Annotated in this window: 84 protein-coding genes, 2 tRNA genes and 1 other RNA gene (1 of these 87 running past the window's edge); 50 read left to right on the top strand and 37 right to left on the bottom strand. The window is 58.2% G+C overall.

The window, feature by feature from the left end; all coding sequences use genetic code 11:
* Both MF6394_RS07750 and MF6394_RS07745 read right to left on the bottom strand, forming a co-directional pair.
* Positions 1-804, bottom strand: the start of a protein-coding gene (locus tag MF6394_RS07750; RefSeq protein ID WP_078466422.1) for an AAA family ATPase. 1,308 nt of this gene lie to the left of the window's left edge; 804 of the gene's 2,112 nt are visible here — the first part of the coding sequence; the start codon lies at positions 802-804; its stop codon lies beyond the left edge, outside the window.
* Between the two features lie 275 nt (positions 805-1,079).
* A complete protein-coding gene (locus MF6394_RS07745) occupies positions 1,080-1,955 on the bottom strand; it encodes a WYL domain-containing protein (RefSeq protein ID WP_078466421.1) in 876 nt (291 codons plus the stop codon).
* A gap of 120 nt (positions 1,956-2,075) precedes the next feature.
* Between MF6394_RS07745 and MF6394_RS07740 the strand changes: the two genes are divergently transcribed.
* Both MF6394_RS07740 and MF6394_RS07735 read left to right on the top strand, forming a co-directional pair.
* Complete coding sequence (locus MF6394_RS07740) at positions 2,076-2,333, top strand: hypothetical protein (RefSeq protein WP_015093398.1); 258 nt, start codon at positions 2,076-2,078, stop codon at positions 2,331-2,333.
* A gap of 10 nt (positions 2,334-2,343) precedes the next feature.
* Positions 2,344-3,396 carry an ADP-ribosylglycohydrolase family protein gene (locus MF6394_RS07735; RefSeq protein WP_078466484.1) on the top strand — a complete coding sequence of 351 codons (1,053 nt, stop codon included), beginning with the start codon at positions 2,344-2,346 and terminating at the stop codon, positions 3,394-3,396.
* Positions 3,397-3,766: 370 nt separating this feature from the next.
* Here MF6394_RS07735 and MF6394_RS07725 read toward each other — a convergent pair whose 3' ends face one another.
* The 3 genes from MF6394_RS07725 to MF6394_RS07715 are packed head-to-tail and all read right to left on the bottom strand — an operon-like array spanning position 3,767 to position 10,072.
* The gene (locus MF6394_RS07725) at positions 3,767-6,112 is read right to left on the bottom strand and encodes a dynamin family protein (RefSeq protein WP_078466420.1); all 2,346 of its coding nucleotides are present in this window, start codon (positions 6,110-6,112) and stop codon (positions 3,767-3,769) included.
* Complete coding sequence (locus tag MF6394_RS07720) at positions 6,109-8,352, bottom strand: dynamin family protein (RefSeq protein ID WP_057711077.1); 2,244 nt, start codon at positions 8,350-8,352, stop codon at positions 6,109-6,111. Before MF6394_RS07720 ends, MF6394_RS07725 begins: the two co-directional genes overlap by 4 nt.
* A 13-nt stretch (positions 8,353-8,365) precedes the next feature.
* The gene (locus MF6394_RS07715; RefSeq protein WP_078466419.1) at positions 8,366-10,072 is read right to left on the bottom strand and encodes a dynamin family protein; all 1,707 of its coding nucleotides are present in this window, start codon (positions 10,070-10,072) and stop codon (positions 8,366-8,368) included.
* Positions 10,073-10,728: 656 nt separating this feature from the next.
* On the opposite strand from MF6394_RS07715, the gene MF6394_RS34515 reads away from it, so the two are divergent.
* Positions 10,729-11,067, top strand: a complete 339-nt coding sequence (locus MF6394_RS34515) for a hypothetical protein (RefSeq protein ID WP_186353075.1) — start codon at positions 10,729-10,731, stop codon at positions 11,065-11,067.
* 83 nt (positions 11,068-11,150) lie between these two features.
* On the opposite strand, the gene MF6394_RS07705 is transcribed toward MF6394_RS34515, so the two are convergent.
* Positions 11,151-12,617, bottom strand: a complete 1,467-nt coding sequence (locus MF6394_RS07705; protein WP_078466418.1) for a DUF726 domain-containing protein — start codon at positions 12,615-12,617, stop codon at positions 11,151-11,153.
* A 177-nt stretch (positions 12,618-12,794) separates the two neighbouring features.
* Positions 12,795-13,451 (bottom strand): hypothetical protein, encoded by a 657-nt coding sequence (locus tag MF6394_RS07700; RefSeq protein WP_057711080.1) that lies wholly within the window; start codon positions 13,449-13,451, stop codon positions 12,795-12,797.
* 572 nt (positions 13,452-14,023) lie between these two features.
* On the opposite strand from MF6394_RS07700, the gene MF6394_RS07695 reads away from it, so the two are divergent.
* The 5 genes from MF6394_RS07695 to MF6394_RS07675 all read left to right on the top strand — a co-directional run bounded on the left by MF6394_RS07695 (position 14,024) and on the right by MF6394_RS07675 (position 32,084).
* Entirely contained in the window at positions 14,024-16,849 is a 2,826-nt protein-coding gene (locus MF6394_RS07695; RefSeq protein WP_238597279.1) for a DEAD/DEAH box helicase, read from the top strand.
* 14 nt (positions 16,850-16,863) lie between these two features.
* Positions 16,864-21,786 (top strand): Eco57I restriction-modification methylase domain-containing protein, encoded by a 4,923-nt coding sequence (locus MF6394_RS07690; protein ID WP_078466416.1) that lies wholly within the window; start codon positions 16,864-16,866, stop codon positions 21,784-21,786.
* A 79-nt stretch (positions 21,787-21,865) separates the two neighbouring features.
* Complete coding sequence (locus MF6394_RS07685) at positions 21,866-23,650, top strand: DUF262 domain-containing protein (RefSeq protein WP_078466415.1); 1,785 nt, start codon at positions 21,866-21,868, stop codon at positions 23,648-23,650.
* Positions 23,651-23,655: 5 nt separating this feature from the next.
* On the top strand, positions 23,656-29,988 hold the full coding sequence (locus MF6394_RS07680) for a DEAD/DEAH box helicase (protein ID WP_078466414.1): 6,333 nt from the start codon (positions 23,656-23,658) through the stop codon (positions 29,986-29,988).
* Positions 29,985-32,084 carry a UvrD-helicase domain-containing protein gene (locus tag MF6394_RS07675; RefSeq protein ID WP_015093410.1) on the top strand — a complete coding sequence of 700 codons (2,100 nt, stop codon included), beginning with the start codon at positions 29,985-29,987 and terminating at the stop codon, positions 32,082-32,084. The genes MF6394_RS07680 and MF6394_RS07675 overlap by 4 nt, the downstream gene beginning before the upstream one ends.
* 128 nt (positions 32,085-32,212) lie before the next feature.
* Here the strand turns inward: MF6394_RS07675 and MF6394_RS07670 are convergent, their stop codons facing one another.
* The 9 genes from MF6394_RS07670 to MF6394_RS07620 form a co-directional block, all read right to left on the bottom strand.
* Positions 32,213-32,521: a hypothetical protein gene (locus tag MF6394_RS07670; RefSeq protein ID WP_015093411.1), complete on the bottom strand. Its 309-nt coding sequence runs from the start codon at positions 32,519-32,521 to the stop codon at positions 32,213-32,215.
* A complete protein-coding gene (locus tag MF6394_RS07665; RefSeq protein ID WP_078466482.1) occupies positions 32,518-33,498 on the bottom strand; it encodes an integrase domain-containing protein in 981 nt (326 codons plus the stop codon). The genes MF6394_RS07670 and MF6394_RS07665 overlap by 4 nt, the downstream gene beginning before the upstream one ends.
* The gene (locus MF6394_RS07660; RefSeq protein WP_078466413.1) at positions 33,476-33,835 is read right to left on the bottom strand and encodes a hypothetical protein; all 360 of its coding nucleotides are present in this window, start codon (positions 33,833-33,835) and stop codon (positions 33,476-33,478) included. The genes MF6394_RS07665 and MF6394_RS07660 overlap by 23 nt, the downstream gene beginning before the upstream one ends.
* Positions 33,819-35,219 (bottom strand): YfjI family protein, encoded by a 1,401-nt coding sequence (locus MF6394_RS07655; protein WP_078466412.1) that lies wholly within the window; start codon positions 35,217-35,219, stop codon positions 33,819-33,821. Before MF6394_RS07655 ends, MF6394_RS07660 begins: the two co-directional genes overlap by 17 nt.
* A gap of 1,029 nt (positions 35,220-36,248) precedes the next feature.
* Positions 36,249-37,505, bottom strand: coding sequence for an integrase domain-containing protein (locus tag MF6394_RS07640; RefSeq protein WP_078466410.1), 1,257 nt, complete (start codon positions 37,503-37,505; stop codon positions 36,249-36,251).
* Between the two features lie 186 nt (positions 37,506-37,691).
* Positions 37,692-38,088: a transfer-messenger RNA gene (gene ssrA / locus MF6394_RS07635) on the bottom strand.
* Positions 38,089-38,182: 94 nt separating this feature from the next.
* Positions 38,183-38,461, bottom strand: a complete 279-nt coding sequence (locus MF6394_RS07630) for a hypothetical protein (RefSeq protein WP_020301768.1) — start codon at positions 38,459-38,461, stop codon at positions 38,183-38,185.
* Between the two features lie 136 nt (positions 38,462-38,597).
* Complete coding sequence (locus tag MF6394_RS07625; RefSeq protein WP_078466409.1) at positions 38,598-41,408, bottom strand: FAD-binding and (Fe-S)-binding domain-containing protein; 2,811 nt, start codon at positions 41,406-41,408, stop codon at positions 38,598-38,600.
* A gap of 70 nt (positions 41,409-41,478) precedes the next feature.
* Complete coding sequence (locus MF6394_RS07620; protein WP_003194231.1) at positions 41,479-43,173, bottom strand: lactate permease LctP family transporter; 1,695 nt, start codon at positions 43,171-43,173, stop codon at positions 41,479-41,481.
* A 252-nt stretch (positions 43,174-43,425) separates the two neighbouring features.
* On the opposite strand from MF6394_RS07620, the gene MF6394_RS07615 reads away from it, so the two are divergent.
* The gene (locus MF6394_RS07615; RefSeq protein WP_014719963.1) at positions 43,426-44,193 is read left to right on the top strand and encodes an FCD domain-containing protein; all 768 of its coding nucleotides are present in this window, start codon (positions 43,426-43,428) and stop codon (positions 44,191-44,193) included.
* A gap of 27 nt (positions 44,194-44,220) precedes the next feature.
* Here MF6394_RS07615 and smpB read toward each other — a convergent pair whose 3' ends face one another.
* Positions 44,221-44,703 (bottom strand): SsrA-binding protein SmpB, encoded by a 483-nt coding sequence (gene smpB, locus MF6394_RS07610; RefSeq protein ID WP_003176160.1) that lies wholly within the window; start codon positions 44,701-44,703, stop codon positions 44,221-44,223.
* Positions 44,704-44,870: 167 nt separating this feature from the next.
* Here smpB and MF6394_RS07605 point away from each other — a divergent pair, with 167 nt between their 5' ends.
* Both MF6394_RS07605 and MF6394_RS07600 read left to right on the top strand, forming a co-directional pair.
* Entirely contained in the window at positions 44,871-45,305 is a 435-nt protein-coding gene (locus MF6394_RS07605) for a type II toxin-antitoxin system RatA family toxin (RefSeq protein ID WP_003194226.1), read from the top strand.
* Positions 45,298-45,600, top strand: a complete 303-nt coding sequence (locus MF6394_RS07600; protein ID WP_034133693.1) for an RnfH family protein — start codon at positions 45,298-45,300, stop codon at positions 45,598-45,600. Before MF6394_RS07605 ends, MF6394_RS07600 begins: the two co-directional genes overlap by 8 nt.
* A 1,584-nt stretch (positions 45,601-47,184) precedes the next feature.
* On the opposite strand, the gene MF6394_RS07595 is transcribed toward MF6394_RS07600, so the two are convergent.
* Positions 47,185-47,712, bottom strand: a complete 528-nt coding sequence (locus tag MF6394_RS07595; protein WP_032895265.1) for an outer membrane protein assembly factor BamE — start codon at positions 47,710-47,712, stop codon at positions 47,185-47,187.
* Positions 47,713-47,810: 98 nt separating this feature from the next.
* On the opposite strand from MF6394_RS07595, the gene fur reads away from it, so the two are divergent.
* Positions 47,811-48,215: a ferric iron uptake transcriptional regulator gene (fur, locus tag MF6394_RS07590; RefSeq protein ID WP_003194220.1), complete on the top strand. Its 405-nt coding sequence runs from the start codon at positions 47,811-47,813 to the stop codon at positions 48,213-48,215.
* An 85-nt stretch (positions 48,216-48,300) separates the two neighbouring features.
* On the opposite strand, the gene recN is transcribed toward fur, so the two are convergent.
* Positions 48,301-49,974, bottom strand: coding sequence for a DNA repair protein RecN (gene recN / locus MF6394_RS07585; RefSeq protein WP_078466408.1), 1,674 nt, complete (start codon positions 49,972-49,974; stop codon positions 48,301-48,303).
* 254 nt (positions 49,975-50,228) lie between these two features.
* On the opposite strand from recN, the gene grpE reads away from it, so the two are divergent.
* The 8 genes from grpE to MF6394_RS07545 all read left to right on the top strand — a co-directional run bounded on the left by grpE (position 50,229) and on the right by MF6394_RS07545 (position 60,702).
* Positions 50,229-50,789 carry a nucleotide exchange factor GrpE gene (gene grpE / locus MF6394_RS07580; protein ID WP_003194215.1) on the top strand — a complete coding sequence of 187 codons (561 nt, stop codon included), beginning with the start codon at positions 50,229-50,231 and terminating at the stop codon, positions 50,787-50,789.
* Between the two features lie 102 nt (positions 50,790-50,891).
* Positions 50,892-52,814 (top strand): molecular chaperone DnaK, encoded by a 1,923-nt coding sequence (gene dnaK, locus MF6394_RS07575; RefSeq protein ID WP_003194213.1) that lies wholly within the window; start codon positions 50,892-50,894, stop codon positions 52,812-52,814.
* A gap of 317 nt (positions 52,815-53,131) precedes the next feature.
* Positions 53,132-54,256 (top strand): molecular chaperone DnaJ, encoded by a 1,125-nt coding sequence (dnaJ, locus tag MF6394_RS07570; RefSeq protein ID WP_014719958.1) that lies wholly within the window; start codon positions 53,132-53,134, stop codon positions 54,254-54,256.
* 10 nt (positions 54,257-54,266) lie between these two features.
* Positions 54,267-55,073 carry a 4-hydroxy-tetrahydrodipicolinate reductase gene (gene dapB, locus MF6394_RS07565; RefSeq protein ID WP_003194209.1) on the top strand — a complete coding sequence of 269 codons (807 nt, stop codon included), beginning with the start codon at positions 54,267-54,269 and terminating at the stop codon, positions 55,071-55,073.
* 259 nt (positions 55,074-55,332) lie between these two features.
* Positions 55,333-56,469 (top strand): glutamine-hydrolyzing carbamoyl-phosphate synthase small subunit, encoded by a 1,137-nt coding sequence (gene carA, locus MF6394_RS07560; protein ID WP_047711798.1) that lies wholly within the window; start codon positions 55,333-55,335, stop codon positions 56,467-56,469.
* A 105-nt stretch (positions 56,470-56,574) separates the two neighbouring features.
* Complete coding sequence (gene carB, locus MF6394_RS07555; protein WP_003194205.1) at positions 56,575-59,796, top strand: carbamoyl-phosphate synthase large subunit; 3,222 nt, start codon at positions 56,575-56,577, stop codon at positions 59,794-59,796.
* Positions 59,793-60,269 (top strand): transcription elongation factor GreA, encoded by a 477-nt coding sequence (gene greA, locus MF6394_RS07550; RefSeq protein ID WP_003194203.1) that lies wholly within the window; start codon positions 59,793-59,795, stop codon positions 60,267-60,269. The genes carB and greA overlap by 4 nt, the downstream gene beginning before the upstream one ends.
* A gap of 28 nt (positions 60,270-60,297) precedes the next feature.
* Positions 60,298-60,702, top strand: coding sequence for a hypothetical protein (locus tag MF6394_RS07545; protein WP_044268600.1), 405 nt, complete (start codon positions 60,298-60,300; stop codon positions 60,700-60,702).
* Between the two features lie 9 nt (positions 60,703-60,711).
* Here MF6394_RS07545 and MF6394_RS07540 read toward each other — a convergent pair whose 3' ends face one another.
* Complete coding sequence (locus MF6394_RS07540) at positions 60,712-61,020, bottom strand: YhbY family RNA-binding protein (protein ID WP_003176146.1); 309 nt, start codon at positions 61,018-61,020, stop codon at positions 60,712-60,714.
* Positions 61,021-61,127: 107 nt separating this feature from the next.
* Between MF6394_RS07540 and rlmE the strand changes: the two genes are divergently transcribed.
* The 16 genes from rlmE (at position 61,128) to MF6394_RS07460 (ending at position 77,344) form a co-directional block, all read left to right on the top strand.
* Positions 61,128-61,778, top strand: a complete 651-nt coding sequence (gene rlmE, locus MF6394_RS07535) for a 23S rRNA (uridine(2552)-2'-O)-methyltransferase RlmE (protein WP_003194199.1) — start codon at positions 61,128-61,130, stop codon at positions 61,776-61,778.
* Between the two features lie 200 nt (positions 61,779-61,978).
* Complete coding sequence (gene ftsH / locus MF6394_RS07530) at positions 61,979-63,889, top strand: ATP-dependent zinc metalloprotease FtsH (protein ID WP_032895273.1); 1,911 nt, start codon at positions 61,979-61,981, stop codon at positions 63,887-63,889.
* 8 nt (positions 63,890-63,897) lie between these two features.
* The gene (gene folP / locus MF6394_RS07525) at positions 63,898-64,749 is read left to right on the top strand and encodes a dihydropteroate synthase (RefSeq protein WP_047711796.1); all 852 of its coding nucleotides are present in this window, start codon (positions 63,898-63,900) and stop codon (positions 64,747-64,749) included.
* Between the two features lie 16 nt (positions 64,750-64,765).
* Positions 64,766-66,103: a phosphoglucosamine mutase gene (gene glmM / locus MF6394_RS07520; protein WP_078466407.1), complete on the top strand. Its 1,338-nt coding sequence runs from the start codon at positions 64,766-64,768 to the stop codon at positions 66,101-66,103.
* A gap of 66 nt (positions 66,104-66,169) precedes the next feature.
* Positions 66,170-66,925: a triose-phosphate isomerase gene (gene tpiA / locus MF6394_RS07515; RefSeq protein ID WP_003194193.1), complete on the top strand. Its 756-nt coding sequence runs from the start codon at positions 66,170-66,172 to the stop codon at positions 66,923-66,925.
* Positions 66,926-66,929: 4 nt separating this feature from the next.
* Positions 66,930-67,313 (top strand): preprotein translocase subunit SecG, encoded by a 384-nt coding sequence (gene secG / locus MF6394_RS07510; protein ID WP_003194191.1) that lies wholly within the window; start codon positions 66,930-66,932, stop codon positions 67,311-67,313.
* 22 nt (positions 67,314-67,335) lie between these two features.
* Positions 67,336-67,421 (top strand) — tRNA-Leu (locus MF6394_RS07505).
* Between the two features lie 96 nt (positions 67,422-67,517).
* Positions 67,518-67,594 (top strand) — tRNA-Met (locus tag MF6394_RS07500).
* 140 nt (positions 67,595-67,734) lie between these two features.
* Positions 67,735-68,193 (top strand): ribosome maturation factor RimP, encoded by a 459-nt coding sequence (gene rimP, locus MF6394_RS07495; RefSeq protein ID WP_032873230.1) that lies wholly within the window; start codon positions 67,735-67,737, stop codon positions 68,191-68,193.
* Positions 68,194-68,240: 47 nt separating this feature from the next.
* Positions 68,241-69,722, top strand: a complete 1,482-nt coding sequence (gene nusA, locus MF6394_RS07490; protein WP_003194187.1) for a transcription termination factor NusA — start codon at positions 68,241-68,243, stop codon at positions 69,720-69,722.
* 27 nt (positions 69,723-69,749) lie between these two features.
* The gene (gene infB / locus MF6394_RS07485) at positions 69,750-72,266 is read left to right on the top strand and encodes a translation initiation factor IF-2 (protein ID WP_078466405.1); all 2,517 of its coding nucleotides are present in this window, start codon (positions 69,750-69,752) and stop codon (positions 72,264-72,266) included.
* A 159-nt stretch (positions 72,267-72,425) separates the two neighbouring features.
* A complete protein-coding gene (rbfA, locus tag MF6394_RS07480; protein ID WP_016973761.1) occupies positions 72,426-72,821 on the top strand; it encodes a 30S ribosome-binding factor RbfA in 396 nt (131 codons plus the stop codon).
* Positions 72,822-72,824: 3 nt separating this feature from the next.
* Positions 72,825-73,742: a tRNA pseudouridine(55) synthase TruB gene (gene truB, locus MF6394_RS07475; RefSeq protein WP_014719950.1), complete on the top strand. Its 918-nt coding sequence runs from the start codon at positions 72,825-72,827 to the stop codon at positions 73,740-73,742.
* A 116-nt stretch (positions 73,743-73,858) separates the two neighbouring features.
* A complete protein-coding gene (gene rpsO, locus MF6394_RS07470) occupies positions 73,859-74,128 on the top strand; it encodes a 30S ribosomal protein S15 (RefSeq protein WP_003177875.1) in 270 nt (89 codons plus the stop codon).
* Between the two features lie 195 nt (positions 74,129-74,323).
* Positions 74,324-76,429, top strand: a complete 2,106-nt coding sequence (pnp, locus tag MF6394_RS07465) for a polyribonucleotide nucleotidyltransferase (protein ID WP_003194180.1) — start codon at positions 74,324-74,326, stop codon at positions 76,427-76,429.
* A gap of 294 nt (positions 76,430-76,723) precedes the next feature.
* Positions 76,724-77,344, top strand: a complete 621-nt coding sequence (locus MF6394_RS07460; protein WP_069558304.1) for a BON domain-containing protein — start codon at positions 76,724-76,726, stop codon at positions 77,342-77,344.
* A 901-nt stretch (positions 77,345-78,245) separates the two neighbouring features.
* On the opposite strand, the gene MF6394_RS07450 is transcribed toward MF6394_RS07460, so the two are convergent.
* From MF6394_RS07450 to dksA, 13 genes are all read right to left on the bottom strand, one after another.
* Positions 78,246-81,167 (bottom strand): DUF748 domain-containing protein, encoded by a 2,922-nt coding sequence (locus tag MF6394_RS07450; RefSeq protein WP_078466404.1) that lies wholly within the window; start codon positions 81,165-81,167, stop codon positions 78,246-78,248.
* A gap of 88 nt (positions 81,168-81,255) precedes the next feature.
* Positions 81,256-82,272, bottom strand: coding sequence for a class I SAM-dependent rRNA methyltransferase (locus tag MF6394_RS07445; protein ID WP_078466403.1), 1,017 nt, complete (start codon positions 82,270-82,272; stop codon positions 81,256-81,258).
* Positions 82,273-82,364: 92 nt separating this feature from the next.
* The gene (gene acs / locus MF6394_RS07440) at positions 82,365-84,302 is read right to left on the bottom strand and encodes an acetate--CoA ligase (protein ID WP_078466402.1); all 1,938 of its coding nucleotides are present in this window, start codon (positions 84,300-84,302) and stop codon (positions 82,365-82,367) included.
* 105 nt (positions 84,303-84,407) lie between these two features.
* Positions 84,408-86,072, bottom strand: a complete 1,665-nt coding sequence (gene pgi / locus MF6394_RS07435; protein ID WP_003194166.1) for a glucose-6-phosphate isomerase — start codon at positions 86,070-86,072, stop codon at positions 84,408-84,410.
* Between the two features lie 224 nt (positions 86,073-86,296).
* Positions 86,297-87,148 (bottom strand): pantoate--beta-alanine ligase, encoded by an 852-nt coding sequence (gene panC, locus MF6394_RS07430; protein WP_032895282.1) that lies wholly within the window; start codon positions 87,146-87,148, stop codon positions 86,297-86,299.
* Entirely contained in the window at positions 87,145-87,945 is an 801-nt protein-coding gene (gene panB, locus MF6394_RS07425) for a 3-methyl-2-oxobutanoate hydroxymethyltransferase (protein ID WP_057711123.1), read from the bottom strand. The genes panC and panB overlap by 4 nt, the downstream gene beginning before the upstream one ends.
* A gap of 361 nt (positions 87,946-88,306) precedes the next feature.
* On the bottom strand, positions 88,307-88,792 hold the full coding sequence (gene folK / locus MF6394_RS07420) for a 2-amino-4-hydroxy-6-hydroxymethyldihydropteridine diphosphokinase (protein WP_078466401.1): 486 nt from the start codon (positions 88,790-88,792) through the stop codon (positions 88,307-88,309).
* Positions 88,793-88,794: 2 nt separating this feature from the next.
* The gene (locus MF6394_RS07415; RefSeq protein ID WP_003194157.1) at positions 88,795-90,198 is read right to left on the bottom strand and encodes a polynucleotide adenylyltransferase PcnB; all 1,404 of its coding nucleotides are present in this window, start codon (positions 90,196-90,198) and stop codon (positions 88,795-88,797) included.
* 697 nt (positions 90,199-90,895) lie between these two features.
* Positions 90,896-92,332 (bottom strand): sigma-54-dependent transcriptional regulator, encoded by a 1,437-nt coding sequence (locus MF6394_RS07410; RefSeq protein ID WP_044268571.1) that lies wholly within the window; start codon positions 92,330-92,332, stop codon positions 90,896-90,898.
* A gap of 22 nt (positions 92,333-92,354) precedes the next feature.
* Positions 92,355-95,309 (bottom strand): sensor histidine kinase, encoded by a 2,955-nt coding sequence (locus tag MF6394_RS07405; protein ID WP_003194154.1) that lies wholly within the window; start codon positions 95,307-95,309, stop codon positions 92,355-92,357.
* Positions 95,293-95,469, bottom strand: coding sequence for a hypothetical protein (locus tag MF6394_RS32940; protein ID WP_003176118.1), 177 nt, complete (start codon positions 95,467-95,469; stop codon positions 95,293-95,295). Before MF6394_RS32940 ends, MF6394_RS07405 begins: the two co-directional genes overlap by 17 nt.
* 62 nt (positions 95,470-95,531) lie before the next feature.
* Positions 95,532-96,419, bottom strand: a complete 888-nt coding sequence (gene gluQRS, locus MF6394_RS07400; protein ID WP_069558117.1) for a tRNA glutamyl-Q(34) synthetase GluQRS — start codon at positions 96,417-96,419, stop codon at positions 95,532-95,534.
* A gap of 83 nt (positions 96,420-96,502) precedes the next feature.
* Entirely contained in the window at positions 96,503-96,946 is a 444-nt protein-coding gene (gene dksA, locus MF6394_RS07395) for an RNA polymerase-binding protein DksA (protein ID WP_032895288.1), read from the bottom strand.
* A 320-nt stretch (positions 96,947-97,266) separates the two neighbouring features.
* Here dksA and MF6394_RS07390 point away from each other — a divergent pair, with 320 nt between their 5' ends.
* Positions 97,267-98,439 (top strand): pyridoxal phosphate-dependent aminotransferase, encoded by a 1,173-nt coding sequence (locus MF6394_RS07390; RefSeq protein ID WP_014719940.1) that lies wholly within the window; start codon positions 97,267-97,269, stop codon positions 98,437-98,439.
* Positions 98,439-99,152 (top strand): DNA/RNA nuclease SfsA, encoded by a 714-nt coding sequence (sfsA, locus tag MF6394_RS07385; RefSeq protein ID WP_014719939.1) that lies wholly within the window; start codon positions 98,439-98,441, stop codon positions 99,150-99,152. Before MF6394_RS07390 ends, sfsA begins: the two co-directional genes overlap by 1 nt.
* Here the strand turns inward: sfsA and MF6394_RS07380 are convergent.
* Entirely contained in the window at positions 99,149-99,466 is a 318-nt protein-coding gene (locus MF6394_RS07380) for a Rieske (2Fe-2S) protein (RefSeq protein WP_044268562.1), read from the bottom strand. The genes sfsA and MF6394_RS07380 overlap by 4 nt on opposite strands.
* A 156-nt stretch (positions 99,467-99,622) precedes the next feature.
* On the opposite strand from MF6394_RS07380, the gene MF6394_RS07375 reads away from it, so the two are divergent.
* The 3 genes from MF6394_RS07375 to MF6394_RS07365 are packed head-to-tail and all read left to right on the top strand — an operon-like array spanning position 99,623 to position 102,302.
* Positions 99,623-100,501, top strand: coding sequence for a heme/hemin ABC transporter substrate-binding protein (locus MF6394_RS07375; RefSeq protein WP_047711789.1), 879 nt, complete (start codon positions 99,623-99,625; stop codon positions 100,499-100,501).
* Entirely contained in the window at positions 100,498-101,535 is a 1,038-nt protein-coding gene (locus MF6394_RS07370) for a FecCD family ABC transporter permease (RefSeq protein ID WP_047711788.1), read from the top strand. Before MF6394_RS07375 ends, MF6394_RS07370 begins: the two co-directional genes overlap by 4 nt.
* Positions 101,535-102,302, top strand: a complete 768-nt coding sequence (locus MF6394_RS07365) for a heme ABC transporter ATP-binding protein (RefSeq protein ID WP_057711130.1) — start codon at positions 101,535-101,537, stop codon at positions 102,300-102,302. The genes MF6394_RS07370 and MF6394_RS07365 overlap by 1 nt, the downstream gene beginning before the upstream one ends.
* 244 nt (positions 102,303-102,546) lie before the next feature.
* On the opposite strand, the gene MF6394_RS07360 is transcribed toward MF6394_RS07365, so the two are convergent.
* The 3 genes from MF6394_RS07360 to MF6394_RS07350 form a co-directional block, all read right to left on the bottom strand.
* Positions 102,547-102,819, bottom strand: a complete 273-nt coding sequence (locus tag MF6394_RS07360) for a TfoX/Sxy family protein (RefSeq protein ID WP_044268551.1) — start codon at positions 102,817-102,819, stop codon at positions 102,547-102,549.
* Positions 102,820-103,023: 204 nt separating this feature from the next.
* Complete coding sequence (locus MF6394_RS07355) at positions 103,024-103,368, bottom strand: pentapeptide repeat-containing protein (RefSeq protein WP_044268549.1); 345 nt, start codon at positions 103,366-103,368, stop codon at positions 103,024-103,026.
* Between the two features lie 92 nt (positions 103,369-103,460).
* Entirely contained in the window at positions 103,461-105,017 is a 1,557-nt protein-coding gene (locus MF6394_RS07350; RefSeq protein ID WP_047711786.1) for a bifunctional aminoglycoside phosphotransferase/ATP-binding protein, read from the bottom strand.
* A gap of 118 nt (positions 105,018-105,135) precedes the next feature.
* Between MF6394_RS07350 and mrcB the strand changes: the two genes are divergently transcribed.
* From mrcB to msrQ, 9 genes are all read left to right on the top strand, one after another.
* The gene (gene mrcB, locus MF6394_RS07345; RefSeq protein WP_003194136.1) at positions 105,136-107,460 is read left to right on the top strand and encodes a penicillin-binding protein 1B; all 2,325 of its coding nucleotides are present in this window, start codon (positions 105,136-105,138) and stop codon (positions 107,458-107,460) included.
* Positions 107,461-107,476: 16 nt separating this feature from the next.
* Positions 107,477-108,211, top strand: coding sequence for a tetratricopeptide repeat protein (locus MF6394_RS07340; protein ID WP_078466400.1), 735 nt, complete (start codon positions 107,477-107,479; stop codon positions 108,209-108,211).
* Positions 108,211-108,540, top strand: a complete 330-nt coding sequence (locus MF6394_RS07335; RefSeq protein ID WP_014719929.1) for a YqcC family protein — start codon at positions 108,211-108,213, stop codon at positions 108,538-108,540. The genes MF6394_RS07340 and MF6394_RS07335 overlap by 1 nt, the downstream gene beginning before the upstream one ends.
* Positions 108,541-108,972: 432 nt before the next feature.
* Positions 108,973-110,697 (top strand): acetolactate synthase 3 large subunit, encoded by a 1,725-nt coding sequence (locus tag MF6394_RS07330; protein WP_003194133.1) that lies wholly within the window; start codon positions 108,973-108,975, stop codon positions 110,695-110,697.
* Between the two features lie 2 nt (positions 110,698-110,699).
* Entirely contained in the window at positions 110,700-111,191 is a 492-nt protein-coding gene (ilvN, locus tag MF6394_RS07325; RefSeq protein WP_003176102.1) for an acetolactate synthase small subunit, read from the top strand.
* A 46-nt stretch (positions 111,192-111,237) separates the two neighbouring features.
* Positions 111,238-112,254: a ketol-acid reductoisomerase gene (gene ilvC, locus MF6394_RS07320; protein ID WP_003194132.1), complete on the top strand. Its 1,017-nt coding sequence runs from the start codon at positions 111,238-111,240 to the stop codon at positions 112,252-112,254.
* A gap of 145 nt (positions 112,255-112,399) precedes the next feature.
* On the top strand, positions 112,400-113,257 hold the full coding sequence (pssA, locus tag MF6394_RS07315) for a CDP-diacylglycerol--serine O-phosphatidyltransferase (RefSeq protein WP_032895300.1): 858 nt from the start codon (positions 112,400-112,402) through the stop codon (positions 113,255-113,257).
* A 63-nt stretch (positions 113,258-113,320) separates the two neighbouring features.
* Positions 113,321-114,334, top strand: a complete 1,014-nt coding sequence (gene msrP / locus MF6394_RS07310) for a protein-methionine-sulfoxide reductase catalytic subunit MsrP (protein ID WP_044268541.1) — start codon at positions 113,321-113,323, stop codon at positions 114,332-114,334.
* Complete coding sequence (gene msrQ, locus MF6394_RS07305) at positions 114,334-114,954, top strand: protein-methionine-sulfoxide reductase heme-binding subunit MsrQ (protein ID WP_003194129.1); 621 nt, start codon at positions 114,334-114,336, stop codon at positions 114,952-114,954. The genes msrP and msrQ overlap by 1 nt, the downstream gene beginning before the upstream one ends.
* The last annotated feature ends 389 nt before the right edge of the window (positions 114,955-115,343 follow it).

The following is a 115,343-nucleotide window of genomic DNA, read 5'->3' as shown; positions in this document are numbered from 1 at the left end:
ACCCGTACCTGGCGGGCCATAAAGCAGAATGTTCACCCCGCTTCGGCCTTCGACCAATGCCTTGGCCAGGTAGGCTTGGGCGATATCTACGTGCTGACGCAGGTGTTCGTATTTATCGAGCCCGAGCTCACCCGGCGGGCTAAGCCTGAACGCATACTTGAACAACTCGATGGGCTCGTCCTGATTGAAACGCATCAATCCCGGCAAATCAGAATTACCCACGCTCAAGCGGCTGCTCAGGGTGGTGACCGAGCAGGACAGGGTATTGACTTCAAGCAGACCCGCCCGGACCAGTTGACCGTCGTTGCTCAGATACCGTGTCAGTTGCAGCTGTGGAATATCCAACAGGGTGCTGAGCACAGCGAGCATGCGGTTGAAACCGAGCATTCCCAGCTCGTCGGCAGCATTGGTGAGCGTCGGATCGGTATGCATCAGGACACAAAAACCGAGAATGCGCAGTTCCGCCGCATCAAGTTCGAGCAACTCTCCCAGCGCCTCGAGATTTTCTTCCAGCATGTCGGGGTAATCGTAGGTGGTGAACGTCTCATCAAACAGCTTGCGTTCGCCCTTCAAGCGCAAGAGCGCCTGGCGTGGATGGAAATCCTCTTCATCGATCAGCACTTGCAGGCCCAGTTCGATGGCCAGTTCGTCATCGTTAAAGCCATGCCGCTGGATAAGATTCCGATGCCCGCCAAGATCGAGCATCATCATGAACGACCACTTCAGGGTCAGGGCGCAGGTGTCCGCGTTATGGGGGCCGGAACTACGTACATTACTGCGATTCAGCGAACGCGGGATGGGCACGGCGACTACTCCTGATACTGGCGAGACATGATCATGAGGTCAGGGTGCGTCGTAATGTGTCGCGCTCGGGTCAGGGGTGGAATGGCGATGATGCCGTGTCGAAAGAGGCTGGCATACTGATGCGCAGTTCTTGCTGGTGATGAATCAGAAGCAACGGGATGGACTCTCCTCACCTCGGGATCTTGAGTGTCAGACTGCAAGTGCGAACCTCAGTCAATAGTGAGAAGGGGTCCGGATTCCCGGCGTGGAAGTCCACGCCATCCACCACTTGAGCGTCAATCATTCATAAGCCAAGGCTTCAGTTCCTTGAGATTGGTCACCACGATTTGTTGCGCTTCAGGATTAGTGGTCAGGTTTCTGGGGTCGATCTGATAGCGTTGCAATACATACTTCACCAGCGCCCTGCGACTGGGCACCACTAGCTGGCCATCAACCATGCCGAAGTCGGTTTCGATGATTGACTTCTGCGCTGCGTTCAATCGCCCATCGGCTGCAAAGATGACGGGGATCTCGGTATTCCAGTCTTCATCCAGCTTACGAGTGTTCGGCGATTCGTCGAGCAAATCCGGCTGGCCCCGTAGACGGCTGAGTACAAAGTCGCGGTACTGGCCGTTTTTTTCACAGTAAGCCCGCACATGCCAGCGCATACCGGTATAGACCAGCGTGTGAGGGGTTATGAGGCGAATCTCCACGTTCGGGGTATTGAGCGACACGTACTCGGTTTCGAGGCGCAGGCCATCGCGACAAGCCTTGAGCAATGGGCGCAGGACTTCCGGCCGAATCGGACGATCCGGGACTTCGAGCACCTTGGTGTGGGCGTAGGCCAGGGCGAGCCCATCGATGTGCGGGGCGCGTTCGTTGTTCTGGTAAAGCAGGTGCAAATAGGCGCTGGCGCTGTCGTCGATGAACAGCGGCGTGAACGTCTTGCTGGGCACGTAGCCTTTTATTTTTTTGTCATATGTAAGATTTTTAGGCGCATGTTCTGTGATGTAGGTGTTGATGTCCTTGGACGCCTGCTGACGGCTGATGCCGAAGCTCTGCATCAAGTGTCCCGTGGTCAACCGGCCCTCCCACCAGGCAACGGTCTCAATCAAACGATAGCGAAGTGCCAGATCCCAGCGGACCTGTTCGATGGATTGCTTGCGTTTCATACCCTCTCCATGTGCGCGAATACTTTACCTGTATAAGTCTACATTCTAGACCTGTCACTTAACACTACATATCTTGTGTCTGGCATTCGAAATGAATTGAAGTCACGGAAGGAAGTGGGCATGAGTATGTCGGAATTGGTTTCGACAGGGGCGTTGGTGATGATGGTGGCAATACTGCTGGTGTTACTGCATCAGTGGTTGAGGTTGCGTGACCTCTGGCAGATGGCTATGGATTGCCAAAAGAGTGCGCGCTGGGCACGGATTTGGGAGGCAGAGAACCGCGAGTTGCGTTCGGCACTGCGCGCTGAAAAAGCACACATCGAGCAGTTGCAAAGAAAGCTGGTGATTTTGCAGGAATTGATCCCGGCTGAGGGATAAGGGAATGGACATGAACAGACTTGAGCTGATCAAAGGTTGCCTGCTGGGTGGCGCTGTCGGTGATGCGCTTGGCGCCCCCGTGGAGTTTCTCGAGTGGCCGCTCATCGAGGCCAGGTTCGGTCCGCAGGGCATGATTGATTTTGCCCCGGCGTATGGCATCACCGGCTCCATCGGCGACAGCACGCAGATGATGCTGTTCACCGCAGAAGGCTTGCTGCGGGCATATGTGCTTGGGAGTTCACGGCAGCCTTGCCATGTCCCCAGCATTATTCATCACGCATTGCTACGTTGGCTGACGACCCAGGATTACCCCTCGCTGATACCGGTCGCCACAGATGGCTGGCTGATCAAGGATGTGGAGCTCTGGTCGAGGCGTGCCCCCGACTCAACTTGCCTGAGTGCACTCAAGGCCAGTGGGTGGCTTGGGGCGGTTGCCGAAAACCACAGCAAAGGCAACGGTGCCTTGGTCCGTGCTGCACCCTGTGCATTCTTTGCCAATGCATTCCACCACGCGGCCCAGTCCGGACGGCTGACGCACGGGCATCCGACAGGCTATCTGGCGGCTGGGCTGTTTGCCGACATTCTTCAGCGTGTTGTCGATCGACGCGACAGCCTGGAACACGCAGTGACTCAAAGTCTGGCCAGGTATGGGCAAGTGCCTGGCATGGAAGAAACTCGCAACCTCATCGAGCGCGTGCTGTTGTACTTTTACGAGGGTTACTTGCCCACCCCGCAACGCATCGACGATTTTGGCGGTGGCTGGGTCGCAGAACAGGCGCTGGCCATCGGCCTGTGGTGCGCGCTGACCGCACGATCACTTGAAGAAGGGCTGGTCACGGCGGTCAATCACAGTGGTGACAGCAGCAGTACAGGGCTTGTCGTCGGGCACTTGTTGGGCGCGCAGTATGGCACCGCCACCGTTCCTGCTCGCTGGCTCGAGCGCCTGGAACTGCGTCAGGTGATTACGCAGGTAGCTGAAGATCTTGAACACGTTGCGCATGCGTACTGTGGGCTTGACGGCGAGTTTGATGAGCAGATTGAACTGGCGTATCCGGGGAGTTGAGCGCGGTGAAGGCAGTGAACTTGCGCAGCGAAAAAGGAGCTTAAAATGCCGATCAAACCCAGACCCTTCACTTTTGAATGTGAAGGTTGTGGTTGGACGAAAACAGTGGCTCCGCAGAGTGATGCGTTGGCGCCCGGTGAGTGGATCGATCAGTGCCCGAAGTGTGGGAGCAAGGCGCTGAAGATGCGCCCTGCGGGGTGGTTTGCGGGGGCGGTGGCGGAGCTGTTGGCGCGGCGGCGATTTTGAGCGGGTGGCGGATGACCGTAGCACCTGCCTGATCGACTAACGTACAGGCCGGGGATGTGCATCCTGGCCTGTAAGGGACTGCTATAGGGCAGACCCGGGTTCCCAAAAGTGCGCGTTCAGGCATTTAGCGGCGTATTCGAGTGCGCAGAAAGTCATCAGGCTCGGCAGAGGTTCTCGTGCGAACGAGTTCGCAAGCCTCCAAGGCTTTTCGAGCGGCCAGCTTGAGCTTTCGACGAAGGCCCTCGCATTCATCCACCAGTTTTTCCAGCCCGGAAGAATCGAACATTTGCTCAGATATGGGAAATGCTCGATCTATTCTGTCGAACAACACCGTTCCCCCTATTTCCAGCGCATCGAGCTTGAACCCGTTGAACTCGCCTTTGCGGCTCTCCAGCTGCGCTATATCGGTTTTGAGGGCCTGCTTGTAGGCATCGAACACTGCGTCGAGCTTGCTGGTAACTTTCCCGACCACATCCACTTTACGGTTGATAGAGCGCAGGAACTGGTCAAACGTCCGGCCGCTGGAGGGGTAGTCTTTCTTGCGTGTGGATGAATAGGCGCACATGCCCGCGTATTCGATACCAGCAAAGCTCAGGTCGTCGGCTACCTGATCCATGATCTGGCGAATGTCGTCTTGAGACTTCACATCTGCCTTGTTCAGCACGATGTACAGCGACTCTCCGCGAAACGGCGTGGATTCGATGAACTCGATATCGGACTGGTCGATGGTTCCGGCCGGGTCGAGTCCGATGACCCAGACCAGTGCCGATGCCTGATTGACCAGGGAAGCTGCAGTGCTGCGGTCGGAAGCCGCAGCCCCACCCGTAGTACCAGGGTTGTAGCCGGGCGTATCGATGATGCACAGGTTGCCGAACAAGTCCGGATCCATGGGAACCTTGACGCTGATGAAGGGCAGGATGCGCCGTAGGTCGAAGCCGAAGGCCTGGACATATTCGTGGCACATGGATGCGTACAGGCTGGGCTCCAGGTCGATGGCCCCTCCGTTATACGAATAGCCCTTGATCCGGGTTTCTTCGGAACATACAACGTAGCTGGGTACCACGGTCACCGGGTTAATGCCAGTCGCTAGTTGCACGCTTGGGTTATGGATGAAGCTGTTGACGAACGCCGACTTGCCGCTACTGAAGCCGCCAGCAATGCTCAGGATGGTTTTGCCGGCAATGCTCGGGAAGTTGTTCAGCATCTGCATCTCGGCGAGAATCGCCTGCATATCGAGCATTGCCTGGGCTTCGCCGGCCAACGACGATTCGCGACTGGCGAACTCCATGTAGTCGTGGTTGATCAGGTCGGCGAATCTATCCAGCTGTTCATTGGTGGGTGGTTGCTGGGCCAGGACTTTGCTCACCAGGGAAAATTTTTCAGTGAGCGACAGGTGTTGCTTGTTGATGTCTGCGTAGTTGTTCTCCAGGTGCTGCTGAGAGGCCTTGAGTTGCTCGGTCAGGCTTTCCAGCAAGTCGACGTTCTGCTCCGTGGACAGTAACTGGTTTTTATGTTCCTCCAGATACGTCTCCAGTTCGGCTATTTGTGCCAGTGCCTGAGCCTTGCGTTCTTCCAGCTCCGCAGCATTGGCCCGTTCTGCCTCCAGCTGGGCAGTGAGCGCTTCATTGTTCGACTCCAGCGAGCCGATTTGCGCAGCCTGCCCGGCGCACTGTTCGGTCAACCGGTGTTGGGCGTCGTTCAATGCTTCGATCTGCTGGCGCGCGTCGGACAGCGTGTGTAGAAGTTCAGCGATACGCTGTTCTTTTTCGATCAGTTCTTGCTTGCGATCTGCCAGGTGCTCTTCAAGGGAGGCGATCTCGGCAAGCGCCTGAACCTTACGCTCTTCCTGCTCTGCCGCATTGACCCGTTCTGCCTGCAACTGGGTGGTGAGCACCTCATTACGCGATTCCAGCGTGCGGATCTGCTCTGCCTGCTCGGCGCACTGGTCGGTCAACATCTGTTTGACGTTATTCAGTTCTTCGAGCTGCTGTCTAGTATTGGTCAGCGTGCGCTGAAGCTCTGTGATGCACTGTTCCTTGTCGACAAGCTGCTGCTTGTGATCGGCAAGGTGCTCTTCGAGCCCTGCGATCTGGGCCAAGGCCTGAGCCTGTCGCTCTTCCAGGTCCTTCGTGTAAACCTTGGCCTGGGTCAGCGCGAGCATGGCCTTCTGGAGCTTGCTCTTCTCCTGCGCAAGGGCTTCGGCGGTCGACGCCATGTTGGCTGTTTCAACCTGCAAAGCCTCGGTAAGCGAGTCGTTGCGCGACTTCAGAAAGCCGATTTCGTCGTTCTGGCCAGCGCACTGAGTGGTCAATTGCTGATTAGTGCTAAACAACGTGTCGAGTTGCCACTGGGCATCGTCCAGATGCCCCTTAAGTTCAGTTGCCAACTTCTTACGCTTGAACTGCCAGAACCGGGAGAGCGACTCCAGCGTCGATCGTGCCTGTTCATTGATACTTGGCGGGTTGCTCACAGGGTGACCTCTTCGGCCTTGCGCGCCAGACGTTCAAGCCGATCAATGGTTTGAGCCGCGTTGTCGACCTGATCCTTGAGCACATTGATCCTGCGTTGAATCTCGTCGACGAACGAATCGGAGATGGTGGAAGGCGCTTTGCGCTCAACATCGTTGATAAACGAACTGATCTTGCTTTTGACCTTGCTGCCCAACGAACCGATGAAGTCATCGGCTGCGTCCTTGAAGCGTTCAGCTTCGTAGCCCTTGAGCGTGCCGTTGCTTTTCAGGCTCTCGGGCAAAGGAATGCTCAGGTCAAAGTCATCATCTGGAATAGAATCAATGATTGAGTTAATCGCGAGCTTGATCATTTGCCCATTGGCATCTTGTTCAAGTACCTCACGGATCTTCGGGGTGAGGTTCCGGGCCAGTTCTTCGTTCAATCCACGGTGAGAGCTCTCCACCTTGGCACCCAGCTCATCTTGGATGTCGTTCATGAACTCGTTGATGGTGGAGATGACTTGGCTACTGATGATCTTGGCGCGGACGACCGTTTTTTCTGTAGTACCGCCACCCCATAGTTTGCGGGCAATCCAACTTCCAACCCCGTCGTTGTCGACTGTAATGGTTTCACTGAAAGAGCCTTCCGCGTCTTTAACAGTGGACTGTGTCTCACGGAGCAATTGCGCAGCTATCTTGCGCATGTCGTCACGCAACTTCTGGCGGTAGTCAGCCATGGTGTATTTGAAGCTGACATCCAGTTCCAGCGAGAGATCCAGTCGCTTCGACTCCAACGAAGCCAGCTGCTCGTCCAGCTGATCCACATTGGCGTTCTTGATCTGGATGACTTGGTTACGCGCCAGGTTGATGAGCAGCGCCTTGAATGCCTCAAGGTTCTTTTGTTTGCGAACCATTAGGTTGGCGATTTTTTCGCGTGTGATCTCAGCTTTCTTCTCACGCACCTGTGCAAGCATGGCGTTGATCGCGTCAATATTCGCCAGGCTGTCCAGGCTGCTCAACGACAGTTCCTGATTATCGCGGGTGAAGTAATCCGGGTAATCGGTGGACAGGTTGTCCCACGTCACCTGCTCGTTCGAGTCCCAGGTTTCTTGCGAGTTGAAGCGGCGGTTGAGGCTGTGGCACAAGCCTGAGCTATGCAGCAGGTTACGGTGCACCGAGCCGATCAGGTTGTCGAACACCGAGCCCACCTCCGGGCTGCTCAGCTTGAGGTCTGTCAGGGTGCTCTGCGCCCGCGCCGACAGTTGGGTGCGGATGGCTTCCACTGCATCGCTCAAGCGCGCGCGCTTTTCGCTGCCGTACAGCTGTGTGTCGATCTGGCTGGCAACCAGTACCAGTTCCTGAATGCCTTCCTTTTGGGTAATACGCCCCATCACCTCAAGGTCTTGCTCATTGAGGAACTGGCCGGCCGGGCTGACGATGAACACCACGTCGCAGGTTTTCAGCAGTTCGACCGTGCGCTCTTCGCGCGACTGGACCGGATCGTTCATGCCGGGGGTATCGATTATGCAGATATCGCGCAGCGCCTCGAGCGGCATGGCGACATGAACCGTCTTGGTGAACGGCATGTACGTGCCGTCGGCACCTACATAGTTGTGCAAACGAGCCGCCAGCTCTTTCGGGTTACCTGCCTGAATCTCGCTGTGCAAGTGCAGAGTGGCCGCATCGAGACCAGACCTCTTCATACGCTGGTACTGGTCGTATGCCGCGAACAAGCCTTCTTCGCGTTGCAGTTCACTCATGGCTTTTTTATCGGCCATGAGCGTCAGCTGCGCCATATCGAGGGGCGCGTCATTGGCCTGGGCGTTACGGCGCTTCACCAGCTCTTCCAGGCATTCGCGCTTGCGCGCGGCCAGCCGTTGCTCGAACTGGTCCGACTTGAAGCGGATCGCGGCGATATCCGTTTCGCTGTAGAACTCGACCTTGGCCTGGAACACTTCGCCCCAGGTGATGGTGGTCAACGCAGCAGTCATGGGCGTTGCGGCTTTGGGTAGGATCGGCTCGCCATCAAAGATCAACGCATTGAGCAGTGACGACTTTCCAGCTTTCACGCGACCGACAATACCGATGTTCATCAGCCGGTTCTGGTCTTGCAGAGTCTGGCATGCTTGCGCGAGCTGCTGCGGTTGGTCGATGCCGTTTAGCCGCTTGAATTGCTCGATTTCGCGCTCAAACAGGTCCTGGTTACTTGCGGCCAGTGTGTGCAAGTTTTCGCTAAAAGCGACGAGTGATTGGTAATCCATTAGGTCGTCCGCCTTACTTGTAGAGGTGTTCGTTTGCAGCGGCTTTTACTGCGTTGGCAAGGTTTTCCAGAACAGCGGTCTTTTCGCTGATCTGAGCTTCAAGCTGCAGGCTTTCTTGTGCGATTGAGTCGATTACGTGTTTTTGCTTGTTGATCTGCTCTTCGAAGCCGTCGCTGATCTTCTTCAGCATGGCGTTGAGCTGTTCGTCGATAATTGCCGGAATCTTTCCGCGCAGTTCCGCCTTGATGTTGGGGAATACTTCGCCGGTCAGTTTCTGGCGAAACGTCTCGCGCTCGTTACCGCCGCCTTTAAACATCTTGAGGATTTCGGGCAGGAAAATGATCACCAGCTCTACCAGTGGATTGACCACGGTGGTGGTGACGGCGAGCACGGTTGAAAGGCTGCGATAGAGCATGACGCCGCTGTTTTTGTCGTCCTCGGCCCGGTTGCTCAGGCGTGTAGACCAGTCGCTGAGCATTTCCGTGGTGCGTTCCAGCGAGAACTTGACCTTGTTGGAAAGCTCTTCGCTCCAGTTACCACTGATGTCCAGCACAGACATCTGGCTGCTGGTGGCACTCAGGTTACTGGCAATCCGGTCGACCATGCTGGTGGAGATGTCCTGCACTTCAGATTTGATCGTGCTGGCCAGGCTGCTGCGGATGATGTCGGAGAGGGCATTCGACAGGGCGCTCGAGTTCTTGCTGCTGCCCAGCGTGACCAGTTCGTCCAGGGAATCATTCAGCGCGTTGTCCAGGCCGCGCAGGCTACGGTCGAGCATTTTCCCCGAGTAGCGATCCTTCAGGTCCGACTCCACATCCTTGCGTTGCTCCAGCAGCTTGACCAAGGCCTGTTCGAGTGCGCGCGCGGTTTGCTCGCTCTCGGTCTTGTCCTTTTTCAGCATGCTCAGCGCTAGGTTGATCTGCGCCAGCAATTCAAAGTTCTGATCCTTGAGGATGTCGATGAACAGACGCGAGAACAGCGCGTCGGGCTGCAAGGCGGTCAACGCACGCGTTAGTTCTTCGCCGCCCCGGTTGCCGAGCGTAATGCTGCGGCAATGCTCGCCGAAATACACCCCGAGCTGGTCGTCAATGTAAGCCTGCACGTCTTCCACTTGGTCGGCGGCGCGCAGATTACATTTACTTAGTAAGAACGTGAAGTCCGTGTTATAGGTTTTCAGCTCGTCGAGTTTGCGCAGCATCGATTGCGTAATGTTGCCGTCCTCGATGCTGGTCAGCACCACAAAATGCACACCGCGCGGCAGGTAGTAAGCAATCGCCTTGTTGTGGTTTTCCAGCGATGAGCCAAACCCGGGCATGTCGACCAGTACCAGAGGCGCAATGGCTTTCAACGCCTCGCTGTCGAGGTACAGGCGCAAATGTGAAAACTCGCTGGAGCGACGATTGATTGAGCTCAACGCTTCGACAGGCAAGCGTTCCTGCACACCATCGGGCTTGATCGCTAGCAGATAGGGCTCGGAGGAATAACGCAGTTCGGTCGCCAGTTCAGTTTCCGGCGCAATCCCAACCGGCAATATGTCCTTGCCCATCAGCGCGTTCAAAAGTGAGCTCTTACCGGCGCTGAAGGCCCCGATTACGGGAACTACAAGCTCGGTCTCCATTACTTTGGGGAGCAGTGACTGATCGAATGAAAACGCTTGGCCGTTGAGCAGCGCCTGCATTTTCTTCAAGTAGGTGGCGAACGCTTTCTGGCTGTCGAGCATGGTGATAATCCTTTAAGTGTTGAGGGGCTGCGCGAAGCCTCGGCATAGAGGGCACTGAGGCTTAAGCGTTGGGATATTCAGGGTACTGTTGGTTTTTAACTCGTCGTGCGAGAAGGGCTCCGGCCCGCCGTTCACCAGGTCAGCGCGTCACTGCTTAGCGTCGGTCCAAAAGCATTGAGTGCAATTGAAGGCGTGGGGCAAAGGCATGAACACGTCCTTGTTTATAGGGTATTGATCGCGCATGTCCTGTAACTGACGTCATATCGCTTCCCGGATGAGATGGCGTTGGGTGAATCCTATAGATCGGCGCGATGTGATTTGCCTGCATGATGGCACTTTGATTCGGTATCGTAAACTGTCAACAAAACGCCCATATTCCGGCGATTTCTTCAGCGGAAAGACGCATTCTCAAGCCCTTGTGCGGAGGTGCATGCCTGAAAGTTTTACCTGTGTACTTAACCAGTATTTAGGCGTTATTCGTTTTACAGCTAGCGGGGTGGGGGAGAACGAAAGCAGGCCAAGTTTTTTGCTCGACAGTGAGCGTGTGGCGCTGCAATTATTTTTTTGGTGATGTCTTATTGATATTATGCCGGTCGCGTTTTGGGTGGTGGGCCTCGCTTGGTTATCCCGCGAGCTGACAGGAGCAGCAATTAATTGTGGTTGTTATTGGTCTCGTCATCGCATTGATCGGCTTTGCGATAATGTCCCGTCCTTTCAAGATTGGTTTCGGCCTCTATTTGGCCTTCCTGGCTTACTACATCTACCTGTATGGCGGTAAAGGGGGGGGTGGAAGAGGCGTCCACTGCATTTTCACTCGTGTCTGGGGCGGTAGCCCTGCTAGTGCGCCAGTTGCAGGTGAGGAAGAGCTCGAGTACAGCGAGGCGTTTGCTGCGATGATTCTAGAGCAAGAGGAAAGTGGCTTTCAGAAAATGGATGCTGACGACTTGCTCGCGTTACTCGAGCGCAAGCTCAGCGAGACTAGGAGCGGGAAATAGGCTGCGCTCGCGGCAAGGGCGAGATCAGGTTCGATCTCCCGTGCCTGGCCAGCGGCATGGCTGGTCAGGCATTTTGCAGAGTGCTAACGCAGCCCTTCGTTGTTCAGTTGCAAGCGCGCATAGAACAGAATTGCGACCGCTGGAATCAACGCAGAGTAGCCGGGTTTGACCGCGCTTTTCAGGTTGGTGACTGCGGCCTTGATGCGTTCGGTCGAGATCAGCCCGGTCAGCGACGGAAGCATTGATATTGAGGCCAGTGCCAATCCATTGCTCTCGCTCGACAATGCCGAGCTGCTGTTTCGATACACAGGCGCCGGTGGCTCCGGAGTCGAGAAATAGGAGGTAATGGTCAGGCTGGCGGCCAGGCTATCGACCTGTTCGAAGTAGCCTTTCTCTGTCATGGCCGCCATATGCTCAGTAATCTCCTGTCGCGAAGCAAGCACATGAGCCTCACCGAACGATGAGCGGAAACACGTGCTGATCAGTAGCGCTTCCATCTCCACCACCTGCGCACAGTCGTGTAACTCGCTCAGCAGATCGTAATGCTCCGCCAGCATCAACAGAATCTGCACATACTTCAGGCCCCGCCCGCGTGCCATGTTGACCAGGCAGTGCCCGCCCAGAAGTTGGAATTCCTTGCTCAGCAGGTAGAGCGAATGATCGGTTTCCAGCGTCGTCCAGCTGCTGCTACGCAAGTGCTTGGCGAATTGGCCGCGGATGCGGTCGCTGGTCAGTTCGAGCAGGTCGTACAGAAAGTGGTCGGTTACCACAGGATCGGGGTTTTTGATGATGGGGTGGGGCTGAAGAGAGACGGGTAGGCCACTCTGGTAACTGTGGAAACCTGATTCTCTCAGTACCTGCTCCAGTCGCGGCCAATAGTCCGTGTGGCCGAAAGATTCCATGCGCACATTTTTGCAGTTGGCAACTGGTTGGCGGCCGGCGCTGTTTTCCCCGATATTCAACCGCAGAATGTCATCATCTTTTGAGTAAGCGTTGTACAGCTTGCAGTTGGTGCGCTTGCGGATGGCACGCGCCTCATTGCCCGACAGTTCGGTAGCTGCGGCCATCAACAGCACGTCGCCGATTTCGAGGTCGTGATTGGCGGGCTTGTGCAGCATGTCGAGCAGCGCACTGACGACGACCCGTCCGCCAAGTGAATGCCCGACCAGGTTGATCTTCGACACGTAAGGATGAAATTCGAGGAGGTAGCGCTCGAGTTGTGACAGCAGTGTCTTGCCCATGGCGGTTGCGCGTTTGCGACTGCTGTTGAAGTGCACGGCGCGGTCGACCACTGCAGCCGCAGCGCCCGCTAAGACATTGACCCGGGTGATCGCCGACACTCCGCCGCTGGACAACGCATCGAACTGACTCCAGTGACCCGACGGCCAGAAAGCAAAGATGTTGACGCAGTTGTGCAGGGACGAAGGGATGCACTTTCGCAGCGCGCACCGGTCTTCCATGTCGTGGCCGGCGGAGTAGCCATGGATGAAGACGTTTGCGACCTCTCCTGAACGGTGAGGGAGGCTCAGGAATTTGAATGTATGGCTCACGTGACGGGGTATCCGAGACTGTAAGGTGCGACGTTGATCAAAAATAGCTCGCAATGCCGCTACGAGCATCCTCATCCTCGACGGTCGCCAGTTGGTAGGGGCTTTCTGGTATGAGCTCGGGGGTACTCTTTTAGCGCAAGCGCTATCGTTTACACTGGATAACAAGCATCGCCGCGCTTATCGCTTGCCGATACCCAGGCCATTGGTAATCCGGCATTTCGTAGGCTCGAGACCACCCCAATGGTTGGACGGATAACGGCCGGCGTTCACTACCGTACCTTCCGTCGTTTGGACTTCTAGCACGGCATTCCAAAGCGACACTCTGGGCGCTTCCAAGAAGGGGTCTAGACACAAAAAGTGAGTCACTATGGTTTTGGCCCGACCTTCCGGACCGTCAATCACCTGACTCTGATAGCCGACCACCAATAGCCAATGACCCTCGCCGCCTGGCCAGTCCACGCCGACAATCGTTGAGTACCCAGCGGTTACCGCTGCGACCAAATCAGTGACAAGTGAACGGGTAGTGCCGTTGAATTTCTTCAGGCTGAGCTGGTTACGAAAGCAATCCAGTAACCAATCCAGGTCGTACTCGTCGGTGCCGTTATTGATTAGCCCACCGAACTCAATCAACCGGTTATAAAATTTTCCCAATCGGGTTCGACCATCGTGCAACCCCATGTAACTCGCTTCAAAGCGGGTAACAATGCCATTGGCTACCAGTGCCATCATCAAGCTATAGGGGCCACAGGCCCCGTCGAGATCCCCCTGGCGGAAGTGCACCGCCTCGCCGGCTTCGTTCACCGGTCCAGATCGCGAAAGGGAAAGCTGGGGCATTACATTCATTACGTTCAAGGGGGAGCGTCCGATGCAAAGGCGAGCGGTAGAAGCGGTACCGCGACTCGCAAAAGGGAAAACGATAGCAGTTGATGATGGCTAATCGCCTTGCGTCTGTCGAGTATCAGTTATGATCAATTGCATTCCAAAAGGCTATCACCCTTGCTGCATTTTTACCCCAATCTAGGATGGTGCGCGAACCAATATGCCAACCATGTGGATGATTCGAGGTGACGGAGGCCGTCTTTACGACCATCCCTTTCAAGGTCCTTTCGTTTTGGCAGCCTTGATGACCCTATCTGTTGAAACCCCGCCCGTTCCAATAAGCGCAAAGCTGGTAAAGTGCCACCCGCCAGATAGACGTGGTGGCGTCCTCGACGGACGTTATCACTGCTGAAAATGCATCGGCTCATGCCGCGACTGAGCGGTAATGAATTGATCAGCGGAGTGCCGATCTGTCTGGGTTTATTAGGCGATCGATTTATCTTAATGCAGTTTTCTGTGTACCTAGTGCCCTGACAAGGATTGCACCAATGCAACTGACCCAAGCCCCAGCCCCCGGTGCACGTGCAGTGATCCGCGATGAAGAGTGGATTATCCAGAATGCCGACCAATGCAATCTTGGTGGCTGGCAGCTCTCCTGCATAGGCGTGTCGGAAACCGTGCGCAATCGTCATGCGCTTTTCCTCACTGAACTCGAAGGCGTCACGCTGATTGACCCAGCAAAGACTGAGCTGGTGTACGACGAATCGCCCACATTTATTGCTTCGCGGCTGTTTATCGAGGCGCGTCTGCGTCAGTCGGCGCTGCAAAGCGAGTCGGTAGTGATTGGTCAGCATGGGGTCATGGATGCGCTGCCGTTTCAGTTGCAGCCCGCTCATCAGGTCTTGCAGCAGCTGCGCCCGCGCTTGCTCATTGCGGATACAGTAGGCCTAGGTAAAACCCTTGAGGCCGGCATCCTTACTGCTGAGTTGATGCGCAGAGGTAAAGCGCGCCGCATTTTGGTGGTCACTACCAAAAGTATGATGCGCCAGTTTCAGCAGGAGTTCTGGAACCGCTTTACCATCCCGCTCACCCGCCTGGACTCAGCCGGTATTCAGCGCATTCGTCGCGATATCCCTGCCAATCACAATCCCTTTAACTATTACGACCGCACCATCATCTCAGTCGATACCTTAAAGCGCGACAGCGAGTACCGTCACTACCTGGAAAGCGCCTGGTGGGATCTGATCATCATCGACGAAGCCCACAACGTTTCCTACAAGGGCAATCGCACCCAGAGCAATCGCTTGGCGGAGTTACTCTCGCAACGCTCCGATGCACTGATCTTGCTCACCGCCACACCGCACAACGGCAAAAAGGACAGCTTCGCCAGCCTCGTGCGCATGCTCGACCCCACGGTGCTGCCAGCAGGGGCCGACTACACCCGCGAGGATGTCGATCACCTTTTTGTTCGCCGTTTCAAGAAAGACGTGCGCGAGCAGATGAAGCAGGAGTTCCCAGAGCGAGAAGTGTTTCGTTTGGCCTGCGCCGCAAGCCCGGCGGAAAACCTCGCCTTCGATGCCCTAGCCGAACTCAAACTTAATAGCGACGGGACCGGTGCGCGCGACGGTGCCATGTTGTTCCGCACCGTGCTGGAAAAGGCGCTGTTCTCTTCCCCGGCAGCCTGCCTACAAACGCTGAAAGAGCGCATCCGAAAGCTCGAGGTAAAAGACGCACGCCATCCTGATCTTGAGGGGCTGCGTGATCTTCAAGTTCTGGTGCAGGCCATCAGTGCCGACAAATTCAGTAAATTCCAGCACCTCATCAGCCAGCTCAAACAAGGTCAGCACTGGCGTTGGGATGGCAAAGATCCAAGTGACCGCCTGGTGATCTTCACCGAGCGAGTAGAAACACTGAAATTCCTCCAGCTAGAGCTGCCCAAGGCCCTGAGGTTAAAAGATAACGCCGTAGCCATCCTGCACGGCCAATTGCCTGACCAGGACATCCAGCAGACGGTCGAAGATTTCGGCAAAACCCATTCGCCCCTGCGCCTGCTGATTGCCTCGGACGTGGCCTCCGAAGGTCTTAACCTGCACTACCAAGCTCATCGGCTGATCCACTTCGATATTTCCTGGTCGCTGATGGTGTTCCAGCAGCGCAATGGTCGTGTGGATCGATATGGTCAACTGCATGCCCCGAAAATCGGCTACCTGCTGACAGAACCTCGCCACGAGAGAATTCGCGGTGACTTGCGCTACCTGGAAATCCTGATAGATAAGGACGTGCAGGCGGCGAAGAATATCGGCGATCCATCAGCCTTTATGGGGCTGTATGACGAGGAGCTGGAAGCCGTCGAAGTGGCCAAGGCCATTGAAGGCAACCGCACTGTCGAGGAGTTCGCCGCGCTACTGGCTGGGGATGATATCGACCCTTTCGAAGCCCTGTGGGGCGCGAACGTACCCAGCAGTGATAGCGTTGCGCCCGCCAGCACAGCAGCGCTCATGGCGCCCACTGCTGAACTCACCAGTCTGTTTAACGACAGTTACATTTACCTTCGCGATGCCTTGCGCTGGCTGGCGCAACAATCGCCGCGCGAACATGCTGCAATCAAAACGGATGATGCCAGCCGCACGCTGAGCTTCCAGCCCAGTCGCGACCTTGCCCAGGTGCTCAAGCGTGATCTGGCCAGCGAAATGTGGCCGAACGATAACACCTTTGCCTTGAGCGCCGATAAGGCTGTGGTTGAAGAGGCCATCAAACAGGCGCGCGACACCAATGCCTGGCCGCAGCTGCACTACCTCTGGGCGCTCAACCCCATTGCCCAGTGGCTCGACTACAAACTTATGGCTCTGTTTCGTCGCCAGCGTGCTCCGCTGCTGCGCGTTGCACAGGGGCTGACCGCAGGCGAAGCCATCGTGCTGGTGCTCGTCCAGGTGCCCAACCGCCGCGGTCAAGCCGTGCTAGCCGAGTGGCTCGGTGTACAGCTCGATGCTGCTGGGCAGGTACTGGGCGTGCTCAGCCTGGCGGAAACACTGCAGCGCACTGGGCTCACCAGCACCGCAAAAGCCCAGGCCAACGATGGTCAGGCGCCCGACAGCCGTGCCCTGCAAAGTGCACTACCCGCGGTTATTCAGGCTGCTGAAAAACACATCAAACCGATCAAGCAGGCCTTCGATGCCAACTGCCGCCAACGTCTGGAGTGCGAGTTGGCCAAACTGCAAACCCTGCAGCTCAAACACAACGAACAGTTGGAAATCGATTTCGCCAAAGGTATCGAACAGGTCATCGCAGCCAAACGTAAGCAGAAAGAAAGCGCCACCGCAGACCTGTTCAGTAACTACCAACAATGGATACGCGACACCCTGCAACTGGATGACCGCGCTCAGTTCACCGTTGTCGCCGCACTGATGGCTTAAGGAAGGAATACAGCATGAGTTTTGCCATCACCGGCCTCACCAATGCCAACGAGTTCTACAGCCAGCACTACCTGGACGAGATCCTCGAAAAAGACCTCAAGCCGCTGTTTGAGCAGTGGAAAGAGCAGGGCGCGCAAAGCCCCGTCGCTCGTCTGCGTACTGCTGCGGGGGCTAATGGTTACTTCCGTGCCCGCGAGCGCTTTCTGAATGAGCGCAAAACCAGCGAGCGCGCCAGCCTGTTTATTGATCTAGTGCAGCCTCTGCTCGCCGCCCTGGGTTACGAACTTGCGCCGCAGAACCTGACGTTGGCTGAAGGAGAGTTGCCGGTGCTCGCGGTGTATCGCGATGCCAAACACCAGCCGCTGTTGGTCATTGCGGCAGCTATTGCCAATGCGGAGGACGACGACAGCAGCCCGCTGCAATTGCTTGCGCCAGCGGCCAGTGAGCAAGGCAAAGGTAAATATGCCCACAGCGACTGGGAGGAAACCCTCAGCAAGCGCCTGTTTGCCGACGACCACCCGCCACGCTGGGTGTTGCTGCTGCACCATGAAGAGTGGCTGCTGATCGAGCGCAGCAAATGGGGGCGCAAGGCACTGCTGCGCTTCAACCTGCCGGAACTGTTCGGCCCGCGTGATGACAAGCAGTTCCGCGCTATGGCCGCGCTGCTGGGCAGCCAGTCGGTGCTGCCGGTGGAAGGCGGCGTGGCGCTGCTCGACAGCCTGGACGACAGCTCGCACAAGCATGCCTTTGAGGTATCCACTGATCTCAAATACGCCCTGCGTGAATGCATTGAGCTGATTGCCAATGAGGCCATCTGGTACAAACGCACGGTGGCCAAAGAGAAAGTGTTCGAGCGTAACGATACCGACCTAGCCGACCAGCTCAGCCGTGAAAGCCTGCGCTACATGTACCGCCTGCTGTTTATGTTTTATATCGAGGCGCGACCCGAGCTGGGCTATGCGCCCATCGATGCCGAGGCTTACCTCAAGGGCTATAGCATCGAGCACCTGCGCGAGCTGGAACAAACCCCGCTGACCACCAGCGATGCCCAGGAAGGTTTCTATTTTCACGACAGCCTCAAGCAACTCTTTGGCCTGATCTGGCAAGGCTACCCACGACGGGATGCCACGGCGAGTCAGCTCGATTTGGGTGGCAGCCATGATGGCTTGCTCGACAACGGCTTCACCATCGCGCCGCTGCAAGGCCATCTGTTTGACCCCGCGCGCACGCCGCTGCTGGGTAGCGTCAAGCTGCGAAACTCGGTGCTGCAGAAAGTCATTGAGCTTATGTCACTGTCCCGTGGTGGTGGCAAGAACCGTCGTGGGCGCATCAGTTATGGCACCCTCGGTATCAACCAGTTGGGTGCGGTGTACGAATCGCTGTTGTCCTTCCGTGGTTTCTTCGCCGAAGTAGATCTCTACGAAGTCCGCCCAGATCCCAAAGGTAATAAGGCAAGTACGGGCGACGAAAGCGAAGAAGACGACTCGAGCGAGAGTGATGCGGACAGAGAGGAAGGCCTCGATACCCCCAGCGCGGCCGAGAAGAAAAAAGACGCCGAGGTCAACCCTCTGGATGCAGCCTACTTTGTACCTGCCAGTAGCATCAGCCAGTACACCGACGCCGAACGTCTGTTTGGCGGCAATACCAAGATTAATCCCAAGGGCAGCTTCATCTATCGCCTCGCCGGACGTGCCCGCGAGAAGTCGGCCAGCTACTACACCCCTGAAGTGCTGACCAAATGCCTGGTTGAGCATGCGCTAAAGGAAATCCTGCCCGGTAAAACGGCGGATGAAATTCTGAAACTCACCGTGTGCGAACCGGCCATGGGCAGCGCGGCGTTTTTGAACGAGGCTGTCAGTCAATTGGCAGAAGGCTACCTGCAGGCTAAACAGAAAGAGTTAGGCCGCACCATCCCGCACGAGCAGTACACCGAAGAAAAACAGCGGGTGAAGATGTTCATTGCCGACAGTAATGTCTTTGGTGTGGACCTCAACCCCATTGCGGTGGAGCTAGCCGAAGTCTCCTTGTGGCTCAACGCCATTTTCAAAGGCAGCCATGTGCCGTGGTTTGGCTTGCAGCTGTACAACGGTAACTCCCTAGTGGGGGCGCGACGCGAACTGTTTAGCACCGCCCAGCTCAGCCCAGGCAGGGGTGAAAACGGTCTGCCCGAACGCGATTGGCGCGCTGCCGCGCCGCGTGCTTTGCCACTCACACAAGTGCCCGCCGCTACCGATGTATACCACTTTTTGCTACCTGCTGAAGGCATGGGTATGGTCACCGATAAGGTGATAAAGGCACTGAAGCCCGCGGCCTTCAACCAATTCAAACAATGGCGCAACGCCTTTACTGCGCCGCTGAGTAGCGATGAAATCAAACGGGTGCAGGCGCTAAGTGTTGCCACCGAGCAGCTCTGGCAGCAACACGCCCAGGAGCTGGCCCGTGTGCGCGCCGCTACTTGCGATGAGCTGCATGTATGGCCCGACCCGGCCGCGAACCGCGCTCCGACTAGCACCGCGCAGAAAGATGCCGCCTACCAGCGGGAAATGCTTAGCGAAGCGCAGAAAAATGCCAGCCCATACCGTCGCCTCAAACTGGTGATGGATGCCTGGTGCGCCCTCTGGTTCTGGCCACTGGATAAAGCCAGCGAGTTGCCTAGTCGCGAACACTGGTGGTTTGTGCTGGAAACTGTACTGCTCGGCAATGCCAGCCTGAACAGTGTGTCGGCGGATGATCTATTCCCAGAAACCCACCCGCAGCAGGGGCTGGACTTTGCTCCCGAGCGTGACCGTTCCGGCTATGTCGATATCGCCGCGCTGATCAACGCCTTGCCTCAACTGCAGGTGGCGCAGGAAGTGGCCGGCCAGCAGCACTTTATGCATTGGGCGCTGGAGTTTGCTGATGTCTTCAAGGCGCGTGGCGGCTTTGATGTAGTGCTGGGTAACCCGCCTTGGATAAAGGTGGAGTGGAACGAGCAGGCGCTGCTCTCGGACTTTGATCCGCGTTTTGCCATTCGTAAGCTTAGCGCCAAGCAGACGGCGGATCAGCGTGAAGCGGTGTTTGCCGCCTTGCCGCAGGCAAAGGCTGATTTTCTGGCTGAGTGCGTGGCTACAGAAGGTATGGGGCAGTTTCTCAACGCCGTACAGAACTATCCGCTACTCAAGGGGCAGCAGAACAATCTGTACAAATGCTTTCTGCCGCTGGTGTGGCAGATCGGTAGTGGCGTACAGGCGCTACTGCACCCCGAAGGGGTGTATGACGACCCCAAGGCGGGTGAGCTGCGCGCATCCCTATATCCTCGCTTGAAGGCGCATTACCAGTTCACCAATGTGAATCTGTTGTTTCAGGAAGTGATGATCTGGGTCCGATATTCCATCAACGTTTATGGGCGTGTTCAGAACGAGATTCGCTTCCGGACAATGGCCAACCTGTTCGCGACAGCGACGGTAGCGGCCAGCCTGGAACATACTGGCGGTGGCTCCGTTCCGGGTATTAAAAGGAATGAAGGTGGATGGAATACGGCCGGTCATGCCAGTCGAGTGATAGAAGTGGATGAAGCCTTGCTGGCTACCTTTGCTCAGCTCTATGACATTCCTGGGACTCCTGCATTGCAGGCCCGCTTGCCCGCGGTACATAGCCGTGAGCTGGTTGCAGTGCTGGAAAAATTTGCCTGCGTACCAAACAGACTCGGAGATCTGCAGGGTAATTATGGCACCCTTGAAATGTGGCACGAAACCGGCGCGCAAAAGGACGGCACCATCTGCCGCCGTAACACCAGCGCACACGGTTTTGTCTCTGATCCTGCCGAGTTTGTGCTGTCCGGCCCGCATTTCTTTGTCGGTAATCCGTTCTACAAGACACCTCGTATGGTTTGCACAACTCCACGTGCTTATGATCCGCTCGACCTTGAATTACTACCTGACGACTACCTGGCGCGTACTAACTACCTACCAGCCTGCGACGCACAGGAGTACGCCCGTCGTGTGCCAAGGGTGAGCTGGGTGGAAGAGGGCGAGCGCGAAGCGAGAGCGGCGACAAGGTATTACCGCATGGCTTTTCGCGGCATGCTGTCGCAGTCAGGTGAGCGTACTTTGATTGGCTCAATTGCAGCACCGGGACAGGCGCATATTAACGGCGTGCAAAGCACCGTATTCAAAAGCGTTGAGCATCTGCTGTATCAAGCGATCTTTTCGTCGTCTTTGACCGCAGATTTCTTTATCAAAACCACCGGCCGAAGCAATCTGCACTTTATCTGGGAGCAGTTTCCTATGGTGGAAATGCAGGCTGCTGCTGCGTTGAGAACCTTGACACTTAACTGCCTCACCACTCACTACGCTGACCTCTGGCGCGACTGCTGGCAGCCCGCTTTTCAGCAGGATTGTTGGGCCAGTAACGACCCGCGTCTGACGCAGGACTTCTTCACTCAGCTCACCCCCGACTGGCAGCGCAACTGTGCCCTGCGCAGCGACTATGCTCGCCGTCAGGCGCTGGTGGAAATCGATGTGCTCGCTGCCCAGGCACTCGGACTCACGCTTGACGAACTGCTCACCATCTACCGCGTGCAGTTCCCGGTGATGCAGCAGAACGAGCGTGACACATGGTACGACGCTCAGGGTCGCATCATCTTCACCGTGAACATTGGGCTTGCGGGCGTGGGCCTGCAGCGCAAGGCCGGCAAGCGCGATGCCAACTGCACCGTGCGCCTGCCCGATGGCAGCACCAAAACCGGTCGTCTCGGTTGGGAAGATGTAAAACCCAAAAACGGCCAAACCCAAGTCCCCGACGGCACCGTCATCGAGTGCCCTATCCTCGACGACACCCAACCCGGCGGCCCAATACACCGCACCATCCAATACACCGCCCCTTTCACGCTGGCTGACCGCGAAGCTGACTATCACGTAGCCTGGGCGCATTTTGCCAAGGAGGCGAACCATGGCTAACCCTGTTGAGAAACTCAGCAAGGCAGATAAAGTCTGGATACCAGCACACCGCTGAGCCACCACCATAAGGAAACGGATTTTGGCTACCCAAACCATCGAGCAGTTCTTCACGGGCAAGTCCCTGGAAATTCCCGCGTACCAGCGAGACTACGCTTGGACGACCAGCAATATCGATGACCTGTTTGAGGATATCGAGGAAGCAATGGAGTTGGGCGGTGGCCACTATCTGGGAACCTTTATTTTGTCGCAAGCCGGGAAAATGGCACCGGTACGAGTGGTGGATGGCCAGCAGCGGCTTACAACACTGACCATGTTGCTCGATGCTTTAGTTGATGCAGTCGATGAGTTGCCAATCAAGGAGCATTACCGCAGTACCTACATCACGCATCCCGTATACGGCCCCAAGTTCACTGTTCTTGGCAGTAACAAGACGTTTTTTTCTGCACTACTGAATGATGAGCTGCCAGAGCCTGATTCTGATGGCCAGCAGCGCTTACTGGTTGCCTACCAGTGGATTCGCCAGCGCATCAGTGCCATCAAGGAGCACCAAGGGCAGGAGGCCATCAAGAACTGGTTGCTGAGCATCAGCCATCTTGAGGTGCTTGAGTTCACGGAGGCCAATGAGGGTAATGCCATTCGCATGTTCCAGTCGGTCAACGACCGAGGTGTGCCTTTGGCCAAGATGGATATCGCCAAGAGTCTGTTGATCTATTACTCCAATCGCTTTCTGGATGGCGAGCTGGATTCGATGATCGCTGATAAGTTCGGCGAGGCCTTCCGCAGCTTTAGCAAACTCAAGAAGCTCGCGGCGGAGCCGGGTTATCAGATTCGCCTGATCAACCGTGATCCGTTCCGGGAAGATAACGTGCTGCGGTATCACTATTTCGCGTTTAACGGCGAGCAACACGATGTGGAGTCCGGCGCGGATTACAACGCAACCTCTGAAACAGTTCTGGAGTCTTTCCTCAAGCCGGCACTCAAAGCCATGCGCGGCGACAAGGAGCGCTTAGCCAGGTTTATCAGTGATTATGTCAGTGATTTGGAGGTGTTCTTTAAAGGTCTGCTCGGTTTGACTGAGGGGGTTCGAACCAACCGAGGCCTTTATCTGCTGCTGGTTGTTCAGGATATCTCGGCCACGCTTTACCCGCTGATCATCCGCCTGTTCACTTCGAAGATGCTGGAGGTGCAAGTACCTAGCTATCTGAATTATTCGATGCTGGAGTTGATTGAGCTCGCAGACCTTCGTGTGTTCAAACTGCAGGGTACGAATCCGCAAGCCGACATGGCTGCTCTCATGCGAGCGTTTAGTCATTTAACCACTGAGGAGATTGCTGAGCGGTTGATCAATTTTTGTCAGCGGTTTATGCCAAGCGCTAAGTTCGAGTCGCGTTTGGCTGGGGAGGAGATGTTCCGAAACCCTGGGCTTGCGCGAGTTTTGTTGGAAGCTGAGAGCGCAGCCAGAGTCGCCGTGGGTTTGCCACAGCTCGAAATAGGAGACCTGGTCGAGATCAATACTGCAGGTCTGACCATCGAGCATATTCTTCCGCAGGAGCCTTCCTTTGGCGTCCGTCTGTATGGTTTCCGCACTGAAGAAGCCTATCTCGAGCATATCCATCTGCTCGGTAATCTCGCACCGCTTGAGAAGCGCATCAACAGTGCCTGCAATAACTGCTCAGCGGAGAACAAGATGCGTGATCAGAAGTTGTACCGGTCTTCGCAGTTCAGGTTAATCCAGGGGCTGGCGGCCAAGAACGCTAGTGCCAATCCAGCCTTTTCCAAGGATGCGATCCTTGCCCGCAGCATCGAGATTGCCAAGTTCTCAGTGAAAAAATGGCCCCTCACTGAAGCTGATCTTGCCGAGTAAAAAATATGCAGCCACTTATCGTTTCTCAGCAGGTCACTCAGGGCGTCGCAGACTTTCTGCGCACCGCATTCCCGTCCACCACTACTGGTTTTGAGGGCTTGCTGGAGCGCTTTTTGGCTGAGCGCAGCAATATCTTCAAAGGGCCATATCTGACATTGCCACTGCCATTTCGCAAGCAGCTTAATAGCGGTTTACCAGCTTTTCCTTGGTTACCCGCCAGCTTTGTGCCCCATGCACATCAGGCCAAGGCTTTTACGCGGCTGGCGGGCTCAGAGGCTCAATCCACGTTGGTGGCAACGGGTACGGGGTCGGGTAAGACCGAGTGCTTTCTATATCCAATCCTTGAGCATTGTCGTGTGGCGCGTTCCGAGGGGCGGCGTGGCATCAAGGCGATCATCCTCTATCCCATGAATGCCTTGGCCAGTGACCAATCTGGGCGCGTGGCCAAGGAAATCGTTAAGGCCGCTGGCCTTAGTGGGATTCGTGCAGGCTTGTATGTTGGCGATGCACCGGCTGTCGAGTCGCAAACGGTCGCCCAATTGAGTGACGGCAGTTATTCGGTGATTACCGACCGCAATGCCCTGCGTGAAAATCCGCCGGATATTCTACTGACCAACTACAAGATGTTGGACTTTCTGCTGCTGCGTGCGGCAGATGCCCCTTTGTGGGCGCATCAACAGCCGGACACGCTGCGTTATTTGGTGGTGGATGAGCTGCATACCTTTGATGGTGCGCAGGGTACTGATCTGGCTTGTCTGATTCGCCGCCTCAAGGGGCGGCTGAAGGCGCCACCGGGCCAGTTGGTGTGCGTCGGTACTTCGGCAACGCTGGGCGATGATGGCGTTAGCGATTTGCTGGCCTTTGCTGGTGATGTGTTTGGTGCAGTGTTGGATGAAGGTGCTGTTATTGCCGAGGACCGCGAGTCGGTTGGCGATTATCTAGCAGAGGCTTTGGTCGAATTCACTCAAAGCCCGCAGCCCAGTGACCTGGATGTCTTAGCACCCGAGAATTATAACGATCTGCATGCCTATCTGGCGGCCCAAGCACCCTTGTGGTTTGGTGAGCCTTGCTCGGTCACGCAGGCAGAGGATTTTGCTTGGCGCTGTGGATTGGGTAAGCACCTGAAGAGCCACTTTGCCTTCCAGAATCTTTTGCGTGATTTGGAGCGTCTTGGACCAAAGTCCGTGTTGCTGGATGACCTGTTGGTACTGCTCAAGCGCCGTTTGCCGAGCTGCGATGATGAGCGCTTTGCGCTGCTTTGGTTGTCTAGTCTGCTGTCGTTGGTGGCGTATGCACGCCAGGATGCACATCAGAACTTTTTCTTGCAGGTGAAGGTGGAAATCTGGCTACGTGAGCTGCGCCGCATGGTGGCTGTTCTGGATGCTGAGCCGCAGCTTCGGCATCACGATGACTTACGTAAAACCGATATGGAGCGGCTGCATCTGCCAGTGATCCATTGTCGCGAGTGCCACGCCACCGGCTGGGGTTCTACGCAGCAAAAGATCAGCCCCAATCAACTCACCCATGATTTGCAGGCGTTTTACAGCGCGTTCTTCGCCGAGGATGTGAGTACCCGTTTTATCTTTCCTTCCAGTGCGGGGGCGAACCCAGCGGTGTTCGAGCGCAAGCAGGTATGCCCTGCCTGCGGCTCCTTGCATCAGGCATCGCAAACCGAATGCTCACACTGTGAGGATCAGCCTTTGCTGGCTGTAGATATTGCCAGCAACTTGCGTGAAGGTACGCGCAATGGCGCGAAGTACACCAAGTCGCACCATGATTGTCCTTTCTGTGCCGGTTATAAAACGCTGACGATTGTTGGTTCGCAAGCGGCCAGTCTGGCTGCGGTGATGGTGGGACAGTTGTTTGCAACGCGCTTCAATCCAGACAAGAAGCTGATTGCTTTCTCTGACTCGGTACAGGATGCGGCGCATCGTGCAGGGTTCCTTGCGGCACGAACCTGGCGAATGAACTTACGCCCGGCGTTGGCGCAGGTAATTGCTGATGCCTATGCAGCTGGGCGACCTGTGACATTGGAAAATTTGCCAACAGCATTCGCGCAACGTTGGCGCACGGCGCTAGGTGATGGTCATTACATTGCTAACTTCCTGCCGCCGCAAATGCAGTGGCTACGTGATTACGAGACTCTGATGGAAGAGGGGGCGCTGCCTGAAAGCAGCAACCTACCTGGCGAGTTGGCGAGGGTGTTGCCTTGGGTGCTCAATGCAGAATTTGGCCAGGATGCTCATATTGGTCGTACTCTGGTGGCAACGAGAACTGCATGCGTAGTGCCACTTGCAGGCAAGTTAGACGAAGCCGCTCAATGGCTGTTGCCACGTCTACGTGACACGCTTGAACCGTTAGCCGCCGCGCAGCTGGACGAAGTTGTTGTTTTACTGCGCGGGCTACTGGAAAACATGCAGCGCATCGGGGCTTGGCGTGATCAGGAGCTAGGGTTTTATGCGCGAATGGGTAGCAGCCCTTGGGGGTATAAGAAGAATTCAAGCCAGTTTAAGCTTCTAACCAGCCCTCGGCCTCCGAGATTTTTGACACTGGCAGAGTTTGGTCGCTGCGTCAGTGTAACTAAGAGCCATGCCCGTTTATTTAGCGACTGGGCGTTCAAGGCATTGCCTGCTTTGCATGATCTGGCGCTGGGCACGGATGCCTTGATTGCACCCCTTTATCGGCTTGCTCTTGAGGCATTGGAAAGCGTTGGCTTAGCAGGTTTTGAGGAGGCCACCGAGAAGCCGGATATACGTGTATGGGGGCTGGAGCCCTCTGCTTTCCACGTTATCTTGGGGGGCAAGGTGTGGCGGTGTGCCTGCTGCCACAGCACAACACTCTCTGGCCCAGAGGATGATTTTTCTGAGCAAGCGTGTCGCCGCGTCGATTGCCGGGGCGAGTTGCACGCACTAGATGTACCCGGTGATTTTTATCGCAAGCTCTATCTGAATGCGGACATTCGGCGGGTGGTAGCGCATGAGCATACCGGCTTGCTGCCGCGCGAAACGCGCGAGGCGGTAGAGCGCAACTTTAAATCCAACAGTGATCGCCCCGGGGGCATTAATGTGCTCTCCGCGACACCCACTCTTGAGATGGGTATCGATATTGGCGACTTGTCCAGCGTGCTGCAATGTTCGGTTCCTCCACAGCAGGCTAACTACATTCAGCGAGCCGGTCGGGCAGGGCGTAGCACGGGTAATGCGTTGCTGATGAGCATGGCGACCAGCAAGCCGCATGACCTGTATTTTTGGAATGACCCTAAAACCATGATTGCAGGTTCCGTGCAGGCACCTGGGGTTTTCCTTAACGCCTCGGCGGTACTTGAGCGTCAACTTACAGCGTTCACTCTAGATTGCTGGGTGCATGAGAACGGGCGGGCGGCGCAGATCCCTCCGGAAATTCGTGGGGTGTTCACTGCGATCAATAATCAGACCACGAGCAAATTTCCTTACCCTTGGTTGAGCTATGTGGAACAGCACCAGGCATCGCTACTTGAGCGGTTCCTGCGCTTGTTCAATCAAGGGGAGTTGTGCCCTTTGAGCGACGGTACGTGCCAATGGCTCGCAAATTTCATTCAGGGCAGCAGCGGTGATAGCAGTCCGTTGGCGTACAAGATCGTCAACCGTTTGCAGGGCATTGCTAGTGATGTTGAAAGCATCAAGCGCAAACGTGAAGCCGCAGTGAAGGAGATCGATAAGCTGCAGGCATTGACGGTGCGTGGTGAGGATCAGGATCTGGAGTTGGCGCGACTGCTTCAAGATCGAACTGCGCTTTCGCGTTTGATTGGCAGCATTGAGGGTAAGGCTACGCTCAATGTGCTGACTGATGAGGGCTTGCTACCCAACTATGCGTTCCCGGAGCAAGGTGTGCTGTTGCGCTCGATCATTGTGCGCGATTCAAAGCCTGGAACATCCGCTCCTGATCCTCTGACCTTCGAATATGAGCGTCCTGGATCAACGGCCATCACTGAGTTGGCACCGAACAACACCTTTTATGCCGAAGGTCGGCGGGTGGTGATCAACCAGATCGACGTATCGAAGATCAAGCCTGAGCATTGGCGTTTCTGTAGGCAGTGCTCCTATACCGAGCCGCTGTCGTCAGGTGATCAACACCCTAACTGCCCACGATGTGGCGATACGCTGTGGCGCGACAGTGGGCGCGTACACGAGATGCTGCGCTTGACCACGGTATTTGCCCGCACGCTGGATCGCGATAGCCGTATTGCTGACGATTCAGACGAGCGTCAGCGCGGCTTTTATGTGCGCCAGGCTTTGGTGGATAGCCCGCCTGATGCGGTGCGTCAGGCCTTTGTGATTGACGAGCAGACATTTCCTTTCGGCTTCGAGTTTCTCGATCGGGTGACTTTTCGCGAGGTGAACTTTGGCGAGCAGTCAGCGGAAGGCATGCCGATGGAGATCGGCGGGAAGGAACTCAGCCGCCCTGGTTTCAGCATCTGCCCCGAGTGCGGCACCTTGCAGCGCAAGCGCAAGGCCGAGGAGCTGTATCGCAACCATTCGTCCTGGTGCGCGAAGCGCAAGAACCCCGAGGCGAGCACGCAGCAATGTGTGTTCCTCTACCGCGAGTTCACTAGTGAGGGCATTCGTCTGTTTTTGCCCGAGGTGGGTTTTGCCGATACCAACGAGGCCTTGCTGAGCTTTGTGTCGGCTTTGGAGTTGGGGTTGGCGCGGCGTTTTAGGGGCGCAGTGGACCATCTACGTATTGCCCTAGATATGCGTATGGCTGCGGGCTCTGAGACGCCGCGATGCTATCTGGTGATCTACGATAGTGTTCCAGGAGGTACTGGCTATCTCAAAGAGCTGATGCGTGCTCCCGAGCCGTTGCTGGAGGTGTTCGAGAAAGCTCTAGAGGCCCTTAACAGCTGCACTTGCAACCAGAATGCGGACACCGATGGCTGTTATCGCTGCGTGTACCGCTATCACAACAGCCATGATCGTAAGTCTATCTCGCGACGTACAGCACAGAAGTTGTTGGGTGAGGTGATGCAGTACAAGGGTGCACTGAAGCCAGTTACCCATCTGGCCGACGCCCAGCCAGCTAACCAGTTACTGGACAGCATGCTGGAGAAGCGGTTTGTCGAAGCGCTGCGCCGTGAGCATGAAGGTGAGAAGTTCAAGCTGAGTGAGCTGTTGTTCAAGGGCAAGGCGGGCTATCAGATACAGGCTGGCTCGCGTCGCTGGCGGATGGAGTTGCAGGTCAATCTGGGAGCCAGCGAAGGTGTGTTGATTCCTTGCAAGCCTGACTTCGTGTTCTGGCCAGACGATGCCGCCGACGACCTGCCCGTGGCGGTCTTTGTTGATGGTTGGCAGTACCACAAAGACATCATTACTACCGATATGGCCAAACGTATGGCGGTGGCCAAGAGCGGAAAGTTCTCAGTCTGGACGCTGACCTGGGATGATGTCGAATGCGCTTTGCAAAACCAGGTATTACCTACGCCATCGCCTTGGGCAACTTTGCTTAATGATGATCCGCAGCAGGTAGTGCAGAAGCTGTGCGCGGCACAGGGCATCGCAACACTCTCCAATTTCAAATCGTTGCCGTCCTTTAGCCAGCTGCATCAGCGTTTAGCCCATGGGCAACACCAAGCGCTCGGCAAATTGGCCGTCTCCCTGGCTACGGGAATGTTGATGCCGCCGGGGGACACTACTGCGCTTCAAGTCCTGCGCGGAGGGGCTTTCTGGCAGCGTTTGGATGAGCTGGGTCTGCTACCTGACCTGCAAATGCATAGGTTGAGCCAGCGTCAGCTCGGTACAGCCTGGATGCTGGCCATTGCCATGCACCCGGAGCATCTGAAGCAAGTGATGAGGGGCAATGGCTCTGCAGACTCTGAACCTGTTCTGGTTGGCGAGTGGAAAGAAGATGGTCTGCCCGAAAGCGAGCTTCAGTTACGCTGGCAGCAACTTTGGCAGGCACTTAACTTATTGTTGCCGCTGAGTCAGATTTGGGTTGGCAACGCTGAAATGCCAGGGTTACCTGCGCTGCAGGATTGTTCTGCGCTCAAAGCAAAATCCGGCGGGCTGTCTGAGGCCTGGCAGGAAGCGCTGAGTCTAGCTGCACATGAAGTACAGTCTTGGGGCTTGGCTCTGGCTGGTCTCGACGTGACCGCTCCAGAGGTGGGCTATGAGTTGATGGATGAAAAAGGCCGCGTAATAGCAGAAGCTGAGTTGGCTTGGCCAGATGTTCGTACCGCGGTACTACTGCCAGATTCTGAAGCAGAGGCTGCGCTTTTTGCTGGCCAAGGTTGGCATTCTTTCACCGCTGACGGCAGTGAGTTGCCTGATGAGCTGAGAACCCTTTTGATGGAGACACTGGCATGACGCTGGCACTCAAGATTGCAATGTCCGATGACTTCTTGAAGTCGTTTTCAGCAGTTCCCCGCTCCCACCAGCAGGCAGTGCTGACCTTCGTTGCAAAGTTTCGTCAGAACCCAATGGCGACCGGTATCAATTATGAGCGCATTCATGATGCCGCCGATCCGAACATGCGTTCGGTTCGGATCAACGACAATATGCGGGGCATTGTACTCAAGCCGGATGTGGGCAACGTGTATTGCTTGCTGTGGGTCGATCAGCATGATGATGCCTATCACTGGGCGCGTCGCCACCGAGTCGCGATCCACCCGGATGTTGGCAGTATTCAGGTTTATGCAGTGCAGGAAGCTGCTGACACGACGTCATCTGACACACCGGCTGATGTACGAGTAGCAGGCCTGTTTGATGCACTCAAAGATCGTGAGATTCGTCGTCTGGGCGTACCTGACGACCGGCTGAAAGCGGTACGCGCCGTAACTAATGAAGGCGAGCTTGAGGCGTTGGAAGCACAATTGCCCGATGAGGCATACGAAGCGTTGTATCTGTTTGCTGCCGGCGAGCCTTTCGACAAAATCATCAATGATCAATCCGCGCCGGAGTCGGTCGACCCTGCAGACTTCGGGGCTGCGCTTGAGCGCGACAGCTCACGGCGTCATTTCGTGGTGCTGACAGATGACAGCGATCTGGAAGCTTTACTAGCCGCACCTCTAGAGCACTGGAGGGTATTCCTGCACCCAAGCCAGCGTAAGTTGGTGGAGCGCGATTGGAATGGTCCTGTGAAGGTGACCGGTGGCGCAGGTACTGGTAAAACCGTTGTGGCTATGCATCGTGCTGCAAGACTTGCCAGACAATACTCGGACTTACCTGGTCGTCCGGTGTTGTTTACCACGTTCACCAAAACACTTGCTGAAGACATCCGCCAACATTTGGCGTTGCTGTGCACACCGCAGGAGTTGGAGAAAATTCAGGTGGTAAACCTAGATCAGTGGGCTTCCAGTCTTCTGCGTCGTTTTGGTTACGCAAATAACCTGTTGTACAACGAAGGTGACCGTCGCCGTTTCTGGCAAGCAGCCATGTCGGCGATGCCAGCGTCGGTTGATCTCAGCTTACCGTTCATGCGTGCTGAATATGAGCGGGTTGTGCTTCCTCAAGCCTGCGAAACTGCTGAGGACTATATGCGTGCCAGTCGAGTAGGCCGAGGCGGTCAGCTTGGTCGTGCGATGCGTAAGTCTATCTGGCCAGTGTTTGCCGAATACCGGGCCCAACTGCAAGCTGCCAACTTGCGCGAGCCTGAAGAAGCCTTCCGTGAGGCCTCTCAGTTGTTAGTGAATGAGCAGCCCGCACTGGGTATTCGTTCTATGGTGGTGGACGAAGCTCAGGACATTAGCAACGCAGGTTTTGAGCTTATTCGTACTGCAGTAAAGGAAGCCGAAAACGACCTGTTTATTGTTGGTGACGCTCACCAGCGTATCTACCGACACAAAGTCGTGCTTAGCCGGGTGGGTATCGAAGTTCGCGGCCGCAGCCGTAACCTGAAGGTGAATTACCGAACCACCGACGAAATCCGTCAATGGGCCTGCGCTCAGCTCGAAGGATGTGCTGTCGATGACCTGGACGGGAATGCGGACTCTCTGCGCGGTTACCGTTCGCTTACCCATGGTGATGTGCCGGATATCATCGAGTCGTCTTCCGTTAATGAGGATATGCCGCATATACAAGCGATCCTTAAACAACTGCAGGACGATGGAATGGAGCCTCGACAGATTTGCATCACCGCACGTACTAACGAGGATCTGGACAGCATTGCTCGAGCTCTGCAGCAAGCCAATATTGTTCACTTGAAACTGGATAACGCAACCTCGGACGATTCGGCACTATTGGGCGTCCGTCTAGCCACTATGCACCGCATCAAGGGGCTTGAATTTAGCGTAGTGATTGTTGCCGCCTACAGGGGAGCCACTACTTATGCAGGGCAATTTAGCCGTGATGAAGATGCCGGGGTAACCGAAGACACTGAAACCTCTGAAAGATGTCTGCTGCACGTTGCTGCTACTCGAGCAAAGAGAAATTTGTTTCTCCTGGTACGGCCTTCTGTTGGCTAAAACCTCAGACGTATACAGCTAAAAATTAGCTGTATACGTCGGTCAGTGGCGGACTCTTGGCAGCGCAAAGGCACGCGCTGTTTCTGCATGGGTGACGGACAAGCCAGTAAGGTAGGACACAAGTGAGCCTAGAACGCTGTCTGCTTATGACTACTCGAGCGACCGACGAGCAGTTCTCGTTCGTTTCCTAATCGCGCCCAGATCAATAGGGCGGTGAGCAGATAGTAATACCGCGTAGCGTTGGCATGGTCTTTCAGATACTGGGTGAGAAACCAGCGCACATGCTTGAGTTGCCAAGTCCAAGGATTATCACGTTGCCAGCGCTGTTGAATGGCCGCTTGCATGACTCGAGCTTGCCGTAGGTGACGCTGCTGTGTGACCTTCGAGCCAGTCAGTACGCCGCTCAGGAACAGCGCCATATTGAAGGGTTTGGTCACGCTCGACCTCCAATGTAGGCCGAAATGACATCGATCCGGTTATGCCCGAGCTCAAGGCTGATTTGTTGGCGCGCCTGTCGATCCAGGTCGAGGTCAATGCGATAGCAGTGGTCACCATTGACCGGTGCAGCGTTGCCGGTGAGTTGTTCGTAACGCTCGCAGGCGTAGGCTGCTCGCAGTTCATGAAAACCCTTCAGCTCTTGTTTATGCAGCGTTTCGCGGGTGGGGAGCACTGTCTGTTGCAGGAACGCGGCGTAGCTTTCGTTTCGGGCCAACAAGTTGCGGCTGCCGGTCGGTGCAGCATGACGAGCAAACTGCAGCGCCGCCTTCACCGCTTCATTGGCTATGACCCATCGCGGTGCTGATGCCCCCGAGCGGCCACCTTTGGTGCCGTCCTGGATGTTGATACGGCCCAAGTGTTCGGCTTCGCGGTGCAGTCGCGGCAGGTCAGCCAGGATCGCTTCGCGCAGGCGCATACCGGTTGTTCGAGCCAACAGGACAATCGCGGCCACCCGTTCGTATTGCTGTTCGCCGAGCGCCTCGAGTACTCGCTGCATTTGTTGGTGGTCTAGGCCATCCGGCGCACAGGTGCGTACGCTCGAGCGCTGTTGACCCAACGCCTGACTCGGGCTGGCGATCCTCACGTCCTGATCACCGCGCAGCGCCGCGAGGGTGCGGTTGACGCTGCTCAGGCGGTTCTGCGCGGTGGCGATGCAGAGTTCACCTTGCTGGATCTGCTGGCGCATGTAAGCGGCGTAGTCTTGCAGCGTCTGTCGATCAATCTGGCGCGCATCGTTGTAACCGGGGCCATCCTCTGACCGACACCAACGCACGAACGCTTGCCAACGATCGCTATGCGCTTTGACCGTGGCGAAGTGGCCACCGGCAAACAGATCCTTGAGCGCTTGTGGGCCGGCATAGCTCAGCTGGCGGCCATAGCCAAAGTTGCGACCATCACGCCGACCGACCAATGCCATCATCATCACCGTTTTCGTTTGTTTGCAGAAAGAGCAGCAGGGCTTTCCAGTGGGGGCTGAGCCTGTCCACCTGCTGCCAGTGTGTCGGGCGGATGAGTAGGGCGTTCTCCTGGTGTTCCAGCAGTGCTCCTTCCTCACGTAGTTGCTCGATCAACAGGGCGATGTCGGCGGGGGCAAGAGGTGGTGTGGCGACAGCGGCGACAGTGGCGACAACCCGCGTCATTCCTGGCCTGGCGCGTGGCGACAAGGTGGCGACAGAAGCGGCGACACGCCGAGTTTCTGATTGCGATTGATGTTGCGCCTGGTAGCAGCGCACCGCGTCATTGAGGCGAAACATGGCGGACCTCGAAAGTTTTGGCATCGCGACTGTTCAGCCAGTTATGCGTGATCAGCTCGACGAGCAGTGTGGCGGTGTGATGGCTGCTCTTGCGGGCGAAGCGAGGGCCGTTGCGATTGAGATCGCGGATGGTGAATTGGGTCCAGCCTTTTTGCGTCAGCCAGCGCAGCAGTCGATCCGCTTCCTCACGTAAAGTGTTGATTGGCTCTTGTTCGGTCAGGCGTTGGATCTCCGCCAGGTAGTAATCCATCAGTGTTGAGGCGCGTTGAATATGGGCCTCACTCACTACATTCGCATCTTCAATTACTGCGAGCACACCGGCGATGCGCAGCACATTGGTCGCCGCTTTTCCTGCGACGGATTGGACGCCCGCCAGCTCACCGAACTCGCCAGACTGGCATTCGATGGTGTCGTGAATATCAATCCAGGCAGTGCGAGCGCTGGGCGTTAGTTCCAGCCTGGCGGGGTTAAGTGAACCGTCTTTGTGCAGCGACAATGGCTTATCCAGCAGGGCGGTGATGCGCGTTTGGTAGCGCTGGACCTTGGTATCTCGCGTCAGGTCGACTGCCTTGTACAAGCGCCGGCCGACCAGACGTTCTGGCCAACTGATCAGGCAGCGGCCCAAGATGCCTTGGCCATTGATCACCGGGTCTTTGAGTAGCTGGTTGGCCAAGTAAGGCTGTAGCATCAAATGCAGGCTGAGGCGGCGATCATAGGCACGCAGGCTTTCTCCGGCCATGGAGCGCGCCCGGTCGATGGGGCTGCCATCCCACAGTGTCGACAAGGTGGTGATCGCCTTGAGCAAGTTCTCTTTGCTCATGGTGCTGCTGCCCAAGAATTGGCCACCTTCATCATTGAACAAGCCCATGCTGGGCAAGCCATGGCACAGGCTTTTGATCAGGGCCTCAATGGTGGGTTCGGCAATGATCAGCCTCGGCGGGACTGGCTCAGATGGTTCGCTGCCTTCCGCCTCCGCGTGTTTCTTTGAGGTTTTGGGTTTGGCCATGATGCTGGTAGCGGCGCGATAAGCTTTGAGCTTTTCCGCATACAGGGTCCACTGCTGTCGCTCCCAGTCGCGCGCCGTCTTCAGTGCCAGATGATCCACCGCGCTTTTGCGATCACCCGAGGACGCCACCGTCAGCAGGTAAAGGGACAGCGGATAAGATCGGCCGTCGAGTTGGACATTGGCATGACCCTGGCTCACCAGAGCTGCGCTGGCCAGCACCGATTGTGCAGCCATGGCGCGGGGTACGCCGATCACCTCGGCCAGTCGTTCGACCGCAGGGCCCAACAGTTCCCCGAGTGCTTCGACCGGATAGGGCAGTGGCGCCTGCTGGTATTCCAGCAATGGTTGTGGGGGCTCGAACGCTTCGCACAGTTGCATCGCTATTCTCCTGAAACTATCGACTTCGTCCTCACTCATCCCGCCACGGTTGTTGAGTGTTATCAGGGGTCAAGGCCCCTGCGACCTGTGAGGGTTGTCCTCTCACGCGGGACTGGCGGCTCCTTACGACCGGGAGCTTGGGCATCTCATGATCTGGCCTCCTGAGCACTTCCGAAGAAGTGGGCGGGTGGAGGCTGCACTGGCTGACGAGACCGGCCGCGAGATCCTGAGTCAGGTGAAGGCAGTGAGGCGATGACTGGGGCATGCCTGACTGTCAGTCAGGTGCAGTCCATTCCTTGAGCTGCGGCACCATCATCGGCATCGCTGTGGCGAGTGAGCATTCGGTGTTTGTCACGCCGATTGTCACGAGGGGGAAAGCCGCAAAGGCCCGTGTGAGCAGGGCTGCAGCAGTGGTAGGAGCGCCCGTCTCTTTAGGGGGCAAAGAGACGGGCAAAAGGTTGGCGCAAGAAATAGCCAAGCGGATAAGTTGCTGCAGAGCAGCCAGGAAGGGGCATGAGTTGCCGCAGTGGGCATTCTGGAAGAAGTGGCATCCATCACATCGCTGTGACCGTGCGAGCCGCCGGACGCTAATCGCACTTCGGGGAGAACCACCACGATGCGGCGTAGCCTTAAAGGTTCTGGCTACCTGGGTGCTGTCGAGGACAGCGCTTGTACGGTTCTGGTTTAGCGCTGGTTCTGCTCACGGTCAACAGTATTTTGGGGGCGACTGTTGCGCCAATCGGTAGCGCTGGAAGACCTTGGAGGTCGATGGTTTTCCATGGCCGGGTGGTCGTTCGTCGGTTTTTAATGTGAGCCCATGCGGGTGGGAATGCGGAGCCTTCCCGCTCGCGTGGGCTTGGCCGAGAAAGCCCCAAGAGAGAGGCTTGCAATGGCGACAGTCGCCATCTCTGTCGCCATGCTGCAGGCCAGGTATTACGCGGGTTGTCGCCGGTGTCGCCGCTGTCGCCAAATCAACCATCACTCTATCTGGGGAGTCATTTTCGGTTACCGGCGGCGTCCGGTGAGCGCTTAGCGTATCGGCACGACGTTGCGGTTCCTGGTTAGATTGATGGCAGATGCCGACAGGCTGCCGGTGGCCGATTTCTGGATGTGTTCACTCCACCAGGCCATCATCGGACGCCGCCGTTCGATGTAATCAGCCCGGTTGTAGGCGCTACGAACTTCGTCTTTATCTACATGCGCCAGTGCGACTTCGATTAGCTCCGGATCCCACCCATGCTCGTTCAAAATTGTGCTGGCCATGGAGCGCATGCCGTGGCTGACCAAGCGGTCCTGAAAGCCCATGCGTTTCAACGCCATGTTGGCTGTCTGGCTATTAGCGTGGGTACGCGGGTTTCTATCTGCCGGGAACACGTACTCTCTGTGGCCGCTATGGGTCTTGAGTGTCTCCAGTAACGCGAGTGCCTGTTCAGTCAGCGGGATGGTATGCGGGCGACGCTTTTTCATGCGCTCCGGTGGGATGGTCCAAATGCGTTTGTCGAAATCGATGTCTGCCCACCGAGTGGTGGCTGCCTCGACAGGGCGGGTCATCGTGTGCAACTGCCATTCGATCAGACAGCGCGTGACTCGCTTGATGCTGGCATTCGCGATTTCCATCATGAGCTCCGGAAGCTCGTCAGGTCGTAGCGCGGCCATGTTCTCTTTCCTGGGTTTCTTGAACACCGCCCGAATGCCACTGAGGGGGTTCGAAAAGATAAGTCCTGAATTGACCCCGTAGGTCATGATCTCGTTGAGTCGTTGGCTCAGCCGCTTCACTGTTTCGAGGCTGCCTTTGGCCTCAATCGGGCGAAGGAGCTTGATCACCATAGGAGCACTGACTTCAGAAAGCGGCGTCGATTTCATGCTTGGAAAAACATGCAGCGTGAGTGAACGCCAAATGTCCTCGGCATACGCTGGCGTCACTGAGTCTTTCTTCAGTTCGAACCAGGCGGTGGCTATCTTCTCGAAGGTGTGTTCGGTCTCAGCCAATCTGGCTTGCCTTTGCTCATCGCGCTGGGCTTTGGGATCAATGCCTTGAGCAAGTAGCTCTCGCGCCTCGACTGCTTTCTTCCGAGCATTCGCTAATGAGAGGTCGGGGTATGGACCGAGCGCCATATTAAGACGGCTTCTGGTCAACGGTTCGCGATAATTGAAATTCCACATCATCGAGCCGCTGGCGCGTACTCGAAGCTGCAGGCCGTCGCCGTCGCTGAGGACGAAGTCTTTACCAGTTGCCTTGACTGCCTTGAGCTGGCGATCGGAGAGGCGGGTTGCGTTAGTAGGCATGGGGGCTACCTCCAGCACCGTTTTGGTATCCTGAAAGTAGCACTTGGCAGCCCGGGATACCACCTGGGATACCAAAGCGCCTGGAACTCAGAAATCCTCAAAAGTCCCCGAAAGCCCTGGAAGTCGCGTATTTACTGGACTCCAGGCACAAAAAAAGACGTCCTTGGACGTCTTTAGATGATGAAGTGGTGGAGCCGGGGGGATTTGAACCCCCGTCCGCCAGTACTCCGCTGTCGGTACTACATGCGTAGCCGTTTCTATTAAGTTAACCCTCAGCGACCCGAAGGGCAGGGTGCTTTGGGCGAGTTGTGTAAGTTTTAGCCGCTTCGTCCACAACGTACTGCACGGCGATTCTGTTCTATATGACAATCACTTTGGGTTTACAGACATCCCCTGGTGATTGCTGGACCCGAAGGTACCAGAAGCTCAGGGCTAAGGCTGCTTACGCAGCGAGAGCGAATTCCTGGCCGTAGTTTTCGTCATTGGCAACTATAAGAAGTTGCAACAGTGGATTTACGAGTTCTGTTACCAACTCGGCATGCACCTAAAGTTTCGCGACCGGCGTCGAATCCTAAACGGCCCCGTGCTTGTAACTCGTTGTTTCTTAGTGAGTGACAAGCCTGTGCAGTGTACGCCAAAACGTCAGCGAAGGCCAACCCGAAGGTTGGCCCTCTCGCTTACTGGCCGCCTTTCTCGCTGTTCTGCAGGTCTTGCAGGGCCTTGGAGGTGATTTCGATGCACTTCTTCTCATCACCGGCGGCGTGGGCGGCCTTGGCCTGGGAGACGGCGGTGTCTATTTCGCCACTTTTACCGCTGGTGTCGGTGGCGAGCAGGGCTTTGCCGTTGTTGATTTTGTCCAGGTTGATCTGGCACAGGTCTTTGTCACCGGCGGCGAAAGCGGGGGAGGCGAGCATCGCAGCGGTCATGAACAAGCCAGCAAGAGCGGAACGCTTCATAGGGTGTCTCCTTGCGCAAAAGGGCTCGACGCTGCTGGCGTGCAACCGCTGCCAGCGACATCACGGATGGGCCTCGTTGGTCGAGGCCTATGCAGATGACTGCGCCGGTGCGCCAGGGTTCGGTTTTTTTGCCGGATCAGTGGGCGCGGGCGCGGGTGACGCGGTCTACCAGGTAGACCAGGTTGTGGTAGTCGATGCCGCCATGCTGGCTCAGGCCGATCTCGCAGGTGCGGCTGGTGGAGATGCCTTCGCTGCAATATTGCACGGCGTCTTTGAGTGAGCGCAGGGAGTGGGCGTTGAGCTCCGGGGTGGTGAAGCCTTTGTCGCCGGCAAAGCCGCAGCAATGAATGCCTTCGGGGATCACCACGGTTTTTGCGCAGCGTCGCGCCAGTTCGATCAGTGCCTGGCTCTCGCCCAGGTGTTGGGTGCTGCAGGTGACGTGCACGGCGATGGGCGCTTCTTGGGGTGTGAAGTCGAGGCGGTTCATCAGGTGGGTGCGGATAAAGCGCACGGGGTCGTAGAGGTCTAGGCGCGTTTCTCCCAACTCTTGCACCAGGCGCAGGGTGCAGGGGCTGGTGTCGCAGTAGATCGGGTCGAGGCCACCGCGGCTGGCGTGGAGCAGGGCGCCGATCAGTTCCTGGCGCTTGTGTTCGGCCTGCTCGGCGTAGCCTTTGGAGGCGAAGGGTTGGCCGCAGCAGAGGCTGTCCTGGTTGTCGGGGAAGACTACCTGGTAGCCGGCTTTTTCCAGCAACTGCCGGGTTTTGTCGTACAGCGAGATTTGCTCTTTATCGCCGGCTGCCGGGCCCATGGCGCGGGAGACGCAGGCGGCCAGGTACACCACGCGAGGGCGCGCGTCTGTCACAGCGGGGCTGAAGCGGATGGCCTTTTCGGGCTGTGGCATGGCGTTGGTCCACTGCGGAATTTGCCCTTTGGACAGCTTGGTCAGCGTGCTCGAGAGCCTGGCCAGCCGTGGGGCACCCAGCAGCATGCGTGCGCCGTTGGCGACGTGCAGGGTAAAGCGCGCACCTTGCAGCGCGGTGGCGAAATGGCTGGCGAGCCAGTCGGCGGTTTTCGTACGGGCGGCTTCGCGGCTGCGCAGTTTTTTCACTAGGTCGCCGGTATTGATGCCTACAGGGCAGCGTTGCGCGCATAAGCCGGTGGCGGCGCAGGTGTCGATGCCCTGGTAATGGTAGGCCGCTTCCAGTTCGGTGGTGTCCACGCCTGCGCGTTTTTTCGCCTGGATGTCGCGCCAGATCACGATGCGCTGGCGCGGGCTCAGGGTCAGGCCTTTTGACGGGCACACCGGTTCGCAGAACCCGCACTCGATGCACTTATCCACAAGCTCATCGGCGGCGGGCAACGGCTTGAGGTGTTTGAGGTGGATCTGCGGGTCTTCGCTGAGCACCACATCCGGGTTGAGGATGCCGTTGGGGTCGAGCAGGCGCTTGAGCTGCCACATCAGTTGGTAAGCATCGCTGCCCCATTCCAGTTCGACGAAAGGGGCCATATTGCGGCCGGTGCCGTGTTCAGCCTTCAGCGAGCCACCGAACTCCACAGCCACCAGTTGCGCGACGTCGTCCATGAACGCTTGATAGCGTGCGACTTCTTCGCTGCTGTTGAAGCCCTGGGTGAACACGAAGTGCAGATTGCCTTCCAGGGCGTGTCCGAAAAGGATGGCTTCGTCGTAGTGATGTTTGTCGAACAGGGCGATCAAGCGGTTCACGCCAATCGCCAGTTGTTCAACCGGGAAGGTCACGTCTTCGATGATCACGGTTGTGCCGGTTTTGCGCACGGCACCTACGGCCGGGAAGGTGTCTTTGCGGATGGCCCACAGGCGGGCGTTTTCCAGTGGGTCTTCGGTGAAGTCGACTTGTTGCTCCACGGGGAATGCCGCCAGGGAGGCCATGATTCGCGTCAGTTGTTCGTGCAGCAGCGTTGGCGAAGCGGCGCGGGATTCGATCAGCAGTGCGCAGGCGTTTTCCGATAGGTGCTGTACGAAAGCAGGCATGCCCGGTTTGTCCTGCACCGACCGCATGCTGCGTCGGTCCAGCAGTTCAACGGCGGAGACGGGTTGGGTTTTCAGCACGGTGACGGCGTTGCAGCAGGTTTCGACATCCGGGAAGACGATCAGCGCCGAGGCTTTGTTGGGGTGATCGATCACCGTGTTGTAGGTGACGGCGCTGATAAACCCCAGAGTGCCCTCGGAGCCGACCAGCAGGTGGCTGAGGATGTCCAGAGGATCATCGAAATCCACCAAGGCATTGAGTGACAGGCCGGTGGTGTTTTTCAGGCGGTATTTGTGGCGGATCTTTGCCGCCAGCTCAGTATTTGCCCTTGTCTGGCGACCTAGTAGGGCCAGGCTTTCAAGCAGTGCGCCATGTGACTGGCGGAAGGCTTGCACGCTGGCGGCATCTTCGGTGTCCAGGCGGCTGCCATCGGCCAGTACCAGGCGGATGCCCGCCAGGGTGTGGTAGGTGTTTTGCGCGGTGCCGCAGCACATGCCACTGGCATTATTGGCGACGATACCGCCGATCTTACAGGCGTTAATTGACGCTGGGTCTGGGCCGATCTTGCGCCCGAACGGTGCGAGCCAGGCGTTGGCCTGGGCGCCGATCACGCCCGGTTGCAGGCGGATTTGCGTGCCTTGCCCGCGAATTTCGCGGTGGTTCCAGTTATCACCCAGCACGATCAGCACCGAGTCGCTGATGGCCTGGCCCGAGAGGCTGGTGCCTGCGGCACGGAAGGTCACCGGCACGCGGTCGCGCTGGGCCAGTTGCAGCAGGGTTACCACTTCGTCTTCTGACTCCACGCGGATCACCAACTGTGGGATCAGTCGGTAGAAGCTGGCGTCGGTGCCGAAGGCGAGGGTGGAAAGTGGATCGTCGAAGCGGCGATCTTGCGGGATCAGTTGTGCGACGTCGCTCAGGAAAGCAGCAGGCAGGCTCATCGGTCCTCCAGAAATAGCAGACGCCGGAAGGATGTCCCGGCGTCGATTCTTACCCTATTACGTGCAGGTCTCAGTGCACCAGCATACCGGTGAACCAGTACGCCTGCGCCAAGGTGATCAGCCCGACGATGGTGGCAAAAAACAGGCTGTGCTTGAGGGTAAAGCGGAACAGGTCGGATTCCTTGCCCACCAGGCCGGTGGCGGCGCAGGCCACGGCGATTGATTGCGGCGAGATCATTTTGCCGGTCACGCCACCGCTGGTGTTCGCGGCTACCAGTAGGGTGTCGTTGACGCCGATCTGGTGAGCGGTAGTGGCTTGCAATGAGCTGAACAGGGCATTGGATGAGGTATCGGAGCCTGTCAGGAAAACCCCCAGCCAGCCAAGGAATGGCGAGAAGAACGGGAAGGCAGCACCGGTGCCGGCCAGAACCAGGGCCATGGTCGAGGACATGCCGGAGTAGTTGGTGACGAAGGCGAATGCCAGCACCATGCCGATGGAGAGGATCGGCCAGCGCAGCTCGTAGAAGGTCTCTTTTAAAGTGGTAAGACCAGTTTTGATATCGATTTTCAATACCAGCATGGAGATCAGTGCCGAGAAGAAGATCGCAGTGCCGGTGGCCGAAATCGGGTCCAGCTTGAAGACGGCCGGGATGGCGGTTGGGTTGGTCACGATGGGCGCGACTTTAACCACCAGTTGATCTAGGTGCGGGATCGCGAAATTGAACACCCAGCCGTACATCGAACCGCCCGCGGCGAACAGGGCCTTGAAGGGTTTGAGGGTCCAGATGGTCACCAGTACGGTGAGGATCAGGAACGGCGACCACGCCTTGAAAATTTGCCCCAGGCTGTAGGGCGAAACCACGGTGTTGCGTGGCAGGCCGAAGCCGCCGGCGCTGGAGGTGACCGCTACGCTGGAGGTGGCGCCGGCAATTTGTGCGCCTGCGGTGCGCTTGGGTTGCCAGACTTTCAGGAACAGCGTCAGGGCAATCAGGCTGGCGAGTGCCGAGGTGATGTCCGGCAGCTCTGGGCCAATGAAGTTGGAGGTGAAATATTGGGTGACGGCAAAGCTCAAGCCGGCCACCAAGGCTGCCGGCCAGGTTTCGCGAACGCCGCGCAGGCCGTCCATCATGAACACCAGCCAGAACGGTACGAACAGCGACAGCAGCGGCAGTTGGCGGCCGGTCATGGCGCCAATCTTGAACGCATCAATGCCGGTGACCTGGCCGGCGACGATGATCGGAATGCCCAATGCACCGAAGGCCACAGGCGCGGTATTGGCAATCAGGCACAGGCCGGCGGCGTACAGAGGGTTGAAGCCCAGGCCTACCAGCAGCGCGGCGGTGATCGCCACGGGCGCGCCGAAACCGGCCGCGCCTTCCAGGAAGGCGCCAAAGCAGAAGCCGATCAGCAGCACCTGCAAGCGCTGGTCATCGGTGATCGACAGCACGGAGCTACGGATGATTTCGAACTGGCCGCTCTTGACCGTTAATTTGTACAGGAATACTGCCGCGACGATGATCCAGGCGATGGGCCACAGGCCGTAGGCAAAACCATAACCGGCCGCAGCCAGTGCCATGTCTACCGGCATCTGGAAGGCGAAGATGGCGACCAGGATCGACAGGGCTAGGGTGATGCTGCCGGCCACATGGCCTTTGAGGCGGAACACGGCCAGCGCCAGGAAGAAAAATACGATGGGAATGACGGCCGCCAGTGCGGACAGGCCGAGGCTGCCGAGTGGGCTGTAAAGCTGTTGCCAGGTTTGCATATGGGGTGGCCCCTGATTGTTGTTGTTTGATGAGCTTGGGTAATTGGTAATACCAATTTACAATCGCTGTGGGCTAGATTAAGAGGCTGGGCAGGGGTGTGTCAATTTGCCGCCTGCGAAACTTTGGTCGTAGGTCGGGAGGCGGGGTGTTCTGATCGGCGAAATTGAAGGCGTTCTGATAGGTGCTGCCGGCACGTCGATAGGCCAGAATAGGGGCCCCGGCGAGTGGTCGGGATGGTGGAGAGTTGAGTTATGGGGTTTGATCAGGTGCGTCAGCGCCGTTTGTCTGACGATATTGTCGAGCAGCTTGAGGGCATGATTCTCGAGGGCACGCTGAAGTCGGGCGAGCGTTTGCCGGCCGAGCGCGCGTTGGCTGAGCGCTTTGGTGTGTCGCGCCCATCGTTGCGTGAGGCGATTCAGAAGTTGGCGGCCAAGGGCTTGCTTGTCAGTCGCCAGGGCGGTGGCAACTATGTGGTGGACTCCCTGGGTTCGACCTTCAGCGATCCGCTGCTGCACTTGTTGGAAAGCAATCCCGAAGCACAGCGCGATCTGCTGGAGTTTCGTCAGACGCTTGAGGCTTCGTGTGCTTATTACGCGGCGTTACGCGCCACGGAGGTTGACCGTGAACGGCTGACCGCCGCATTTGAGGCGTTGCAGGATTGTTATGCGCGCGCCGACGAAGTGAGCCGAGTGGAGGAGGGCGCTGCGGATGCAAGGTTTCACTTGGCGATTGCCGAAGCCAGTCATAACGCCGTATTGCTGCACACCATTCGTGGGCTGTTCGACCTGCTCAAGCGTAACGTGGTGACGAATATTGGTGGCATGTACCAGCAGCGTACCGAGACCCGCGACATGCTGATCAATCAGCATCGGGACTTGTACCTGGCCATCATCGAGGGTCGGGCCGAGCAGGCGCGTGAAGTCTCGACACGGCATCTGCTGTATGTGCAGGAGGTGTTGGAGGAGGTGCGTCAGGAGGTTCAGCGCGTGGCTCGGGCGGAGCGGCGCAAAGGGATGTAGCCCGCGTGGGCTACACCGTCACAAGGATTACTCTTCCTTGCCTTTGTTGCGCACGGCGCGATGCAGCTCGCGATTGGAATCGCGCTCGCGTTCGGTGTCGCGCTTGTCGTATTCCTTCTTGCCCTTGCCCAATGCGATCTCGCATTTGACCAGGTGCTTGCTCCAGTACCAGGACAAGCAGATGCACGCGTAGCCTTTTTGCTGCACGGCTGCGGCGAGCTTTTCGAGTTCGCGAGCATTGAGCAACAACTTGCGCGTACGCACCGGGTCGGCAATCACGTGGGTGCTCGCGGTGGTCAGCGGGGTGATATGACTGCCAAGCAGCCACGCCTCGCCATCCTTGAGCAGCACATAACTGTCGACCAGCTGCAGTTTGCTGGCACGCAGACTTTTTACTTCCCAGCCGGCCAGGACCAGACCAGCCTCGAACCGATGTTCGATGAAGTAATCGTGTCGCGCTTTTTTATTTTGCGCGATGGTCCCTGTGGGGTGTTTCTTTTGTTTAGCCATAGGGGCGGCATTATAGGGAGTTGCGAGCGTGTCGGCTACGGTCAACCTGTGTGCTTGAGCGAGTTGGACGAATCCCGGACAATGCGGGCAGTTCTTTGGTTTTTTTCTCTCGCGGATTGGGCTGTTCTTTCGCGATGTTTGCCTTAAGCAGTGGAAGTAACGCTCACATGACGACGCATATTCAACGTTCGGCCCTGTTGCCCTACCCGGCGCAGGCGCTCTATGACCTGGTCAACGACGTGGCGCGTTACCCAGAGTTTCTGCCTTGGTGCTCGACGGCCGAGGTTCTGGAGAGCAGTGACGAGCACATGGTTGCCAGTGTGGGGGTGGCCAAGGGCGGCCTCAGCCAGCACTTTGTGACGCGCAATGTGCTGGTGCCGGGTCAATCCATTGAAATGAACCTGCAGGAAGGGCCGTTCACCCAACTGCACGGTGTGTGGGTGTTCAAGGCGCTGACGGACAAGGCCTGCAAGATCAGCCTGGATCTTTCGTTTGATTATGCCGGGCCGATTGTTCGTGCGACCTTGGGGCCTTTGTTCAATCAGGCAGCCAATACCCTGGTGGATGCGTTCTGTCAGCGCGCCAAGCAACTGCATGGTTGAGATTGAGGTGGTGTTTGCCGCTGAGGACCGGCAGGTGTTGCTGGCGGTAAAGGTGGCTGAAGGCACTAGTTTGCGCGAGGCGGTGCAGGCGTCGGGAATGGCAGCGCATTTTCCTGATGTTGATCTGGCTGATTGCCCGGTGGGTATATTTGGCAAGGTCGTGGTGGATGCACAGGTGCGCTGCGTACAAGCCGGTGACCGTATTGAGATCTATCGGCCTTTGCTGGCCGACCCTAAAGAGGTGCGCAGGCTGCGCGCGGCCAAGGCGGCATTGGCCAGGCAAGCGAATTCTTGAGCTTGCCAAATGGCAGCGTAGCTATCTGCAGACCTGCGATACGAAGCTGAACCCTTGACGGCCTGTCAACCGACACATATCTCCTTGGAACCCCGCGATAGCGGTGGTTCAGTTGAAGAATTATTGACTGACACACCGCCTTCGCGGGCAAGCCCGCTCCCACAGGGGATCTGAGGCAGGCGCTGATTTTGTGGGCAATAAATGGCTAATGTGTGTGGCTTGCCTGCGAAAGCGGTGGTTCAGTTGAAGAATTATTGACTGACACACCGCCTTCGCGAGCAAGCCCGCTCCCACAGGGATCTGAGCCAGGCGCTGATGCTGTGGGCAATACAAAACTAGTGTGGGAGCTGGCTTGCCTGCGAAAGCGGTGGTTCAGTTGAAGAATTATTGATTGACACACCGCCTTCGCGGGCAAGCCCGCTCCCACAGGGATCTGAGCCAGGCGCTGATTTTGTGGGCAATACATGGCCAATGTGGGTGGCTTGCCTGCGAAAGCGGTGGTTCAGTTGAAGAATTATTGACTGACACAGCGCTTTCGCGAGCAAGCCCGCTCCCACAGGGGCTGAGCCAGGCGCTGATTTTGTGGGCAATACATGGCTAGTGTGGGAGCTGGCTTGCCTGCGAAAGCGGTGGTTCAGTTGAAGAATTATTGACTGACACACCGCCTTCGCGGGCAAGCCCGCTCCCACAGGGATCTGAGCCAGGCGCTGATTTTGTGGGCAATACATGGCCAATGTGGGTGGCTTGCCTGCGAAAGCGGTGGTTCAGTTGAAGAGTCATTGACTGACACAGCGCTTTCGCGAGCAAGCCCGCTCCCATAGGGATCTGAGCCAGGCGCTGATTTTGTGGGCAATACATGGTCAATGTGGGAACTGGCTTGCCTGCGAAAGCGGTGGTTCAGTTGAAGAATTATTGACTGACACACCGCCTTCGCGGGCAAGCCCGCTCCCACAGGGATCTGAGCCAGGCGCTGATTTTGTGGGCAATACATGGCTAATGTGGGAGCTGGCTTGCCTGCGAAAGCGGTGGTTCAGTTGAAGAATTATTAACTGATGCACCGCCTTCGCGAGCAAGCCCGCTCCCACAGGGGATCTGTGCCAGGCGCTGATTCTGTGGGCAATACAAAACCAGTGTGGGAGCTGGCTTGCCTGCGAAAGCGGTGGTTCAGTTGAAGAATTATTGACTGACACACCACCTTCGCGAGCAAGCCCGCTCCCACAGGGGATCTGTGCCAGGCGCTGATTTTGTGGGCAATACATGGCCAATGTGGGAGCTGGCTTGCCTGCGAAAGCGGTGGTTCAGTTGAAGAATTATTGACTGACACACCGCCTTCGCGGGCAAGCCCGCTCCCACAGGGGGCTGAGCCAGGCGCTGATTTTGTGGGCAATACATGGCTAATGTGGGAGCTGGCTTGCCTGCGAAAGCGGTGGTTCAGTTGAAGAATTATTGACTGACACACCGCCTTCGCGGGCAAGCCCGCTCCCACAGGGGGCTGAGCCAGGCGCTGATGCTGTGGGCAATATCGCTATGCAAATGGCAGGCAACAAAAAGCCCGGCATGCCGGGCTTTTTATCGAGCGCAAAGTTATTGCGGGCTGGTGTCCAGAGGCTCAGGCGTCGGCACGGGCACGGTTTCCACGTTGTCGATGTCTTTCTGGATGCTGTCCAGCAGGGAACCTGGCTTGGCCGGTACCTCGGATTTTGGTTTTTCAGCTTGCTGCGCAGGGGCGGTCACGTTGGTGCCGCTGTCCTTGCCCAGCAAGGCTTCATCGCGGCTTACGCCGGGCATGAAGTCACCTGACAGGCTCACGAGCTGGTCATTGCCATTGAAGATGACACTGACGCGCTCCTGCTGGCGTTCACCGCCACCCGGCTGCAGGCTGTAGAGATAATCCCAGCGATCGGCATGGAAAGTGTCGGTCAGCAGGGGATTACCCATGATAAACCGTACTTGCCGTCGGGTCATTCCCGGGCGTAACTGGTCTATCATGTCCTGCGTGACGACATTGCCCTGCTGGATGTCGATTTTGTAAACCCCGGGGAATGAACAACCGGCGAGTGCGAGCAGTCCCACAAAGGTGAAACTGGTTAGCAAGAGCTTGGTGTTTTGCATCGGTGGGCGACTTCCACTATCTTGGCTGGGACAACGTAAACGCCGATCATACCCGTATTAAGAGAAGCTGCGAAGCAGCATCCGCGAGAAAGCTAACCATGGTTGAAAATAGCGAACTACGCAAAGCCGGTCTCAAAGTGACTCTGCCACGAGTCAAGATTCTACAAATGCTCGATTCTGCTGAGCAGCGCCACATGAGTGCCGAAGACGTTTACAAGGCGCTGATGGAGTCTAACGAGGACGTCGGCCTGGCCACGGTCTACCGTGTACTGACCCAGTTTGAAGCCGCAGGGCTGGTGGTTCGTCATAATTTCGACGGCGGTCATGCGGTGTTTGAATTGGCTGACGGTGGTCACCATGACCACATGGTTGACCTGGATACCAATGAGGTTATCGAGTTCACCAGCCCTGAAATCGAAGCGCTGCAGCACAAGATTGCTGAGGAGCATGGGTTCGATTTGGTCGACCACAATCTCGTGTTGTACATCCGTAAGAAAAAGTAAAAATCGACGCAGTTTTGCTTTGCGAAACGATTGAAGGCGACCCTCGGGTCGCCTTCGTGCTTTCTATAGAGGGGAAAATGTCGCTTCAGGCCTTCGCGGCCACCACCATTTTTTTCGCGTGAGCCAAGGACTCTTTAGTCAAGTCGATACCACCAAGCATCCGCGCCACTTCTTCCACCCGTTCCGATTTGTTCAGCTTGGAGACGGCTGTGTGTGTCGCGTCGGCACCGCGCACCTTATGCACAAACAGGTGCTGATGCCCTTGAGCTGCCACTTGCGGCAAGTGGGTCACCGTAAGCACCTGGCCACGATCCCCGAGGCGGCGCAGCAATTGGCCAACAATTTCTGCGGTCGGCCCGCCAATGCCCACATCCACTTCATCGAATACCAGGGTGGGTACCCGTGAGGTCTGTGCGGTAATCACCTGGATCGCCAGGCTGATCCGCGAGAGTTCGCCGCCGGAGGCCACTTTGGCCAGGGCCTTGAGCGGTTGGCCGGGGTTGGCACTCACCAGCAGTTCGACGTGCTCCAGCCCATGGGGCTGCAATTCTTGACTGGCGTTGGGATGCAACTCGATGGTGAAGCGCCCGCCTGGCATACCCAGGCGTTGGATTTCCAGCTCAACGGCGCTTGCCAGGCTAGTAGCTGCCTGCTGGCGCAGAGCGCTCAGTTCCCTGGCTTTTTCCTGATAATGACGGGCAAACGAAGCGAGCTCCTCGCCCAATCGCTCAATGGATTCGTCGTTCGCGTTGAGTGTTTCGATTTCATCCAGCAGTTTCTGCTGCATGGTTGCGACTTCCGTCGGCTGGATTCGATGCTTGCGAGCCAGGGTATAAATAGTGTCCAGGCGTTCTTCTATTTCCTGCAGGCGTGCTGGGTCGGCGTCGAAGTGGTCTAGGAAACGATTGAGTTCGCCCACGGCCTCTTCAACCTGGATTTGCGCGCTGGTCAACAGGGTGGTCGCTTCGCTCAGTGAGCCAGAAGCATTGTTCACGCTGGACAGGCGATTGAGGCTGGCGGTCAGTGCGTTGAGCACATTGCCGGAGTCGCTCTCGCTACATTGTTCGACCACCTGGCGGCAGATGCCCAGCAGGGTTTCGGCGTTGGTCAGGTTCTTGTGTTCCTGCTCAAGCTGTTCCAGCTCGGTTTCACCCAGGCCCAGGCTTTCGAGCTCTTCCAATTGATAGCTGAGCAACTGGTGGCGGGCGCGTTGTTCGTCGCCGGAGTTGGAGAGGCGTTCCAGCTCCTGGCGTGTCTGGCGCCAGCGTTGGGCGGCCAGTTGAACTTGCCGGGAAAGATCGGTGGCGCCGGCGTACTCATCGAGCAGGCGGCGGTGGGTATCGGTTTTCAACAGGGATTGATGTTCGTGCTGACTGTGGATATCGATCAGCAATTCGCCCAAGGCTTTCAAGTCGCCCAGTGGGCAAGGTGTGCCGTTGATATAACCGCGGGAGCGCCCCTCGGCGGTGATCACCCGGCGCAGAATGCAGGGGCCTTCATTATTAAGGTCGCGCTCGGCCAGCCATGCTTCGGCTTCGGGGATGTCCGCCAGGTCGAAGGTGGCCAGGATATCGGCCTTGTCTGAGCCAGGGCGTACCACGCCACTGTCGGCCCGATCGCCAAGCGTCAGGCCGAGAGCGTCGAGCATGATCGACTTGCCGGCGCCGGTTTCGCCTGTGATTACGCTCATCCCGCGATCCAGTTCAAGATCCAGGTGTTCAACGATGGCGTAGTTATGTACAGACAGGTGCACGAGCATGACGGCCGCTCCCAGGCTTTAGGTCTGGTTATTTATACAGTGTTTTGTTCGGGGCTGACAATCCTGGCGCTTAGCTCGATTTGCTTGAGTCGCGATTTTTTTTAGCGCGATGTGGAATGAGCGTGAAGGAAATGATCCAGGTCAATCGAAAGACTTTTGGTAACGCCGGCGCCCTTGAACCTGAAAATTGTGGCCCCATATACCGGAGCAGAAGCGCGAGTTGAGTTCGCGCATGATTTTGAAAGGAGAAATCTATGGCTGACGAACAGACGCAGGATACGCAAACTCCAGACGCCAATTCGGCTGCCGGTGATGAACTGGCGACTCGTGTGCAAGTGCTCGAAGAGCAATTGGCCGCTGCGCAGGATCAATCGTTGCGTGTTGCCGCCGATCTGCAGAACGTCCGCCGCCGTGCCGAGCAGGATGTAGAGAAGGCTCACAAGTTCGCGCTGGAAAAATTTGCCGGTGACCTGCTGCCGATCATCGACAGTCTGGAGCGTGGTCTTGAGTTGTCCAACCCGGACGACGAAAACATCCGCCCAATGCGCGAAGGCATCGAGCTGACCCTGAAAATGTTCCAGGACACCCTGAAGCGCTATCAGTTGGAAGCGATCGATCCGCAGGCCGGCGAGCCGTTCAATGCTGAGCATCACCAAGCCATGGCCATGCAGGAAAGCCATGACCTGGAACCCAATAGCGTGATCAAGGTGTTCCAGAAGGGTTACCAGCTCAACGGTCGCCTGATGCGCCCGGCAATGGTGGTGGTGAGCAAGGCTCCTGCACCCGTTGCACCTTCTATTGACGAGCAGGCTTGAAATCCGCCGCAAGGCCCCCATTTATAAGTCAAGCGTTTAAGTGCTACCGCAGTTAGCCACAACTGCTGCGGCAACCAAATTCAAGTTTCGGGAGAGTAAATCATGGGCAAAATTATCGGTATCGACCTGGGGACCACCAACTCCTGCGTCTCCGTGCTGGAAAACGGCGTTGCAAAAGTTATTGAAAACGCCGAAGGCGCACGTACCACTCCGTCGATCATCGCTTACGCCAACGACGGTGAAATCCTCGTCGGCCAATCGGCCAAGCGTCAGGCAGTGACCAACCCGCACAACACCCTGTACGCGGTAAAGCGTCTGATTGGTCGTAAGTTCGACGAAGAAGTCGTACAGAAAGACATCAAGATGGTGCCTTACAAAATCGCCAAGGCCGACAACGGTGACGCCTGGGTTGAAGTGAACGGCCAGAAAATGTCGCCGCCACAAATCTCGGCTGAAATCTTGAAAAAGATGAAGAAGACCGCCGAAGACTACCTCGGTGAAGCAGTGACTGAAGCGGTGATCACCGTTCCGGCCTACTTCAACGACAGCCAGCGTCAGGCCACCAAAGACGCCGGCCGCATCGCGGGCCTGGATGTAAAACGTATCATCAACGAACCCACCGCAGCTGCTCTGGCTTACGGTATGGACAAGGCCAAGGGCGATCACACCGTGATCGTTTACGACCTGGGTGGCGGTACGTTCGACGTCTCCGTGATCGAGATCGCAGAAGTTGACGGCGAGCACCAGTTTGAAGTGTTGGCCACCAACGGTGACACCTTCCTGGGTGGTGAAGACTTTGACATTCGTCTGATCGACTACCTCGTTGACGAATTCAAGAAAGAAAGCGGCATGAACCTCAAAGGTGACCCGCTGGCCATGCAGCGCCTGAAAGAAGCCGCTGAAAAAGCTAAGATCGAGCTGTCTTCCGCTCAGTCGACCGACGTGAACCTGCCGTACATCACTGCAGACGCTACCGGTCCTAAGCACTTGAACGTGAAAATCTCGCGTTCCAAGCTCGAAGCGCTGGTTGAGGACCTGGTTCAACGCACCATCGAACCTTGCCGCATCGCGCTGAAAGACTCCGGTATCGACGTTGGCTCTATCAACGACGTGATCCTGGTAGGCGGTCAGACCCGTATGCCACTGGTTCAGAAGCTGGTCACCGAGTTCTTCGGCAAAGAAGCTCGTAAAGACGTGAACCCGGACGAAGCCGTTGCCATGGGTGCTGCCATCCAGGGTGCCGTACTGGCCGGTGACGTGAAAGACGTGTTGCTGCTGGACGTAAGCCCGCTGACCCTGGGTATCGAAACCATGGGTGGCGTGATGACTGCGCTGATCGAGAAAAACACCACGATTCCTACCAAGAAATCCCAGGTGTTCTCGACTGCCGATGACAACCAGGGCGCCGTGACTATCCACGTGCTGCAGGGCGAGCGTAAGCAAGCTGCGCAGAACAAGTCCCTGGGCAAGTTCGACCTGGCTGAGATTCCACCAGCACCACGTGGCGTGCCACAAATCGAAGTGACCTTCGACATCGACGCCAACGGCATCCTGCACGTCGGCGCGAAAGACAAGGCCACCGGCAAAGAGCAGAAGATCACCATCAAGGCCAACTCCGGCCTGTCTGATGAAGAAATTCAACAGATGATCCGTGATGCTGAAACCAATGCTGAAGCGGACAAGAAGTTCGAAGAGTTGGCAGGCGCCCGTAACCAGGGTGACGCGCTGGTTCACTCGACGCGCAAAATGATCGCTGATGCTGGCGACAAAGTGACCGACGAAGAGAAAACCGCAATCGAAGCGGCAGTGGTTGCCCTGGAAGCCGCCATTAAAGGCGACGACAAGGCTGCCATCGAAGCCAAGGTTGAGGAGCTGTCGAAAGTCTCCGCGCCAGTTGCTCAGAAAATGTACGCCGAACAAGGCCAGCCGGCTGACGGCGCTGCGCAACAAGCAGAGCCTGAAGCCAAGCACGACGATGTTGTCGATGCCGAGTTCGAAGAAGTTAAAGACGACCAGAAGAAGTAACTTGGTCGCCCGGTTGACCGCTCACAAGCGGTGACTGGTAGGATGTCGCCGCGCGGGAGCTTGCTCCCGCGTTGGCGTGTCTGGGGTATGCGAATTTTTACAGCATGCGACAACGCTCGGATGCTGGCGGTGTGAACGGGAATGCTCCTGCTTTCCGAATGACAGTCACCGCGTTTTTGGCCGGGTCCCTGGCTGAAAGCAGTAATGACCAGGATCGTTGAATTGACGTGAGTTGGGTCCGGGCCTGTATTGGGGCTCAACGAGTTTGGCAGGGTTCAGGAGGGCCAGGTCGAACGTCCTTAAGAGTGCAAAGACTTATGGCAAAGCGTGACTATTACGAAGTATTGGGTGTGGAGCGTGGCGCCAGCGAGGCGGAGCTGAAAAAGGCCTACCGTCGCCTGGCGATGAAGCACCACCCGGACCGTAATCCGGATAACAAAGAATCCGAAGAGATGTTCAAAGAGGCCAACGAGGCCTACGAATGCCTGTGTGATCCCAATAAGCGTGCAGCCTACGACCAGTATGGCCATGCCGGTGTCGACCCGAGCATGGGCGGCGGCGGTGCCGGTTTTGGTGGCCAGAACTTCTCCGATATTTTCGGCGACGTATTCAGCGACTTCTTCGGCGGTGGCCGTGGTGGTCAGCGTGGCGGCCCTCAGCGCGGCAGCGACCTGCGTTACACCCTGGAGCTGAACCTGGAAGAGGCCGTGCGCGGCACCAGTGTCAATATCCGTGTGCCGACGCTGGTTAACTGCAAGCCGTGCGATGGCTCCGGTGCGAAGAAAGGCTCCTCGCCGATCACGTGCCCGACCTGTGGCGGTATCGGGCAGGTGCGCATGCAGCAGGGCTTTTTCTCGGTGCAGCAAACCTGCCCGCGTTGCCATGGCCAGGGCAAGATCATTTCTGATCCGTGCGACTCCTGCCACGGCGAAGGCCGCGTCGAAGAGTACAAGACGCTGTCGGTGAAAGTGCCGGCGGGTGTGGATACCGGTGATCGTATTCGCCTGTCGGGCGAAGGCGAGGCGGGTGCCCAGGGCGGCCCTACGGGCGACCTGTACGTGGTGATCAATGTGCGTGAGCACTCGATCTTCCAGCGTGACGGCAAGCATTTGTTCTGCGAAGTGCCGATCAGTTTTGTTGATGCAGCACTGGGTGGCGAGCTGGAGATTCCGACGCTGGATGGTCGGGTCAAGCTCAAGATTCCCGAGGGGACTCAAACCGGCAAGCAGTTCCGCATTCGTGGCAAAGGCGTTGCGCCCGTGCGTGGTGGCGGTGCTGGCGACCTGATGTGTCGTGTGGCGGTTGAAACCCCCGTGAACCTGAATCGTCGTCAGCGTGAACTGCTGGAAGAGTTCCGCAGCTCGCTGGAAGGCGATGACTCGCACTCACCGAAGACCACAGGCTTCTTCGACGGTGTAAAACGCTTCTTCGGCGACCTGTAAGGATCTGAATATGCGACGTATAGCCGTAATGGGCGCTGCCGGGCGCATGGGTAAGACGCTGGTCGAGGCGGTGCAGCAACGCTCGCCGGCCTCCGGGCTGACGGCGGCGATTGTTCGCCCAGGCAGTACGTTGATCGGCGCGGACGCAGGTGAGTTGGCCTCATTGGGTCGCATCGGTGTTTCGCTGTCTGGCAACCTTGAGCAGGTGGCTGACGAATTCGACGTGCTGATCGACTTCACCCTGCCGGAAGTGATGCTGAAAAATCTGGCCTTCTGCCGCAAGGCAGGCAAGGCCATGGTGATCGGCACGACTGGTTTGAGTGCCGAGCAGAAGCAGTTGCTGGTGGAGGCGGGCAAGGATATTCCGATCGTCTTCGCGGCCAACTTCAGCGTGGGCGTAAACCTGTCGCTGAAATTGCTGGACCTGGCGGCGCGCGTGCTGGGTGATGAAGCAGATATCGAGATCATCGAGACCCACCATCGCCACAAGATCGACGCGCCTTCGGGCACGGCATTGCGCATGGGTGAAGCCATTGCGGATGCGCTGGGTCGCGATCTGTCGAAAGTGGCGGTTTACGGGCGTGAGGGCCATACCGGTGCTCGTGCGCGTGACACCATTGGTTTTGCCACTGTGCGCGGTGGTGATGTGGTCGGTGATCACACAGTGCTGTTTGCCACCGAAGGTGAGCGTCTGGAAATCACCCACAAGGCCTCCAGCCGCATGACCTTCGCCAAGGGCGCGGTGCGTGCTGCGCTCTGGTTGGAAGGGCGTGAGCCAGGCCTGTACGACATGCGTGACGTGCTGGATCTGCACTAAGCAGTAGCTAAAACGGGGGCTCAGGATTATCCTGTGGCCCCGTTTTTACCCGCTACGCGACGTCCTGTCGCATTCCCCTGCCTTTAAGGCTCATTAGCGGTGGACCAAAAAAGCCTTTTTCTGTAAGCTACAGCTTTAGTGTGTCCACTAAAAGCGCGCAGAATAATTCAGTGAAGAAGCGGGGTGACGTGTCCATACGTCACTCCGCTTTTTTACAACCTGCGATCGCCCTTTCAGGCTTTATTTACGGGAGGTCTTCTTGACTAAGCCAGCCATACTCGCCCTTGCTGATGGCAGCATTTTTCGCGGCGAAGCCATTGGAGCCGACGGTCAAACCGTTGGAGAGGTGGTGTTCAACACCGCCATGACCGGCTATCAGGAAATCCTTACCGATCCTTCCTACGCCCAACAGATCGTTACCCTGACCTATCCGCACATCGGCAACACCGGCACCACGCCGGAAGATGTCGAGTCTGATCGTGTCTGGTCGGCGGGCCTGGTGATTCGTGACCTGCCCCTGGTTGCGAGCAACTGGCGTAACACGATGTCGCTGTCCGATTACCTGAAAGCCAACAACGTTGTGGCGATCGCCGGTATCGATACGCGCCGCCTCACGCGCATCCTGCGTGAAAAAGGCTCGCAGAACGGCTGCATCATGGTCGGTGACAATATTTCCGAAGAGGCGGCGATTGCCGCAGCGCAAGGCTTCCCTGGCCTGAAGGGCATGGACCTGGCGAAAGTCGTCAGCGTCAAAGAGAAGTACGAGTGGCGTTCCACTGTGTGGGATCTGAAGACCGACAGCCACGCGACTATCGAGGCTGCCGATCTGCCTTACCACGTAGTCGCCTATGACTACGGCGTCAAGTACAACATCCTGCGCATGCTCGTCGAGCGCGGTTGCCGCGTGACCGTGGTGCCTGCGCAAACCCCTGCCAGCGATGTGCTCGCGATGCAGCCGGACGGTGTATTCCTGTCCAACGGCCCGGGTGACCCTGAGCCATGCGACTACGCTATCCAGGCCATCAAGGACGTGCTGGAGACCGACATTCCGGTGTTCGGTATCTGCCTTGGCCACCAACTGCTGGCTTTGGCCTCCGGCGCCAAGACCCTGAAAATGGGCCACGGCCACCACGGTGCCAACCACCCGGTACAAGATCTGGACACCGGTGTTGTGATGATCACCAGCCAGAACCACGGTTTTGCGGTGGATGAAGCCTCCTTGCCGAGCAATGTGCGCGCCATTCACAAGTCGCTGTTCGACGGTTCCCTGCAAGGCATCGAGCGCACCGACAAGAGCGCGTTCAGCTTCCAGGGCCACCCTGAAGCCAGCCCGGGCCCGAACGACGTAGCGCCGCTGTTCGACCGTTTCATCAATGAGATGGCCAAGCGACGCTGACTGAGTGGCCTGCGGGCGGCCCCGTATCGCGGTGGCCCCCGCAGGCTCTTCAAAGATTGTTCAAGACGGCTTGCCGACTGACCTGCGGATTTGAGTGACAAACCCATGCCAAAACGTACAGACATAAAAAGCATCCTGATTCTCGGCGCTGGCCCGATCGTGATCGGCCAGGCCTGCGAATTCGACTACTCCGGCGCCCAGGCCTGTAAAGCCCTGCGCGAGGAGGGCTACCGCGTCATCCTGGTGAACTCCAACCCGGCCACCATCATGACCGACCCGGCCATGGCCGACGCCACCTACATCGAGCCGATCAAGTGGCAGACCGTTGCCAAGATCATCGAGAAAGAGCGACCGGACGCGCTGCTGCCAACCATGGGCGGCCAGACCGCTCTGAACTGCGCCCTGGACCTGGAGCGCGAAGGCGTCCTGGAAAAGTTCGGCGTAGAGATGATCGGTGCCAATGCCGACACCATCGACAAGGCTGAAGACCGTTCGCGTTTCGACAAGGCCATGAAGTCGATCGGCCTGGCGTGCCCGCGTTCCGGTATCGCCCACAGCATGGAAGAAGCCAACGCGGTCCTCGAGACCCTGGGCTTCCCGTGCATTATCCGTCCGTCCTTCACCATGGGCGGCACCGGCGGCGGTATCGCTTACAACCGTGAAGAGTTTGAAGAAATCTGCGCTCGCGGCCTGGACCTGTCGCCGACCAAAGAGCTGCTGATCGACGAATCCCTGATCGGCTGGAAAGAATATGAGATGGAGGTTGTCCGCGATAAGAAGGACAACTGCATCATCGTCTGCTCCATCGAAAACTTCGACCCGATGGGCGTGCACACCGGTGACTCGATCACCGTGGCGCCAGCACAGACCCTGACCGACAAGGAATACCAGATCCTGCGTAACGCCTCCCTGGCGGTATTGCGCGAGATCGGCGTTGAAACCGGCGGTTCCAACGTTCAGTTCGGCATCTGCCCGGACACCGGCCGCATGGTCGTGATCGAGATGAACCCACGTGTATCGCGTTCTTCGGCACTGGCCTCGAAAGCGACTGGCTTCCCGATTGCGCGTATCGCTGCCAAGCTGGCTATCGGCTACACCTTGGACGAGCTGCAAAACGAAATCACCGGCGGCGCGATGCCGGCGTCTTTCGAGCCGTCTATCGACTACGTCGTGACCAAGCTGCCGCGCTTTGCCTTCGAGAAATTCGCCAAGGCGGATGCGCGCCTGACCACCCAGATGAAGTCGGTCGGTGAAGTCATGGCAATCGGCCGCACTTTCCAGGAATCCCTGCAGAAAGCCCTGCGCGGCCTGGAAGTGGGTGTTTGCGGCCTGGACGAGAAGCTCGACCTGAGCAACCCGGAAAGCATGAGCATCCTCAAGCGCGAGCTGACCGTGCCGGGCGCTGAGCGTATCTGGTACGTGGCGGACGCCTTCCGTGCCGGCCTGAGCGTCGAAGATATCTTCGGCATGAACATGATCGACCCGTGGTTCCTGGTGCAGATCGAAGATCTGATCAAGGAAGAAGAGAAGGTCAAGACGCTGGGTCTGTCGTCTATCGACCGCGACCTGATGTTCCGCCTCAAGCGCAAAGGTTTCTCCGACCAGCGTCTGGCCAAGCTGCTGGGTGTGACCGAGAAGAACCTGCGCACTCATCGCCACAAGCTGGATATCTTCCCGGTCTACAAGCGCGTTGACACCTGCGCCGCGGAATTCGCCACCGACACGGCCTACATGTACTCCACCTATGAGGAAGAGTGCGAAGCCGCGCCGACGGGCCGCGACAAGATCATCATCCTGGGTGGCGGTCCGAACCGTATCGGCCAGGGCATCGAGTTCGACTACTGCTGCGTACACGCCGCCCTCGCCCTGCGCGAAGACGGGTACGAGACCATCATGGTCAACTGCAACCCGGAAACGGTTTCCACTGACTACGACACTTCCGACCGCCTGTACTTCGAGCCGGTAACGCTGGAAGACGTCTTGGAAATCTGCCGCGTCGAGAAGCCTAAAGGCGTGATCGTCCAGTACGGCGGCCAGACCCCGCTGAAACTGGCGCGCGCCCTCGAAGCCGCCGGCGTGCCGATCATCGGTACCAGCCCGGATGCGATTGACCGTGCCGAAGACCGTGAGCGTTTCCAGCAAATGGTTGAGCGCCTGAACCTGCGTCAGCCGCCGAACGCCACCGTGCGCAGCGAAGACGAAGCCATCCGCGCGGCCAGCAAGATCGGCTACCCGTTGGTGGTGCGTCCGTCCTACGTACTGGGCGGCCGGGCGATGGAAATCGTCTACGAAGAAGAAGAACTCAAGCGCTACCTGCGTGATGCGGTGAAAGTCTCCAACGACAGCCCGGTGCTGCTGGACCACTTCCTCAACTGCGCCATCGAAATGGACGTGGATGCGGTCTGCGACGGCACGGATGTAGTCATCGGCGCCATCATGCAGCACATCGAACAAGCCGGCGTTCACTCCGGTGACTCGGCCTGCTCGCTGCCGCCGTACTCGCTGCCGGCGCACATTCAGGATGAGATGCGCGAACAGGTCAAGAAGATGGCCTTGGAATTGGGCGTTGTCGGCCTGATGAACGTACAGTTGGCGCTGCAAGGCGAAGATATCTACGTCATTGAAGTCAACCCGCGTGCTTCGCGTACCGTACCGTTTGTGTCCAAATGCATCGGTGTGTCCCTGGCCATGATCGCTGCGCGTGTGATGGCCGGTAAGACCCTGAAGGAAATCGGCTTTACCAAGGAAATCATTCCGAACTTCTACAGTGTGAAAGAGGCGGTGTTCCCATTCGCCAAGTTCCCTGGCGTGGACCCGATCCTGGGCCCAGAGATGAAGTCCACCGGTGAAGTGATGGGCGTGGGCGATACCTTCGGTGAGGCGTTCGCCAAGGCCCAGATGGGTGCCAGCGAAGTGCTGCCGACCGGCGGTACCGCGTTTATCAGCGTGCGTGATGACGACAAGCCACTGGTTGCAGGGGTCGCCCGCGATCTGATCAACTTGGGCTTTGAAGTCGTGGCTACCGCCGGGACCGCCAAGCTGATCGAAGCTGCCGGCCTGAAAGTACGCCGCGTGAACAAGGTGACGGAAGGCCGTCCGCACGTGGTCGACATGATCAAGAATGACGAAGTCACCCTGATCATCAATACCACCGAAGGTCGTCAGTCGATCGCGGACTCCTATTCCATTCGTCGTAATGCCTTGCAGCACAAGATTTACTGCACCACTACCATTGCTGCTGGCGAAGCTATCTGTGAAGCGCTCAAGTTCGGTCCGGAAAAGACCGTGCGTCGCTTGCAGGATCTACACGCAGGATTGAAGGCATGATCAAATACCCAATGACCGTCCAGGGCGCCAAGGCCTTGGAAGAGGAACACGCCCATCTGACCAAGGTCGTACGTCCAAAGCTGAGCCAGGACATCGGTACGGCCCGCGAGCTGGGTGACTTGAAGGAAAACGCTGAATACCACGCTGCTCGTGAGCAGCAGGGTATGGTCGAGGCGCGGATTCGTGACATCGAGGGCCGGATTCAGAATCAGGTCATCATTGATGTCACCTCCATCCCTCATACCGGTAAAGTGATTTTCGGCACCACTGTTGAGATCGCCAACGTCGAGACTGATGAGCGCGTTGTCTATCACATCGTGGGTGAAGATGAAGCTGACTTCAAACTCGGCAAGATCTCTGTTGGTTCGCCGCTGGCCCGCGCCTTGATTGCCAAGGAAGAGGGTGATGTGGTGGCCGTCAAGACGCCGGGTGGCGTGATCGAGTACGAGATTGTCGAAGTTCGTCACATCTGAAAGACGGCGCCCGCTGCGTGCGGGCGCCATGCTTTGGCAGCTCTCTCAGATGCTTTGGGTGGGCGGCCTATGGCTGTTGCATATTGGTGTATTGCCGGCGTTGGGCCTGATTGGCCTGGCGCCGCTGCTGATCGATGAGATCGACGGATTGCTGAGTGCGCTGCTGGTGAGTTTTGCGGCGGCGTGCGTGCTGCTTCAGGTGTTGGTGCTGGTCAAGGCTGAAGGCCTGAAGAGTTTGTGGCGGGATATTCGCGGGCAACTGCTGCTGATGGCGCTGTATGCATGCGCAATGTTTTGCGTGGTGCATGTGTGGCTGCCGCAAGCGTTGCGCTGGCAGTTATTCAGCTATCTTGTGCTAGGGTTCTCTGGCCTGGTGCTGGTTATGCAACCTGCGCCGGGATGGAGTGGCGGGGCGCGCGAAGCACGCCCTTGACCCTTTTCATCATTTGAAGCGATGAACGTTCGACAGTTGCTTGTTGACGCTGAAGTTCTTGCGATACAGCAGCGCCATCTTGCCGATGACCTGAACCAGGTCCGCTTTGCCGACCTTGCACAATTCTGCAACGGCGGCCAGGCGCGCTTCGCGATCAAGGATGTTGACCTTGATCTTGATCAGTTCGTGATCGTTCAGTGCGCGCTCGAATTCGGCTAGCACACCCTCAGTCAAACCGTTGTCTGCCACAATCAGAACTGGTTTCAGATGGTGGCCAATGGATTTGTACTGTTTCTTCTGCTCTTGAGTGAGCGGCATAATCTGACCCCTGCGTCTGATCTTGTAAAAAGCGGCGGCCAGTTTACCCGAGCGAGTCCGGGACCGCCCAGTTAATCACGACCCGTTTTATTTTTTCGAGGTGGCCCGTGGCCCGTTCCAAAACCAGCCTTAAGTGGCTACAAGAACATTTCAATGATCCTTACGTCAAAAAGGCGCAAAAGGACGGCTATCGTTCCCGTGCCAGCTACAAGCTGCTGGAGATCCAGGACAAGGACAAACTGATCCGTCCAGGCATGAGCGTTATCGATCTCGGCGCGGCCCCCGGTGGCTGGTCCCAGGTGACCAGTCGTCTGATTGGTGGGCAAGGTCGACTGATCGCTTCGGACATCCTCGAGATGGACAGCATCCCGGACGTGACCTTTGTTCACGGCGATTTTACCGAGGACAAAGTATTGGCCGAGATCCTGGAGGCCGTGGGAAATTCGCAGGTAGACCTTGTGATTTCCGACATGGCCCCCAATATGAGTGGATTACCGGCTGTTGATATGCCACGTGCCATGTTCCTGTGTGAACTGGCGCTGGATTTGGCGGGTCGGGTATTGCGTCCGGGTGGCGATTTCCTGGTGAAGGTCTTCCAGGGCGAAGGTTTCGACGAGTACCACAAGAACATTCGCAAGTTGTTCGACAAGGTGCAGACCCGCAAACCGGACTCTTCCCGTGACAGGTCCAGGGAGCAGTATCTGCTGTGCCGTGGCTACCGTGGCGTCGAAGGCGCGGCGAGTGAAGAGCGTTTTTGAGAAATTCGAGGGGGGCGATAGGTTTTTTTATATCGCTTTCGTCATGAAGCTTTACGAATATTGCGTAGTCAAAGTTTCACAAAGGGTTACAGACGGCGCCTGCCAGAGTTGTAGGTAATGTAGTAAGTTAGGCCGGTGAATATCATGCGAAGCGCGCGCCAGTAGCGGAGCTTGCTTCAGAGGGTAGTTAATTGAACGATATGGCAAAGAATCTGATCCTGTGGTTGATCATCGCGGCTGTCCTGGTGACGGTGATGAACAACTTCTCCAGCCCTAACGAGCCGCAGACCCTCAACTATTCCGACTTCATCCAGCAAGTTAAGGATGGCAAGGTCGAGCGCGTAGCGGTTGATGGCTACGTGATTACCGGTAAGCGCAACGATGGCGACAGCTTCAAGACCATTCGTCCTGCCATTCAGGACAACGGTCTCATCGGTGACCTGGTGGATAACAAGGTCGTTGTGGAAGGCAAGCAGCCTGAACAGCAAAGCATCTGGACCCAGCTCCTGGTGGCCAGCTTCCCGATCCTGGTGATTATCGCCGTGTTCATGTTCTTCATGCGCCAGATGCAAGGTGGTGCGGGAGGCAAGGGCGGGCCGATGAGCTTCGGCAAGAGCAAGGCACGCCTGCTCTCCGAAGACCAGGTAAAAACCACTTTGGCTGACGTTGCAGGTTGCGACGAAGCCAAGGAAGAAGTCGGCGAGTTGGTCGAGTTCCTGCGTGATCCGGGCAAATTCCAGCGTCTGGGTGGCCGTATCCCTCGCGGTGTGCTGATGGTGGGCCCACCGGGTACCGGTAAAACCTTGCTGGCCAAGGCGATTGCCGGCGAAGCCAAGGTGCCTTTCTTTACAATTTCCGGTTCTGACTTCGTCGAAATGTTTGTCGGCGTCGGCGCCAGCCGTGTTCGCGATATGTTCGAGCAGGCCAAGAAGCACGCGCCTTGCATCATCTTCATCGACGAAATCGATGCCGTTGGTCGCCATCGTGGCGCTGGCATGGGTGGCGGTCACGATGAGCGTGAGCAGACCCTCAACCAGTTGCTGGTAGAGATGGATGGTTTCGAGATGAATGACGGCATTATCGTCATCGCCGCAACCAACCGTCCCGACGTGCTGGACCCTGCGTTGCTGCGTCCGGGCCGTTTTGACCGCCAGGTTGTGGTCGGCCTGCCGGACATCCGTGGCCGTGAGCAGATCCTGAAAGTACACATGCGCAAGGTGCCGATGGGTGACGACGTGGCTCCGGCTGTGATCGCCCGTGGTACTCCCGGCTTCTCCGGTGCTGACCTGGCAAACCTGGTGAACGAGGCGTCGCTGTTCGCTGCCCGTACTGGCAAGCGCATCGTTGAGATGAAAGAGTTCGAGTTGGCGAAAGACAAGATCATGATGGGCGCCGAGCGCAAATCCATGGTCATGTCCGAGAAAGAGAAGCAGAACACCGCCTATCACGAGGCCGGTCACGCCATTGTAGGTCGTGTTGTGCCTGAGCATGACCCGGTCTACAAAGTGTCGATCATTCCCCGTGGCCGGGCACTCGGTGTGACCATGTTCCTGCCGGAAGAGGATCGTTACAGCCTCTCCAAGCGTGCGCTGATCAGCCAGATCTGCTCGCTGTATGGTGGCCGTATTGCTGAGGAAATGACCCTTGGCTTTGATGGTGTGACCACTGGCGCCTCCAATGACATCATGCGTGCCAGCCAGATTGCGCGAAACATGGTGACCAAGTGGGGCTTGTCGGAAAAACTCGGCCCATTGATGTACGCCGAAGAAGAAGGCGAAGTGTTTCTGGGTCGTGGTGGCGGTGGGCAAAGCGCCAGCTTCTCGGGTGAGACAGCCAAGCTGATCGACTCCGAAGTTCGCAGCATCATTGACCAGTGCTACGGCACGGCCAAGCAGATCCTGACTGACAACCGTGACAAGCTGGACGCCATGGCTGATGCGTTGATGAAGTACGAAACCATCGATGCCGACCAGATCGACGACATCATGGCGGGCCGTGCGCCGCGTGAGCCGCGCGACTGGGAAGGTGGTTCGGGTACTTCGGGCACTCCGCCTGTGGTGCAGAATGAGCGCCCTGAAACGCCTATCGGCGGCCCGGCAGCTGATCACTAAGGTTTGAAATGACTTCTGCTTTGTCCTCTACCCGGTTGCCTTGCGGCAACCGGGTTCTTGATTTGGCCCGGACGCATGTCATGGGCATCCTCAATGTAACCCCTGACTCCTTTTCCGATGGTGGCCGCTTCAGCCAGCTGGACGCCGCGTTGCACCACGCCGAGGCGATGGTGGCTGCCGGTGCGACGTTGATTGATGTGGGAGGGGAATCGACCCGCCCTGGCGCCCGCGTTGTTTCTCCATTGGAGGAGCTGGAGCGGGTGGCGCCGGTGGTTGAGCGCATTGCCCGTGAGCTGGATGTCATCATCTCGGTAGACACCTCCACCCCGGCAGTGATGCGCGAAACCGCGCGTCTCGGGGCTGGTTTGATCAATGATGTGCGTTCGCTTCAGCGCGACGGCGCCCTTGATGCGGCCGCTGCAACTGGCTTGCCCGTCTGCCTCATGCATATGCTGGGTGAGCCCGGCAACATGCAGGACAATCCGCATTACGACGACCTGGTTGGCGAGGTGAGTGGGTTTCTTGCTGAGAGGATTGCCCAGTGTGTGGCTGTGGGTATTGCGCCCGAACAGATCATCCTCGATCCGGGGTTTGGCTTTGCCAAGACCCTGCAACACAATCTAAGCCTGTTCAAACACATGGACGCCTTGCACGCCCTTGGTCGCCCGCTGTTGGTCGGCGTTTCGCGCAAGAGCATGATAGGGCTCGCCTTGAATCGCCCGGTCGGCGAACGCCTGTATGGCGGCCTGGCGCTTGCGGCGCTTGCTGTAACCAAGGGCGCACGTATTTTGCGTGTGCATGATGTCGCCGAAACGGTCGATGTGGTGCGCATGCTCGCTGCTGTAGAATCAGCCGAATAAGAATGATGGAGCACTTATGACTAAGAAATATTTTGGCACCGACGGCATTCGTGGTCGGGTCGGCGAATTCCCGATCACCCCTGATTTCATGCTCAAACTGGGTTGGGCGGCAGGCATGGCGTTCCGCAGCAAGGGCGCGTGTCGCATCCTGGTGGGCAAGGACACCCGTATTTCGGGCTACATGTTTGAATCCGCGCTGGAGGCCGGATTGTCCGCCGCCGGGGCCGACGTGATGCTGCTGGGCCCTATGCCTACGCCGGCAATCGCTTACCTGACGCGTACCTTCCACGCTGAAGCCGGTATTGTGATCAGCGCCTCCCACAATCCTCATGATGACAATGGCATCAAGTTTTTCTCGGGGCAGGGCACCAAGCTGCCTGACGAGATCGAGTTGATGATCGAAGAGCTGCTGGATGCGCCGATGACGGTGGTTGAGTCCAGCAAGCTGGGCAAGGTGTCGCGCATTAACGACGCGTCAGGCCGCTATATCGAATTCTGTAAAAGCAGTGTTCCGAGCAGCACCAATTTTGCAGGCTTGAAGATTGTTGTCGATTGCGCCCATGGTGCGACCTACAAGGTGGCGCCGAGCGTCTTCAAGGAGCTGGGTGCACAGGTCACCGTGCTGTCGGCTCAGCCTAACGGCTTGAACATCAACGACAATTGCGGCTCTACCCACATGGAGCAGTTGCAGGCTGCTGTGCTGGCTGAGCATGCGGACCTGGGCATCGCTTTTGACGGCGATGGCGACCGTGTGCTGATGGTGGATCACACCGGCACGATCGTGGATGGTGATGATCTGTTGTTCATCATTGCCCGTGACCTGCATGAGCGTAACAAGCTGCAAGGTGGCGTGGTCGGCACCCTGATGAGTAATCTCGGGCTGGAATTGGCGTTGGCAGAACTGGGGATTCCCTTTATTCGCGCCAATGTCGGTGACCGCTACGTGATCGCCGAGCTGCTGGAGCGTAACTGGTTGGTTGGCGGTGAGAATTCCGGTCATGTGGTCTGCTTCCAGCACACCACCACGGGTGACGCGATCATCGCCGCGCTACAGGTGCTGTTGGCCCTGCGTCGCCGCGAGGAGAGCCTGGCCCAGGCACGCCAAGCCCTGCGCAAGTGCCCGCAAGTGCTGCTCAATGTGCGTTTTGCCGGTGGCGAAAACCCCATCGAGCACCCTGCTGTCAAAGAGGCTTGCGAACGCGTGACCCAGGCAATGGCGGGGCGCGGGCGTGTGTTGCTGCGCAAGTCCGGCACAGAGCCGTTGGTGCGCGTGATGGTCGAAGGCGAGGACGAAACACAGGTTCGCGGCCATGCCGAAGACCTGGCAAAACTGGTAACTGAAGTTTGCGCCTGAATTCGGCTTGCCAGTGATGATGTGGTTGGGTAACATCTGCGCCCACTTTGACCGACGGGGTACAGCATGCGTCGCACTATGGTAGCTGGTAACTGGAAGATGCACGGTACCCGCGCCAGTGTCGCTGAGCTGATCAACGGCCTTCGTCACTTGGCCTTGCCTAGCGGTGTTGACGTTGCGGTGTTCCCGCCTTGCTTGCATATCAACCAAGTGGTTGATGGCTTGAAAGGCAAGTCGATTCAGGTCGGCGCGCAGAACTCTGCGGTAGAGCCGATGCAAGGTGCGTTGACCGGCGAGATTTCGCCGAGTCAGCTGGTTGATGCGGGTTGTTCCTATGTGCTTGTCGGGCACTCCGAGCGTCGCCAGATGATGGGCGAGCGGGATGGGACGCTCAACCGCAAGTTCGCCGCAGCACAGGCTTGTGGCTTGATTCCGGTGTTGTGCATTGGGGAGACCCTTGAGCAGCGCGAATCGGGCAAGACTCTTGAAGTTGTCTCGCGTCAGCTGGGCAGCATCATCGAGGAGCTGGGTGTAGGTGCATTTGCAAAAGCAGTTATTGCTTACGAGCCGGTCTGGGCCATTGGCACCGGGCTGACTGCTACACCGCAACAGGCGCAGGATGTGCACGCAGCCATCCGCGCGCAGTTGGCGGCAGAGAATTCTGAAGTCGCACAAGGTGTGCGGCTTCTATACGGCGGCAGCGTGAAGGCGGCCAATGCGGTCGAACTGTTCGGCATGCCGGATATCGATGGGGGGCTCATTGGTGGAGCTTCCCTGAATGCAGATGAGTTCGGTGCGATCTGTCGCGCCGCGGGAAACTGAAAAAATGCTGGAAACAGTCGTAGTCGTTTTTCATCTGTTGGCTGCCCTGAGCGTAGTTGCTCTGGTTTTGTTGCAACAGGGTAAAGGTGCGGATGCTGGTGCGTCTTTCGGTGCAGGTGCTTCAAATACTGTGTTCGGAAGCCAAGGTTCCTCTACCTTTCTTAGTAAGTTTACTGCTATACTTGCCGCAGGTTTCTTCATAACCAGCTTAGGGTTAGGTTACTTTGCTAAAGAGAAAGCTCATGTGCTGACTCAAGTAGGTTTACCAAACCCAGCAGTGTTGGAAGTTCCAAAAGCAAAACCGGCTTCTGATGATGTCCCGGTGCTTCAAGAGCAAAAGTCGGCTACTCCAGCGACTGACGTACCTCCAGCTCAAGAGCAGAAGTAAGAAGGGTTGTAAACGCTGTATTGCCGAGGTGGTGGAATTGGTAGACACGCAACCTTGAGGTGGTTGTGCCCATAGGGTGTAGGGGTTCGAGTCCCCTTCTCGGTACCAATTATCAGGAGAGCCCGCTGTTGCGGGCTTTCTTGTAGGTGGAAGGTTACATTGACCCTGCAAGGGATCGGTCGTATACTTCCGCCCCAGCTTTGTCGCGGGGTGGAGCAGTCTGGTAGCTCGTCGGGCTCATAACCCGAAGGTCGTCGGTTCAAATCCGGCCCCCGCAACCAGTTTTAGCGGAGCCCCTTTTAAGGGGCTTTTTGTTAGCTGGACACTTTCAACGCCGCTGTTCGACGGCGTTTCAAGGATGGGCGTTTCGCCCATTTTTTTATTTTGCACAGCATGCACATACATGCACGAGGGGGTTCAGGTGTCGAGCAAGCTAGAAGAGTTGCAGGCCTTGTTGGCCCCGGTGGTCGTGGCCCTAGGCTATGAATGCTGGGGTATTGAGTTTTCGGCTCAAGGTCGCCACTCAATGTTGCGCGTTTATATCGATAAAGAGGGCGGCGTGCTGGTGGACGATTGTGCCATTGTCAGCCGTCAGATCAGCGGTGTGCTGGATGTTGAAGATCCAATCTCCGTTGAATACACCCTTGAAGTTTCCTCGCCAGGCATGGAACGCCCACTGTTCACTATCGAGCAGTTTGCTAAATATGCCGGTGAACAAGTGAAGATCAAGCTGCGCTCCCCCTTTGAAGGGCGACGCAACTTTCAGGGCCTTCTGCGCGGTGTAGAAGAGCAGGATGTCGTGGTGCAGGTAGAAGACCATGAGTTCCTGTTGCCGATCGATATGATCGACAAGGCCAACATTATTCCCAGTTTTGACTGAGACGCGGATCCCGCGGATCCAATGGCTTGCGAAAGGCGAGGCGTACGATGAGCAAAGAAGTACTGCTGGTTGTTGAGTCGGTATCCAATGAAAAGGGTGTACCGGCAAGCGTGATTTTTGAAGCGTTGGAGCTGGCCCTGGCCACTGCTACCAAGAAACGTTTTGAAGACGAAGTAGATCTGCGTGTGGAAATCAACCGCCACACCGGTGCCTATGAGACTTTCCGTCGTTGGACGGTGGTCGAAGAGGACGATCTTGATGATCCGGCAATCGAAACCTGGCCAAGCAAGGTTGCGCAAACGCATCCGGGCGCTCAGGTTGGCGATGTTGTCGAAGAAAAGATCGAGTCGATCGAATTCGGCCGTATTGCTGCACAGACCGCCAAGCAGGTCATCGTGCAGAAGGTTCGCGAAGCCGAGCGCGCTCAAGTCGTTGACGCCTATCGCGAACGCCTGGGTGAAATCATCTCCGGCACCGTGAAAAAAGTTACCCGCGACAACGTGATCGTCGACCTGGGCAACAACGCCGAAGCGTTGCTGGCCCGCGAAGACATCATCTCTCGCGAAACCTTCCGTGTCGGCGTGCGCTTGCGTGCGCTGCTCAAGGAAATCCGCACCGAGAACCGCGGCCCACAGTTGATCCTGTCGCGGACCGCGCCGGAAATGCTGATCGAGCTGTTCCGTATCGAAGTGCCGGAAATCGCCGAAGGCCTGATCGAAGTGATGGCTGCGTCCCGTGACCCGGGTTCGCGTGCCAAGATCGCGGTCCGCTCCAAGGACAAACGCATCGACCCGCAAGGCGCTTGCATCGGTATGCGCGGTTCGCGCGTCCAGGCAGTGTCGGGCGAATTGGGCGGTGAGCGTGTGGACATCGTCCTGTGGGACGATAACCCGGCGCAGTTCGTGATCAACGCCATGTCGCCAGCTGAAGTGGCGGCAATTATCGTTGACGAAGATGCCCATGCAATGGACATCGCCGTTGGCGCAGACAATCTGGCTCAGGCCATTGGTCGTGGTGGTCAGAACGTGCGTCTGGCCAGCCAACTGACCGGTTGGACCCTGAACGTGATGACCGAATCGGACATCCAGGCTAAGCAGCAAGCTGAAACCGGTGACATCCTGCGCAACTTCATCGAAGAGTTGGAAGTCGATGAAGAACTGGCACAGGTACTGGTAGATGAAGGCTTCACCAGCCTGGAAGAGATTGCCTACGTACCGTTGGAAGAAATGCTCAACATCGACGGCTTTGACGAGGATATCGTCAACGAGCTCCGCGCTCGGGCCAAGGATCGTTTGTTGACTAAAGCCATCGCTACTGAGGAAAAGCTGGCAGACGCCCATCCGGCCGAAGACCTGCTCTCGCTTGAGGGTATGGACAAGGATTTGGCGATGGAACTGGCGGTGCGCGGCGTAATTACCCGCGAAGACCTGGCCGAGCAGTCTATTGACGATCTGCTCGACATCGACGGCATTGACGAAGATCGTGCCGGCAAGTTGATCATGGCCGCCCGAGCCCATTGGTTCGAGTAATTAGGCGCGGCCTGAGGAGAGAAGTGCATGACGCAAGTCACGGTGAAACAACTGGCCGATGAGGTCAAAACACCGGTAGAGCGCCTGTTGCAGCAGATGCGTGAGGCAGGTCTGCCGCACACCGCCGCCGATGAAGGTGTGAGCGATAGTGAGAAGCAGTCTTTGCTGACTCACTTGAAGAGCAGCCACAAGGCGAAAGTGGAAGAACCGCGCAAGATTACATTGCAGCGCAAAACCACCAGCACCCTGCGGGTTGCAGGTAGCAAGAGCATCAGCGTTGAAGTACGCAAGAAGAAAGTCTTCGTACAGCGCAGCCCGGAAGAAATCGAAGCCGAGCGCAAACGCGAGCTGGAAGAACGTCGCGCAGTAGAAAATGCTGCACGTCAGAAGGCTGAAGAAGAAGCCAAGCGTCGCGCCGAAGAAGAAGCGCGTCGCCAGCCTGCTGCTGCGCAACCTGCTGCCACTGACGCGGTCGCCGCCCCTGTTGAAGCTGTGCGTGAGGCTGTCCCGGCTGCCGCTGCACCTGCTCCTGCAGCAGATGCCCGCAAGCGCGACGAGCCTCGTCGTCCGGACAAACCACGTGCTGACGACAACAATCGTCGCGGTGGTGGTGGCGATGGCGAGCGTAAAAACGCTCCGCACCGCGCCTCGGTCAAAGAGAAAGCGCCTGCGCCACGCGTTGCCCCACGTACCACCGACGAAGAAAGCGATGGCTTCCGTCGTGGTGGTCGCGGCAAGGCCAAGCTGAAGAAGCGCAACGCCCACGGTTTCCAGAGCCCAACCGGCCCTGTCGTGCGTGAAGTGAAGATCGGCGAGACCATCACTGTGGGCGATCTGGCCCAGCAGATGTCGGTCAAGGCTGCTGAAATCATCAAGTTCATGTTCAAGCTGGGCACTCCAGCCACCATCAACCAGGTACTGGACCAGGAAACTGCCCAGTTGGTTGCTGAAGAGCTGGGCCACAAAGTGACTCTGGTCAGCGACACCGCCCTGGAAGATTCCCTGGCCGAGTCCCTGAAGTTTGAAGGTGAAGCGGTTTCCCGTGCGCCGGTTGTGACCGTAATGGGCCACGTTGACCACGGTAAGACTTCCCTGCTCGACTACATCCGTCGTGCCAAGGTTGCCGCAGGCGAAGCCGGTGGTATTACCCAGCACATCGGTGCATACCACGTTGAAACCGAGCGCGGCATGGTCACCTTCCTCGACACCCCAGGTCACGCCGCGTTTACCGCAATGCGTGCCCGTGGTGCCAAGGCGACCGACATCGTGATCCTGGTGGTTGCAGCGGACGACGGCGTAATGCCGCAGACCATTGAAGCTGTCCAGCACGCCAAGGCTGCCGGTGTTCCTCTGGTCGTTGCCGTGAACAAAATCGACAAGCCGGGCGCTGATCTCGATCGCATCCGTAGCGAACTGTCGGTTCACGGCGTGACGTCCGAGGAATGGGGTGGCGAGACGCCATTCGTATCGGTCTCGGCAAAAATGGGTACCGGCGTTGACGAACTGCTCGAAGCGGTCCTGTTGCAAGCCGAAGTCCTGGAACTGACCGCTACTCCATCGGCTCCTGGCCGTGGCGTCGTGGTTGAGTCCCGTCTCGACAAGGGCCGTGGCCCGGTTGCTACCGTGCTGGTTCAAGACGGTACCCTGCGCCAAGGCGACATGGTGCTGGTCGGTTCGAACTACGGCCGTGTACGTGCCATGCTCGACGAGAACGGCAAGCCAATCAAGGAAGCCGGTCCTGCCATCCCAGTCGAGATTCTCGGCCTGGACGGTACGCCGGATGCTGGCGACGAGATGAGCGTAGTGGCCGACGAGAAGAAAGCCCGTGAAGTGGCTCTGTTCCGTCAAGGCAAGTTCCGCGAGGTCAAGCTGGCCCGTGCTCACGCCGGCAAGCTGGAAAACATCTTCGAGAACATGGGCCAGGAAGAGAAGAAGACGCTTAACATCGTCCTCAAGTCTGACGTTCGTGGTTCCCTCGAAGCGTTGAACGGCGCCTTGAACGGCCTGGGTAACGACGAAGTGCAAGTGCGCGTTGTCGGTGGCGGTGTCGGTGGTATCACCGAATCCGACGCCAACCTGGCACTGGCTTCCAACGCTGTACTGTTCGGCTTCAACGTGCGTGCCGATGCTGGCGCTCGCAAGATCGTCGAGCAGGAAGGCCTGGACATGCGTTACTACAACGTCATCTACGACATCATCGAAGACGTCAAGAAAGCCCTTACCGGCATGCTTGGCAGCGACGTCCGGGAGAACATCCTGGGTATCGCCGAGGTGCGTGACGTGTTCCGCTCGCCGAAATTCGGTGCGATCGCCGGCTGTATGGTGGTTGAAGGCACTGTGTACCGTAACCGTCCAATCCGTGTACTGCGTGAAGACATCGTTATCTTCGAAGGCGAGCTGGAATCCCTGCGCCGCTTCAAGGATGACGCTGCCGAAGTACGTGCCGGCATGGAATGCGGTATCGGCGTCAAGAGCTACAACGACGTCAAGGTTGGCGACAAGATCGAAGTCTTCGAGAAGGTTCAGGTTGCTCGCAGCCTCTAACTCGCGCACTTCAGGAGCCGCGCAGCGTGTGGGCATGCAGATGCCCCGCGCAGCGTCAGGACTCTAAACGCAACGCCCGGTCTGGCTTTTGTCAGGCCGGGCGTTTGCCGCTTTCAGACCCCACGGGTTTCACCGTGTGGCAGTAACAGGTAACAAGACATGGCAAAAGAATACAGCCGTACCCAGCGTATCGGCGATCAGATGCAGCGTGAGCTGGCCCAACTGATCCGTCGCGAAGTCAAAGACCCACGCGTTGGCCTGGTCACCATTACCGCTGTTGAAGTGAGCCGTGACGTGGGTCACGCCAAGATCTTCATCACCGTGATGGGGCAGGACAGCAGCGAAGAAATCGCGCAAAGCATCAAGGTGCTCAACTCCGCCGCAGGTTTCCTGCGTATGCAGTTGGCCCGTGAAATGAAGCTGCGCAGCGTTCCGCAGTTGCACTTCCACTACGACGAAAGCGTCGTGCGTGGCGCGCACCTGTCGGCCCTGATCGAACGCGCCGTGGCTGAAGACAGCCAGCATCCGTCCACACCTGAAGACGCCAAGGAGTAAGCGGTGGCTCAGGTCAAACGTATCCGTCGCAACGTCAGTGGCATCATTCTGCTCGACAAACCCATTGGCTTTACCTCCAATGCCGCGTTGCAGAAGGTTCGCTGGCTGCTCAATGCCGAGAAGGCCGGGCATACCGGCAGCCTTGATCCATTGGCCACCGGTGTATTGCCGTTGTGCTTTGGCGAGGCCACCAAGTTTTCGCAATACCTGCTTGATTCCGACAAGGGTTACGAAACCCTGATGCAACTGGGCAAGACCACCACCACGGCAGATGCCGAAGGTGATGTTTTGCAGGTTCGCGACGTGACCGTTGGTCGTGCGGATATCGAAGCTGCCTTACCCGCTTTTCGTGGGCAAATCAGTCAGATACCGCCGATGTACTCGGCACTCAAACGTGATGGCCAGCCACTTTACAAGCTGGCACGTGCGGGCGAAGTAGTGGAGCGCGAACCGCGTTCTGTTACTATTGCGCGCTTGGAATTGCTCGCTTGCGAAGGCGACACTGCCCGTTTGGCCGTGGACTGCAGCAAAGGCACCTATATCCGTACCCTAGTGGAAGATATTGGTGAAAAGCTCGGTTGCGGCGCGTACGTTGCAGAACTGCGACGCACCCAGGCCGGGCCTTTCAGCCTGGCCCAGACGGTCACGCTGGAAGAGTTGGAAGCGGTACATGCCGAAGGCGGCAATGAAGCGGTTGATCGCTTCCTGATGCCATCGGACAGCGGTTTGCTCGATTGGCCGCTGCTGCACTTCTCGGAGCACAGCGCGTTCTACTGGCTCAACGGCCAGCCGGTACGCGCCCCGGATGCCCCGAAGTTCGGCATGGTGCGAGTACAGGATCATAACGGTCGCTTTATCGGTATCGGTGAAGTGAGCGAAGACGGGCGCATCGCGCCGCGTCGGCTGATTCGGTCAGAATGACCGAACGAGTGTGGCTGTTAACAGGCATGGTCACTACTCATTTTTAGATACAGGGATTTGTCCCTGGCCTGTTGAAACTGCCCTTTGGGTGGTTTCCTTAAAAAAAGGATTGCCTCATGGCTCTCGACGTTCAAGAAAAAGCACAAATCGTAGCTGACTATCAGCAAGCTGTTGGTGACACTGGTTCGCCAGAAGTGCAAGTTGCACTGCTGACCCACAACATCAACAAACTGCAAGGTCACTTCAAGGCCAACGGTAAAGACCACCACTCCCGTCGTGGTCTGATCCGCATGGTAAACCAGCGCCGTAAGCTGCTGGACTACCTGAAAGGCAAGGATCTGGGTCGTTATCAGACTCTGATCGGTCGCCTGGGTCTGCGTCGCTAATAAGCGATTGCGCTAGAGGTTGGTTGTCTGCCGCGTGTCATCGGGATTCCCGGTGGCCCGTGGTAGGCTCCCAGCCTCAAGTTTTATCTGGATATACGTTTTACCCTGGACGAGCGTCGGGCCGATTCCCGGCATTGCCCAAGAATTTCGCAAGAAGACAAGTTCCCCCAAGAGCCACAAAGAAGGTAGGACACCGTGAACCCGGTTATCAAAAAATTCCAGTTCGGTCAGTCGACCGTTACCCTCGAGACAGGCCGTATCGCCCGTCAAGCCTCCGGCGCAGTGCTGGTTACCGTTGACGACGACGTGACCGTATTGGTGACCGTTGTTGGCGCCAAGACCGCTGACCCGAGCAAGGGCTTCTTCCCTCTGTCCGTTCACTACCAGGAAAAAACTTACGCTGCCGGTAAGATCCCTGGCGGTTTCTTCAAGCGCGAAGGCCGTCCTTCCGAGAAAGAAACCCTGACTTCCCGACTGATCGACCGTCCGATCCGTCCGCTGTTCCCAGAAGGCTTCATGAACGAAGTGCAGGTTGTCTGCACCGTCGTTTCCACCAGCAAGAAGACCGATCCGGACATCGCTGCGATGATCGGTACCTCGGCCGCCCTGGCCATCTCCGGTATTCCTTTCGATGGCCCGATCGGCGCTGCCCGCGTTGCGTTCCACGAAAGCACCGGCTACCTGCTGAACCCGACTTACGAGCAACAGAAAGCCTCGAGCCTGGACATGGTCGTTGCCGGTACGTCCGAAGCCGTATTGATGGTTGAATCGGAAGCCAAAGAGCTGACCGAAGACCAGATGCTGGGTGCCGTACTGTTTGCTCACGACGAGTTCCAGGTTGTGATCAACGCGGTTAAAGAATTGGCTGCCGAAGCTGCCAAGCCGACCTGGACCTGGGCTGCTGCCCCGGAAGCCACCGAACTGCTGGGCGCTATCCGCTCCGAGTTCGGCGCTGCCATCTCCGACGCCTACACCATCACCGTCAAGGCTGACCGTTACGCTCGCCTGGGCGAGTTGAAAGACCAGGTTGTTGCCAAGCTGTCCGGTGAAGAAGGCCAGCCTTCTTCCAGCGAAGTCAAAGCGGCTTTCGGTGAGATCGAATACCGCACCGTTCGCGAAAACATCGTTAACGGCAAGCCACGTATCGACGGTCGCGACACCCGCACCGTACGCCCGCTGAACATCGAAGTCGGCGTACTGCCCAAGACCCACGGTTCGGCGCTGTTCACCCGTGGCGAAACCCAGGCCCTGGTGGTTGCGACCCTGGGTACTGCCCGTGACGCACAACTGCTGGACACCCTGGAAGGCGAGAAAAAAGACCCCTTCATGCTGCACTACAACTTCCCTCCGTTCTCGGTGGGCGAGTGTGGTCGTATGGGCGGTGCAGGTCGTCGCGAAATCGGTCACGGCCGTCTGGCTCGCCGTTCGGTTCAGGCCATGCTGCCTGCCGCTGACGTGTTCCCGTACACCATCCGTGTTGTATCGGAAATCACCGAGTCCAACGGTTCCAGCTCCATGGCTTCGGTCTGCGGTGCTTCCCTGGCACTGATGGACGCCGGTGTGCCAATGAAGGCACCGGTTGCCGGTATCGCCATGGGCCTGGTTAAAGAAGGCGAGAAGTTCGCCATCCTGACCGACATCCTGGGTGACGAAGACCACCTGGGCGACATGGACTTCAAAGTAGCCGGTACCGCTAAAGGTGTGACCGCGCTGCAGATGGACATCAAGATCAAGGGCATCACCGAAGAAATCATGGAAATCGCTCTGGGCCAAGCCCTGGAAGCGCGCCTGAACATCCTCGGCCAGATGAACCAGATCATTGGTCAGTCCCGCACCGAACTGTCGGAAAATGCTCCGACCATGATCGCGATGAAAATCGACACCGACAAAATCCGTGATGTCATCGGTAAAGGCGGCGCGACCATCCGTGCGATCTGTGAAGAAACCAAGGCTTCGATCGACATCGAAGACGACGGCTCGATCAAGATCTTCGGCGAAACCAAGGAAGCGGCTGAGGCAGCACGCCAGCGCGTCCTGGGTATCACCGCTGAGGCCGAGATCGGCAAGATCTACGTCGGCAAGGTTGAGCGCATCGTCGACTTCGGCGCGTTCGTCAACATCCTCCCAGGCAAAGACGGTCTGGTTCACATCTCCATGCTGAGCGATGCTCGCGTTGAGAAAGTGACCGACATTCTGAAAGAAGGCCAAGAAGTGGAAGTGCTGGTACTGGACGTGGACAACCGCGGCCGTATCAAGCTGTCCATCAAGGACGTTGCAGCAGCCAAGGCTTCGGGCGTTTAATCACCCGCAGGCTTTACGCTGAAAAAAGGACTCTTCGGAGTCCTTTTTTTATGGGCGCAAGAAAATGAAGCAGAATCAGCCGTTTAGCGCCGCCCAAAAGCCGCAACTTGCATGCAGGCACGATGAGCTTCATGCAAGTTGCACGATTTCGAAAATTCATGCTTTTCATAAGTCATTGTTTAATAAGGGATTTAACCTGTTCGGCGACTTGGCACACTGCCTGCAATATCCCTGGTAGCGCTGCAGCATGAAGGTTTACGCCTGCAGACTTTTAATAAAACAGGAGTTACTCGTATGAAGAAGTTCGCTCTCGCTACTGCTACCGCTCTGACCCTGGCCATGGGTGCTAACGTAGCCTTTGCTCAGACTTCCCAAGCCCCTATGACTTTGGCGGCTGGTGAAGCGACCAAGGCTAAGGAAAGCGTTTCGGATACTTGGATCACCACTAAAGTCAAAACTGACCTGCTGACCGAAAAAGGCATTCCAGGTTCGGACATCAAGGTTGAGACCAACAAAGGTGTGGTTTCCCTGTCCTCCGACGTCGCTATCTCGGATTCGCAGAAAGCTACTGCTGTAGCCATCACCAAGAAAATCAAAGGTGTGACTGCAGTTTCCGCTGACGGCCTGCTGGCTGGCGGTGCTACCAAAGCTGACGGCATCGACAAAACCAAAGGCGCTGCCCACGACGCTAAAGAGACCACCAGCGATACCTGGATCACTACCAAAGTGAAGGCTGACCTGGTAACTGAAAAAGGTATTCCAGGCACCGACATCAAGGTTGAAACCAACAAAGGTGTTGTATCCCTGTCGTCGCCTACCGCTGTGACTGCTGCGCAGAAAGCAACCGCTGTAGAGATCACCAAGAAAATCAAAGGCGTTAAAGCTGTATCGGCCGATGGCCTGAAAGCAGAGTAACGCTGAACGTTTCGTTTGAACTGAATAGCGGCGGCTTAGGGTGAGCTAGATATCCACCTGACGCACCTCTGGAGTTCATGCGACCGACCACACGGATGTGGTCATTACAGGCCCCGGCACTTGTGTCGGGGCCTGTTCTATTTCGGGTTGAAACAGAAATCAGGCCAAAAAAATGTGGGAGCTGCCTGCGATACGCATAGGTGTCTACACACCTTCGCAGCGACGCTGAACCTGTGGCGAGGGAGCTTGCTCCCGTGACGACCTACCAACCGACGCAGATGTGCCTGACACACCACGATCCAAATGTGGGAGCTGGCTTGCCTGCGATGGCGGCCTGACAGCCGACGCCCAGCTACCTGACACCCCAACGATCCTACTGTGGGAGCGGGCTTGCTCGCGAAGGCGGCCTGGCAGTCAACACAGTTGGATTGTGTATATATCCATTGCTGCGGTAACGGCTGCTTAGGGTTCCGCTCTGACAGCGGCTCACTTTTGAAAGGCGCAAAAGTAAGCAAAACGCTCTTGCCCCACCACTCGGCACCTCGCTTGGGCTCGGTGTGCCCGAACGCAGGCTTGAATCCGTGGGCCGCCGCCACGCGCCATCCATGGCGCGGGGCGGCTAACCCGGCGTCCTGCCGGGTTACCCACGAATTCAAGCCTGCGTTCGGCCAGCGTGGTTTAACGGGGCGCCTAAGATCAAAAGCCAGATCAAGATCACAAGCAGAGCAAGAGCAAGAGCAAGAGCGGCTCGCTTCGCATCGTGGTTACCGTCGGCTGCTACAACCTACAAAATTGTGTAGATACTTATGCTGCGATGCGGGCACCTCGGTCATTCAGTTGCACCGAGGTGATGCTATCGCAGGCAAGCCAGCTTCCACGTTAGGTTGGGGGTGCTTAGAAGTTACTCAGCATCCAGGTGCATAGGAGTGATCACTCGGCCGTCTTTCTCGGCCTGCCCCAACTGCGCATCGATGAAGTACACGCGGTCATCTTCCAGCTGGCCCTTGTCTACCAGGTAATCCTTGATGGTGCTGGCTCGGTCCTGCCCCAACTGGCGCAGTAGCACGTCACTGCCACTCCAGAACTTGATCACCCCGTCCTTGAGCTTCGCCGAGCGCTCGTCGCTGCCCAGGTCTTTCCATTCGGCCGGTGGTTGCTGTTTGAGACGGGTGCGGTAGATGCCTTCCAGCAAGGGGGCTTTTTCCTTCTCTGGCACTTCAAGCAACGAGGCCTGGGCCGGGACTTTGTCGCCACGGCGCTGGAGGATCTTGTAATAGTTGTATTGGTATTCGCGTTCCAGTCGCTGTGCGGCCAGGAACGGCCCGTCGCTGCTGGCAGCGGCCGTGCCTTCAATTTCCAGGCGCAGGGCAGGGCGTTCTTTCAGCGCCTTGGCCAGGGTGTTCAGAGCGCCTTCGGCGTCTTTGTTCAGCTCACTGGAGCCTGCGGCGAACGACACATTGCCCAAGTCTTCAGAGCCGCCACCGGTGACCAGCCCGCCAATGAACTTGAAGGGCGCTGTTGCCGCGCGCACCACGAGGTTACGCAGGGTCTGCCACACAATCGGCATCACGCTGAATTGCGGGTTGTTCAGGTCGCCGCTTACCGGCAGTTCGATGGAGATCTTGCCGTCGGAGTCCTTGAGCAGGGCGACAGCCAGGCGAATCGGTAAGTCCACGGCATCGGAGCTGTCGACTTTTTCACCCAATTGCAGTTGCTCGACCACCACTTTGTTTTCAGCCTTCAACTGGCCTTTGGTGATCACGTAGTGCAGATCGAGATTCAGGCGGCCCTTGCGGATGCGAAAGCCTGCGAACTTGCCCGAGTAAGGTGTCAGGTTGGTCAACTCGACACGCTTGAAGCTGGTGGCGATGTCCAATGCGGCCATCGGGTCAAACGGGTTCACGCTGCCTTTGATCGTCACTGGCGCGTAACGGTCCACCTTGCCCTTGATGTCGACGCTGGCCGGTTTGGCCTGGCGGCTATCGATGGTGCCAATCTGGCCGTTGAGCTGTTGAATCGCGGTGGCAAAGTTGGGTGTGAGGCTAAAGTCGGCAAAGTTGGCCGAACCGTCGTTGATCGCGATCTGGCCGATATGAATGCCCAAGGGCTTGTCGTTACTGGCGGCAGGTTTGGCGGCCGACTTGCTGCTGCTGTCGGCGGGCTGCGGGATCAGCAGGTCGTCGATGTTGGTGGGGCGATCTTCGTTGATCATGAAGCGCGCATACGGCTGCAACAAGTTGACCTTGTCGATCGACAGGCTTTGGCCGTGCTGGTAATTCACGCCTTCGAGCACCAGGCGTTGCCATTTTAGGAAGTCGCGGGTCTTGAGGGTGTCCAGGGTATGCAACTGGTCAACCTGAGCGCGGCCGGTGACCTGAAGGGCCAGTGGCTCGGTGCTTTTGAGGTTCACGTCCAGGTTGCTGCCCAGCATGCCGCTGCGCAATTCCAGGCGAATAAACGGGCTGATATAAGCCTGGGCGACCCGCAGGTCGATGTCCTGGGTGTTCACTTTCAGCTTGGCGCTGACGGGGTTGAGGTTGACCTCGCCGGTTGCCTGGATCTTGCCTTGTTTGCCCAGGCCGGTGTCGATCTTCAAGGCAAAGGGGCTCTGGTTGAGGCTGTCGAAGTTCTGTACGTCGACATTCAACGGGCCCAGTTCCAGCGCGACCGCAGGTTTTACCTGGCGGTCTGCCAGGTGCACCTGATAGTTACGCAGTTGCACATCCTTGAGCAGCACTTGCCACGGCTTGCTCGGTGCCGCCGGTTGCGCCGAAGGCGCGTCGGCAGCGGCTGGCTCCGGTGCCTTGGCCGGTTTGCTCGGTTGGCTGGCGAACAGTTTCTGCCAATCCAGTTGACCATCGGCCTCACGGGCGGCCCAGGTTTCCAGCTTGTTGCTGCGGATCTTGCCGACAATGACCTGCTGCTTGGCCAGGTCTACCGTGGTTTCGCTGACGTCCAGGCGTTCCAGGCGCGCCAGTGGCCGGCCATCGGGGGCCTTGATAGCGAAGGGGGCGATACTGGCGGCGGTGTTGGTCAGGTTCAGCTCGGTCTCTTTGGCCAGGCTGAATTTGTAGTCAGTGCTGAAGTTGAGCACCCCGTCTTCCAGCACCAGTGGCAGGGCGTCACGCACATACGGCCACCACGCTTTCATCTTGCCGTCGGTAACCTTCAAGGTGCCTTCGGAGGTGATCGGTACCAGGCTGAAGTTGCCTTTCCAGTCGATCTGACCCCCTTCGGGGCCAGCGGCGACCAGGGTCATGTCGGCATTGTCGTCGGGCAAGGTGCTGAGGTTTTTCAGCTCGAAGTCGAGTTCGTCGTAGAGGAATTCGATGGGTTCGCTGGGGCGCAGGTCCTGGAAATGCACGTTACCACCGGCCAGCTTGATGCTGTCGATACGCAGTGGGAACGGCTTGGCATCAGGATCGGCCGGGGTTGGCTCGCTCGGTGGCAGTTTGAACAGCTGCGCCAGGTTCAGTTGGCCGGACTTGTCGAACAGCAGTTCGGTCTTGGGCTTGTCCAGTTGCACATCGGCCAGGTGCAGGGCGCGGGTCCAGAGGCTGTCGATCTGCAGGTTGGCGTAGAGGCGTTCGAAACCCACTTGCTCTTTGCCCGGCTCACCAATCTTCAGGCCCCACAGCGTCAGTTCCAGGCTGAAGGGGTTGAGCTCGATACGCTCGATTCGCGCCGGCACTGTGGCGTAGTTGGCCAACTGTTGGTTGGCAATGCGAAGGGCGATGCCGGGTAATATCAGAAAGCCCAGCAAGCTGTACAAAGCAAGGGCGGTCAACAAGGCGCCTACGGCGCGGATCAATCCTTTGGGCATGGGTGAACGCCATCTATGTCGAACAAGAGTGCCTTGGAGTATGGCACGGGAATTCGGTTCCGAAGAACCGTGGGCGCTGGGAAACTTCCTACAAATGCAGGATCAGGGTCTTCAGCGGAGGCTGTTGGTCCCTGGAAGGAAAGTCGGCCCCAGGTGTCATCACTTGCCACTCGCGCACCGGGCGCCCGGCTTTTTCCGCGCAGCGCAGCACCTGCTCACGCCAGTCCTCCATGCTGACCTTTGCCAAGTTGTTGCAGCAAATCAGCACGCCATTGTTGGCGGTGGCCAGCAGTGCGGGTTTGAGCAGGCTTTGATAGTCGCGCAACAAATCGACGGTGCCGAAAGCGCTCTTGGCCCAGGCGGGAGGATCGAGCAGTACCAGGTCGTACTGGCGCTGCTCCAGGCGTGGATAGCTCGGCAGTTTCTGCCCGCGCCGCTGGGTGATGGGCAGGCCCGCCAGTTGACGAATCGCCGGGAAGTAATCGGACTGCACAAACTCCATGCTCGGCAACTGCGGGTTGAGCTGGCCGTTTTCACGCCCCACCGCCAGGTTGCCCTCGGCAAAATCCAGGTTGCACACCTCGCGTGCGCCGCCTGCTGCAGCGCTCAAACCGACGCCGCAGGTATAGGCGAACAGGTTCAGCACGCTTTTGCCGGCGCTGTGGTCCTTGACCCAGCCCCGGGTGTTACGCAGGTCTAGGAACAGCAGCGGGTCTTGCCCGGCGTGGCGCCCACGCACACGGTAATTGAGGCCCCACTCGTGGCCTACCAGGTCTTCCAAAGCGCCAGGCTCGGCGCGGTACACCGTGTCTTCGCGGTCGATACGCGAGTTGCCGCGGGCACGGTCGTTGTACACCAGCAACAATTCCAGGCCCATGTATTGGTTGATCAATTGGTGCAGGTCCAGCAGGTCTGCCGTTTCCAGGGACTGGTGGAAGCTTTGTACCAGCAATTGCGGGCCGTAGCGGTCGATGGTCAAGCCACCAGCGCCTTCCTGGCTGCCGTGGAATAGCCGATAGCAGTCCGTACCCTGAGCGTGCAGCGTGTTGATCAGGTCTTGGCGGTGATCGAGGGCGGCGCGCAGCGCCTGATTCAAGGGAGTCATGGAGCGCGCCTTGCTTGCAGATGAATAAGAAAAAGGGGGCGCGAAGTTTAACAGCTAACCCCGGCCTGCACAGGCCGGGGATTATCCTGGCGCTACCGGTTGAGGCGTTTGTCGATCAAACCGTCCACCACGCTGGGGTCGGCCAGGGTCGAGGTGTCGCCCAGGCTGTCCAGTTCGTTGCAGGCGATCTTGCGCAAGATACGCCGCATGATCTTGCCAGAGCGGGTTTTCGGCAGGGCAGGCGCCCATTGGATCAGTTCCGGTTTGGCGAAGCTGCCAATCTCCTTGCTGACCAACTCCAGCAGGTGCTTTTTCAACGCGTCGCTGGGTTCGACGCCATTCATGGGGGTGACAAACGCGTAAATGCCCTGGCCTTTGACGTCGTGGGGATAGCCCACCACAGCGGCTTCGGCGACCTGGTCATGCAGCACCAGGGCACTTTCCACCTCGGCGGTGCCGATGCGATGGCCCGAGACGTTGATCACATCGTCGATGCGCCCGGTGATCCAGTAGTCGCCGTCTTCATCGCGCCGTGCGCCATCCCCGGTGAAGTAGTAGCCGGGGTAGGGCTTGAAGTAGGTGTCGATCATGCGCTGCGGGTCGCCGTAGACGCTGCGAATCTGCCCCGGCCAGCTGGCCTTGATCGCCAGGACGCCACTGCCGGCGCCACTGATTTCCTTGCCCTGTTCATCGAGCAACACCGGTTGTACGCCGAACATGGGCTGTGTCGCGCAGCCCGGTTTGATGCGCTGGGCGCTGACCAGCGGGCTGAGCATGATGCCGCCGGTTTCGGTCTGCCACCAGGTATCGACAATCGGGCAGCGCTGTTCGCCGACGGCGTTGAAATACCAGTCCCAGGCTTCCGGGTTGATCGGCTCACCTACGCTGCCCAGCAGGCGCAGACTGGTGCGGGATGTGCTCTGCAACGGGCCGTGGCCTTCACGCATCAGGGCGCGCAGGGCGGTGGGCGCGGTGTAGAAGATATTCACCTGGTGTTTATCGATGACCTGCCAGAAACGCGAACTGTCCGGATAACTTGGCACGCCTTCGAACATCAGCGAGGTGGCGCCATTGGCCAGCGGGCCATAGACGATATAGCTGTGCCCGGTGACCCAGCCCACGTCGGCGGTGCACCAGAACACTTCACCCTCTTGGTAGTCGAGCACGTATTTGAAGGTCATCGCCGCTTGCAGCAGGTAGCCAGCGGTGGTGTGCAGCACGCCTTTGGGTTTGCCGGTGCTGCCGGAGGTATAGAGGATGAACAGCGGGTCTTCGGCGTCCATCGGCTCGGGTGGGCAGTTGTCGCTGGCGGCGTCCAGGGCGGCTTGGTACTTGAGGTCGCGGCCTTCGTGCCAAGTCACGCTCGCTCCGGTGCGCTCCACCACCAGTACCGTGCTGACATTCGGGCAACTGGCCAGGGCTTTGTCGACGTTCTGTTTCAGCGCCACGGGTTTGCCACCGCGTACGCCTTCGTCGGCGGTGATCACGGTGCGGCAATCGGCGTCGAGAATGCGGTCGCGCAGGGCGTCAGGAGAGAAACCCCCGAACACCACCGAGTGCACCGCCCCTATTCGCGTGCAGGCCAGCATGGCGTAGGCCGCTTCGGGGATCATCGGCATGTAGATGCACACGCGATCGCCTTTGCTCACGCCACGGCTTTTCAAGACGTTGGCCAGGCGGCTGACGTTTTGGTGCAGTTGACGGTAAGTAATCGTGCAGGATTTTGACGGATCATCGCCTTCCCAGATGAAGGCCGGCTGATCGGCGCGCTGCGCCAGGTGGCGGTCGATGCAGTTGTAGCTGACATTCAACTGACCACCGGCAAACCATTGGGCGGCACCGGTGTGGATGTCTGACTGCTGGACGCTGTGCCAGGGTTTTATCCAGTCGAGAAAGCCCTTGGCCTGTTCGGCCCAGAAGGTGTCTGGCTGCTCGATAGATTGGCGATAGAGGCGCTGGTAGTCCTCTTGACTGAGTTGCGCAGCCCGGCGGACGGCATCGGCGGTGGGAAAGGTGCTGATATCGAACATGAGCGCTCCTTATTCTTGTTTTTGCGACAAGTCATAAAGATGCACCCTGAGGCGGGAGGGTTCAAGGCCAACGTCCAAACCGACGTTGGCCTTGAATGCACGGCTTCAGCCGCGGTGACGACCACGGAAGTAGTTGATCAGGCCCTGGGTCGAAGCATCTTCGGCCAAGGTTTCTTCGGCGCCGGTCAGGCGGTTGTACACGCCTTTGCCCAGCTCTTTGCCCAGTTCAACGCCCCATTGGTCGAAGGCATTGATGCCCCACACCACGCTCTGCACGAACACCTTGTGTTCATACATCGCCACCAATGCGCCCAGGCGACGCGGGCTGATGCGCTCGACCACGAGGGTGTTGCTCGGACGGTTGCCCGGGATCACCTTGTGCGGTGCCAGCTTCTGTACTTCGGCTTCCGGCAGGCCCTTCTCACGCAGCTCGGCTTCGGCCTCGCTGCGGGTCTTGCCGAGCATCAGCGCCTGGCTCTGGGACAGGCAGTTGGCGTACAGCCACTGATGGTGGTCGGACACCGGGTTGAAGCTGACGATCGGTACGATGAAGTCGGCCGGGATCAGCTGAGTCCCTTGGTGCAGCAACTGATGGTAAGCGTGCTGGCCGTTGCAGCCCACGCCGCCCCAGATCACCGGGCCGGTATCGGTGGACACGGGCGTGCCGTCCTGGCGCACACTCTTGCCGTTGGACTCCATATCCAGCTGTTGCAAATGCTTGGTGATGTTACGCAGGTAATGGTCGTACGGCAGGATCGCATGGCTCTGCGCACCCCAGAAGTTGCCGTACCACACGCCCAGCAAGCCCAGCAGCACGGGCATGTTGGCTTCGAACGGTGCGTTCAGGAAGTGCTGGTCCATGGTGTAGGCACCCGACAGCAGTTCCTTGAAGTTGGACATGCCGATGGCCAAAGCAATTGGCAAGCCGATGGCCGACCACAGCGAGTAGCGCCCACCGACCCAGTCCCACATTGGGAAAATGTTCTCTTCGCGGATACCGAACGCCACGGCCGCGGCATTGTTGCTCGAGACGGCGATGAAGTGGCGATACAGCTCGGCTTCCGAACCCCCCTGGGCCAGGTACCAGGCGCGGGCGGCCTGGGCGTTTTTCAGGGTTTCCAGGGTGTTGAAGGATTTGGACGAGACGATAAACAGCGTGGTCTCGGCGCGCAGCTTCATGGTCAGTTCGTGGAACTCGCTGCCGTCGATGTTCGCCAGGTAGTGGCAACGCACGCCTTTGTGGGCATAGGACAGCAAGGCCTCGGAGACCAGCTCCGGGCCGAGGAACGAGCCACCGATGCCAATGTTCACCACGTCGGTGATCGGCTTCTCGGTGTAGCCACGCCATAGGCCGTCGTGGATACGGCCGACCAGGTCAGTGATCTGGTTTAGCACTTTGTGCACGTCCGGCATGATGTTCACGCCGTTGACCGACAGCTTGTCGCCCACCGGGCGGCGCAGGGCGGTGTGCAGGGCAGGGCGGCCCTCCGAGGAGTTGACCGGTTCGCCAGCGTACTGCGCGTCGATCGCCGCCTTGAGATTGACTTCCTTGGCCAGGCCCACCAGCAGGTCGCGGGTTTCGCTGGTGATCAGGTTTTTCGAGTAATCGAGGAAAAGTCCGCAGCTGCTCAAGGTGAACTGGGAAAAACGCTGAGGATCGGCATTGAACGCCTCGCGCATGCTGAAATCCTGCATGGCTTGGCGATGTTGAACAAGCGCTTGCCAGGCGGGCAGCGCGGTAACGTCATGAGGGGTGCGGTAGTACGCCATCGCTGCGGGTTTCCTTTTTATTACGGGGACTGCCTTTAGGACACTTCAAAGCCCGGAACATCCAGTCTTATCGCAAGGACTGGGTTCCAGACAGCGCTAACCATAGCGCAGGGCAGTTACATTAAACCTAGCGTGTGGATATGTCTTGGCTTTGTCTGCGCTGTGGCCGGTACTTTTTTATACCGGCACAGCCGTCGGGGCAACAGGTTGAGGGTAAAGCGGGGTCAGGCGAGGTTCAGGTGCAGGTTATCGATCAGACGTGTAGCCCCCAGGTAAGCGGCGACCAGGATCACCACATCACGATCTTCAGCCGTGGCCGGGCGCAGATGCACGCCTTGGCGCACTTCCAGGTAGTCCATGCGCAGCCCTGCGGCTTCAATCTGCTGGATGTGCTCGGCGCGAAGCCTGGCGAAATCATGATCGCCGCCTTTGATGGCCGTGGCGATCTGGCTGAGCGCGCGGTACAGCACTGGCGCGACCGCCCGTTGCTCCTCGCTGAGGTAACCGTTGCGTGATGACAGCGCGAGGCCGTCCTCGGCGCGCACGGTGGGCTCGCCGATGATCTGGATCGGCATGTTCAGGTCGCGGACCATGGCGCGGATCACCGCCAACTGCTGGTAGTCCTTCTGGCCAAATACGGCCATGTCCGGTTGGACCATGTTGAACAGCTTGCTGACCACCGTGGCCACGCCTTCGAAGTGCCCTGGGCGGCTGGCACCGCACAAGCCTTCAGACAGTTGTGGCACGCTGACACGGGTCTGGCCGTTCATGCCATCGGGGTACATTTCCTCCACCGTGGGCGCAAACAGCAGGTTGCAACCGGCCTGCAGGAGTTTTTCCTGGTCGGCGGCCAATGTGCGCGGGTATTTGTCCAGGTCTTCGCCAGCGCCGAATTGCAGCGGGTTGACGAAAATGCTCGCCACCACGAAATCGGCTTGCTGCGCGGCCTTGGTCACCAGGGTGGCGTGGCCGCTGTGCAGGTTGCCCATGGTGGGCACAAAGCCGATGCGTTTGCCGGCGCTGCGGGCGTGGGTTACGGCAGCCCGCAGTTCGCGGACGGTTTTTACGGTGTTCATGCCGAGAACCCGTGTTCAATACCTGGGAACGTCACGTTTTTGACTTCGCTGACGTAGGCGCTCAGGGCGGCGTGGATGCTGTCCTGGCCGGCCATGAAGTTCTTCACGAACTTAGGCACGTGGCCGGTGATCGACAGGCCGAGCATATCGTGCAGGACCAGCACCTGGCCGTCGGTGGCTGCACCTGCGCCAATCCCGATCACGGGCACTTTGACTGCCTGGGTGATTTCGGCAGCCAGTTCGCTCGGCACGCACTCCAGCAGAATCATCGCCGCACCGGCTTGTTCCAGGGCGATGGCATCGGCGCGCATTTGGCGGGCCTGGGCTTCATTGCGGCCCTGGACCTTGTAGCCACCGAGGATATTGACCGACTGCGGCGTCAGGCCCATGTGTGCGCACACTGGCACGCCGCGTTCGGCCAGCAGCCGGATCGACTCGGCCAGCCACACGGCACCTTCGACTTTGATCATGTGTGCGCCGGCCTGCATCAGCTTGCCGGCGTTCAGGAAGGTTTGCTCAAGGGTGGCGTAACCCATGAACGGCAGGTCGGCGATGATAAAGGCGCCATCGTTGCCACGCTTGACGCTGGCGGTGTGGTAGGCCAGTTCATCGGTGGTTACGGGCAGCGTGCTGTCATTCCCTTGAAGAACCATGCCCAGGGAGTCGCCCACCAGCAGCACTTCGACGCCAGCCTGGCAGCTGGCGTGGGCGAAAGTGGCGTCATAGCAGGTCAGCATGGTGATTTTTTCACCTTTGAGCTTGAGGCTCTGCAAGGTGGTCAGGGTAATGTCTGGCATGAAAAGGGTCCTCGTTCAGGCGCTTGGAAACAGCGAGTAACGCGCGTGAGTCTTCGTTTATACAGGCGCACTGTCTTGAAAGCAGTGCTTATAAGGCCTGGATTGCGCCCTGTCGCGCCGGGTTGGCGGCAGCGGGACGCCTATAGTCGTGAGGAGGACACGGGAAGTCAATTGGATGTGTTACCGCATTGTTACGATGGCGGTGTTACCGCTGTTACTGAAGCGATTGCGCAACGTGCGCGGTATTACGGCAGAGAAGATCAAAGGTGGGAGCTGGCTTGCCTGCGATGGCATCCACTCGGTGTGGCTGATACACCGAGTCGCTTGCATCGCAGGCAAGCCAGCTCCCACATTGACCGAGTCATTCTTGCGGGAGGCGTTCCAGGCCGACGAACGGGCAAGCGGTGAGCAGGTCGCTCAAACGCTGGCCGTCAGGCAGCTGCAGGTCGGCTGGCGCTAGCTCAGCCAACGGATACAGCACAAACGCGCGCAGATGCATCTGGTAGTGCGGCACCTTCAGGCGCGGCCCGTCGATCAGGCGATCACCGAACAGCAGGATATCCAGGTCCAAGGTGCGTGGGCCCCAGCGTTCCAGGCGTTCGCGGCCCTGATCGTTCTCGATGGCTTGCAGCGCATTGAGCAGGTCCATTGGCGCCAAGTGACTGTCCAACGCCGCAACGGCGTTGGTGTAACGCGGTTGGCCTGGCAGCAATGAATCGCTTTGATAGAAGGCGGACACACCGGCGAGCTGGGTGCCAGGCAGTTGCGCCAGCGCCTCGATCGCGCTGCGCAATTGTTGGTGCGGGGCAGCCAGGTTGCTGCCCATGCCGATGTAGATACGTTCCACGTTTATTCGCCCGCAGCGCCCGAGGCATCGGCACTGCTGCGTTTACGCTTGGTGCCGCTGCGGCGACGCTTTTTCGGGCCTTCGCCGGCGCTATCGCCTTTGCTGCCCAGTTCACGAATCATTTCGCGGCGCTGGCTGTCATTGGCGTCCTGATAGTCGGTCCACCATTCACCCAGGCCATCGGTCTGCTCGCCCGCGCTTTCACGCAGCAGCAGGAAGTCGTAGCCGGCACGGAAGCGCGGGTTGTCCAGCAACAGATCGGCGCGCTTGCCGCTGCGGCGTGGCAGGCGCTCCTGCATGTCCCAGATTTCGCGGATCGGCATGGTGAAACGTTTGGGGATAGCGATGCGTTGGCACTGTTCGGCGATCAACTCGTGAGCCGCTTCCTGCATGGCCGGGATCGGCGGCATGCCACGGTCCTGCAAGCGCAGTACGCGTTTGGGCAGGGCCGGCCACAACAAGGCGGCAAACAAGAACGCCGGGGTCACCGGTTTGTTCTGCTTGATGCGCAGGTCGGTGTTGATCAAGGCTTCGCTGATCAAAGTGTGGGTGTACGTTGGGTTGTACTCCAAGGCCTCGGCGCTGGCCGGGAACAATGGGTCGAACAACTGCAGGTCCACCAGCATTTCAAAGGTGTCGGCGGCGTAGCCCGACAGGAACAGCTTGAGCACTTCTTCAAACAGGCGTGCCGAGGGGATTTCCCGCAGCATCGGCGCCAGTTCGCGAATCGGCGCGGCGGTGTGCTTTTCGATGCCAAAGTTGAGCTTGGCGGCGAATCGCACGGCGCGCAGCATGCGCACCGGATCTTCCTGGTAGCGCTGCGTTGGGTCGCCGATCAGGCGGATCAGGTTGTTGCGAATGTCGTGTACGCCGTTGGCGTAATCGAGGATGCGCTCGCTGACCGGGTCGTAATACAAGGCGTTGATGGTGAAGTCGCGGCGTTGCGCGTCCTCTTCCAAAGTGCCATAGACGTTATCGCGCAGGATGCGCCCGCTCTCGTTGCGGGAAGACTGGTTGGTGTCTTCCTCTTCATCGTTTTGCGGGTGACCGGCGCGGAAGGTCGCGACCTCGATGATTTCGCGACCAAAGTGGATATGCACCAGCTTGAAGCGCCGGCCGATGATTCGTGCATTACGAAACTCGGCGCGCACTTGTTCAGGCGTGGCGCTGGTGGCGACGTCGAAATCCTTGGGCGTGATGTTGAGCAACATGTCGCGTACGCAGCCACCCACCAGGTAGGCCTGGTAGCCGGCGTTCTGCAAACGTTCGACGATGTTCACTGCATAACGGCTGAATTGAGCGCGCTGCAGCGAATGCTGGCTGCTATTGAGCACTTCAGGCGTGCTGCGTTTGTGTTGCGTTCGACGCAAGGGAGAACGGAATGACTGGAACAACTTCTTCAGCATGGGATGCACTGTTTGAAGGAATGTTCGGCCATAACGAAGAATGACCGCATGATGGGCGGGGATTCTAGCATTTAGTCGGGGGATGGTGTAGGAACAAGCTAAAGGCATTGCGCCATAAGCGTTTGAAGGTCAAATCCCGGAAACTACAAGGGGAGCCGAAGCTCCCCCAGAAGTAGTTGCGTGCTCTATTTTTATTATTGATGTCGGGCTTCTTGTTTTTGTTGATCGCCCTCGCCATGAAGCTTCACCTTCATGACACTCCCAATCGGGAGTCAAGAGCAAACGGATTGCTTTGGTCGCTGTGTTGCTGATCTACGATCCAACCAGTTCAGGCTCTGCCTTAGGGCAGTTTTTGTTGTTCTCGGCCTGGTTGCGGGGCAAGCCCCAAATGCAACGCCTCTCCAAAAGAATCAGTTAGCTGCGCCTCCGCCGTGTTGTTTTTGTTATGCGTGAGTCGATTCGTCTTATTTTTATTGTCTTGTACAAAGCTTGTTATTGTTTTTGTACTAAGCATATAGCAGGGTGCGTGCCAACTTTTGCGCCGACCAGCAAAACCGGGGGGTTGGGCTGGTTTCGCCGGTTTGAGGGCCAAAAAAAAGCCGGGGCTTCGTTACCGTAAGCCCCGGCTTTTGTTACGTGAAAAGTCAGCGGTAACAGTTTTTTCACATCAACAGGTGTTACCTGTGGGGCTGCGCCCTCAGCTTTCGCTGGCCACCCCGGTCTTGCGCCGTGGAATGCCCAGGCGCTGGCGCCGTTCCCACAGGCATTTGCGACTCACGCCCAGCTTGCGTGCCAGCTCGGTCTCGGTCATGTGGTCCTGATGCTCGAGCACGAAGTGCTGGAAGTAGTCTTCCAATGACAAATCTTCCGTCGGTTCATGGCTGGTATTGCTGGCTCCGCCCTGCTGCGGGGCCAGGCCGATGAAGTCGTCGTCATCCAGGTCACTGAGTTCGATGTCGATGCCCAGCAACTCGGCGGAAATCTCCGGGCTCTCGGACAGGATCACGGCGCGCTCGACGGCGTTCTCCAGCTCACGCACGTTCCCTGGCCACGAGTAGTGACGGATCGCCTGCTCGGCGTCCGCGGCAAACTTCAGGTCGGTGCGCTCAATGCGCGCGCCTTGACGCAACAGGAACGCGTTGGCGATTTCGTTTACGTCGGCGCCACGCTCGCGCAGGGCCGGCAGTTTGAGCGCGATGACATGCAGGCGGTAATACAAGTCCTCACGGAACTGACCGATCTTGGCCAGGCTCTTGAGGTCTCGGTGTGTCGCTGCGATCAATCGAACATCGACCTTCTGCGATTGCACCGAACCGACGCGGCGAATTTCGCCTTCCTGCAGCACGCGCAGCAACCGCGCCTGGGCTTCCAGGGGCAGCTCGCCAATTTCATCGAGGAATAAAGTGCCGCCGTCCGCGGCTTCCACCAGGCCCGCACGCCCGGCGCTGGCGCCGGTGAACGCGCCTTTCTCGTGGCCGAACAACTCGGATTCGATCAGGGATTCGGGGATCGCCGCGCAGTTCACCGAGATCATCGGTGCTTTGGCACGCTTGGACAGGTTGTGCAGGGCGCGGGCCACCAGTTCTTTACCGGTGCCCGACTCGCCCTGGATCAATACATTGGAGTCGGTCGGCGCCACTTTGCGGATCTTGCTGTACAAGTCCTGCATCGGTGGGCAGGAGCCGATGATGCCGATCTCGCCGTTGCTGTTGTCGACACCCGGTTTTTCGCCAGCGCTGGCCTTGCCGGTGGGGCGTTGCTCGGCAGGCGCGCTGCTGGCCGACACACGGTCGCGCAGGATGCGCGCCACGGCCTGGAGCATCTCATCGTGATCGAAAGGCTTGGCGATGTAGTCCACCGCGCCCATCTTCATCGAGTCCACCGCCGAACGCAGGCTGGCGTAGCTGGTCATGATCAGCACCGGGGTGCCCTGGCCCAGCTTGATCAGCTCGGTGCCCGGTGCGCCGGGCAGGCGCAGGTCGCTGACAATCAGGTCGAACGTGGGAATGCTGAATCGCTCTTGGGCTTCCTGCACCGAGCCGGCTTCGCTGACCTGGTACTGATTACGTTCAAGCAGGCGTCGCAAGGCAGAGCGGATAATGGTTTCGTCTTCGACGATCAAAATGTGCGGCATTGATTCAATTCTCTCGACGGTCTCAGTTCACAGCGGACGTCGCTTCGACATGACGCGGCAAGGTCACCCGGATACGGGTGCCGCGTTGGCTTTGTGTGTCAGCCGGGCTGTCGATGGTGATTTGTCCATAATGCTCTTCAACGATGGAATAGACCAGTGCAAGGCCCAGACCGGTACCTTCACCGGGGTCCTTGGTGGTGAAGAAGGGTTCGAACAATCGGTCCATGATGTTCTGTGGAATGCCGCTGCCTTCGTCTTCCACGATCAGGTCGACCGTGTGCTCGAAAGCCTCGCTCTTGACGCGTACAGCACTGCCAGCCGGCGACGCGTCGCGGGCGTTGGACAGCAGGTTGATCAGCACCTGGGCCAGGCGTTGTGAGTCGCCATCGACCCAATGGTCCGGATCGCACAGGTTAAAGAACTGTACTTCGAAATTGCGCCGGTTCAAGGCCAACAGCCCAATGGCATCCTGCGCCACTTCGGCCAGGCACACCGCTTCGTCCTGATTCTGATGGGCGCCGGAGTGGGCAAAGCTCATCAGCGACTGGACGATGCGTGAAACCCGCTTGGTCTGTTCAAGGATTTGCCCGCTGATTTCGGTGATTTCCCCGTCTTCTTCGCGCTCTTCGCGCAGGTTTTGCGCCAGGCAGGCGATACCGGTGATCGGGTTGCCGATTTCATGGGCCACGCCGGCCGCCAGGCGCCCAATGCTGGCCAGGCGTTCGGAGTGCACCAGCTTGTCTTCGAGCATCTGTGTATCGGTCAAATCTTCTACCAGCAGCACCAGGCCGCTGTTACCCGGCGCCAAGGGTTCATCGATGGCGGCTTTGTGCAAGTTGAGCCAGCGGGTCTGGCCGTCGAGGGCCAAGTGTTGCTTGTGCAAGTGCTCGTCCGGCAGGTTGATGAAGCCTTGCAGCAGCTCTTTCCATGGATCGCCCAGGGTGTTGAGGCGTGAACCCACAACCCGTTGGGCGGCGATACCGGTGAGTTCTTCCATGGCCTTGTTCCACATCAGGATTTCCTGGTCCTTGGCCAGGGAGCACACGCCCATCGGCAGCTCCTGCAGAGTCTGGCGGTGATAACGGCGCAGGGCGTCGAGTTCGGCGGCCAGGCCTGTGAGGCGTGAGTGGTAATCCTCCAGCCGGCTTTCGATGAAATGGATGTCTTCGGTAACGTAGTTTTCGCCACCGGCCTTATAGGGCAGGAAGGTTTCCACCATGTCCTGGGACACGCTCGGCCCCATCAACCCGGACAGGTTGGCCTCGATACGGTCACGCAGGCGGCGCAGGGCATAGGGCCGGCGCTCGTCAAACGGCAGATAGAGGTCGCGCAGCGCCTGTTCGACTTCCTTTTGTGCGGCCTTGGCGCCCAGGGGCTTGGCCAGTTGCGTGGCGAACTCCTGGGGCGAGGCCGCATGCAGTTCGCGGCGTTGCGGGCGGCGCACGTTGTCCACCGCGCAGGCTTCGGCGGCGCTGGTTTCTTCGGCGCTGGCGTTGGTGAACAGCGAGATCAGGGTAAACATCAGTACGTTGGCGGCCAGCGAGGCGATGGCGGCCATGTGCCAACTGGTGTCGTCCAGCACGTAGATCATGTTCAGCAACGGGATATAGAAGCCCTGCAGGTTGCCGACCAGCGGTAGCAGCATGGTCACGGTCCACACCAGGATCCCGGCCAGCAGCCCAGCAATAAAGCCACGTCGATTGGCGGTCGGCCAGTACAGCACCGACAACACGCCCGGCAGGAACTGCAAGGTGGCGACAAACGCGACAATGCCCAGGTTGGCCAGGTCTTGCCCGGCGCCCAGCAGCAGATAAAACGCGTAGCCGGCCATGATGATCGCGACGATCAGCGCACGCCGGGTCCATTTCAACCAACGGTAGATATTGCCCTCCGCCGGCGGCTGGTACAGCGGCAGTACCAAGTGGTTGAGCGCCATGCCCGAGAGTGCCAGGGTGGTGACGATGATCAACCCGCTGGCTGCCGACAACCCCCCGACATACGCCAGCAGCGCCAGGGCTGGGCTGTTGGCGGCAATACCGATGCCCAGGGTGAAATACTCGGGGTTGGTGGTGGCCCCCAGTTTCAGGCCGGCCCACAGGATCAGCGGCACCGCCAGGCTCATCAGCAACAGGAACAGCGGCAAGCCCCAGCTGGCGCTGACCAGCGAGCGCGGGTTGAGGTTCTCGGTGAAGGTCATGTGGTACATGTGCGGCATCACGATCGCCGAGGCGAAGAACACCAGCAGCAGCGTACGCCATGGGCCTTCCTGCAAGGGGGTATGCAAGGCGGCGAGGGCGGTCTGGTTTTGCAGCAGCCACAGCTCCAGCTGTTGCGGCCCGTCGAACACGCCGTAAAGCGCATAAAGGCCGACGCCGCCGATGGCGATCAGCTTGATGACCGACTCAAAGGCAATCGCAAACACCAGGCCCTGGTGTTTCTCACGGGTGGCGATATGGCGAGACCCAAAGAAGATGGTGAACAAGGTGATCAGTGCGCAGAACGCCAGGGCAACCCGATGCTGCACGGGCTCGCGGGTCAGGATGCTGATGGAGTCGGCCACCGCCTGGATCTGCAGGGCCAGCAGGGGCAGCACGCCGATCAGCATGAAGATGGTGGTCAGCGCGCCGGCCCAGGTGCTGCGAAAGCGAAAGGCAAACAGGTCGGCCAGGGAAGACAGCTGGTACGTCCGGGTGATTTTCAGGATCGGGTATAGCAGCACCGGTGCCAGCAGGAACGCGCCCGACACCCCAAGATAACTGGAGAGAAAGCCGTAGCCGTACTGATAGGCCAACCCCACCGTGCCGTAGAACGCCCAGGCACTGGCGTACACGCCCAAGGATAGGGTGTAGGTCAACGGATGGCGAATGATCGCCCGCGGAATCATTCCGCGCTCACTGATCCAGGCCACGCCGAATAACGCAGCCAGGTAGGCGGCGCTGATCAGCAGCATCTGGGTGAGACTAAAGCTCATCGGCATCTTTTTGGCTCTGCAGGATGAAGGTCACGACGATCAGGATCAGCCATAGCAGATAAGGGCGATACCAGGCGCCCGTGGCGTCGATCCACCAATCCATGATGGCGGGGGAGAACAGGTAGATCCCGACGACCAGCAGCAGGACCAAACGATAGATGTACATGTTGGCCTCTGATTAAAAATCTGCCGCGATGTTAACGGATGGCTGGCAACCTGCAAGCGCCTTCAACTCAATTGCGCTTCGGCCAGGGTCAGTGTGCGCGGGATGCGGGTGGCGTCCCAGTGCGCAATGCCCCAATCCAGCAGTTCTCGGGGGCTGGCGTACAGCAGTTGCGCGTCGGGCTGTTGGCCAAGGGCGCGCAGTGCTCTGAGCAGCAAAGGCGTGGCCTGGTCGGCTGTCAACGGTGGAGAGCGGTAGGACTTGCCCAGTTTGTTGCCGTCCGGCTGCACGATCAGCGGAACATGCAGGTAACGGGGTTGGCGCAGGCCGAGCAGCTCTTGCAAATAAAGCTGGCGCGGCGTGGAATCGAGCAGGTCGGCGCCGCGCACGATATCGGTGACCCCTTGCCAGGCGTCGTCGAGCACCACCGCCAGTTGGTAGGCGTAGAGGCCGTCGCGGCGACGGATGATGAAGTCGCCGGCATCGCGGCCCAGATGCTGCCGGAACTCGCCCTGCACACGGTCGGTAAAATGGTATTCCAGCTCGGGCACGCGCAGGCGGATGGCGGCGTCTTGCTGGTTGTGGCCGGCATTGCGGCACAAGCCTGGGTAAATCCCGTTGTAGGGCTCCAACTGCTTGCGCGAGCAGGTGCAGGCGTAGGCCAGGCCGTGGTTGAACATATCGTTCAGCACTTTGGCGTAGGCATCATGCCGCTCGCTCTGGCGAACCAGTTCGCCATCCCATTCAAAGCCGTAGCTTTCCAGCGCATGCAGAATCGCCGCCTGGGCGCCGGGCTCTTCACGGGGAGGGTCGAGGTCTTCCATGCGCATCAACCAACGGCCCTGGTGGGCGCGTGCATCGAGGTAGGAGGCGAGGGCGGCAACCAGGGAGCCAAAGTGCAAATGGCCGCTGGGCGTGGGGGCGAAGCGCCCGATATAAGTAGAGGCTGTCATGGCCCGGATACTACTGCATAACCGGTAAACGCCAGAAACAAAAATGGAGCGTTCGCACGCTCCATTCGTTCAGATCGGCAGGGTTACTTGCCGACCTGTTTTTCCTTGATTTCAGCCAAGGTCTTGCAGTCTACGCACAGGTCCGCGGTTGGGCGGGCTTCCAGTCGGCGAATACCGATTTCGACGCCGCAGGATTCGCACCAGCCGTATTCTTCGTCTTTGATCAGTTGCAGGGTCTTGTCGATCTTCTTGATCAACTTGCGCTCGCGGTCGCGGGCGCGCAGTTCGAGGGCGAACTCTTCTTCCTGGCTGGCACGATCGGCCGGGTCAGGGAAGTTGGCCGCTTCATCCTTCATATGGTCAACCGTACGGTCGACTTCCTGCATCAAGTCCTGTTTCCACTTGTTGAGGATCTTGGTGAAGTGGTCGCGCATGGGCTCGCCCATGTACTCCTCGCCCTTTTTTTCGACATAGGGTTCGAAGCCGCCGAGGCCTTGAGTATGCTGTTGCTTTGCTTGGGTGGACATGAATAGACCGCCTCTCACTCTTCTAATCCATTGCGCAGGATTGCAACGTCACCGACACCTGCCGGCCCTGCGGCTGCAAGCGGGCGAACTTACCAGATAGATTCAGGGTGCGCTACTCCCGGTTGTCGAGGTCCAGGGCAAAGGGGATGCAAACCGCAGCAGCCCGCCATGACTGGGTATGTATCGCCTCGAATGTTGATTTTAGCTGTTTTACGAGCGCGCGCAGGGTGCACTTGCAGCCCCAATCAGGCAATAGAGCATGTTTTACCGTGAGGGTTCGGTAGAATCCAGATTTTGTCCTCACCGTCTAAGGAAGGCTAATGGCTCAGCCCTACAGTGCGCGCAGTCGCGCCATCGAACCTTTTCATGTCATGGCGTTACTGGCGCGTGCCAATGAGCTGCAGGCCGCCGGTCACGACGTGATCCATCTGGAAATCGGCGAGCCGGATTTCACCACCGCCGAGCCGATCATCCAGGCCGGTCAAGCCGCGTTAGCAAACGGTAAAACCCGCTACACCGCCGCCCGCGGCCTGCCCGAGTTGCGCGAAGCCATCAGCGGTTTCTACCAGCAACGCTACGGTTTGAGCATCGACCCGCAGCGTATTCTGATCACCCCCGGTGGCTCCGGCGCGTTATTGCTGGCCAGCAGTTTGCTGGTGGATCCGGGTAAGCATTGGCTGCTGGCGGACCCAGGCTACCCCTGCAACCGACACTTCCTGCGCCTTGTGGAAGGCGCGGCGCAGTTGGTGCCGGTCGGCCCGGACGTACGCTACCAGTTGACCGCTGACCTGGTGGCCAGGCATTGGGACCAGGACAGTGTTGGCGCACTGGTGGCATCGCCGGCCAACCCCACCGGCACGATCCTCACCCGGGACGAGTTGGCTGGGCTGTCGGGCGCCATCAAGGCGCGCAACGGGCACCTGGTGGTCGACGAGATTTATCACGGCCTCACCTACGGCACGGACGCCGCCAGCGTGCTGGAAGTCGATGACGACGCCTTTGTCTTGAATAGTTTTTCTAAGTATTTCGGCATGACCGGCTGGCGCCTCGGTTGGCTGGTGGCGCCGCCTGAAGCGGTGGGTGAACTGGAGAAATTGGCGCAGAACCTCTACATCAGTGCGCCAAGCATGGCTCAGCATGCCGCGTTGGCCTGTTTCACCCCGCAAACCCTGGAGATCCTGGAGCAGCGCCGTGCCGAGTTTGGCCGCCGTCGTGACTTCCTGCTGCCCGCCCTGCGTGAGCTTGGGTTCGGTATCGCGGTGGAACCCGAAGGTGCCTTCTATCTGTATGCCGATATCAGCGCGTTCGGCGGCGATGCCTTCGCGTTTTGCCGGCATTTCCTCGAAACCGAGCATGTGGCCTTTACGCCCGGGTTGGATTTCGGTCGCTACCAGGCGGGCCATCACGTGCGGTTTGCCTACACGCAAAACCTCGATCGGCTGCAAGAAGCGGTGGAGCGGATCGCCCGTGGTTTGCGGAGCTGGCAAGGCTGATGCGTTTTAATCCTCCTCTTGAAGAAGGGCGGCTGATCCGCCGCTACAAGCGCTTTCTCACCGATATCGAAACCGTTACCGGCGAGTTGCTCACCATTCACTGCCCTAACACCGGTTCGATGCTCAACTGCATGGTCGAAGGTGGCCAGGTCTGGTTCAGCCGTTCCACGGACCCCAAGCGCAAGTTGCCGGGCACCTGGGAGATTGCCGAAACGCCTCAGGGCCGGCTGGCGTGTGTCAACACCGCGCGTGCCAATCAGTTGGTGGAAGAAGCTTTGCTGGCCGGTGTGATCACTGAGCTCAACGGCTTTACTGCGTTGAAGCGTGAGGTGCCTTATGGCCAGGAGAAAAGCCGCATCGACTTTCGCCTGGATTACCCCCAAGGCGCTGCGTTTGTCGAGGTCAAAAGCGTCACCTTGGGCTTTGATGGCAGCTCGGTGGCGGCTTTCCCCGATGCGGTGACCCAGCGCGGTGCCAAGCATTTGCGTGAGCTGGCCCACCTGGCGCGCGACGGTATACGGGCCGTGCAGTTGTATTGCGTGAACCTGTCGGGGATCGACGCGGTGCGCCCAGCGGTGGAAATCGACGCCGGTTATGCGGCAGCGCTACGTGAGGCCAAGGCTGCAGGTGTAGAGGTGTTGGCCTATGGCGTACGGGTCACGCCGCAGGAGATTTACGTCGAACGTCGGCTGAAGGTGCTGCTGGGTGACTAGAGATCGACCCACAATCCCTGTTCGTCTTCGCGGCCCGGCAGGGCGGTGAGGCTTTGGCCTGCGCAAGGCCCGGCGATGCACTCGCCGCTTTCAATCAGGAACAACGCGCCATGGGTGGCGCATTGGATCAGGCTGGCGCTTTCATCGAGGAAGCGATCTGGCTGCCATTCCAGCGGGATGCCGCGATGGGGGCAGCGGTTGAGATAAAAGTAAGCAATACCGTCCCGGCGCACTGCCAACAGCTTGCGGCCATCGATATCAAAACCGCGGCTGCTGTTGGGGGCGAGGTCGCCTGAGGCGCAGAGAAACTTCATTTCAATCCTTAAGTGCCTTGACGTGCAAATGCAAACAATTATCAAATGCCTGCTTCGCCCGTCAGCTGACTGGGTGCTCAATACGATGTATGGCAGCGGTTATCTGTCACATCAATGAGTGCTTGAGTGGCCCTGCCCTAGGAAGGAAACCCTGTTATGCGCTTGAGTACCAGCGCTATTGCGCTTGTTGCCTCACTGCTGATCAACCCTGGGGCGCACGCCTCTGAACTGCCGCAACGCTGGGTCAGTGCCGGCGGGGCGCTGTCGGAATGGGTGACGGCCCTGGGCGGAGAGTCGAAGTTGGTGGGGGTGGACACCACCAGTCAACATCCTGCGTCGCTCAAAGCCTTGCCGAGCATTGGTTACCAGCGGCAGTTGTCGGCCGAAGGCATTCTCAGCCTGCGCCCGCAAATCCTCGTGGGCACGGAGGAAATGGGGCCACCGCCGGTGCTGGCGCAGATTCGCAGTGCCGGGGTGCAGGTGGAGATGTTCTCGGCCCAGCCTGACTTGCCCACGCTCAAAGGCAACCTTGAACACTTGGGGAAACTGCTCGGCAGTGAGGCCCAGGCCAGTGCGTTGTTTGCCGGGTATGAGCAGGCGCTGGCGCAGCAAAAAAAGTGGGTGGCCAAGGCCCAGGCTACACAGAAGGCTCCAGGCGTGTTGTTGCTGCTCGGTCATGCCGGTGGCAAGCCGCTGATCGCGGGCAAGGACACGGCCGCTGATTGGATGTTGCAGCAGGCTGGGGGGCGTAATCTCGCCACGCATGTGGGCTATAAACCGTTTTCCGTCGAATCGCTGGCGGGTTTGAGCCCTGAGGTGCTGGTGTTTGCCGATCGCGCGCTGACCGGTGACGCGGCGCGCGCAGCCTTGTTCAAGGAAAATCCGATTCTTGCCTCTACGCCGGCAGCCAAGAGCGGCCGCGTCTTTGAGCTGGACGCGACCTTGCTGGTAGGTGGCCTGGGGCCTAGATTGCCGCAAAGCCTGGAGAAACTGTCTGCCGGTTTTTATCCGTCCCAGCCTAAGCCTGCTCCATGACCACTCTGGTTAAGCCAAAAACGCTGTTTATCGGGCTGTCGCTGCTGTGTGTATTAGCGATCTGGCTTTCATTGGCACTGGGGCCGGTCAGCCTGCCGTTAGTGGACACGCTCAGGGCTGCGCTAAAACTGATGGGCGTACCGATTGAGGCCCAGGGTTTGGAGCAGGCCGAGTTGATCCTGGGGCAGATTCGCCTGCCGCGGACCCTATTGGGGCTGGCGGTCGGCGGTGTGCTGGCATTGTCGGGTGTGGCGATGCAGGGGTTGTTCCGCAACCCGCTGGCCGATCCTGGCTTGGTAGGGGTATCCAGCGGTGCCGCGCTGGGGGCGGCGGTGGCGATTGTCGGTGGCTCGTTCTTTGGCGGGCTGCCGGATGCCTTCGGGCCATACCTGTTGTCGCTGTGCGCATTTCTCGGTGGCTTGGGCGTCACGGCGCTGGTCTATCGGCTGGGGCGTCGCAACGGCCAGACCAATGTCGCGACCATGTTGCTTGCTGGCATCGCGCTGACGGCCCTGGCCGGTTCTGCGGTGGGGCTCTTTACCTATCTGGCCGACGACGCCACCTTGCGCACCCTGACGTTCTGGAACCTGGGCAGCCTCAATGGCGCAAGTTACTCGCGGTTGTGGCCCTTGCTGTTGGTGAGTGCGGGCGTGGCGCTGTGGTTGCCGCGCCGGGCCAAGGCGCTGAACGCGCTGCTGTTGGGTGAGTCTGAGGCCAATCATCTGGGTATTGATGTTGAAAGGCTCAAGCGTGAGCTGGTGTTCTGTACGGCTTTAGGCGTTGGCGCTGCAGTGGCGGCGGCGGGCATGATTGGTTTTGTCGGGTTGGTGGTACCCCATCTGGTGCGGTTGCTGGCGGGGCCGGATCATCGGGTGTTGTTACCGGCCTCGGTATTGGCGGGGGCGAGCCTGCTGTTGTTTGCGGACCTGGTGGCGCGCCTGGCGTTGGCGCCGGCGGAACTGCCGATCGGTATTGTCACCGCGTTTATCGGTGCGCCGTTTTTCCTCTATTTATTGTTACGAGGGCGCGCCTGATGTTGCGGGTAGAAGCGTTGCAGATCCGGCGTGGTGGGAAAACCGTGCTGGCCGATATCACCTTGGACCTTTTGCCGGGCGAAGTGCTGGGCGTTCTGGGCCCCAATGGCGCCGGCAAAAGTACCTTGCTTGGGGCGCTGTGCGGGGAGTTGCAGCCGGATCAGGGCAAGGTCTGGCTGGATCAGCAGGCGCTCAAGCACATGACCGGCGCGCAGCGTGCCCAGCGCCTGGCGGTGCTGCCACAATCTTCCACCCTGGATTTTGCTTTTCGTGTCGAAGAGGTGGTGGGCATGGGCCGCTTGCCTCATCAGACCGGGCGAGTGCGCGACGACGAAATCATCAGCGCGGCCCTGCACGCGGCGGATGTCGGCCACCTGAGTGGCCGCAGTTACCTGGCGTTGTCCGGCGGCGAGCGGCAACGTGTGCACCTGGCGCGGGTATTGGCGCAGTTATGGCCGGGTGAGGCGGGGCAGACGTTGTTGCTGGACGAGCCCACGTCGATGCTCGACCCTCTGCACCAACACACCACCTTGCAAGCTATCCGACATTTCGCCGACAGAGGCGCTGCGGTGCTGGTTATCCTGCATGACTTGAACCTGGCAGCGCGTTACTGCGACCGAATTCTATTGCTGGAAAACGGCCGCCCCCACGCGTTGGATACGCCCTCGAAAGTCTTGCAACCTGAGCCGCTCAAAGCTGTATTCGGTCTGGATGTGTTGGTACAGCCGCATCCGGAGCGTGGGCATCCGCTGATCATTGCGCGCTAAGGCCGGTTAATTCGCGGGCAAAAAAAGACCCGGCAAGAGCCGGGTCAAATAACCGTGATTAGCCTGATGAGGAGATAATCTGAGAGTCCGAACCAATGGTCTTTCAGTTATCGGCTGATCTCGCGACCAGTTGTGATAATCATAACGATTCTCATTTGAGAGTCAACATTTGTTTTTCTGCCTCATCCAGTTTTTCTCAAACGCTCGTTTGTAATGCCCGTAAACACTGGGTTTGAGTGCCGCTCTAGTTCTTCTGATGCACTGAAATCGCTTCCAGCTGACGGTTCAAGGCCTCCTTGCGCTCCGCGGGTATGTCGTTCCAGTGCACATCCATCAATGCCCCTTCAATCGCATACAGCAGAACCTTCGAGGCTCGAAACCCGCGCGTGCGCACGGCTCGGTAGGCATCGACCGCCCCCAGCCGACGCAAGTCGGACGCGCTGTGGATGCCCACCGCATGCAGCCACTGCGCTGACGTCTTGCCAAGGTTTTTCAGGTGTTGCAGCTCATCGTTCATCAAGCCTCCTTGCGTTGGCCGAATGGTGCGGTGGGTGTCGTGACCAGGCAGCCTGAAAATGAGTGTAGCGCTCAGTAGGAAAAGCGTGGTTCTTTGGTCAGGAAGAGCTGAAAAGCTTATAAGAATGGCGCGACTGCGTTTGCTCGCAGATAGGCGCAAAGCGCCCGGCAGGCAGGGGATGTGGCCGTCACTCAGTGTGTGGGGTTACTTGGTACGGTAGCGCAGGCGAGTACCGAAATTGACCGACATGAGTATTTCGTCTGCCGTGAGTTCGGGCGGGAAATAAGCACCTGAAATCTGTGCATGGGCCAGGCTGGCGCCTTCCAATGAACAGCCACGCAAGTCTAGGCCCCGCAGGTCGGCAGAGCGAAAATAGGCGTCGGTGAAGTCAATACCGGTGGCGTTCAGGTCGCGCAGGTCCAGCCCTCGAAAGTCGCCACCGCGCATGTCGATGGTGCCGATTTCAGGGCGCTCCTGGTTGAAGCCGCGGATATCGTCCTTATGCAGGAGGGCGTAGAGCGGGGTATCAAGAAGCTTGGGCTGACTCATGATCGCGACTCTGGCTGGTGTTATGGAGCCAGTATAGTGCCACTATCGCGAGGTCGCGCGCCGAAGACGGCGACGCGACCAAGAAATATTCCTTACAGGCCCGGCAGTCGCTGGCGGATATGCCCGACCAAGGCGTCGAGCGTCCCGCTTTCATTGGTCTCCACACGCTTGCTGAGCAGCAGCTCCTCGGCAGTCAGCGGATCACGACTGGCTTGTTGTTCTTCGATAACGGCCAGTGTGGCGTCGGACGGATCGTTTTTATCCGCCTGGCGTTGGGCCAGCCAACTGGTGATAACGGCTTGCGGGGCGTTGCAGTCCAGGATCAGGAACGGCGCCCCAGTGGCTTCGGCAACCTGAGCGGCGGCGTCACGCTGTGCGCGTTTCAGGAATGTGGCATCCAGCACCACCGGGTAACCGGCGCGCAGCACGGTGTCGGCAATCTCGTTCAGGCGTGCGTAGGTGGCAGCGCTGGCGTCCTGATTGTAGATGCCGGCCTGTGGCGTGTTCTCTACCTGCTGCTCGCCAAACAGGCGCTTGCGCTCAACATCCGAGCGTAGGCGGATGGCGCCCAGGGCTTCGACCAGGCGCATGGCCACGTGGCTCTTGCCCACGGCTGACACACCGTGGGTAATTGCCAGGAAGCGCGAGGGAATGGTGCTGTAGCTTTCCGCCAGGTTGGCGTAGTTGCGGTATTGGCGCAGGGTGGTAGCGCGTTGTACCGGGTTGGCTTCGCTAGGCATGCTAAATAGCGCAACCTTGGCGCGCACCAATGCACGGTAGGCTTTATAGAAGTTCAGCAGTTCCAGGCCCTGGTAGTCACCGGTCAGTTCCAGGTACTGGCTGATAAAGCGCCGTGCCAGGCATTTGAGGCCGCGATCTTCCAGGTCCATGGCCAAAAAGGCGGTGTCGGCGTACACGTCGGTAAAGCGGAAAGGCTCGTTGAACTCGATGCAGTCGAAGATCACCACGCGGCCATCGATCAGGGTGGCGTTGCCCAGGTGGATATCGCCGTGGCACTCACGGGTATAGCCCTCTAGCTTGCGCTGGGAAAGCAGAGGCTTGAGGCGTTCGAAGCTGCTTTCAGCCCAGGCTTGCAGAGCCTCCAACTGAGTAAGGTCGGCCTTGTCGCTGAGGAATGGGCGGATCTGGTCGAAGTTCTGGCGTACCGGAGCCATCACTTCCTCCGGCGTGCCGGCCGGGTGATCTTGCGGGACTTTGGGGGCACTGAGGTGGAACTGCGCAATCTGCTTGGCCATCTCATCGATGTGCGCGCTGGTCAGTTCGCCGTTGGCTTGCAGGGTGCTGAGCATCTTGCTTTGCGGGAACTGACGCATTTTCAGCGCGTATTCGATGGCCGGGCCGTCGCCACCCAGTTGGGGCGCCTCGGCAGTGCCGGTAATCGGCAACACTTCAAGATACAAATCTTCGGTCAGGCGTTGGTTCAGGCGCAGTTCCTCGCGGCAGAAATGCCCGCGGTCGTCCAGATTGGTGAAGTCCAGGAAGCCGAAGTTCATCGGTTTCTTCAGCTTATATGCATAGGGGCCCGTCAGTATCACCCAGGAAATATGGGTCTCGATGACTTGAAACGCGTCAACCGGATGAGGGTACAAGGCCGGGTTTTGCAGGGCAGCGATCAGGGTCTGGCTCACGGGCGATCCTTCAAAGTCTGGGGAAAATCATGGGGGGCATTATGGCTGCTGATGCCAGTCGTGCAAACCGCTGTCCGGCTCATGTTGATCATCAATAAAGTGCGTATAATCCGCCGCCATGACTCGAACCCGATCTCCCCGTTCCCGTAAAAAACCTCCTTCCCGCGGCCCGCGCCCTTGGCTGGGCTGGGTGATCAAGCTTGGCCTGGTGGGCCTTGTGGCAGTCGCCGGCCTTGCGGTGTACCTCGATGCCGTGGTGCAGGAAAAATTCTCCGGCAAGCGCTGGACGATTCCGGCCAAGGTGTATGCACGCCCGCTGGAACTGTTCTCTGGCCAGAAGCTCAGCAAGGAAGATTTCCTCACCGAGCTCGACGCGCTGGGCTACCGCCGTGAACCTGTGAGCAATGGCCCAGGCGCTGCGGCGGTCAGCGGTAACACCGTCGACCTGAACACCCGTGGCTTCCAGTTCTACGAAGGCCTGGAAAAAGCCCAGCCGGTGCGCGTGCGTTTCTCTGGCGATTATGTGGCAGAGCTGTCGTCGCTCAATGGCTCCAAGTTGCCAGTAGTGCGTCTTGAACCGTTGCTGATCGGCGGTATTTACCCGAAAAACCTTGAAGATCGCATCCTGATCAAGCTCGATCAGGTGCCGCCGTACCTGCTGGAAACCCTTGTCGCTGTCGAAGACCGCGATTTCTATAGCCACTGGGGTGTCTCGCCGAAGTCGATCGCCCGCGCTATCTGGGTCAACACCTCCGGCGGCAAGATGACCCAAGGCGGCAGTACGTTGACGCAACAGTTGGTCAAGAACTTCTACCTGACCAACGAACGCAGCCTCACCCGTAAACTCACCGAAGCCATGATGGCGATGTTGCTGGAGCTGCATTACAGCAAGCAGGAAATCCTCGAGGCCTACCTCAACGAGGTATTCGTCGGTCAGGATGGCCAGCGCGCCGTGCACGGTTTCGGCCTGGCCAGCCAGTTCTTCTTCGGGCAGCCGTTGTCCGAGTTGAAGTTGCATCAGGTCGCGTTGCTGGTGGGGATGGTGAAGGGGCCGTCCTATTACAACCCGCGCCGCAACCCGGAGCGTGCGCTTGAACGTCGCAACCTGGTGCTTGATGTGCTGGAGCAGCAGGGTGTCGCTACCGCTGAACAAGTAGCCGCTGCGAAAAAAATGCCACTGGGCGTGACCACCCGCGGCAAGCTGGCGGATAGCTCATTCCCTGGCTTTATCGACTTGGTCAAGCGCCAACTGCGCGAAGACTACCGCGACGAAGACTTGACCGAAGAGGGCCTGCGGATCTTCACCAGCTTCGACCCCATCCTGCAGATGAAGGCCGAAGCGTCGGTCAACGACACCTTCAAGCGCCTGACCGGCCGTAAAGGCTCGGATGAAGTCGAAGCCGCCATGGTCGTGACCAACCCGGAAACCGGCGAAGTCCAGGCCATGATCGGCAGCCGGCAGGCCAGTTTCGCCGGTTTCAACCGCGCACTGGATGCCGTGCGGCCGATTGGCTCGCTGGTCAAGCCCGCGGTCTACCTCACAGCACTGGAAAAACCCAGCAAGTACACGCTGACCAGTTGGCTGTCCGATGACCCGCTGTCGGTCAAAGGTGCGGATGGACAGGTGTGGACCCCCAAGAACTTCGACCGCCGCTCCCATGGCACGGTGTTCCTGTATCAAGGGTTGGCGCATTCCTACAACATCTCGACCTCGCGCCTGGGGCTTGAGGTCGGTGTGCCAAATGTCCTGAAAACCATAGCGCGACTGGGGGTGGAGCGTGAGTTCCCTGCATTCCCTTCCATGCTTTTGGGCGCTGCGGCCATGACGCCGATGGAAGTGACCACCATGTACCAGACCCTCGCCAACGGTGGTTTCAATACACCGATGCGCGGTATCCGCAGTGTGCTGACCGCCGATGGCGAACCGCTCAAGCGCTACCCGTTCCAGATTCAGCAGCGCTTCGACGCGGGTTCCATTTACCTGATCCAGAACGCCATGCAGCGCGTGATGCGTGAGGGTACAGGGCGTTCGGTCTACAGCGTGCTGCCGTCGAACCTGACCCTGGCGGGCAAGACCGGTACCAGTAACGACTCCCGCGACAGCTGGTTCGCAGGGTTCGGCCAGGATGTACTGGCCGTGGTGTGGCTGGGGCGCGACGATAACGGCAAGACGCCGTTCACCGGTGCGACCGGCGCGTTGCAGGTATGGACCAGTTTCATGCGCAAGGCTGATCCGTTGCCGCTCAACATGCCGCAGCCGGACAATATCGTGCAGGCCTGGATTGATCCGCACACCGGCCAAGGCTCCGATGCCAACTGTCCGGGCGCGGTGCAGATGCCGTATATTCGCGGCAGCGAACCACCACCCGGCGCCGCGTGCAGTGGCAGTACACCTGCTGACGCGGAATCGGTGATGGATTGGGTCAAGGGCTGGATGAATTAAGCAAAGAGGGTTTCAAGTGAACAAGTTGTGGATTCCAGCAATTACGGCTCTGGCTTTGCTCGGCGGTTGCTCCAGCGTGCAGCGCGGCTCTATCCCTGTGGTGGACTCAAGCACGTCCGTCTCCAATAACGACCGCATTTCGGCCAATGGCGGCTTCCGTCAGACCGTGGTCAAACGGCCTGCCCAGGCTGCAACCCAGGCAATTCCCCAGGATCCCGGCGTCGTGGTGATGGTGCCCGGCAGTGGGGCTGCAACCTCGGCGCCTATCAGTGCCGAGCCATGGACCCCAGGCCCGAGCACTTCCGGGCCGGTGAACTCCACGCCGATTCAAACCGCGCCGGTCAACCAAGGCACCTACAACATGCCTTCGACGCCGAGCGGTATTCCGTCATCGTCCAATACGGGCGGGTTGTCGGCTGACGAACAACTGGATGGCCCGGTGCTGGCGTTGCTCACCACCGCTCAGCAGCAGCAGGCGGGTGGCGATTTGAATGGCGCCTCGTCGAGCCTTGAACGTGCCCAGCGCGTGGCGCCGCGTGAGCCACAAGTGCTCTATCGCCTGGCCCAGGTGCGCATGGCCCAGGGCGATGCGCCCCAGGCGGAGCAGTTCGCTCGTCGCGGCCTGAGCCTGGCCAATGGCCGTCCAGACCTGCAAGCCAGCCTGTGGGCCTTGATCGGTGATGCACGTGCCGCCCAAGGGGATGCCGCCGGTGCAGCCCAGGCGCGGCAAAAAGCCAAGGTCAGCCTCTGATGGATGCACGTTTCCCCGCGATTGCCGAGCAGTTATTGCTGATCGAGCGCGAACTGCGCGTGCAGGGCTGGTGGGACGAAGTCTCCCCTAGCGCTGAAGCCCTCAGCAGTGTCGAGCCCTTTTCCGTCGACACCCTGGACTTCCACCAGTGGCTGCAATGGATCTTCCTCGCACGTATGAAGCAGATCCTGGAGCAGGACCTGCCCTTGCCGAATGCGTCGGGGATCCTGGAAATGGCCGAGATGGTCTACGCCGACCGACCGCGGGAGAGCCTCGGCTTGCGTAACGCGCTGAAAAAGTTCGATCAATTGATCGTCGACGCTCGTTAATTGCCTGACTGCCGGTTTTTCCGGCAGTCTTGCGCACATTTCTACCGCTTGACGACATTCAGGCGAGTTTTATCCCTCCTCAAAGCCCTTTCTTCTACGTTCTCATGCGCTTAGTTGGAAAAAAGCGCAATTATTGCTTGACTTGAAGGGCGTGAAACAGAAGAATCCAAAGTCCGCTGTATCGGGACTGCCAGAAGCAGGCCCGCTCAGCAGATCATGAGGCGCACATCCGCGCCGACCTGTAACACCCGCAACGCGTTACCTCGCGCTGGGTGGGAAAAGCCCGCAACACTTGGGACGATCCCAATACTTGCTCAGTCAGTGCTGACGTAGTCGGCGACCACCGTCGCTCATGCTCTGTTGAGAAGTAAACCTATTAAGACCCGTCGGTTTTTTAACGGACGGTATTCTGGCGTTTTAGAGGTGAACAACGTGGAGCTTTTATCTGGCGGTGAGATGCTCGTCCGCTTTTTGCGTGACGAAGGCGTCGACTATATCTACGGGTACCCAGGTGGTGCTCTGCTGCATGTCTACGACGCACTGTTCAAGGAACCGGCTGTTACCCACATTCTGGTTCGCCACGAACAGGCCGCGACCCATATGGCTGACGGTTACGCCCGTGCCACCGGTAAAGCCGGCGTGGTACTGGTAACGTCTGGCCCAGGCGCAACCAATGCCATTACCGGCATCGCGACTGCCTATATGGACTCCATTCCGATGGTAATCATCTCTGGCCAGGTGCCTAGCACCATGGTCGGTACCGATGCATTCCAGGAAACCGACATGATCGGTATTTCCCGGCCGATCGTGAAACACAGCTTCATGATCAAGCATCCCTCGGAAATCCCGGATGTCATGAAAAAGGCGTTCTACCTTGCCCAGTCCGGTCGCCCGGGCCCGGTAGTGGTCGATATCCCGAAAGACATGACCAACCCGGCCGAAAAATTCGAATACGTTTTTCCCAAGAAAGCCAAGCTGCGTTCCTACAGTCCGGCCGTCCGTGGGCACTCGGGGCAGATCCGCAAGGCGGCAGAAATGCTCCTGGCGGCCAAGCGCCCCGTGTTGTACTCCGGCGGTGGCGTGATTCTGGGCGGCGGTTCCGCGCCACTCACCGAGCTGGCCAAGCTGCTCAACCTGCCGGTGACCAACACCCTGATGGGCCTCGGCGCATTCCCGGGTTCGGACCGTCAGTTTGTCGGCATGCTCGGCATGCACGGCAGCTACACCGCCAACCTCACCATGCACCACGCCGATGTGATCCTGGCCGTGGGCGCGCGGTTCGATGACCGAGTGATCAACGGCGCGAGCAAATTCTGCCCGAATGCCAAGATCATCCACATCGACATCGACCCGGCGTCCATCTCCAAGACCATCAAGGCCGATGTGCCAATCGTGGGTCCTGTAGAGAGCGTATTGACCGAAATGGTCGCTGCACTCAAGGACATCGGCGAAACGCCGAACAAGGAATCCGTTGCCAGTTGGTGGAAGCAGATTGACGAATGGCGCGGTGATCGCGGCCTGTTCCCTTATGACAAGGGCGACGGCAGCATCATCAAGCCACAAACCGTGATCGAAACCCTGTGCGAAGTGACCAAGGGCGACGCCTTTGTGACCTCCGACGTGGGCCAGCACCAGATGTTCGCGGCGCAGTACTACAAGTTCGACAAGCCTAACCGCTGGATCAACTCCGGTGGCCTGGGCACGATGGGCTTTGGTTTCCCTGCGGCCATGGGGGTGAAACTGAGCTTCCCGGATGCCGACGTTGCCTGCGTCACCGGCGAAGGCAGCATCCAGATGAACATCCAGGAACTGTCGACGTGCCTGCAATACGGTCTTCCCGTGAAGATCGTCTGCTTGAACAACGGCGTACTGGGCATGGTTCGTCAGTGGCAGGACATGAGCTACGGTAGCCGTCACTCCCATTCCTACATGGAATCGTTGCCAGACTTCGTCAAATTGGTTGAAGCCTATGGCCACGTCGGCATTCGCATCAACGATCTGAAAGATCTGAAGCCGAAAATGGAAGAGGCGTTCGCCATGAAGGACCGCCTGGTGTTCATCGATATTCAGGTGGATACCAGCGAGCACGTCTACCCGATGCAGATCAAAGACGGCTCTATGCGCGACATGTGGCTGAACAAGACGGAGCGTACTTAATCATGCGGCATATTATCTCCCTGCTTCTGGAGAACGAACCCGGCGCTCTGTCTCGTGTTGTCGGCCTGTTTTCGCAACGCAACTACAACATCGAAAGCCTGACCGTGGCCCCAACCGAAGACCCGACCCTGTCGCGCCTGACGTTGACCACCGTGGGTCACGATGAGGTGATCGAGCAGATCACCAAGAACCTCAACAAGCTGATCGAAGTGGTCAAGCTGGTCGACTTGTCGGAAAGCGCTCACATCGAGCGCGAACTGATGCTGGTCAAGGTCAAGGCCACGGGTGCCCAACGTGCCGAGATCAAACGCACTACCGATATTTATCGCGGGCAGATCGTCGATGTGAGCGCCAGCGTTTATACCGTTCAACTGACCGGTACCAGCGACAAACTGGACAGCTTCATCCAGTCGATCGGGACGGCCTCGATTCTGGAAACCGTACGCAGTGGTGTCACCGGGATTGCCCGTGGCGACAAAGTACTCAGCATCTAACCCAATTAGCGAATGGCCTTACGGCCTGGATATATAGAGGAACCTCATGAAAGTTTATTACGATAAAGATTGTGACCTGTCGATCATCCAGGGCAAGAAAGTCGCCATCATCGGCTACGGTTCCCAGGGCCACGCCCAAGCGTGCAACCTGAAAGATTCCGGCGTTGACGTGACTGTTGGCCTGCGTAAAGGCTCGGCCACTGTTGCCAAGGCTGAAGCTCATGGCCTGAAAGTGACTGACGTTGCTTCTGCTGTTGCGGCTGCCGACCTGGTCATGATCCTGACCCCGGACGAGTTCCAGTCCTCGCTGTACAAGAACGAAATCGAGCCGAACATCAAGAAGGGCGCCACCCTGGCCTTCTCCCACGGCTTCGCGATTCACTACAACCAGGTTGTGCCACGCGCTGACCTCGACGTGATCATGATCGCGCCGAAAGCACCGGGCCACACCGTGCGCTCCGAGTTCGTCAAAGGCGGCGGTATCCCTGACCTGATCGCGATCTACCAGGACGCGTCGGGCAATGCCAAGAACGTTGCACTGTCCTACGCTGCTGGCGTAGGTGGCGGTCGTACCGGCATCATCGAAACCACTTTCAAGGACGAGACCGAAACCGACCTGTTCGGCGAACAAGCCGTTCTGTGCGGTGGTACCGTTGAGCTGGTAAAAGCTGGTTTCGAAACCCTGGTTGAAGCTGGCTACGCGCCGGAAATGGCCTACTTCGAATGCCTGCACGAACTGAAGCTGATCGTTGACCTCATGTACGAAGGCGGCATCGCCAACATGAACTACTCGATCTCCAACAACGCCGAATACGGCGAGTACGTGACTGGCCCTGAAGTAATCAACGCCGAGTCCCGCCAGGCCATGCGCAACGCCCTGAAACGTATTCAGGACGGCGAATACGCCAAAATGTTCATCAGCGAAGGCGCTACCGGCTACCCTTCGATGACCGCCAAGCGTCGTAACAACGCCGCTCACGGTATCGAAGTCATCGGCGAGCAACTGCGCTCCATGATGCCGTGGATCGGTGCCAACAAGATCGTCGACAAAGCCAAGAACTAAGTCGAACGCATCAAGGGAAAACGCGGCTTAGGCCGCGTTTTTTCGTTTGGAGGGCCGGTTCTGGTATAAAGCTGCATCGTTTGCAGGCGAACACTCGCTGCAAGTATCTGTCGAATTTTTTTCACACCGTTGCAAGGTAAAGTCCATGAGCGAACGTCCCGAAGAGCCAAACCAGGCTTCCGACGCCGAAAGCATGCTGCCGATCGATGAACATGTCGAAGAAGGGCATGACGCCGAAGGCCGCAAGGTCCGGCATCGTGGCATCTATCTGCTGCCTAACCTGTTCACCACGGCGAATCTGTTTGCCGGCTTCTACTCCATCATCAACTCCATGAGTGCCCAGAGTGCGCTGGCGGCGGGTGATGCGGCGAGTGCCAGCAAATACTTCGGTTTTGCCGCGATCGCAATCTTCGTGGCCATGGTGCTCGACGGCCTGGACGGGCGTGTGGCGCGTATGACCAATACCCAAAGTGCCTTCGGCGCCGAGTACGACTCGCTGTCGGACATGGTTGCCTTTGGTGTCGCTCCCGCACTGCTGGCGTTTGCCTGGGCGTTGGGTGACATGGGCAAGGTCGGCTGGATGGTTGCCTTCATCTATGTCGCGGGCGCCGCTTTGCGCCTGGCACGCTTCAACACCCAGGTGGGGACTGCCGACAAACGCTACTTCATCGGCCTTGCCAGCCCGGCAGCGGCGGGTGTTGTCGCGGGGATTGTCTGGGCGTTCAGTGACTACGGGATTCAAGGGTCGAAGATGTCGTTCCTGGTTGCCCTGATGGTGGCGGCGGCCGGCATGCTGATGGTCAGCAATATCAAGTACAACAGCTTCAAGGAGTTCGACCTCAAGGGGCGCGTGCCTTTCGTGGCCATCCTTGTCGTGGTGCTGGTGTTCGCGGTCGTGTTCAGTGATCCACCGCGTATCCTGCTGCTGGCGTTCCTGGCCTACGCCGCTTCGGGCCCTATTCAGTACTTGTTGCGTCTGCGTCGGGACAAAACATTGCCTTAATGTAATTTCCCCCATACTCCGCAGTCTATTGGTGCATCAGTTCTCCAACGCTGCGGAGTTACCATGTTAATCAAATTACCCAAAGCGTCCGATTGTCACGAATCGGATGTCACGCCTGAATCTTTCTACCTCTCTCGCCGCAGCCTGCTCGGCGGTGCGCTTGCCGGTATTGCTGCCAGCAGCTTGCCGCGTTGGGCCAGTGCGGGCGATGCCTCGCGGTATGCTGACGTCGAGCCCGGCAGCGCGCCCAGCTGGTTTACGGAAAAACTACCGGGTACGAAATGGCAGGCGGTGACGGTCAAAGATGAAGCCATCACGCCGTTCAAGGACGCAACCCACTACAACAACTTCTATGAGTTCGGGACAGGCAAGGGCGACCCGGCCACGAATGCCGGCTCGCTCAAGACGCAGCCCTGGAGCGTTGTGATAGATGGTGAAGTCGCAAAACCTGGGCGCTATGCCCTGGAGGACTTCATGAAACCCTATGAATTGGAAGAGCGCATCTACCGCCTGCGTTGTGTCGAGGCATGGTCCATGGTGATTCCGTGGTTAGGCTTTCCCATCTCTGCGTTGCTCAAGCAGGTCGAGCCAACCTCCAAAGCCAAGTACATCCGTTTTGAAACCCTTCAGGATCCCAAGAGCATGCCTGGGCAACGCTCAAGTTTCGGCTTGATCGACTGGCCTTATGTAGAAGGGCTGCGCCTGGATGAGGCGATGAATCCGCTGGCGATCCTCGCTGTGGGTATGTATGGGCGGGAGTTGCCTAACCAGAACGGCGCGCCGTTGCGCCTGGTGGTGCCGTGGAAGTATGGCTTCAAGAGTGTGAAGTCCATCGTGCGGATCAGTCTGGTCAGTGAGCAGCCGAAAACGACCTGGCAGAGTATTGCGGCTGATGAGTATGGGTTTTATGCGAATGTGAACCCTACGGTCGATCATCCACGCTGGACCCAGGCGCGTGAGCGTCGTCTGCCGAGCGGCCTGTTTAGTCCGAATGTGCGCGAGACGCAGATGTTCAATGGCTATTCGGATGAGGTCGCTTCTTTATATACAGGCCTCGATCTGCGGAAGAACTACTGATGCGCTATCCCATCTGGCGCATCGGCGTGTTTGTAGCCGCTGCAGTGTGGCCATTGCTCTGGTTGTATGAGGCGTGGAGTTCCGCGCTGGGGCCTGACCCTGGCAAGGTGCTCGTCGATCGATTGGGTTTGGGAACGTTGATTCTGTTGCTAATCACACTTGCCATGACGCCGCTGCAGAAGTTGAGCGGTTGGGCGGGGTGGATAGCGGTGCGTCGACAGTTGGGCCTGTGGTGCTTTGCTTATGTCGTGCTGCACCTGGCGGCCTATTGCGTATTTGTCCTGGGGCTGGATTGGTCGCAGCTCGGCGTAGAGTTGAGCAAGCGGCCCTACATCATTGTGGGTGCTCTGGGGTTTGTTGCTCTCCTGATGCTGGCCGTCACGTCGAACCGCTACAGCCAGCGCCGGTTGGGGAGCCGCTGGAAGAAGCTGCATCGCCTGGTCTATGTGATTCTTGGGCTCGGTTTGCTGCACATGTTATGGATAGTGCGGGCGGATCTGAAGGAGTGGGCTATCTACGCTTCTATAGGTGCGCTGCTTCTGTTGCTGCGGGTGCCGCCGGTGACGCGACGAATCCCTCGCCTTATTGCTAAAAAAGCGCCTTCGGCAACAAAAGCGTAATTAAGCCTTGACGGCAGATTCTGGAAGCCTATAATTCGCCCCACTTCCGGCGCAGTCGAAACGTAAAACTCCTTGGTAAACAATGAGTTACGCAGTTCTCGACAGCAAGTTGCTTCAGTTCATCGAAGCCAAAAGGAAGTTGAAAAAGAGGTGTTGACAGCAGCGTGTAACGCTGTAGAATTCGCCTCCCGCTTACGAGAGATCGCAAGCGCAAGTGGTTGAAGTTGTTGAAGAATTCTTCGAAAACTTCTGAAAATAACCACTTGACAGCAAATGAGGCTGCTGTAGAATTCGCGCCTCGGTTGAGACGAAAGATCTTAACCAACCGCTCTTTAACAACTGAATCAAGCAATTCGTGTGGGTGCTTGTGGAGTCAGACTGATAGTCAA

It is taken from the genome of Pseudomonas sp. MF6394 (assembly GCF_002018845.1).
Taxonomy (GTDB): Bacteria; Pseudomonadota; Gammaproteobacteria; order Pseudomonadales; family Pseudomonadaceae; genus Aquipseudomonas; species Aquipseudomonas lactis.
This window is presented reverse-complemented; position numbering and strand designations above follow the sequence as displayed.

Coding starts and splice junctions, on each gene's coding strand:
- MF6394_RS07745 (WP_078466421.1), bottom strand. CDS start 1,955: ATGAAACGCAAGCAATCCATCGAACAGGTCCGCTGGGATCTGGCACTT.
- MF6394_RS07740 (WP_015093398.1), top strand. CDS start 2,076: ATGAGTATGTCGGAATTGGTTTCGACAGGGGCGTTGGTGATGATGGTG.
- MF6394_RS07735 (WP_078466484.1), top strand. CDS start 2,344: ATGAACAGACTTGAGCTGATCAAAGGTTGCCTGCTGGGTGGCGCTGTC.
- MF6394_RS07720 (WP_057711077.1), bottom strand. CDS start 8,352: ATGGATTACCAATCACTCGTCGCTTTTAGCGAAAACTTGCACACACTG.
- MF6394_RS07715 (WP_078466419.1), bottom strand. CDS start 10,072: ATGCTCGACAGCCAGAAAGCGTTCGCCACCTACTTGAAGAAAATGCAG.
- MF6394_RS07700 (WP_057711080.1), bottom strand. CDS start 13,451: ATGCCCCAGCTTTCCCTTTCGCGATCTGGACCGGTGAACGAAGCCGGC.
- MF6394_RS07690 (WP_078466416.1), top strand. CDS start 16,864: ATGAGTTTTGCCATCACCGGCCTCACCAATGCCAACGAGTTCTACAGC.
- MF6394_RS07680 (WP_078466414.1), top strand. CDS start 23,656: ATGCAGCCACTTATCGTTTCTCAGCAGGTCACTCAGGGCGTCGCAGAC.
- MF6394_RS07675 (WP_015093410.1), top strand. CDS start 29,985: ATGACGCTGGCACTCAAGATTGCAATGTCCGATGACTTCTTGAAGTCG.
- MF6394_RS07665 (WP_078466482.1), bottom strand. CDS start 33,498: ATGGCATTGGTCGGTCGGCGTGATGGTCGCAACTTTGGCTATGGCCGC.
- MF6394_RS07660 (WP_078466413.1), bottom strand. CDS start 33,835: ATGTTTCGCCTCAATGACGCGGTGCGCTGCTACCAGGCGCAACATCAA.
- MF6394_RS07655 (WP_078466412.1), bottom strand. CDS start 35,219: ATGCAACTGTGCGAAGCGTTCGAGCCCCCACAACCATTGCTGGAATAC.
- MF6394_RS07640 (WP_078466410.1), bottom strand. CDS start 37,505: ATGCCTACTAACGCAACCCGCCTCTCCGATCGCCAGCTCAAGGCAGTC.
- MF6394_RS07630 (WP_020301768.1), bottom strand. CDS start 38,461: ATGAAGCGTTCCGCTCTTGCTGGCTTGTTCATGACCGCTGCGATGCTC.
- MF6394_RS07625 (WP_078466409.1), bottom strand. CDS start 41,408: ATGAGCCTGCCTGCTGCTTTCCTGAGCGACGTCGCACAACTGATCCCG.
- MF6394_RS07620 (WP_003194231.1), bottom strand. CDS start 43,173: ATGCAAACCTGGCAACAGCTTTACAGCCCACTCGGCAGCCTCGGCCTG.
- MF6394_RS07615 (WP_014719963.1), top strand. CDS start 43,426: ATGGGGTTTGATCAGGTGCGTCAGCGCCGTTTGTCTGACGATATTGTC.
- smpB (WP_003176160.1), bottom strand. CDS start 44,703: ATGGCTAAACAAAAGAAACACCCCACAGGGACCATCGCGCAAAATAAA.
- MF6394_RS07605 (WP_003194226.1), top strand. CDS start 44,871: ATGACGACGCATATTCAACGTTCGGCCCTGTTGCCCTACCCGGCGCAG.
- MF6394_RS07600 (WP_034133693.1), top strand. CDS start 45,298: ATGGTTGAGATTGAGGTGGTGTTTGCCGCTGAGGACCGGCAGGTGTTG.
- MF6394_RS07595 (WP_032895265.1), bottom strand. CDS start 47,712: ATGCAAAACACCAAGCTCTTGCTAACCAGTTTCACCTTTGTGGGACTG.
- fur (WP_003194220.1), top strand. CDS start 47,811: ATGGTTGAAAATAGCGAACTACGCAAAGCCGGTCTCAAAGTGACTCTG.
- recN (WP_078466408.1), bottom strand. CDS start 49,974: ATGCTCGTGCACCTGTCTGTACATAACTACGCCATCGTTGAACACCTG.
- grpE (WP_003194215.1), top strand. CDS start 50,229: ATGGCTGACGAACAGACGCAGGATACGCAAACTCCAGACGCCAATTCG.
- dnaK (WP_003194213.1), top strand. CDS start 50,892: ATGGGCAAAATTATCGGTATCGACCTGGGGACCACCAACTCCTGCGTC.
- dnaJ (WP_014719958.1), top strand. CDS start 53,132: ATGGCAAAGCGTGACTATTACGAAGTATTGGGTGTGGAGCGTGGCGCC.
- dapB (WP_003194209.1), top strand. CDS start 54,267: ATGCGACGTATAGCCGTAATGGGCGCTGCCGGGCGCATGGGTAAGACG.
- carB (WP_003194205.1), top strand. CDS start 56,575: ATGCCAAAACGTACAGACATAAAAAGCATCCTGATTCTCGGCGCTGGC.
- greA (WP_003194203.1), top strand. CDS start 59,793: ATGATCAAATACCCAATGACCGTCCAGGGCGCCAAGGCCTTGGAAGAG.
- MF6394_RS07545 (WP_044268600.1), top strand. CDS start 60,298: ATGCTTTGGCAGCTCTCTCAGATGCTTTGGGTGGGCGGCCTATGGCTG.
- MF6394_RS07540 (WP_003176146.1), bottom strand. CDS start 61,020: ATGCCGCTCACTCAAGAGCAGAAGAAACAGTACAAATCCATTGGCCAC.
- ftsH (WP_032895273.1), top strand. CDS start 61,979: ATGGCAAAGAATCTGATCCTGTGGTTGATCATCGCGGCTGTCCTGGTG.
- folP (WP_047711796.1), top strand. CDS start 63,898: ATGACTTCTGCTTTGTCCTCTACCCGGTTGCCTTGCGGCAACCGGGTT.
- glmM (WP_078466407.1), top strand. CDS start 64,766: ATGACTAAGAAATATTTTGGCACCGACGGCATTCGTGGTCGGGTCGGC.
- tpiA (WP_003194193.1), top strand. CDS start 66,170: ATGCGTCGCACTATGGTAGCTGGTAACTGGAAGATGCACGGTACCCGC.
- secG (WP_003194191.1), top strand. CDS start 66,930: ATGCTGGAAACAGTCGTAGTCGTTTTTCATCTGTTGGCTGCCCTGAGC.
- nusA (WP_003194187.1), top strand. CDS start 68,241: ATGAGCAAAGAAGTACTGCTGGTTGTTGAGTCGGTATCCAATGAAAAG.
- infB (WP_078466405.1), top strand. CDS start 69,750: ATGACGCAAGTCACGGTGAAACAACTGGCCGATGAGGTCAAAACACCG.
- rbfA (WP_016973761.1), top strand. CDS start 72,426: ATGGCAAAAGAATACAGCCGTACCCAGCGTATCGGCGATCAGATGCAG.
- rpsO (WP_003177875.1), top strand. CDS start 73,859: ATGGCTCTCGACGTTCAAGAAAAAGCACAAATCGTAGCTGACTATCAG.
- MF6394_RS07460 (WP_069558304.1), top strand. CDS start 76,724: ATGAAGAAGTTCGCTCTCGCTACTGCTACCGCTCTGACCCTGGCCATG.
- MF6394_RS07450 (WP_078466404.1), bottom strand. CDS start 81,167: ATGCCCAAAGGATTGATCCGCGCCGTAGGCGCCTTGTTGACCGCCCTT.
- MF6394_RS07445 (WP_078466403.1), bottom strand. CDS start 82,272: ATGACTCCCTTGAATCAGGCGCTGCGCGCCGCCCTCGATCACCGCCAA.
- acs (WP_078466402.1), bottom strand. CDS start 84,302: ATGTTCGATATCAGCACCTTTCCCACCGCCGATGCCGTCCGCCGGGCT.
- pgi (WP_003194166.1), bottom strand. CDS start 86,072: ATGGCGTACTACCGCACCCCTCATGACGTTACCGCGCTGCCCGCCTGG.
- panC (WP_032895282.1), bottom strand. CDS start 87,148: ATGAACACCGTAAAAACCGTCCGCGAACTGCGGGCTGCCGTAACCCAC.
- panB (WP_057711123.1), bottom strand. CDS start 87,945: ATGCCAGACATTACCCTGACCACCTTGCAGAGCCTCAAGCTCAAAGGT.
- MF6394_RS07415 (WP_003194157.1), bottom strand. CDS start 90,198: ATGCTGAAGAAGTTGTTCCAGTCATTCCGTTCTCCCTTGCGTCGAACG.
- MF6394_RS07410 (WP_044268571.1), bottom strand. CDS start 92,332: ATGCCGCACATTTTGATCGTCGAAGACGAAACCATTATCCGCTCTGCC.
- MF6394_RS07405 (WP_003194154.1), bottom strand. CDS start 95,309: ATGCCGATGAGCTTTAGTCTCACCCAGATGCTGCTGATCAGCGCCGCC.
- MF6394_RS32940 (WP_003176118.1), bottom strand. CDS start 95,469: ATGTACATCTATCGTTTGGTCCTGCTGCTGGTCGTCGGGATCTACCTG.
- gluQRS (WP_069558117.1), bottom strand. CDS start 96,419: ATGACAGCCTCTACTTATATCGGGCGCTTCGCCCCCACGCCCAGCGGC.
- dksA (WP_032895288.1), bottom strand. CDS start 96,946: ATGTCCACCCAAGCAAAGCAACAGCATACTCAAGGCCTCGGCGGCTTC.
- MF6394_RS07390 (WP_014719940.1), top strand. CDS start 97,267: ATGGCTCAGCCCTACAGTGCGCGCAGTCGCGCCATCGAACCTTTTCAT.
- sfsA (WP_014719939.1), top strand. CDS start 98,439: ATGCGTTTTAATCCTCCTCTTGAAGAAGGGCGGCTGATCCGCCGCTAC.
- MF6394_RS07380 (WP_044268562.1), bottom strand. CDS start 99,466: ATGAAGTTTCTCTGCGCCTCAGGCGACCTCGCCCCCAACAGCAGCCGC.
- MF6394_RS07375 (WP_047711789.1), top strand. CDS start 99,623: ATGCGCTTGAGTACCAGCGCTATTGCGCTTGTTGCCTCACTGCTGATC.
- MF6394_RS07370 (WP_047711788.1), top strand. CDS start 100,498: ATGACCACTCTGGTTAAGCCAAAAACGCTGTTTATCGGGCTGTCGCTG.
- MF6394_RS07365 (WP_057711130.1), top strand. CDS start 101,535: ATGTTGCGGGTAGAAGCGTTGCAGATCCGGCGTGGTGGGAAAACCGTG.
- MF6394_RS07360 (WP_044268551.1), bottom strand. CDS start 102,819: ATGAACGATGAGCTGCAACACCTGAAAAACCTTGGCAAGACGTCAGCG.
- MF6394_RS07355 (WP_044268549.1), bottom strand. CDS start 103,368: ATGAGTCAGCCCAAGCTTCTTGATACCCCGCTCTACGCCCTCCTGCAT.
- mrcB (WP_003194136.1), top strand. CDS start 105,136: ATGACTCGAACCCGATCTCCCCGTTCCCGTAAAAAACCTCCTTCCCGC.
- MF6394_RS07335 (WP_014719929.1), top strand. CDS start 108,211: ATGGATGCACGTTTCCCCGCGATTGCCGAGCAGTTATTGCTGATCGAG.
- ilvN (WP_003176102.1), top strand. CDS start 110,700: ATGCGGCATATTATCTCCCTGCTTCTGGAGAACGAACCCGGCGCTCTG.
- ilvC (WP_003194132.1), top strand. CDS start 111,238: ATGAAAGTTTATTACGATAAAGATTGTGACCTGTCGATCATCCAGGGC.
- pssA (WP_032895300.1), top strand. CDS start 112,400: ATGAGCGAACGTCCCGAAGAGCCAAACCAGGCTTCCGACGCCGAAAGC.
- msrP (WP_044268541.1), top strand. CDS start 113,321: ATGTTAATCAAATTACCCAAAGCGTCCGATTGTCACGAATCGGATGTC.
- msrQ (WP_003194129.1), top strand. CDS start 114,334: ATGCGCTATCCCATCTGGCGCATCGGCGTGTTTGTAGCCGCTGCAGTG.